The organism is Alloalcanivorax venustensis (assembly GCF_047495515.1).
Classification (GTDB): domain Bacteria; phylum Pseudomonadota; class Gammaproteobacteria; order Pseudomonadales; family Alcanivoracaceae; genus Alloalcanivorax; species Alloalcanivorax venustensis.
Window position 1 is genome coordinate 57672 of sequence record NZ_CP179934.1, and the last position, 112251, is coordinate 169922.

The window sequence follows — 112251 nt, forward strand, 5'->3', positions numbered from 1 at the left end:
ACGGGTGTCACCGATGGTGACCTGATCCACATTGCCGTTCTCCACGTTATCGATGAACGCGGAGTAGTTCAGCATTTGCTGAGTCGGCTGGGTGTTGATGCTGGAGGCCACTACATAGAGGACCCCGGCGATCACCAGCCACAGCACAATATTCTTGGTCATGTCGTTCAAGGGAGACCTCGCCTTACTGGGCGCATTCGCGCGTACTGACAGACTTTCAACTCTACACTACTTCAGGTGCGACCCCAATTGGTACACCTCGGTAGAGCGCGGTCGGCTGGCCGCCGGTTTGCGACTGACCACCCGCTGGAAATGGCCTTGCAGGGCCTTGCGGTACTGATCGAACCCTTCGCCGTGAAACACCTTGACCAGAAAGGCGCCCCGGGGTTCCAGAACATTCAGCGCCATGTCCAGGGCCAGCTCGGCCAGGTACATGGAGCGCGGCAGATCCACCGCCTTGTTACCACTCATATTGGGGGCCATGTCGGACAATACAAGGTCGACTTTCCGCCCATTGAGATGAGCCACGATTTGCTCGTAGACCGCCTGCTCCCGGAAATCGCCCTGTACGAAGGTGACGTCGGGGATCGCATCCATGGCGAGAATATCGCTGGCCACGACAGTGCCCCGTGAACCGACCAGGCGGCCGGCCACCTGGGACCAGCCGCCCGGCGCCGCGCCCAGGTCGAGCACCGTCATGCCGGGGCGGAACAGCTTGTCCTTTTCGTGGATTTCCAGCAGTTTGAAGCTGGCCCGGGAGCGATAGCCCTCGGCCCGGGCGCGGGTCACCCAGTGGTCGTCGAAGTGCTCTTTGAGCCAACGCTGGCTGCTTTTCGATTTCGCCATAATAGCCTTGGGTAGTCGCGCCTCGATTGCCGGTACCGGAGACGGCGCAAGGCGGTGATTGCGGGGGACCGCCCCGGTTACCTAGAATAGCGCTCCGTTTTTGGAGAACACCATGCCTTTGAGCCAACAGGACAAGAAACGCCTGCGCCGTATCGGCCACCATCTGAAGCCGGTACTGATTTCCGGTGACAAGGGCCTCACTGAAACCTTCCTGGAAGAGCTGGAGGGCCGCCTTGAGGACCACGAACTGATCAAAGTGAAGATCAATGCGTCCACCCGGGAGCAGCGCGCCGGCATGGTGGAAAGCCTGTGCGAAAGCACCGGCGCCGACCTGGTCCAGCGCATTGGTAATATCGCGCTGATCTACCGGGCCGCCGCCAAGCCGGATCCGAAACTCTCCAACGTACTGCGCGCCGACGTCTGAAGGCGCCGGTGCCCTACAGGTGCTCGACCTTGTCGATCTCGTATTCCTTGGTGCCGCCGGGGGTGTCGATCTGCACCGTATCTCCCTCTTCCCGGCCGATCAGGCCGCGGGCGATGGGTGAGTTGACACTCAGCTTGCCGCTTTTGATGTCCGCCTCGTCGTCGCCGACGATCTGATAGACCTTCTCTTCATCGGAGTCCACGTCGACGATGGTCACGGTGACACCGAAGATCACCTTGCCGGTGTTCTGGATGCTGGTGATGTCGATGATCTGCGCGTTGGACAGCTTGCTCTCGATGTCCTGGATGCGGCCTTCACAGAACCCCTGCTGCTCGCGCGCCGCGTGGTACTCGGCGTTTTCCTTGAGGTCGCCGTGCTCGCGGGCTTCGGCGATGGCGGCGGAAATGCGCGGACGGTCCACTTTTTTAAGCTGATCGAGTTCCTTGCGCAGGGCCTCGGCGCCCGCGGTGGTCATGGGAACACGTTGCATAGTATTAACCTCTTAATGTCTTCCTTGGGCCCGCCCCGGGGACGGCCCCGAGGCGACTTACGGTTAATGCATTTCGGCGTGCAGGTCCTGCAGCCGGCGAACTTCGGGTTCGCCGCTGATGGCCATTGCCTGACAAACCGCGTGGGCCGCCGTAATGGTGGTGGTATAGAACACCTTGTGCTGCAGGGCGGAGCGGCGAATCGCGAAGGAATCGCGGATCGCCTGCTTGCCCTCGGTGGTGTTGACGATCAGGTCCACCTCGTCGTTTTTGATCATGTCGACGATATGCGGACGCCCTTCCAGTACTTTATTAACCGGCTTCACGTCCAGCCCGGCCTCGGAGAGCATGCGCGCGGTGCCGCGCGTGGCCACCAGCCGGAAACCATGGCGGATCAGTGAACGGGCCACGTCCACGGCGGCGTTCTTGTCCGCGTCGCGCACCGAAATAAAGGCGGTGCCGCCGTCGGGCAGCCGTTCGCCGGCGCCCAGGGACGCCTTGCCGAAGGCTTCCGCGAAGGTGGCGCCAATGCCCATCACCTCGCCGGTGGACTTCATTTCCGGGCCGAGAATCGGGTCCACCTTGGGGAACTTGGCGAACGGGAACACCGCTTCCTTGACGAAGTAGTGGCGCGGCGTCACTTCCTCGGTGAAGCCCTGCGCCTTGAGCGAGGTGCCGGCCATGCAGCGCGCCGCCACCTTGGCCAGGGACACGCCGATGCACTTGGACACGTAGGGGACCGTGCGCGAGGCGCGCGGGTTCACTTCCAGGACATAGACTTCCTCGCCCTTGACCGCGAACTGCACGTTCATCAGGCCCACCACGCCCAGCTCCAGGGCCATGGCGGCGGACTGCTCGCGCATTACGTCCTGCACTTCCTTGCCCAGGGAGTACGGCGGCAGGGAGCAGGCGGAGTCACCGGAGTGCACGCCGGCCTGTTCAATGTGCTGCATGATGCCGCCGATCACCACGTCGGTGCCGTCGCAGATGGCGTCCACGTCCACTTCGATGGCGTCGTCCAGGAAGCGGTCCAGCAGTACCGGCGAGTCGTTGGACACGCTCACCGCGTTGTTCATGTAGCTGCGCAGTTCCGCCTCATTGTAGACGATCTCCATGGCCCGGCCGCCGAGCACATAGGAGGGACGCACCACCAGCGGGTAACCGATTTCCTCGGCCAGCTTGATGCCTTCGTCCATGGAACGGGCGGTGCGGTTGGGCGGCTGCTTGAGGCCCAGCTTATTGACCATGTGCTGGAAGCGCTCACGGTCTTCCGCCTCGTCGATGGCGTCCGGGCTGGTGCCGATGATCGGCACGCCGGCGGCCTGCAGGTCGCGGGCCAGCTTCAGCGGCGTCTGGCCGCCGTACTGCACGATCACGCCCTTGGGCTTCTCCATATCGACGATGGCGAGCACGTCCTCCAGGGTGACGGGCTCGAAGTACAACCGGTCGGAGGTGTCGTAATCCGTGGAGACGGTCTCCGGGTTGCAGTTGATCATGATGGTCTCGTAACCGTCGTCCTTCATGGCGAAGGCGGCGTGCACGCAGCAGTAATCGAACTCGATGCCCTGGCCGATACGGTTGGGGCCACCGCCGATCACCATGATCTTGTCACGGTCGGAGGGGTTCGATTCGCACTCCTCGTCGTAGCTGGAGTACATGTAGGCGGTGCTGGTGGCGAACTCGGCGGCGCAGGTGTCGACCCGCTTGAAGATCGGCTGCACGCCCAGCTCGCGGCGCTTGGCGCGCACATCCGCCTCCTTGACGCCGAGCAGCTGCGCCAGGCGCGCGTCGGAGAAGCCCTTGCGCTTGAGCGCGTACAGGCGCGCCTTGTCCAGTTCGCTGAAGCTGCCCGGCTCAAGCCGCTGCTCTTCGGCGATCAGGTCGGCGATCTGCACCAGGAACCAGCGGTCGATCTGGGTGATGTGGAAGACATCGTCCACGCTCAGGCCGCTGCGGAAGGCGTCGCCGACAATCCAGATACGCTCCGGACCCGGCGTCGACAGCAACTGGGCGATGCGCTCGGAGGCGTCCGGCGCGTTCAGGTCGATCTTGGGATCGAAGCCCACGGAATCGGTTTCCAGCCCGCGCATCGCCTTCTGCAGGGACTCCTGCAGGTTGCGGCCGATGGCCATCACCTCGCCCACGGATTTCATCTGCGTGGTGAGCACCGGATCGGCGGCGGCGAACTTCTCGAAGTTGAAGCGCGGAATCTTGGTGACCACGTAATCGATGGACGGCTCGAAGGAGGCCGGGGTGGCACCGCCGGTGATCTCGTTCTGCAGCTCATCAAGGGTGTAGCCCACCGCCAGCTTGGCGGCCACCTTGGCGATCGGGAAGCCGGTGGCCTTGGAGGCCAGCGCCGAGGAGCGGGACACCCGCGGGTTCATTTCGATCACCACCATGCGGCCGGTGTCCGGGCACATGCCGAACTGCACGTTGGAGCCGCCGGTTTCCACGCCGATCTCGCGCAGCACCGCCAGGGAGGCGTCGCGCATCACCTGGAATTCCTTGTCGGTGAGCGTCTGCGCCGGCGCCACGGTGATCGAGTCACCGGTGTGCACGCCCATCGGGTCGAAGTTCTCGATGGTACACACGATGATGCAGTTGTCGTTCTTATCGCGGACAACCTCCATCTCGTACTCTTTCCAGCCCAGCAGCGATTCGTCGATCAGCAGCTCGTGGGTGGGCGACAGGTCGAAGCCGCGGGTACAGATTTCCTCGAACTCTTCCTTGTTGTACGCCACCCCGCCGCCGGAGCCGCCCATCGTGAACGACGGCCGGATGATCGACGGGAAGCCCAGCTCCTGCTGGATCTCCCAGGCTTCCTCCATGGTTTTGGCGATCTTCGCCTTGGGGCACTCCAGGCCGATGTTCTTCATCGCCTTGTCGAAGCGGTCGCGGTTCTCGGCCTTGTCGATGGTGTCGGCGTTGGCGCCGATCATCTCCACACCGAATTTGTCCAGAACACCGTGGCGTTCCAGATCGAGCGCGCAGTTCAGCGCGGTCTGGCCGCCCATGGTGGGCAGCAGCGCGTCCGGACGTTCGCGCTCAATGATCTTGGCCACCGTTTCCCAGGTGATGGGTTCGATGTAGGTGGCGTCGGCCATGGCCGGATCGGTCATGATGGTGGCCGGGTTGGAATTCACCAGAATCACCCGAAAGCCTTCCTCGCGCAGGGCCTTGCACGCCTGGGCACCGGAGTAGTCGAACTCGCAGGCCTGGCCGATCACGATCGGACCGGCGCCAATGATGAGGATGCTTTGAATATCAGTCCGTTTAGGCATGTCTGAGTAACCGTCCAGATTCGAGCGTTTCGCTTGGGTCCGACGTCAGGGCCGGACGCTTCGGGCGGCCGCGCCGCCCGTGTTTCCTGTTATCAGCCGGCGTTGGCGCGGGCCTCCATCAGTTCGATGAAATGATCGAACAGCGGAGCGCAGTCGTGCGGCCCCGGGCTCGCTTCCGGGTGGCCCTGGAAGCTGAACGCCGGCACATCGGTACGGTGGATCCCCTGCAGGGAGCCGTCGAACAACGACACATGGGTGGTCTTGACGTTGTCGGGCAGCGTGCTTTCGTCCACCGCGAAACCGTGGTTCTGGCTGGTGATCATCACCGTGCCGTCTTCCAGGTTCTTCACCGGATGGTTGGCGCCGTGGTGGCCGTGCTTCATCTTCAGGGTGCGCGCGCCGCTGGCCAGGCCGAGCAGCTGGTGCCCCAGGCAGATGCCGAATACCGGCAGCCCGGTGTCCAGGATCTCGCGGATCGCGGTGATCGCGTAATCGCAGGGCTCCGGATCCCCGGGGCCGTTGGCCAGGAACACACCGTCGGGCTTCATCGCCAGCACCTCGGCGGCGGGCGTTTGCGCCGGCACCACGGTGAGCTTGCAATGACGATCCGCCAGCATGCGCAGAATATTGCGCTTGCAGCCATAATCGTAGGCCACCACGTGGTAGCGGGTATCACTCTGTTCCCGGTGTCCTTCGACCCGGTCCCAGGTGCCCTCTTTCCACTGATAGGGCGCTTTCACACTGACTTCCTTGGCCAGGTCCATGCCTTTGAGGCCGGGGAAGTCGCGGGCGGCGGCCAGCGCGCGGGCTTCGTCCACATCGTCGCCGGCCAGAATGCAGCCGTTCTGGGCGCCTTTGTCACGCAGAATGCGCGTCAGCCGGCGCGTGTCGATGTCGGCGATGGCGACGATGCCCCGGGCCTTGAGGTACTCAGGCAGGGTCTCCTGGGCGCGCCAGTTGCTCACGGTGAGAGTGAGATCACGTATCACCAGGCCGGCGGCCCAGACGCGATCGGATTCATCGTCTTCCGGGTTCACCCCGGTATTGCCGATGTGTGGATAGGTCAGGGTCACGATCTGCTTGGCATAAGACGGATCGGTGAGAATTTCCTGATAGCCGGTCATGGCGGTGTTGAACACCACTTCACCCACGGTTTCACCCGTGGCGCCAATGGCGACACCCCGAAAGAGGCTTCCATCTTCCAGAGCTAGTATGGCGGGTACCGTCAACGCAACCTCCTGGCGGATAGGGACTTGGGAGATCGGTGGCGGGGGCCGTGCATTACCGCAACCGTTTGGCAGGGTTCGCAAAAAAGCGAGATGGATTGCTCCACCTCGCTTTTCAGGAAATACACATCTTCACTCGGCCGCCCGCTCGCCCATCTTGGGCAGGGCCGTATTTTAGGACGTTCACAGCACGCTGTCACGCCGAGACTGCCCTAACGTTTGCCCCAACCGGCACTTTCGCCGGCCAGGCCCAGCACATCCTGCATATCGAACAGGCCTTTGGGCTGTTCGGACAGCCATACCGCGGCCCGCACGGCGCCGCGCGCGAACGACATGCGGCTGGACGCCTTATGGGTGATTTCCACCCGTTCGCCATCGGCGGCGAACAGCACCGTGTGCTCGCCGACAATGTCACCGGCGCGGATGGTCTCGAAACCGATGGTCTGGCGGTCGCGTTCGCCGGTGCGGCCTTCGCGGCCGTAGACCGCGCACTGGTCCAGGTCGCGGCCCAGCGTCTGCGCCACCACCTCGCCCATGCGCAGGGCGGTGCCCGAGGGCGCATCGATCTTATGACGGTGGTGGGCCTCGATCACCTCGATGTCCACCTCGTCGCCGAGCACCCGGGCGGCGGTTTCCAGCAGCTTGAAGCACAGATTCACGCCGATCGAGTAATTGGGCGCGAAACAGATCGCGACCTCCTCGGCGGCGTCGCGCAGAGCCGCTTGCTGGTCCGCGCTCAGCCCGGTGGTGCCGATCACCAGCCGGGTACCGGCGGCGCGGCAGATTTCCACGTTGCGCGCGGTGGCCTCGGGGACGGTGAAATCAATGAACACGTCGGCGTCGCCGGCGACTTGTTCCAGATTGTCCGCCAGGGTCACGCCCAAGCGCCCCTGCCCCATCAGCTCACCGGCGTCGACGCCGATCAGGCTGGAGCCGGGCACGTCCACGGCCGCCGCCAGCTCGGTGTCGGGGTTGGCCAGGGTGGCCTCCATCAGAATCCGGCCCATGCGCCCGGCGGCGCCGATAATGCCTACTTTCATCACGTTTGCCCGCTGTTCAGTTTCATCACAAGGTAGCGCCTCAGAGGCCTTCAAAGAAGCGCTTCACGCCCTCGAACCAGCTGGTGCGGCGGGGGTTGTGCCGTTCGCCGCCCTTGTCCATGGAGTCCTGGAACCGGCGCAGCAGGTCCTTCTGCTCGCTGGACAGCTTGACCGGGGTCTCCACCACCACTTTGCACAGCAGGTCGCCGGGCGGGCCGCCGCGTACCGGGGTCACGCCCTTGCCGCGCAGGCGGAACAGCTTGCCGGTCTGGGTTTCCGGCGGCACCTTCAATTTCACCTGGCCGTTGAGCGTGGGCACTTCCAGCTCGCCGCCCAGGCTCGCGTCGACGAAGCTGACCGGCACTTCCACATGCAGGTTTTCGCCCTCGCGGGTGAAGATATTGTGCGGCCGCACCGCCACCTGCACGTACAGATCCCCGGGCGGCGCGCCCTGCATGCCCGCCTCGCCTTTGCCGGCCAGACGGATACGGTCGCCGGTATCGACACCGGCGGGGATCTTCACCGACAGGGTCTTGGTGCTCTGCACCCGGCCCTGGCCGCCGCAGTGGTCGCAGGGGTTTTCGATCACGCGACCTTCGCCGTGACAGGTGGGGCAGGCTTGCTGGACCGTGAAGAAGCCCTGCTGCATGCGCACCTGACCCATGCCCGCGCAGGTCGGGCAGGTCACCGGCTGCTCGCCGGCCTTGGCGCCGGAGCCGTCACAGACCTCGCAGGGGTCCCAGCTGGGCACGCGGATCTTCTCCTCGCAACCGTGCACTGCCTGCTCCAGGCTCAGCTCCAGGGTGTAGCGCAGGTCCGCGCCGCGGGCCGGACCGCGACGGCCCCCACCGCCGCCGAAGATATCGCCGAAGATGTCTCCGAAGATATCGCCGAAGCCGCCACCGCCGAAGCCACCGGCCCCGGCGCCGCCACCGGCCTGGCCGTTGACGCCGGCGTGGCCGAACTGGTCGTAGGCGGCCCGCTTCTGCTCGTCGGAGAGCACTTCGTAGGCCTCTTTGGCCTCCTTGAACTTGGCCACCGCTTCCTGGTCATCCGGGTTGCGGTCCGGATGGTATTTCATCGCCAGGCGGCGGTAGGCTTTTTTCAGATCTTGCTGGCTGGCGTCCTTGGAGGCCCCCAGCACTTCGTAATAATCTCGTTTGGACATAATGGGTCCGCTTTATTCAACGTCGACTTTAAGCTAAGACGCCGGACCCTGGGGCCCGGCGCTGCTGGTCCGACATCGGACGCCTGGCGTCCGACGCCCTCACTTCTTCTTATCGTCGTCCACTTCCTCGAACTCAGCGTCGACCACATCATCGCCGGACTTCTGCTGCTCGCCGGCGCCGGCCTCACCGCCTTCGGCTTGCTGCGCTTCGGCGTACATCTTCTGAGCCAGGTTGCCGGACGCTTCGGTGAGCGCCTTGGTCTTGGCGTCGATGTCGTCCTTGTCACTGCCTTTGAGCGCTTCCTCGAGCTCGCCGATGGCCTTGTTGATGGCCTCTTTTTCCTCTTCGGAGGCCTTGTCGCCGGCTTCCTCGAGGGTCTTGCGGGTGGCGTGCACCAGGTGGTCGCCCTGGTTGCGCGCCTGCACCAGCTCCTCGAACTTCTTGTCCTCGTCGGCGTGGGCCTCGGCGTCCTTGACCATCTGATCCACTTCGTCGTCGGACAGGCCTGAAGACGCCTTGATCTGGATGGTCTGTTCCTTGCCGGTGGCCTTGTCCTTGGCGCCCACGTGCAGGATGCCGTTGGCGTCAATGTCGAAGGTCACTTCGATCTGCGGCACGCCGCGCGGTGCCGGCGGAATGTCTTCCAGGTTGAACTGGCCCAGGGACTTGTTCTGGTTGGCCTGCTTACGCTCGCCCTGCAGCACGTGCACGGTCACCGCGGTCTGGTTGTCGTCGGCGGTGGAGAACACCTGCGACGCGTTGGTCGGGATGGTGGTGTTCTTCTCGATCAGCGGCGTCATCACGCCACCCATGGTTTCGATACCCAGGGTCAGCGGGGTCACGTCCAGCAGCAGCACGTCTTTGACGTCGCCGGCCAGTACCGCGCCCTGGATGGCGGCGCCGATGGCCACGGCTTCATCCGGGTTGACGTCCTTGCGGGCGTCCTTACCGAAGAATTCAGCCACCTTCTTCTGCACCATGGGCATGCGGGTCTGACCGCCCACCAGGATCACGTCGGTGATGTCGGAGGTTTTCACACCGGCATCCTTGATCGCGGTCTTGCACGGCTCCAGGGAGCGGGTCACCAGCTGCTCGACCAGGGATTCCAGCTTGGCCCGGGTCAGCTTCACCACCAGGTGCTTGGGACCGCTCTGGTCAGCGGTGATGTACGGCAGGTTGACCTCGGTCTGCTCGGCGGAGGACAGCTCGATCTTGGCTTTCTCGGCCGCTTCCTTCAGACGCTGCATGGCCAGGGCGTCGCCGCCCAGGTCGATGCCGGAGTCCTTCTTGAACTGGTCGGCCAGGTAATTAATGATCGCCAGGTCGAAGTCCTCGCCACCCAGGAAGGTGTCGCCGTTGGTGGCCAGCACTTCGAACTGGTGCTCACCGTCCACTTCGGCGATTTCGATGATGGAGATATCGAAGGTACCGCCACCCAGGTCGTAGACCGCGATGGTGCGATCACCGCCTTTTTTGTCCAGGCCATAGGCCAGGGCCGCGGCGGTGGGCTCGTTGATGATGCGCTTGACCTCGAGACCGGCGATGCGGCCGGCGTCCTTGGTGGCCTGGCGCTGGGAATCGTTGAAGTAGGCCGGCACGGTGATCACCGCCTCGGTGACTTCTTCACCGAGATAGTCTTCCGCGGTCTTCTTCATTTTCTTGAGGACCTGCGCGGAGATCTGCGGCGGCGCCATCTTCTCGCCTTTCACTTCCACCCAGGCGTCGCCGTTGTCGGCCTTGGTGATCGTGTAGGGCACCATCTTGATGTCCTTCTGGACCACTTCGTCCTCGAAACGACGGCCGATCAGACGCTTCACCGCGTACAGGGTGTTGGTCGGGTTGGTGACCGCCTGACGCTTGGCCGCCTGGCCGACGAGGACTTCGTTGTCCTCGGTGTAGGCGATGATGGACGGCGTCGTGCGCGCGCCCTCGGCGTTCTCGATAACCTTGGTTTTGTCCCCTTCCATAACAGCGACACAGCTGTTGGTGGTACCCAGGTCAATACCGATAATCTTACCCATAACGATTCCTTCTCCTTCACACGGTCCGGGCCTCGAATGACCGCCCGGACGGCTGAAACTGTTTGACTTGCCAGCTATATGGCGGCTGGCGTGTTCTTTTCAAGAGCCCTTGGCAGGCGCTCTCAGGCCTTGCTGACCACCACCCGGGCCGGACGGATCAGACGGCCGTTGAGTTGGTAGCCTTTTTCCAGCACCTCGACCACGGAGTTGGGCTCCACATCGGGGGCCGGAATCATGGTCATGGCTTCGTGGTGCTCCGGATTGAACGGCTCCCCCTGCGGGTCGATCTGTTCCAGGTTGTACTTGGCGAACACATCGAGCAGCACCTTCAGGGTGAGCTCCAGCCCTTCACGGGCCGGCTTCAGCGCTTCATCCTGCGGGTCCAGGGTCGCCAGACCCCGTTCCAGGCTGTCCGCCACGGTGAGGATGTCACCGGCGAACTTTTCCAGCGCGAACTTGTGGGCGCTCTCCACGTCCCGCTCGGCGCGGCGGCGCACGTTCTGCATCTCGGCCTGGGCCCGGATATCGGCCTCGGCCAGCGCCTTCTCCACCTTGGCGAGCCGTTCCTGCGTTTGCACCAGCTCTTCCTCCACGGACGGCTGTTCCGGCTCCGAAGCCTGCTCCGCCGCGGACTCCACGTCCCCGGCCACGGGCTCCGCCTCGGGCGCGTCCTGGTGCTCCTCGCGGGCAACCTGCTCGTCCCGGGCCTCAGCCTGTTGTTCGTTCTGTTGTTGCTTGTCCTGTTCGCTCATATCCACTCCACACGTCCCGAATTCTGGGAAAGCGGGCAAAGATATGGGAACGGCAGCGCCGGATTCAAGGGAAGAAGGGGAGGCGGTGAACAGTTAACAGTGAATAGTTAATAGTGCGCGGGCGAGCGTGGTGCCTCGTAAAGGCCGTGCCCGCGCCGGCTTTTCGAGGGCACTCGGCCCTCCGACAGGCCCGCAGCCGGCGGCCCGCGGGGTTTTCGCTATTAACTGTTCACTGTTAACTGTTCACTGTTAACTCTTAACTGTTCTCAGAGTTGGGTAAGCGCGGCGGAGAGGATGCGGGCGGTGATGTCCACGGTGGGAATCACCTTCTCGTAGTCCATGCGGGTGGGGCCGACCACCGCCAGGACGCCCACCGGGCCGTTGTCGACCTTGTAGGGGGCGGAGACCAGCGAGTACTCCTCGAACGGCTGGTAGCCGGACTCGCGGCCGATGAAGATCTGCACGCCATCGGCTTTCATGCTGCGCTCCAGCAAATGCAGGATGTCGCGCTTGCGGTTGAAGGCGTCGAACAGATCGCGGACCTTCTCGATGCTGTCCATCTGGCCGCCTTCCAGCAGGTTGGATTCCCCGGACACCACGTAATCGGAGTCCTTGCGGTCCTGGCGCAGCGCCTTGCCGGCGATGTCCATGGTCGCCTGCATGAGCACGTCCATCTGCGCGCGGTCCGCGTCCATGGTGCTCAGCAGCCCCTCGCAGATATTATCCAGGTCGCAGCCGGCGTAGGTCTTGTTGATGTAATTGGCGGCCTGGCGCAGCTCCACCTCGTTGTAGTCCCGGCTGGTCTGGATAATGCGGTTCTGCACCTCGGAGCGGTTGACCACCAGCACCACCAGCACCCGCTGGCCGGAGAGGGGCAGAAACTCCACCTGCCGCAGGGTGGTCACGTCGCGGCGCGGCACCGCCACCAGGCCCGCCATGCGGGTCAGTTCCGCCAGGCTGCGCGAGGCCTGGGAGACCAGCGCCTCGGGCGACTGGTCCGGCGCCAGCATCTGGCGCAGTTCGTCGCGCAGGCGGGCGTTATCCGGGCGCTCCATGGTGCTGGACGCCAGCAGGGTGTCCACGTAAAGCCGGTAGCCGCGTTCGGTGGGCACCCGGCCGGCGGAGGTATGGGGGCTGGCCAGCAACCCCATGTCTTCCAGCTCCGCCATCAGATTACGGATGGTGGCCGGGCTGACCGCCAGGCCGCTGCCGGTGGCCAGGGTCTTGGAGCCCACCGGCTGGCCGTGGCGGATGTGCCGCTCCACCAGCGCCATCAGCAACCGTTGTTTGCGTTCGTTCAATTCCAACTTGGCCATACTTCTATTACCCGTGATGAAGCCTCAGTATAACCACGGAAGGGCCATTCTCCGCACACCGACGCACCGCCGTCCAGAAACGGGGCTTACACTGGCCGCCGGAATCGCCTAATATCGACTCACTACTGGCCAAAAGGACAGTCCATGTTCACGCACCTCAGCGTTCGCCACTTCGCCACCGTCGACCAGCTCGAGCTGGAGCCCGAGCCCGGCCTTACCGTGATCAGCGGCGAGACCGGCGCCGGCAAGTCGGTGATCATCGACGCCCTGTCGTTGACCCTGGGTGAACGGGCCGACAGCGCCGTGGTGCGCCCCGGCTGCGACCGCGCGGAAGTGCTGACCACCTTCGACGTGGCGGACAACCCGGCGGCCCGGGCCTGGCTGGGCGAGCGGGAACTGGACAACGGCAACGAGTGCCTGCTGCGCCGCACCGTGCGGGCCGACGGCCGCTCGCGGGCCTACATCAACGGCACCCCCACACCGCTCACCGAGGTCCGGGAGCTCGGCGAGATGCTGATCAGCATCCACAGCCAGCATGAGCACCAGGCCCTGCTGCGCAAGGAAACCCACCGCCAGTTGCTGGACAACTTCGCCGAGGCCGGCGCCCAGGCGGAGCAGGTGCGCGACCACTGGCGCGCCTGGCAGAAGGCCCGCCGCGCCCACGATGACGCCCTGGCCAGCGCCCGCGAGCAAACCGAGCGGCAAGAACTGCTGCGCTTTCAGCTCGAGGAGCTGGACGCCCTGGCGCTCACCGAAGGGGAGCTGCCGGAACTGGAACAGGAGCAGCAGCGCCTGGGCAACGCGGAAGCGCTGATACGGCTCTGCCAGCAGGCGGTCACCGCGCTTTACGACGGCGACGAAGGCACCTGCAACGACCAGCTCGGCCAGGTCAGCCACTGGGTGGAGGAGGCGCGCCGCAGCGACGACGCCCTGGCCACGGTTTTCGACACGGTGGAATCCGCTCGCCTGCAGGTGGAGGCCGCTGCCGACGACCTGCGCCATTATCTGGAAAAGCTGGATCTGGATCCGCAGCGTCTCAGCCAGGTGGAAGAACGGCTCGACCAGACCTACACGCTGGCGCGCAAACACCGCCTGCGCCCCGAGGAACTGATTGAGCACCACCGCAAGCTGGCCGAGGAAGCGAACACCCTGGAGCATTTCGACGAGCATCTGGAAGCGCTCGCCGCCGCCGAGCAGACGGCCCGCGAAACCTATATGGAAAGCGCCCGCGCCCTGGGCCGGCGCCGCCGGGAGGCCGGCACCCGCCTGACCCAGCAAATCCAGAAGCAGCTCAAAGCGCTGGGCATGAAGGCGGCGCGCCTGGAAACCGTGCTGGAAGAGAGCAAACCCGGGCCGGACGGCCTGGAAGAGGTGGAATTCCGCTTTTCCGCCAACCCGGGGCAGCCGCTACGGGCCCTGGCCAAGGTGGCCTCCGGCGGCGAGCTGTCGCGGGTGAGCCTGGCGATTCAGGTGATCTGCGCGCGCAACCTGACCGTGCCCAGCCTGGTCTTCGACGAGGTGGACGTGGGCGTCGGCGGTGGCGTGGCGGAGATCGTCGGCCGCCTGCTGCGCGAACTGGGCGAGCACGCCCAGGTGCTGTGTATCACCCACCAGCCGCAGGTCGCCGCCCAGGGCCACCAGCACTGGCAGGTGCACAAGATTCAGGGGAAAGACACCACCCATACCCGCATCCAGAGCCTGGATACCGGGGCCCGGGTGGAGGAAGTCGCCCGCATGCTGGGGGGCGTGGAGATTACGGAGTCCACCCTCACCCATGCCCGCGAGATGCTGGACAAGGGTCAGCGGGTGGCCTAGGGAGAGGCCCCGGCGCGTGCGTTAGCGCTTTTTGGCCTTCGGTTTGACGTAGAGAACCAGGGAGTGATCGACGATCTCGTAGCCGTGCTTCTCGGCGATCATGTGCTGGCGGTTCTCGATCTCTTCGTCCATGAACTCCACCACTTCGCCGGTCTCCATGCACACCATATGGTCGTGGTGCTCTTCATCGGCCAGCTCGAACACGGCGGAGCCGCCCTCGAAATTGTGGCGCAACACGATGCCGGCCTGCTCGAACTGGGTCAGCACCCGGTAAACCGTGGCCAGGCCCACGTCCTCGCCGGTATCCATTAAAGCCTTGTAGATGTCCTCGGCGCTGAGATGGCGTTCTTCGGAGGATTCCAGCTGCTGCAGAATTTTCATCCGCGGCAGGGTCACCTTCAGACCCGCTTTTCTAAGATCCTGATTATCCAATGTCTTTGCTCCGTATGCCGCCGTGGAGGATGTCCGGTTCTCTCGGGAACCTTGTCCCCCGTTGCCAAGTCTGTATTATCGCCCGAACATTATGCCAAGTCGAAACACCATGCCAAGGTTCATTGCACTATCGCTGTTATTGACCGTCCTGCTGGCCGGTTGCAGTTCCCTTCGCTTCCCGGGGGTATATCGTATTGATATTCCTCAGGGCAACGTGGTTACCGGGGAGATGCTCGCCGACCTGGAGCCGGGAATGACGCCGGAACAGGTGCGTTTCGTGCTCGGTCCGCCAACGCTGACCGACCCGTTCACGCCGGACACCTGGTTCTATTTGCTGCATTACCAGACCGGTAACGCGGAAACCGTGGAACAGCAGATCGTGGTGTTCTTCGAAGGGGGCCAGTACAGCCACTACGACGGCGAGCCGGTGGAAAACGTGCGTGAGCGCACCTCCGGCCGGCGCGACCGGGAGCTGGAGCAGCGCGCCCGCGACCGCAAGGAAGACAACGTGGTCGATCCGGAGCCGCTCAACGATCCGGCCCCGGACCCGGGCACCCAGACCACCCCGGACGCCACCTCGGTACCGATCCCGCGCAGCTAGTCCTTGCCGGCCCGCTGCGCGCGGGCCTTGCGCGCCGCCTTGGGGTCGATCTTCAGCGGCCGGTAGATTTCCACACGCTCACCGTCCATCAGCACCCGCTGCGCCGGCGCCGGCTCCGCCTTGCCGAACACGCCCATGGCGGCCCGCTCCAGATCCAGCCCCTCGAAATGCTCGGCGATGCCCGACTCACGGGCCGCCTCCAGCATGGTGGTCCCGGCGGGCACGTCCAGCGCGATCAGCCGCTGCTTCTCGGGCAGCGCGTAGACCACCTCCACATGCAGCCGATCCGTGGCCATCAGCGTGCCTCCTGGTCAGCGGGCGCGGTTTGTTCCACCGGCTCGCCGTCGGCGCCGGCCTCGGCGCTGCCGTCGTCCGCCGCCAGCACCGACCAGAGGGAGTAGATAAACAGGGCGATCACCGCCGTCGGCGATACCACCCGCACCAGCGCCCGCCAGATCAGATAGAGCGGGAAGCTCTTCATCGCCAGCTCCTTGCGGGCATGGGTCTCCTTCATCACCCAGCCGGCGAAGATGGCGATCAACAGCCCGCCCAGCGGCAGCATGACGCTGGTGGACAGGAACTCGATATTGTCGAAGAAGGTGCCGACCAGGAATTCATGTTCCTTCCAGACGTTGAAGGAAAGCACCGAACCGACGCCCAGCAGCCAGGCCGCCAGACCCACCGCCAGCGCCGCCGTGCCGCGCCCCAGACCGCGCTCCACCAGCCAGGCGGCCATCGGCTCGCCCAGGGAAATCGAGGAGCTCCAGGCCGCGCACACCACCAGCACGAAGAACAGGGTGCCGAACAGCAGCCCGCCGGGCATCTGCCCGAACGCCAGCGGCAGGGTCACGAACATCATGCCCGGCCCCTGGCCGACTTCCAGACCGCCGGTGAACAGCAGCGGGAACATGGCCAGGCCGGCGCCCAGCGCCACCAGGGTGTCCAGCACGGCGATGGTGACCACCGAGGAGACAATGGACACCGGCCGAGAACGGCCGCTCTTGTCCTTGATCTCGCGGGGCATGTAAGCGCCGTAGGCCATGATCGCGCCCATCCCCAGGCTCAGGGTGAAAAACGCCTGGCCCAGCGCCACGATCACCGCCTCGCCGGACAGCTTGGAGAAATCGAACGCGAACAGGAAACCCACGCCTTCGGCGAACCCCGGCGTGGTGGAGGCATAGCCGATCAGCACCACCAGCAGCGCGAACAGCACCGGCATCAGCACGCGCACGGCGCGCTCCAGGCCCTGTTTCACGCCCAGCGCCACCACGCCCATGGTGATCACCATGAACAGGGTGTGTGAGCCCAGCAGCAGCCAGGGATTGGCCAGCATGTCCTCGTAGTGCGCCTTGGACTGCACCGCCGTGATGCCCTGGAACACGCCCTGGGCCGCTTCCCAGACATAGATCAGCGCCCAGCTGGCCACCGCGGAATAGAAAGACAGGATCAAAAAGCCCGACAACGCGCCCAGGTAACCGATGCCCGCCCAGCGGCGCGTCACCTTGCTCTGCTCCGCCAGCTTCGACATGGTGTGAATCGGGCTCAGGCCGCCACGGCGGCCGAGCATCACTTCCGCCACCATGATCGGAATCCCCATCAGGGCGATGCAGAGCAGATAAAGCACCACGAAGGCGCCACCGCCGTACTCCCCGGTGATGTAGGGAAACCGCCAGATATTACCCAATCCCACGGCGGAGCCCGTGGCGGCGAGAATAAAGACCCACCGGCTGGTCCACATACCGTGGACCGGCTTGTATTCCTTCTTCATCGGCAACTTACCCCTCGACGCAATCGGGCCATTGTCTTGATTTTCGCCAGGCCGCTCAAGCGCGGGTACGTAACCGCTTACCCGCCCGGGCGCAGAAACAAGTGCCACGGCCCTCGCCAGGGCCGCGGCCACTCTCTATAATCGCCGCCCCATGGGCAAACCGAAAAAACAATCGTCTCCGAACGCCATTGCGCAAAACCGCAAAGCGCGCTTCGACTATCACCTGGAACAATTCTTCGAGGCCGGCCTGTCGTTGCAAGGCTGGGAGGTGAAGGCGCTGCGTGAGGGCAAGGGCAACCTGACCGAATCCTACGTGATGCTCAAGGAGGGCGAGGCGTTCCTGTTCGGCGCCCGGATAGAGCCCCTGCCCACCGCCAGCACCCACTCCGTGCCGGACCCCCAGCGCACCCGCAAGCTGCTGCTGCACCGCAAGGAGCTGGCGCGGCTGTTCAGTGGCGTGCAAAAGGACGGCTTCACCTGCGTGCCGGTGAACCTGCACTGGAAGCGCGGCCTGGTGAAACTGGACATCGCCCTGGCCAAGGGCAAACAGAAGTTCGACAAGCGCGCCACCGAACGCGAGCGCGACTGGAAACGGCAGAAACAGCGCATCCTCCGCCAGCGCTGAGCCGGCGGAAGCGTCCGTTCGAGGCGCCCTAGAGCGCCTTGTTGGTCTTGCCGCGGTGTCCGCCCAGCGACTTCACGTCATCACGCAGGCGCCAGTAGAACTGCAACCAGGACCGCAGCACCGCGGGCAGGAAGTACACCGCGTACAGCACCAGCGGGATGCGCGCGTCGCCGCTCACCAGAGCGACCGCGTAAGCGCCGCCGGCGTACAGGGCCAGAGTCAGCACCAGTTGCAGGGTCCGGGCCAGCAGCGGGTGCGCCGCCACCGGCGCCCAAAGATGGTTGATCGTCTTCATCGTTTCCACTCCTCAATGAATGGCTCATTGCGGTCGCATCCACTGCGACACAGCCCCGATGATGCACCCTCAATGTGACAAACCCATATCAGCCGGTTTGATTGTCGGACAATATTTGTAAAGCACTGTTATAGCGAAAAACACCACCCTCTTGTCTTCGACTTCCGCGTCCCCATCTCCTACAATGACCGCAACAGGGGGCGACATGGATTCGACGCCGGTAAAGAAACCTGTGGTGCATGTCGAGTAGCGTCGCAATGCTCGTAAATACCTTGTGGCACATTAAAGTAATCGCAAACGACGATACTTACGCACTAGCAGCTTAAACCCTGCTTATCGCCAAACGACCCAGCCTGTGGGGAAGTGAGGCGAGCATCGCTACACAGGCTCGCAGCAAAGTCCGTCCCGGATGGCGCTGTTAAAACCTTTAGGGACTCGGTGACTGCGCCCTGTCTGTCGGGCCGCAGCCACTTAAATCAATAGACACGACTAAGCATGTAGATCTACAGGCGGATTGCTGGCGGACGGGGGTTCGATCCCCCCCGCCTCCACCAACACCGAAAAACCCGGGCCCCGCCCGGGTTTTTTTGTTTCCGGACCCTGCTCGCGCTTCAAGCGGCAAAAATAATTTAGTACCATTAAATTTTCCTGCCGCGCCGACGCTCACCGCGTCCAGGCGCCCCGGCGAGCGGCCTGCGGAGCTTTTTTTAATGACGTCCTGGATCCAAGCTGTGTTGCCCTTCCTGCAATGGCCCCGTCCCACCGGGCCGGCGCTGCGCAAGGACGCGGTCGCGGGTATCACCGTGGGTCTGGTGCTGATTCCGCAGGCGATCGCCTACGCCACCCTCGCCGGGATGCCGCCGATCACCGGTCTCTATGCCGCCCTGCTGCCCGGCATCATCGGCATTCTCTGGGGGTCGTCTTCACTGCTGGCGGTGGGTCCGGTGGCGCTGACCAGCCTGCTCACCTACGCGGCCCTGGCGCCGATGGCGGAGCCGGAGAGCCCGCACTGGGTGACCCTGGCGATCTGGCTCGCCCTCTACGCCGGCGTTATCCAGTTCCTGCTCGGCGCGCTGCGGCTCGGCGTGATCGCCAACTTCGTCTCCAACGCGGTGATCACCGGCTTTCTGAACGCCGCCGCGCTGATCATTCTGGTGTCGCAGCTGCCCGCCCTGCTGGGCCTCTCCGGTGAGGGACTGCTCCCGGCGCTCAGACAACTGGCCGACCACGGCCTGCACCCCGACGCCGCCTGGTTATGGACCCTGGTGTTCGGGCCCGGCGCCTTACTGCTGTTATGGCTGCAGAAGCGTACCCTGCCGCGCTTTCCCGGCGTTCTTCTGGTGTGCGTGCTGGGCATCGCGCTCAGCGCCTGGCTGGGCTTTCAGGCGCTGGGCGGCGACGTGGTGGGGACCGTCCCCTCGGGCCTGCCGGTGCTGCAGTGGCCCGACGCCCTGACCATGGAGCAGCATCGCTCGCTGTTGCCGGCGGCGGTGATCATCGCGCTGATCAGCTTCACCGAGGCGATGTCTAGCGCACGGTCGCTGCCGTCGCCGGACGGGCGGCTGTGGAATCAGAACCAGGAACTGGTCGGCCAGGGGCTGGCCAAGGTGGCCAGCGGCCTGAGCGGCGCCTTCCCGGTAAGCGGCTCGTTTTCCCGTACCGCGCTGAATCGCTATGTGGGCGCCACCAGCGGTTGGTCGGCGCTGTTCGCGGCCCTCTGCACCCTGCTGTGTTTGCTGTTTTTCACCGGCTACCTGCAACACCTGCCCCGGGCGATCCTGGCGGCGATCATTATCGTGCCGGTATTCGGGCTGCTTGACCCGATGGCCTTCGTCCGCCTGTGGCGGGCCTCGGTGGACGACGGCCTGGTCGGCCTCGCCACCTTCCTGGTCACGCTGGCCTCGGTGCCCTACCTGCATTGGGGGGTGCTCACCGGTTTCCTGCTGTCGATCCTGTTCTTCCTGTACCGGCGCTCGCACCCGCGCCTGATCGAGCTGGGCCTGCACGCCGCCGGCACCCTGCGCGACCGGGCCCTGCACGGCCTGCCGCCGGTGGCGCCGGGGGTGCTGGCGCTGCGCATGGACGCTTCGCTGACCTACATCACCGCGCCGCTGCTGGACCGCTTTATCCGCGAGCGGCTGCGCGCCGAACCGGAGATCCGGGTGGTGCTGATCTGCGCCTCGGCGATGAACGCCATGGACGCCACCGGCGCCGACACCCTGGCCACCCTGCGCCGTGACCTGGGCCTGCGCGGCGTGCGGCTGACGCTCTCCGGCGTCAAGAAACAGGTCCGCGACGTGCTCGACCACACCGGCCTGATGGCGGAGCTGGGCGAGGACAATCTGTTCGTCAACAACCGGGAGGCGGTCGCCGCGCTGAGCGCCACCGGCGACCAGGCAACGGGGGAAAATCACCGAAGCGGGGACTGAGTACCTGACAACGCCCGCCGTTTTGGCGAAGATAAGCCTCTTGCGGAGCAGGATGCCGATTCCCGTATGAAACGATTCTTTCTCATCGCGCTGACGCTGGTGATCGCCGTCGGTGTGGCCTCTCAGTTGCGCTATCTGATCCCGGTGCTGGAACTGCGCGACCACAACCCGGACGACACCGCGTTCATGGAGCGCGCCCGGGAGCACGGCGCGGTGCGCTACGAGTGGCGGGACTACGAGCAGATCGCCGACGACCTCAAGCGCGCGGTGCTGATTTCCGAGGACGCCCGCTTCATGGAGCACATCGGCTTCGACTGGCGCGGCATCCGCCATGCCATCGAGCGCAACGAGGAAGCGGGCCGCCCGGTGGCCGGTGGCTCCACGGTGACCCAGCAGCTGGCCAAGAACCTGTTCCTGAGCAGTGAAAAGTCCTACGCCCGCAAGATTCAGGAGGCCTTGATCGCGCTGATGCTGGAAGCGACCCTGTCCAAGAAGCGCATCCTGGAGCTGTATCTGAACACCGCCCAGTGGGGCAACCGCCTGTTCGGCGCCCAGGCCGCCGCCCGGCACTATTTCGACGTCGACGCGCAAACCCTGAGCCCGGCCCAGGCGGCGCAATTGGCGGTACTGCTGCCCCGCCCCAGCTATTACGATGTGCGCGGCACCACCGTGTACGTCGAACAGCGCACACTGTGGATTCAGAAGCAGCTGCCGCTGGTCAGGATTCCACCACCCTGACCGCGGCGCGGCGAACTTATCCGCCGCCGGGGGACTCTGAACCCCATCCGCCGCCCCGCGGCCGCAACTACAATCCGACCGTCCGCTTTCCCGTAGTCCGGAGACCGCCCTATGAGACCTGTTTGGTTCGCCTTGCCGTTGTTGTTCGCCCTCGCGGCCTGTGACAACACGGACACGCCGTCACCCGTGGAGCCCGTTTCGGCCCCATCGCCCGAGGACGCTACCGAGGCCCGCGACGGCCTGGCCGGCATCTGGCGGCCCGAGGGCGAGAACCCGCTGCACGCGCTGGTGCTGGAGAACGACGGCCAGCTCTATCTGGTCGGCGACCACGGCCACCGCGGCGTGCGCTGGGAAAAACAGGACGACGACACCCTTTTGCTCAGCTACCTGAACACCCGCGACGACGACCCCCTGAACCAGGACCCGCTCACCATCACCCTGGAGAACCCGTCCCTGACGCTGGCCGGCGACGGCCCCTTCGCCGGTGACTACCGGCGCGACGCATCCGGCGTGGGCACCCTGGAAGGCCAGGTGGTGCTGCCCGACGACGCCGAGGTACCGGACACCAGCGTGCTGGTGCTGACCCTCCGGGACCAGGGCGCGGCGGACGCCACCCCGGTGGTTCAACGGCTGACACGCCTGGTGGTCGAAGACGGCAAGATGCCGTTCCGGCTCTACTACAACGGCGACATGATCGACGACACGCACCGCTATGTGGTGGACGCCCGCGTGATCCTGGACGGCGCCGTGCAGTTCACCACCACGGCGCCCCACCGGGTACTCAACGGCGCCTCGGACGGCCCGACCAGCCTGTCGCTGCACGCCGCCACCGCCGAGCCGCCGTTCGCCGACACCTACTGGAAACTGATCCAGGTGGGCGACGAGCAGACCCCGCCGCCCCGGGACCAGAACACCCAGGCGCATTTGGTGTTTCACAGCGAGGGGCAGCGGGTGAAGGGCAGCACCGGCTGCAACAGCCTTTCCGGCGGCTACCAAAACGACGACGGCCGCCTTACTCTGGAAGCCTTGGCCACCACCAAGCGCGCCTGCAGCGGCCCGGATCAGGCCCAGGCCTTCACCGACGCCCTGGAGCGCACCCGGCGTTTCGAGATCCAGGGGCAGCGCCTGATGCTGTACGGCGAGGGCGAGCAGGCGCTGGCGATTCTGCAAGCGGAGTATCTGTTCTGATGCGCGTTCACTACTTGTCCCATGTACCGTTCGAAAAGCTCGGCACCATGGAAACCTGGCTGGAACAGCGCGGCGCGCGACTGTCCGCCACCCGCTTTTACCAGGGCGAACCGCTGCCCGAACCGGAGCAGTTGGATACCCTGATCGTAATGGGCGGCCCCATGGGCGCCGACGACGAAGCCCGCTACCCGTGGATGGCGGCGGAAAAGCGTTTTATCGAACAGTGCATCGCGGCGGACAAAAAGGTGCTGGGGGTGTGTCTCGGGGCGCAACTGATCGCCCGCGTGCTGGGCGCGCCGGTGACCGCCAACCCGGAGCCGGAGATCGGCTGGTTTCCGGTGCAGAGCACCGACGCCGGCCGGCGCGATCCGATCGGCGCCCTGTTCGATGACGGCGCGCCGGTACTGCATTGGCACGGCGATACTTTCGCGATTCCCGACGGCGCCGTGCATCTGGCGCGCAGCTGGGGCTGCGAAAACCAGGCATTCCGGTTCGGCGACCGGGTGCTGGCGCTGCAGTTTCATCTGGAGCTGGGTGAGCACGAGGCGCGCGCGCTGTGTCGCGAATGCGCCGACGAACTCAAGGACGGGCCCTGGATTCAGAGCGAAGCGGAGATGCTCGCGGACCCGGCCCGCTTCAGCGCCGCGCAGCGACGCCTGGGCCGGGTTCTGGAGACGTTTCTGGAGATCTGAACCGACGGCGGCTCAGGCCTGGGCCCGGGCCGGCGCCTCCACGTCGGCGGTTTCCGCCACCCGACCGGCGGCGCACAGGATCGCCTGCAACGCCGCGGCGGTGGTGTCGGCGGCCAGCGCCACCGCACTCTGCACCCGCTCACCGACACGCACCCGCACACAGGCCATGGCGTTGGCTTCGGTGTCATCGCCCAGGGACGACTCATCGAAAGCCTCCACGCGGATCTGCCAGCCGTGGCGACGGTTGAGCGCGTCCACCAGGGCGCCCACCGCCCCTTCACCCTGACCGTTGAGATCCACGGTGTCGCCCTTTTCGCCGACACTGATGCTGGCTTTGACGCCGGCATCGGTGCGGTGCAGGTCGTAGGAGCGCAGCGTCCAACCCGCCGGCACGTTCAGGTAGTCGCCGTTAAAGCGACGGTGAATGCGCTCGCCGGTGATCTCGCCGCCGTCTTCCTCGGCGTCCTGCTGCACCACCAGCGCCAGCTCCTGCTGCAACCAGCGCGGCAGCGTCAGGCCGAAGTCCCGCTCCAGCACATGGGCGACGCCGCCCTTGCCGGACTGGGAGTTGATGCGCACCACTTCCTCGTAGCGGCGGCCCAGATCGTGGGGGTCGATGGGCAGGTACGCCACGCGCCAGGTGTCACCCGGCTTGTACTGGGCCAGACACTTGCGGATCGCATCCTGGTGACTGCCGGAGAAGGCGGTGAACACCAGATCGCCGGCGTACGGGTGACGTGGATGGGTCTGGATCTCGGTGATCTCCTCCACCAGCGCGATGATCTCCTTCATGCGCGAGAAGTCGATTTCCGGGTCGATGCCCTGGGCATAGAGGTTCATGCCCGCGGTCACCAGGTCCATGTTGCCGGTGCGCTCGCCGTTGCCCAGCAGGGTGCCTTCCACCCGGTCGGCGCCGGCCATCACCGCCAGTTCCGCCGCCGCCACGCCGCAGCCACGGTCGTCGTGGGTGTGGACGCTGATCAGCACGTGCTCGCGGTAACGGATGTTGTCGTTGACCGTTTCCACCTGGTCGGCGAACACATTGGGCGTGCTCACTTCCACGGTGGCCGGCAGGTTGATGATCACCCGCTGGCCTTGATCCGGGCGCCACACATCGTTGACCGCGTCGATCACCTCAATGGCGAAATCGGTCTCGGTGGCACTGAAGGTTTCCGGTGAATACTGGAAGCTCCAGTCGGTATCCGGCTGGGCGGCGGCGCAGTCACGCACCCACTGGGCGGCCTGGGCGGCGATCTTCTTGCAGCCCTCCTTGTCCACATTGAACACCTGCTGACGGAACGTCGGCGAGGTGGCGTTGTAAATGTGGACGATCGCCTTCTTGGCGCCCTGCAGCGATTCGAAGGTGCGCTCGATCAGTTCCTGGCGCGCCTGGGTCAGCACCTGGATGCTGACGTCGTCGGGCACCAGGTCATCCTCGATCAGGGCGCGGCAGAAATCGTAGTCAATCTGACTGGCGGACGGGAAACCCACCTCGATTTCCTTATAGCCGAGCTCCACCAGCAACTGGAAAAAGCGCTTCTTCTGAGCCACGTTCATCGGCTTGATCAACGCCTGGTTGCCGTCGCGCAGGTCCACCGCCGCCCATAGGGGGGCTTTCTCGATGCGGCGGGACGGCCAGCGGCGGTCCGGCTTATCGACGACGGGGAAAGGCGCGTATTTGCGATGATCAAAACTCATGACGGACTCCTTGAATTCGGTATGCCTGGGCCGGGTCCGGGATCGCCGGTGTGTTGGCCGCGCGGCTGATCAAGCCGTGGCGTTGGGTTCGGTACCGACCCCCGCCCGGTAAGGCGGAGGCCCGTGACCGACTGCGGTCCGGCTTATGGCCTTCCCGCAGCGACAGGAAACAGTCTAGGCGCCTGGCCCGGCAATGTGCTTGCTTTTTCCCGGAATATTCGCCACTTTTAGCAATGAAAGAGCCAGAAACCACCAAAACGCGAGGATTTATTGCGTGGCCAAGGAAAAACCGGCAAATCTCGACCGTACCGACGTGCGTATCCTGCGCGCCTTGCAGCAGGACGGCGGCCTCACCAACCAGCAACTGGCGGAACAGGTCGGCCTGTCCCCCTCACCCTGCTCGCGGCGTGTGCAGAAGCTGGAACAGGCGGGCGTGATCCTGCGCCGGGAAACCGTGCTCGACCCGCGCAAGCTGGGGCTCGACCTCACCGTGATGATCCAGATCAGCATGGACCGCCACACCCCGGAGCGCTTCGCCAATTTCGAAGCCACCGTGGGCGAGTACCCGGAAGTGCAGCAGTGCTATCTGGTCACCGGCCAGGAGGCGGACTACCTGCTCAAGGTGGTGGTGCCGGATATCGACCACTACCAGCAGTTCCTGCTTAACAAGATCACCCGCATCGAGGGCGTCAGCGGCGTTCACTCCAGCTTCGTCATGCGCCGGGTGATCGACACCTCCGCCCTGCCGCTGGATTACATTGATTAAGTCGCGACGCCCATCCTGTTACCCTGACACCATGAAACAGCTACTGATCGTCGCCCACGCGCCGTCGCCGAACACCCGCCGGCTGGTGGACGCGGCCCTTAAGGGGGCCGGCCACCCGGATATCGAGCAGGTGTCGGTGACCTGGAAGCCGCCCCTGGAGGCGGGTCCGGAGGACGTGCTCGCCTGCGACGCCATTCTGCTCGGTACCACCGAGAACCTGGGCTACATGAGCGGCGCGCTGAAGGACTTCTTCGACCGCACCTACTACGCGGTGATCGACGACAAGCAGGGCCTGCCCTGCGCGCTTTATATCCGCGCCGGCCTGGACGGCACCGGCACCCGCCGGGCGGTGGAATCGATCGTCACCGGCCTGCGCTGGAACTGGGTGCAGGACCCGCTGGTGTGCAAAGGCGAGTGGCAGGACGCCTTCGCCGACCAGGTGGAAGAGCTGGGCATGTACATGGCCGCCGGCCTGGATTCCGGTATCTTCTAGTTTTACCCCGGCGCCAGTCGCCCATGTCGCTTCGGCGACGGCCAGTTTCGATCCTCCCCGCTACACTTCGCGGCCCCGAAAACGGCTCGCAGGATTGAATCATGGCCATGTTGTCGGCGCCCTCGGTGCCGTCTCTGAAATCCGCCCGCCGCTGGCTCGGCAACGCCGGCCGGCGTCTGTTCCGCAGCGACGCCCTGGTGCAGGCCGACGCCACGGCTTTCCAGGTGATCAGCGATGACGGCCTGGTCCAGCTGCGCTACTACCCGCCGCTGCGGGACACCGAGATCGAACTGGATAACGGCGAGGTGGTGCCGGTCAGTACCCGCACCCAGCGTACGCCGCTGGTGCTGGTGCCACCCCTGGCGGTGAACATGCTGATCTACGATCTGTTCCCACGGCGCAGCCTGGTGCGCTATCTGCGCGCGCGGTGCTTCGAGCTCTATCTGGTGGACTGGGGGCGCCCCGGGCGGGCGGAGAACCATCACAGCCTGGCCACCTACTTCGCGGAAAAACTGCCGGCGCTGCTGGAACGGGTGCGCGAGCACAGCGGTGAGCGCCGCCTGAGCCTGCACGGCTGGAGCTTCGGTGGCCTGTTCAGCCTCTGCTACGCGGGGCTCGGACAGGACCCGGACCTCGCCAATCTGGTGCTGGTGGGCACGCCCACGGACTATCACCGCAACGGCGCCCTGGGCAAACAGTACCGGCGCCTGAGCCGCAACCTGAAGTGGCTGCGCCGGCGTACCGGGCTGCGCGCCCATGACCTCAACCCGGCCTGGCTGCGGTCACCGGGGTGGGCCAACAGCCTGGCGTTCAAGCTGACCAACCCGGTGGCCAGCGTGCAGGGCTACTGGAACCTGGTGAAGAACCTGCACGACCGGGATTTCGTCAGCGCCCACGCCACCAACGGCGCCTTCCTGAACGACATGGTCGCCTACCCCGGCGGCGTGATTCAGGACATCATTCACTATCTGTGGGTGGACAACGTGGTGGCCCGGGGCCAGCTGCCGATGCCCGGCGCCGTCGGCCAGTTGAGCCGCGTGCAGGCCAGCATCCTCAATATCACCGGCGCCGGCGACCCCATCGTCACTCGGGATTGCAGCCACGCCATGGACACCCTGGTGGGCAGCCGGGACAAAACCTACGTCACCATCCCCGGCGGCCACATGGGCATCCTCGGCGGCGCCACCGCCCAGCAGGAGAGCTGGGCGATGATCGCCGACTGGCTGTGCCAGCGGGACTAGCCGGACCGGCCGCTAGAGAAAGCCGAGCAGTCCGGAGAGCAGGTTGGTGACCGGCGAGAGCAGGTCCAGCAAACCGCTGAGCGGGCTCAAGCCCCCATCCAGCTGCTCGGTGATTTCCCGGGTGAGAAACGCCAGCGCGGTGGACACCAGGTTGCCGGGCAGCGTGGCCTGGTCGACGCTCTCCAGCCACAGCACGTCTTCGACCACCTGCTCCAGCACCAGCTGAATGGTGCCCACCAGTTGCTCGCCGGTGGCGCTGGTGTCGAGCAGCACCAACTGTTCCAGGGTGTTGGCCAGACCCAGCGACACGCTGGAAAGCACCTTGGTGAGACCGGACAATACCGGCACGTCCGGGGTCTGCTCGTCGACGCCGTCGACGATGTTGTCCAGGTTGCGCGCCAGCTGCACCAGCGGGCCGGCCAGGAACGCCACGTCCTGCAGGGTGCCGGAGGACTCGCCTTCGAAATCGGCGCTGTTGCCGAACCCTTCGCTGAGCGCCTGGAAAGCACCGCCAAGCTGGTCAAACGGCGCCGGCAACACACTGGTGTCGATCGCTTCCAGCTGCTGGGACGCCGCCAGCGCGCCCTGAAACGCCTGGCTCATATCGGCGTCGTCACCGCCGGAGATCGCCGCCGCGGCGCCGTCGAGGGCGCTGAACAGCGTATCCAGCCCGGCCAGAATTTGCGCCGCCACTTCCTGTTGCGGCCCCTCCGGCAGGCCCGCCATGGCCTGGTTGAACCCGGAGATCAGTTGATCGCGGAACGCCTGCAAGGGGCCGCTGAAGTCCGCGTCGAAGCCGTCCGGCAGCGGCAGCGGGAAGGCCTCGCCGCTGGTGAAGATATCGCTTGAAAAATCGTTGCTGGCCGGGATGCCGGCGGCGGGCTGCTTGTCGTAGCAGCGCTGATAGGCCGGGGTGGCCTGGCCGGCGTCCAGCACGCCCAGCCCCTCGACGCCCGGCTCCACCACATAGGCTTCCAGGCACAGCCGCGCCGGCGTGCCGGCCTGGCTGTCCGCCTCCACCGCTTCCATCCAGAAGAAACCGTACACATCGCCAATCTGGAACGACGCCTGGTTGCGCTCCGGGTCGTCCAGGCTGCGCGTCTTGCTGGCGGCGCCGCTGACCACGAACTCGGTGCGGCCGCACTCGGGGACCGCGTCGAGCACCTGCAGATCGTGGTCGTGGCCGGCGAAGAAGAAATCGGTCTTGTCGCAGACCGCTTCTTCCATGAACGCCCGCCAGCGGTCGCCCGCCAGCACCGGCAGGATTTCGCTGGGCACGCCGTCGTAGTTACCGGCGTTGCCGTGGGTACCGTTGGAAAGATACGGGTGGTGCGCCAGGCCGATCTTGAACTCCGCCTGGGAGCCGCCGATGGCGCTCACCGCCCAGTTCAGCTGGTTGATGCCGTAGGTGTGGTAGGCGTAATCCAGGTCCGCGTCGGCGAAGCCGCCGGCGATCGGGTTGGAGTCCAGGGCGAACAGCGACACCAGCGGCGCGCCGCTCTCGGTCTCGCCGGCGTCCTGCTGAAAGTAGCGGTCCGGCATGATCCAGCGGTCCGACAGACGGCCGTCGAAGTAGGTGTAGTCCACCTGGAATTCACCGCGCGCGTTGCCGGCGCCGTCGCCGCCCACGTAGGCGGTGTTGTCGTGGTTGCCCAGCACCAGATAGAACGGCAGGTCCACCGGCTCGAACGGCAGCTCGAATTTCTCTTCGAACTGCGGGTCGTCGACGCTGGTGACACCGGACTCGTAAATGTTGTCACCGAGGCCGACCACGAAATCACAGCCGGCCCGCTCGGGGTCGTTTTCCGCGCCCAGTTTCGCGGCACAGATGTCCGCCATCGCCTGGCCGACCGCGTAGGCGCCGTCCGAGCCGCTGCCGGAATCACCGATGGTCAGGAAGCGCACCCGCTCCAGCACCGTGGGCTCCGGTTCCGGCTCCGGGTCCACCGGTGTTTCCGGCTCCTCGGGCTCATTGGGCTGCGGTGTGGGGCCCCCGTCGCTGCCGCTGTCGCCGCCGCAGGCGGCCAGGGTCAGGCCCAGGGCGGCGGCCAGCGCCAGTCGTTGGATTGTCCAGTTCATGCCATCTCCTCCGTGGATGCGCTCGCCGGTGCCGGCGGGTGGAACAGTGCGGTGCGCAGGGTGCGCGGGCGCGAGGGCCGCAGGCCTTCTTCGCGCAGCCGGCTGTCACCGCTGTACACCGCCACCAATTTGGTTTTGCTTTCGTCGATCTGCCCGCGCAGGTCGAAGGACTCGATGTCGCGGGCGTAATAGAACTCCGCCTGGGCACGCTGGTGGTTCACGTCCATCAGAATGAAACCGCGCGATTTGGCTTCCACGTAGCGGATGTGCGGGTTGACCACCGGCACGGCGACGCCGGCCAGCTCCGCCGCGCCTTCCGGAAAGCCCGGGCTGGTCACCGCCGGGGTGACGAATTCCGCGGCCAGGGGCGCGTCAAACAGGTCGCCGAGCAAGGTGCCCGGATTGCGATAGATTTCGCTGGCCCAGGAGGTATGGATATCGCCGGTGAGGATCACCACGTTGTCGATGTTGTTGTCGTCCAGGTGGTTGAGAATCTTCAAGCGGTCCGCGGCGTAGCCGTCCCACTGATCCATGTTGATGGCCGACAGATTGCCGCGCAGTTGCGGCGCGTGCTCGTTGAGCGAAGGAATCTCGGCGATGTTGAGCTGGGCGAACATCACCTGCTGGCCGATGAACCGCCAGCGGGCGGTGGACGCGCTCAGGCCGTCCAGCAGCCACTGCATCTGGGTGTCGCTGATCAAACGCCGCTCCGGGTCGTTGCGGGCCGGGTCGAAGGGCAACGACAGGGGCTCGTCGCGGCCCTCCAGGCGGGTGTCCAGCATGCTCAGGTCGATCAGGTCGCCGAACTGGAAGCGCCGGTAAATGGTGGCGAAATCGCCGGGGTTCTGTTCGCGGATCGGCATCCATTCGAAATACACCCGGCGGGCGATGTTCTTGCGCGTCTCCCAGTCGCCTTCGGTGAGCGGCTGATGGTTCTCGGCGCCGTCCTGGTAGCTGTCGTTGGTGCTTTCGTGGTCGTCCCAGATCACGATCATCGGGTATTGCTGGTGCACCGCCTGCAGGTCCACGTCGCCCTTGTACTGGGCGTGGCGCTGGCGGTAGTCCTCCAGGGTCACCATTTCGTGGGGCGGCTGCGGGTCCCGGTCGGGCACGTCGCCGTACTCGCCGATGCCGTATTCATACAGGTAGTCGCCCAGGTGCAGCACGAAATCCAGGTCGCCGTGCTCGGCCAGGGTCTTGTAGACGGAAAAATAGCCGTGGGAAATATTGGCGCAGGAGACCACCGCGAACCGGGCCCGGTCCACGTAGCGGTCCGCCGCCGGCAAGGTGCGGGTGCGGCCGATGGGCGAGCGCTGGTCCGCCACGCTGAACCGGTAGTAATACCAGCGCCCCGCTTCCAGCCCGGTGGCGTCCTGTTTGACGCAGAAATCGTGCTCGGCGTCGGCCCGGGTCTCGAAGCGCGCCACCGGATCCAACAGCGCCGCGTCCCGGGCCACCGTGACGGTCACCGGTATCGGGCCCGACGTCTCCTCCCGAGGGGTAACGCGGGTCCACAGCATCACCCGGTCGGCGAGCGGATCACCGGACGCCACCCCGTGGGAAAAGTCCACCCGCGGAACCCGGGGCTCCGAGGGCGCCGGGGTCTCCGGCGTTTCCGGTTGATTGGGCGCCGCCGAGGACGGCGGCGGCGAATCGGATGAACTCCCCCCGCCACAACCGGCTACCCAGGTGGCGGCACTGCCCACGGCCATGGCCTGTACCAGACGACGACGCTTGCGATCCATACCCCGATCTCCCTAGGGCCTGTTCACACTACTTGCATCGCGCCTGCTGGATGCCCTTTTTGCTTCCAGCTAGGCGGAGGGAGCGCCGTTTGGTCATTCCAAATAAGCGACCGACAACGACGCCGGGGGCAAAAAGGGCTCCAGCCCTTCGGGTTGCGGCTAAAAAACCACCCCTCCGCGTTGCTCGTCGTTTATTTGGAGTCACCAAACTTCTCTCCTCGCGCCTTGATGGGTGGCTTTTTAGCCGCAACAGGCGCGATGCAAGTAGTGTGAACAGGCCCTGAATAAAGAATGAAGGCAAAGCGTAAGCAGGAAGTTGCACTTAAACAGTTGCACGGCCGTACTAAACTGTTGCGCTCTGTAAAACCCTGTAAACGCCCAGCGAAGATTGACAAGGCGATGACAGGCGCGCGGCCGTTGCGTGAAATCGAAGGCGCACGGGGCTTGAATTACCGGTGCCGGAGACGCAATGCTGGGGGTAGGCCGTATTGTAGAGACGGCACTTTTAAGCCAATCAGGAGGAGAGCATGCGCATTACTGTGGAAGGCGTGAACGAAGGCCAGCCGATTCCCGGCCCGTTCGCATTCGCGGTACCCGATCCCAAAGAACACATGAGCCTGAGCGACAACCGCAACCCCAAGGTGGTGTGGGACGGTGTACCGGAAGGCACCCGTGGCTTCGCCCTGCTGGTGGTGGACCCGGACGCGCCCACCGATGCCTCCGACGTGAACCAGGACGGCAAAACCGTGCCCGCGGATCTGCCCCGGGCGGATTTCTACCACTGGGTTCTGGTGGATATTCCCGCCGACGTGCGGCAGATCGATGAAGGCGAGGACGCCGACGGCGTGGTGCCGCGCGGCAAGGAGATCGGGCAAACCGCGAAAGGCATTCGCGGCGCCAACGACTACACCGACTTCCTGGCCGGCGACCCGGACATGAAAGGCGTCTATGGCGGCTATGACGGCCCCTGCCCGCCCTGGAACGACGAGCGGCTGCACCACTACACCTTCACCGTCTACGCGCTGGACGTGACGTCCCTGGGCCTGAGCGGTGAAATTCGCGGCCCCCAGGTGGTGGAAGCCATGCAGGGCCACATTCTCGACCAGGCCAGCGTGACCGGCACCTACACCCTGAACCCCAACGTCTAGCCGCAAGCCAGGGCATGGCAAGAGCCCGTGGGAGCGGGCCTTGCCCGCGAAAGGGGCGAAGCCCCGGCAGGATTCCAGAGACCTCGTTAACGATGGCGCCGACAATACGCCTCTGGTATCCCGCCGGGTGGCCAGGGCCACCCTTTCGCGGGCAAGGCCCGCTCCCACAAGGGGCACCGACCCCGCCTCTGCTGCACCCTGAATCCTGCATCGCCCCGCTAGCGGCAAGGCCTTTGCTCTAGCACGGCTTGCTTGCGGCTTGAAGCGTGCATCTATACGACCGTGAACGCCCCTGGCAAATGCTGCCGCAGGGTGATCAGGTTTTCTTCCCGCACGTCCATATCCCCGAAGCAATTGGCCACCGTGCCCGTATAGCGCAGCCCGTCCGCCTGGATCGCCTCGGCGGTGAGCAGCGCATGGCTGATGCAGCCGAGCTTCATGCCCACCACCTGGATCACCGGCAGATTCAGCTCCACCGCCAAGGCAGACAGCATTTCCCGGTCGTTGAGCGGCACCCGCCAGCCGCCGGCGCCCTCCACCAGCACCAGATCCGCCGGATGGCTGCTCAGGGCACCGCGCACATAGCCGGCCAGTTGCGACAGGCTGATCCGCCGCCCCTCCTGCCGGGCGGCGATGTGCGGCGCGATGGCCGCTTTCAGCGCCACCGGGTTGACCACGTCATAGGGCAGCGCCAGCGACGACGACGCCATCAGATTCACGGCGTCCTCGTTGCGCAGCCCGTCGGCGGTCTCCTCACAGCCGGCGGCGATCGGCTTGAGCCCATAGCAGCTCAGGCCCGCCTCCCGGGCCCGTTCCAGCAGCCGGCAGCTGACCCAGGTTTTGCCCACCTCGGTGTCGGTGCCGGTGATAAAGAACACGCCCTTGAGAGCGGGCAGCGGGGGACGTTCGGGGGAAGGGGTATCAGCCATGGGGTTCCTTGATTGCTTCTACGAACAGCACGTCCCAGGTGAGCGGCAGCCCGGCCGGCTGGCGGCGTGCTTCGTAGGCGTCGCACAGGGCCCGCCAGGCCGCTTTGCCGGTGAGGCCGGTAGCGCCGCCCTGCACATGGTCGACGCCGGTGGCCTTGAAGGCCCGGACCAGGGTTCTCACGTCCGGATAGTGCTCGGTGAACGCCATCCGCCGCCATTGCTGGGGGAACAGGCCGGCGCCCTCGAGCGCCCGGCGCCAGTCGGTCTCCGCCGGCAGACGGTTCAGGCGCGGGCGGCGGGTGCCGTCGGCGGCGGCCCAGCTGTCGCGCAGTTCGTGCAGCGAGCCGGCCAGCGGCACCGCCAGCAACAGGTGGCCGCTGGGCACCAGCACGCGGGCCGCTTCCGCCATGGCCCGCGCCGGCAGGCACCATTGCAACGCGAAGCTGGAATACACCAGCCCCAGGCCGGCGTCGGCCAGCGGCAGTCTTTCCGCGTCCGCGCACAGCGGCTGGAAGCGCTCGCCGGTGCGCCCACGCGCCCGGGCCTCCGCCAACATCGACGGCGACAGGTCCACCGCCAGCCAGCGGCTGTCCGGCCAGCGGCTCTGCTGACGCCGGGCCAGGGGCGCGGTGGCGCAGCCCAGCTCCAGGGCGCGGCTGTCGGGCAGCTCCTCCGGCGCCATGTCCAGCAGGCTGAGCGCGCAGGCCAGCTGCAGGCCGGCGTGGGCGTCGTAGCTGGGCGCGGCGCGACCGAAACGGTCGCTCACCGCCGCCTTATCCATCAATGAGCTGGTGTCGGCGATAGAAGTCATAAACGGCCCGGGTAAAGGTATCGGGGGCGGACAGGAACGGCACATGGGCGACCTGCTCGATCAGCGCGGTGTCGCCGCGCTCGTTCAGCAGCGGCTCGACCGCGGCCATGGCCGCCGCCGGCACGATGTTGTCGCGCGCGCCGAAGATCATACGCAGCGGCACTTCCAGCGCCGCCAGGTCGCCGCGCAGGTCGGTGTCGCGCAGAATCGCGAGCCCTTCGCGCAGCGCCCGGTGGGCGGGCAGCCCGCAGAAGTAGAGAATCTCCTTAAGCCGCGCCACGTCCTGGCGCATGCTCTCGGCACCCTTGCAGTTGAGCGCCAGGAAGCGCACCAGGGTGCCTTCATAATCCTCGCGGCACATCTGCTCGAAGGCGTTGAAGATGTCCGGCTTCATCGCCGCCGGCCAGTCGTCGGCGGCGGTGAAGCGCGGCGTGGTGGCCACCGTGACCACCGATTGCACCCGGTCCGGGTGATCCAGCGCCAGCCGCAGCGCCACCAGCCCGCCCAGGGACCAACCCAGCAGATGGGCGCGCGCCGGCATCACCGCGGCCACCTGGTCGGCCAGGAAGTCCAGGGTGTAGGGGTCATTGGGCAGCGGGCTCTGCCCCATCCCCGGCAGGTCCACCACCGTGACCCGGAAGCGTTCCAGCAGCGCCGGCACGATGTCGTCGAAGACGATGGCGTGCAGGCCCCAGCCGTGGATCAGCACGATGTCCCGGGCCTGGTCGTCGCTGACGCCGGTGGCCTTGTAGGTGTTGTGGAAAGGAATCAGACGCGGCATGCATTGTCCTCCAGGGCGCCCAGCAGACGGTCCACGTCCGCCTCCCGGTGCGCGGCGGAAAGGGTGACGCGCAGGCGAGCCTGGCCCTCCGGCACGGTGGGCGGGCGGATCGCGGACACCAGCACGCCGTGCGCCGCCAGGGCGCGGCTCAGCGCCAGCGCGGCGCCGTCGTCGCCGATCAGGATCGGCTGAATGGGGGTGTCGGAATCCATCAACGTATAGCCCAACTCGGCGGCGCCACAGCGGAACCGCTGGATCAGGGCGTTCAGATGCGCCCGGCGCTGCGGTTCACGGCGCGCCTTGTCCAGGCTCACCAGGGTGGCGGCGGCCACGGCGGCGGGCATGGCGGTGGTGTAGACATAGGTGCGGGCGAACTGGATCAGGGTTTCGATCAGTTCGTTGGAGCCGGCCACAAAGGCGCCGGCGGTGCCCAGCGCCTTGCCGAGGGTGCCCATGTAGACCGGCACCCGCCCATTGACCCCCTGCGCGAACGCGGTGCCCCGGCCCTGGCCGTCCAGCACGCCCAGGCCGTGGGCGTCGTCCACCATCAACCAGGCATCGCCCGCTTCGCAGGCGTCCAGATAGGCGGCCAGCGGCGCCTGGTCGCCGTCCATGCTGAACACACCGTCGGTGACCACCAGCTTGCGCCCGGCGTCGCTGCGCGCCAGTTGCCCGGCCAGGGCGGCGGCATCGTTGTGGGCGAAGCGCCGGAAGCGGGCGCCGCTGAGCAGGCCCGCGTCCAGCAGGGAGGCGTGGTTAAGGCGGTCCTGGAACAGGGCGTCGCCCTTGCCGACCAGGGCGGTAATGGCGCCGATATTGGCCATGTAGCCGGTGGAGAACAGCAGCGCCCGCTCGCGGCCGGTGTGCGCCGCCAGGGCCTCTTCCAGCTGCTGGTGCGGACGCTGGTGGCCGCACACCAGGTGGGAGGCGCCGCTGCCCACGCCCCAGCGGTCGGCGGCGTCGCGGAACGCCGCCACCACCTCCGGGTCGCCGGCCAGGCCCAGGTAGTCGTTGGCGCAGAAGTTCAGGTGTTCGCGGCCGTCCACCATCGCGGTGCGGCCACAGGGGCCGTCCATCAGCGTCGGCTGGCGGAAGCGCTGCCGGGCGCGCCGTTCGTCCAGGCGCGCCGTGAGATCGAAAGCCAAGGGGGTGACTCCGCGCGGTTCAGGCGTCCAGCTTCCGGTGGGCAGGGCGGCCGGTGTCCTTGTCCAGCACGTGCTTGGCGCCGCGCCGGCTCTGCCCGCTGTACGCCAGCGCATCGTGGTACAAGCCGCTCTGCGCCGCTTCGTTCTCCGCCACTTGCTGGCGCAGCGCTTCCTCGTGGGCCTCGTCGGAGGCTTCGTGGCGCGGGTCCAGGGAATGGATGCCCAGGCGCTGGAACAGCTGATGGTCGTGGGTGGCTTCCGGGTTGTCGGTGGTCAGCAGACGCTCGCCGTAGAACATGGAGTTGGCGCCGGCCATGAAGCACAGGGCCTGGGCCTCGTCGTTCATCTCCTGGCGCCCGGCGGCCAGCCGCACATAGGACTTGGGCATCAGAATCCGCGCCACCGCCACGGTGCGCACGAACTCGAACGGGTCCAGATCGTCCACGTCGGACAGCGGCGTGCCTTCGATCTTCACCAGCATGTTGATCGGCACCGACTCCGGATGCTCCGGCAGGTTGGCCAGCTGTTGCAGCAGGCCGACCCGGTCGTTGCGGTTCTCACCCATGCCGACGATGCCGCCGCAGCACACCTTCATGCCGGCGTCGCGCACATTGGCCAGGGTGGTCAGGCGGTCGCTGTAGGTACGGGTGGTGATCACCTGGCCGTAGTATTCCGGCGAGGTGTCCAGGTTATGGTTGTAGTAGTCCAGGCCGGCCTCGGCCAGGCTCTGTGCCTGCCCCTCGTCGAGCATGCCCAGGGTCATGCAGGTTTCCAGCCCCAGGGATTTCACCTGGCGCACCATGTCCAGCACATAGGGCATGTCCTTGGCGCGCGGGCTGCGCCAGGCCGCCCCCATGCAGAAGCGCGAAGCGCCTTTTTCCTTGGCGGCGCGCGCCTCTTCCAGCACCCGCTCCACTTCCAGCAGCTTCTCTTTTTCCAGCTCGGTGTTGTAGTGGCCGGACTGGGAGCAGTACTTGCAGTCTTCCGGGCAGGCGCCGGTCTTGATCGACAGCAGCGTGCTGACCTGCACCGCGTTGGGATCGAAGTGCTGGCGGTGCACGGAGGCGGCCCGGAACAGCAGGTCGTTGAACGGCAGGGTGAATAGCGCCTCGATTTCACCGCGGTGCCAATCGTGGCGTACGGCGTTCGGGGCGGCGTCGGACAGGGGCGTGGCGGCGGCTACAGTCATGATGAAATCTCTCTGAACAGTCCGCATCAGACTAGCAGCGCGCCGGCCCCTGTCAACTTCCAAGAAGTAACAAGGTTAACCAATGATCACTTATTAACCAGTTATGCTCCTAAAAGTTGTAGTTGAGCTTGAGACTGTATTGACGGGCGTCGCCGTAGTAGCCGCCGTTATAGAAGCCCAGGTTGTTGTAGTACTTCTCGTCGGTGAGGTTGCTGACATTGGCGGTCACCGCCAGGGCCGGGCTGAAGCGGTAGCGGGCCATCAGGTCCACCAGGGTGTAGCTGTCCTGGACGAATTTGTATTGGCCACTCTGGCCCGGGCGGTCCACGAAGGCGTAGATCCGGTTTTGCCAGGCCACGCCGGCGCCGACCGTCAGGCCGTCAAACCGGCCGCTCAACCGGTAGCGGGTGGACAGGCGCACCATCTCCTCCGGGGAGGTGGTGTTCAGCTCGTCGCCGTCCGGGTCCTCGGTGACCCGGTGGGTGTAGCCGGCCAGCATCTGCCAGCGCGGCAGAATCTCGCCGGAGGCGGTCAGCTCGAAGCCGTTGGTCTGGGCGCCGTCCACGGCCCGGTAGGCCTCGGAATTGGGCGGTCCGCCGGGGATCGGCTGGCCGGTGCCCTCGGCCAGGTTGTCCTGATCGACGCGGAACACCGCGACGCTGGTGTTCAAGCGGCCGTCGCGGAACTCGCTCTTCAGACCCGCCTCGTAACTGTTGCCCTCTTCCGGATCGAGTATCCGGTTGTTCAGGTCCCGCTGGGTTTGTGGCTGGAAGATGCTGGTGTAGCTGGCGTAGACGGAGTGCCGGTCGGTGAGGTCGTACACCACGCCGGAGAAGGGCACCACTTCCCCGTTTTCCTGGTAGCGCTCGGCGAAGTCTCCGCTCCAGTTGAAGCCGCCCCGGTCGACGCGCCAATCCACCACGCGGGCGCCGGTGATCACCGCCAGATCGTCGGTGGGTTTAAAGCGGGCGGTGGCGTACAGGCCGGTCTGTGAGGCGCGCTCGTTTTCGTCGGTGTTGATATCCCCCCACAGCGGCTTGGCCCGGTCGCCGTCCCAGGTAAAGAGATTGTCCAGAGTGCTGTCGAAGTTCACCGAGGGCTGCCCGATGTAGTCGACCTTGCTGCGCGAATAGCTGGCGCCGACGATCAGCTCATGGTGCCGGCCGAACAGTTCAAAGGGCCCGTTGGCGTAGGCATCGAAGGTATGCTGCTTCTTGTCCTCCAGATAGCGGCCGGACCAGAACGTGAGCCCGCTGCCGTCGCGGTTCAGGGTGCCGCCGCCGGCGGAGGCCAGCTGGGCGTCGTAGTTGTTTTCCTGGTAAGTGTAGGCCAGCTTGCTGTACCAGCCGCTGCTGAACTGGTGCTCCAGATTGACGAAGGCGGTGCGGGCTTCCTGGGCCCAGCTGCTCCAGTCGGTGGCCGGGTTGGTGTCCCGGTCCAGATCGGCGATGCCGCCGTCGCTGTAGAACAGCGGCACGCCGCCCCAGGTGGAGCCTTCCGGGTCGTAGTCCATGGAATCCACGCCCAGGGTGATCATGGTGTCCTCGGACAGGTCCGCCTCGATAACGCCGTAGAACACCTGCTTTTCATTCTCGTAATGATCGAGAAAAGACTCGCCCTGCTGGTAAGCGGTGACGAAGCGGCCGCGTACCCGGCCGTCTTCGGTCAGCGGGCCGCCCAGGTCCAGCTCGCCCCGGTAGCCGTCCCAGCTGTTGGCTGAAAGGCCCGCCTGGCCGGCGAATTCCCGGGTGGGTTTCTTGCGCACCAGGTTGATGGTGGCGGACGGGTTGCCGATGCCGTGCAGCAGGCCGCTGGCGCCGCGCAGCACTTCGATGCGGTCGTAGATAAAGGTGTCCGCGTGGGCGCTCTGCTTGCCCAGGGTGCTGCTGCGCATGGACGGCATGCCGTCATAGAGAAAATTGGTGATCTCGAAGCCGCGGGCGCTGAAGGTGAGCCGTTCGGTGTCCTGGGCGTTGACGGTGACCCCGGGGGTCCGCTGCATCACCTCGGCGACGCTGTTGAGGTCGAAGTCCTCCATCTGCTCACGGGTGATCACGGTCACCGACTGGGGCGTTTCCCGGGGCGAGAGCACCATGCGGGTGGCGGTGTTGCTGGCGCCGCTGGTGTAGCTGCCGGACCCTTCCGTGATCATGCCGGCGTCATAGCCGTCCACCGAAGTGCCGACCACGTCGACGGCGTCCAGCTCGTGGGTGTCATCGGTATCGTCGTCGGCGGCGTACAGGTTGGCGCTACCGGCCAGGATCAGACAGATGGAGAGGCGGGTAAAACGTAACGCAGACATAGCAGTCCCCCAGTTGGTGTTTTCGACGATGGCTGGGGTTGACCTGGCTACGTCACTGGGCGGCAATGATAACCATTCTTATCTTCATGTCAAAAATACGTGAACCCGCTGCTACTTGGCTTACCGGATTTCCAGCCATGACCTACACGGCTTTGGGCCGATGTCGGCTGGGCAGGGCCCGGCCGCCGCGCCGATGATGATGGCACCCGACACCGAGGAAGACGGAGGACACGGATGTTGTTCGACCTTGCCGAACCCTGCCTGCTGTGCGGCCGGCGCAGCCCGCAGGGCCTTTGCCGGTTGTGCGCCGGCGAGCTGCGTGACGGCGGCGCCCTGTACGACCCGCTCTGCCGCTGCGGGCTGCCCGGCACCGAGCAAGGGGGGCTGTGCGGACGCTGCCTGCGGCGGCCGCCGCCGTTCACCAGTACCTACTGCCACTGGGTCTATCAGTTTCCGCTGGACCGGCTGATCAACGCCTACAAGCACAGGGGCTGCCTGCCGGCGGAACGGGCCCTGGAACCCTTGCTGCGCGAGCAGCCGCTGCCCTGGCCGGACGCCGAGGTGCTCTGCCCCCTGCCCGCCCACTGGCGGCGCCGGCTGGCCAGGGGCTTCGACCAGGCGGAGCGGCTGGCGCTGATACTGGCCCGCCACTGGCAGCGTCCGGTGGCGCCGCTGCTGCTGCGCCACCGGCCCACCGGCCATCAGCAGGGGCTGGGCCGCGCGGAACGGGTGCGCAACCTGCGCCACGCCTTCCTGGCGCGGCCCGGCGCCCAATACCGCCGGATTCTGCTGATCGACGATGTGATGACCACCGGCACCTCCGCCCGCGCCGCCAGCCGTGCCCTGCTGGAAGGCGGCGCCAAGGAAGTGCGCGTCTGGGCCCTGGCGAGAACTCTGCAGCAAGAGCGCTAACGCCATCTACAAAGTACGGTTTGTGGGAGCGAGCCCGGCTCGCGAAAGGCCGCCAAAGGCGGCCGGCAGGATCCCAGAGACGTTATTTTCGCCTGTCTGGCATCAGACACCACGGGTCCGTCATAATGCACGCTTCGTTCCGCAAACGGTCGCGCCCATGAAAATCAGCATCGCCCAAGGGCATAACCCGCCGCACAACATCAACGGCATCACCGTGATCATCGATGTGATCCGTGCCTTCACCACCAGCCACGAAGCGTTTCTGGGCGGTGCCAGCCATATCTACCCGGTGTCCAGCGCCGACGACGCTTTCCGGCTGCGCGAAGACTACCGGGAAGGCCTGCTGGTGGGCGAGGTGCAGGCGCTGCCCATCGACGGCTTCGACCACGGCAACTCGCCCTGGGAAATACGCCACACCGACGTGCGCGGCCGCTATCTGATCATGCGCACCACCAACGGCGTGGCCGCCACCCTGCGCGCCCGCGACAGCCGCCAGGTGCTGGTCGGCGCGCTGATCAACGCCGAAGCCACCGCCAACTACATCCGCGAACAGAACCCGGACACCGTGGTGCTGGTGGCGTCCCACCCCACCGGCGACGAGGATGTGGCCTGCGCGGAATACATCCGTGGCCTGCTGGGCGGCGAGGGCATCAGCCTGGAGCAGGCCCGCGAGCGCACCCGCAATGCCTTCGCGGCGAAGAAATTCCTGGACGGCAGCCACCCGCGCCTGCGCCCCCAGGACATCGACATGGCCGCCTCCAGCGCCGGCCCGGACGCCCTGATCATGGGCGTGACCTACGAGCCGGTGCCGCGCATCGACGTGATCCGACGCGCCTCCTGACCTTTTCCATCAACTCCGCCGCTCCCCTTGATCAATGACGGCCCGGCGGGCGCCTGATAGCGTCCCAGGGCATTAACTCATTGCCTGGAAAGCCTCATGATCGAGTGGAACGAACAACAGCAGATGATCCAGAAGATGGTGCGCGACTTCGTGGCCAAGGAAGTGGTGCCCAACCTGGACGATATCGAATACAACGGCGTGCCGCCCTACGACATCCTGCGCAAGATGATCAAAACCTTCGGCATGGACGTGATGGCGACGCAGAACTACGAGAAGCAGATCGCCCGCGAGAAAGCCGCCGCCGAAAACGGCGAGGACGCCCCCACCAAGAAGAAGGACGGCCCCTCCGAGGGCGCCGGCGACCAGGCGGCGATGACCATGATCCCGATCATTGAGCTGAGCCGCCACGCCCAGGGGCTGGTGACCGCCATGGGCGTGTCCATGGGGCTCACCGGCGGCGCCATCATGAGCAAGGGCACCATCGAACAGAAAGAGCGCTGGGCGCTGCCGCTGCTGACCCTGGAGAAAGTGGGCGCCTGGGCGATCTCCGAGCCCAACTCCGGCTCCGACGCCTTCGGCCAGATGAAGACCCTGGCGAAGCGCGACGGCAACGGCGGCTACATCATCAACGGCAGCAAGACCTGGATCACCAACGGCCCCTACGCCGACACCATCGTGCTGATCTGCAAGCTGGATGAGGAAGGCGTGGAACCCAAGGACCGCAAGATCGTGTCCTTTATTCTCGACGCCGGCATGGAAGGCCTGGAGCAGTCCAAGCCGTTCAAGAAGATGGGCATCGGCTCGTCACCCACTGGCGAGCTGTTCTTCAGTGACCTGAAGGTGGGCGCCGACCGCCTGCTCGGCGGCAGCGAGACCAGCTACGGCCGCTCCGGCGCCAAGGCCACCTTCATGCAGGAACGCGCCGGCGTGGCCGCCATGGCCCTGGGGATGGTGGAGCGCGCGCTGGAACTGTCCACCGCCTACGCCCGTGACCGCGCCCAGTTCGGCCGCCCGATCGGCGACAACCAGTTGATTCAGCTGAAGCTGGCGAAGATGGAAGTGGCGCGCGCCAACCTGCAGAACATGGTGTTCCGCTATATCGAGATGACCGCCGCCGGCAAGCAGATGAGCCTGGCCGAGGCCTCGGCGATGAAACTGTACGCCGCCCAGACCGCCATGGAGGTGTCCACCGAGGCGGTCCAGGTGCACGGCGGCTACGGCTACATGCGCGAATCCCGCGTGGAGCAGCTGATGCGCGACGCCAAGATCCTGCAGATCTACGCCGGCACCGACGAGATGCAGATCATCGCCATCGCCCGGGACCTGCTGGGCAGAGGCTGAGCGGCGCAAGCGGCAGGCTTGGAGCTTGCCGCTGGAAGCTTGTAGCCTTGAAGCTGCCAGCAACAAGGAGGATTCCCCATGGCACTACAGCAACAGCATTGCGAAGCCTGCCGCGCCGACGCGCCCCGTATCAGCGATGAGGAAGCGGGCAAGCTGCGCGGCGAGATTCCGGACTGGAAACAGGTGGAGGAAGACGGCGAAGAGAAACTGCAGCGCCAGTTCAAGTTCAAGGACTTCGCCCAGGCTCTCGCGTTCACCAACCAGGTCGGCGACCTGGCCGAAGAGGAGGGGCACCACCCTGCCCTGCTCACCGAATACGGCAAGGTCACGGTGACCTGGTGGACCCATAAGATCGGCGGCCTGCACCGTAACGACTTCATCTGCGCGGCGAAGACCGACGCGCTGTTCGACAAAAGGACCTGAGGTCGAATGGACTCACCCGCTCCCTGGACGCTGAGAGGGCACGCCTACGTGTGCGCCCTGGCGATGCCCGATGCCCTGCGTCGGCCGCAAGGCGGCACCGCCGAAGCACTCGGCCCGGCGACCGGCCGCCTCGGGGTGGTCATGTTCGTGGATTACCAGCGTTCAGAAGTGGGGCCGTATCGGGAGTTGTTGTTCATGCCCGGGCCCTGTCGCTTTCCGGACGGTCACCGGCGCTGGTCGATCGGCCGCATCTATGTGTCCAGCGAAGACAGCGCCCGCAACGGCAACCGCAACTGGGGCCTGGACAAGCGCGTGGCCTCCTTCCGGGTCGAGCGAACCCGCTACGGCGAGAGCGTGACCGTGCGCTACCAGGACCGGGACATCGCCGGTCTGACCCTGAAGCGGCGCGGTCCCGCCCTACCCGTACTCGGACCCTGGCTGCCCGAGCGCTGGCGCCGGCTGGGCCAGGTGCGCGACAACCAGCAATTCGTCTTCGCGCCCTCGGTGCGGGGCCGCCTGGGCGTTGCCAGCCTGAGCGATGCCTGGGGCAACGGGAAGGATTTCCCGCAGTTGCAGTACGGACGCGGACGCGGCTCTCTGTACCTGCCGGACTTCCACCTCGACTTCCCCGAAGCGGATATCCGACCCCTGTCCTGAACCTTACGGTGACCGGAAGCATCACACGGCTGTCGCTTCGCGACAGCCGCCCCGCCCACGCCCTTTGCTAGCATGGGTCACGGCAATCAGGAGAGACCCATGGCTTTAAGCGAAGAGCAAAAAGAACAAATCAAAGCGGCGTCCGATAAAACCTTTCCGTTCGTGGAACGCTGCGGCGCCCGGACCCTGGACGTGGACCGTGGCTACTGCAAGATGATGATGCCGCTGGCGCCCAACCTGAACCACGTCGGCATCATGTACGCGGGCGCCCTGTACACCATCGCGGAGCTGCCCGGCGGCGTGATCTATATGTCGTCGTTCGACACGCGGCGCTTCTACCCGATCGTTAAGGACATGCGGATCCGTTTCCGCCGCCCGGCCGCCACCGATGTGACCGTGGAAGTGCGCATCACCGACGAGGAAATCGAACGCATCCAGTCCGAAGCGGACGCCAACGGCAAATGCGATTTTGAATGGGATACCGAGATCAAGGACGAAAAAGGGGAAGTGGTGGCGCTCACCCATAACGTCTATCAGCTGCGAAAAATCGGCAGCTGAAGCGGTACAGGTAAAGGGTCAAAGCGACATCCGCAATTCGTTGCCGCTTTCGCAAAGGCGTATTGACAGGCTTTGTTCGTCGGGGCTAGCCTGAAATCGCACTCCGATGAGGCACGGAGCCCGGGGGTGCGTTTCCGACATGAGAGTCTGGAAATCTCGCGCGGCCTTCGGGCCGCGCTTTTCATTTACGCTCGCCCAGCTCCACCACCGCTTCGATAAATACCTTGGCGTGCTCCGGGTCCACTTCCGGCGTAATGCCGTGCCCCAGATTGAAGATGTGCCCCGGGTGATCGCCGAAGTCATCGAGGATGCGCGCCACCTCGGCGCGAATCGCCGCCGGTGAAGCGTACAGCACCGCCGGATCCATATTGCCCTGCAGCGCTACCCGGTCGCCGACGCGGCGGCGCGCCTCGCCGATGTTGATGGTCCAGTCCAGGCCCAGGGCGTCACAGCCGGTATCCGCCATGGATTCCAGCCACAAGCCGCCGTTCTTGGTGAACAGGATCACCGGCACCTTGCGGCCCTCGGCGTCCGGCTCCAGCCCGTCGACGATGCGCTGCATATAGCGCAGCGAAAACGTCTGGTAGGCCTCCGCGGACAGGGCGCCGCCCCAGGTATCGAAGATCTGCACCACCTGGGCGCCGTGGCGGATCTGGGCGTTCAGATAATCGGTCACCGCCAGAGCCAGCTTGTCGAGCAGCGCGTGGGCCAGTTCCGGCCGGTTGTAGACCATCCCCTTGAGATGGCGGAAATCCTTGCTGGGCCCGCCTTCCACCACATAGGTGGCGAGCGTCCAGGGGCTGCCGGAGAAGCCGATCAACGGCACCCGTCCGTTCAACGCGCGGCGGATGGTGCTCACCGCGCGCATCACGTAATCCAGGTCCGCTTCCGCGTCCGGTACCGGCAGCGCGGCGATCTCTTGCTCGGTGCGCACCGTCTTGCGGAATTTGGGGCCCTCGCCGGGCTCGAAGTACAAACCCAGCCCCATGGCGTCGGGAATGGTGAGAATGTCGGAAAACAGAATCGCCGCGTCCAGCGGGTAACGCTCCAGCGGCTGCAGCGTCACCTCGCAGGCCAGTTCCGCGTTGCGGCACAGGTCCATGAAGGACCCGGCCTGCTCCCGGGTGGCCCGGTACTCCGGCAGATAACGACCGGCCTGGCGCATCATCCAGATCGGCGTACGGTCCACCGGCTGGCGGGCCAGGGCTTTCAACAAGCGGTCATTCTTCAGCGGCGCGTGCACCATAAAATTCAAACGTCCAGGTAATCGAGGATGCCTTTGGCGGCTTCGCGGCCTTCCCAGATGGCGGTCACCACCAGGTCGGAGCCGCGCACCATGTCGCCGCCGGCGAAGATCTTCTCGTTACTGGTCTGGAACGGGAAGGTCTGCTTCTCCACGGCGGTGACGCGGCCGGCGTCGTCGGTGACCACGTTCTTGGCGTCGAACCAGTCGGACGGACTGGGACGGAAACCGAACGCCACGATCACCGCGTCGGCGGGCAGTACTTCCTCACTGTCGGGAATCGGCTCCGGACGACGACGGCCGTTGTTATCCGGCTCGCCGAGTTTGGTTTCCACCACTTTGACGCCCACCACCTTGCCGTTTTCACCGACCACCTCGATGGGCTGGCGGTTGAACAGGAACTGCACGCCCTCTTCCTTGGCGTTGGCCACTTCGCGGCGGGAGCCGGGCATGTTTTCCTCGTCGCGGCGGTAGGCGCAGACCACGCTGTCGGCGCCCTGGCGGATCGAGGTGCGGTTGCAGTCCATGGCGGTGTCGCCGCCACCCAGCACCACCACGCGCTTGTTGCTCACGTCGATGAAGTCCGCCGGATCCTTTTCAAAGCCCAGGTTGCGGTTGGCGTTGGCGACCAGGAACGGCAGCGCTTCGTGCACGCCGTCCAGATCCTCACCGGGGAAACCGCCTTTCATGTAGGTGTAGGTGCCCATGCCCATGAACACCGCGTCGAACTCTTCCAGCAGTTCGTCGATGGTCACGTCGGTGCCGACATCGGTGTTGAGGCGGAACTCGATGCCCATGCCCTCAAACACTTCGCGGCGCTTGGTCATCACCGGCTTTTCCAGCTTGAACTCGGGGATGCCGAAGGTCAGCAGGCCGCCGATTTCCGGATAACGGTCGAACACCACCGGCTTGACGCCGTTGCGCACCAGCACATCGGCGCAGCCGATGCCGGCCGGGCCGGCGCCGATCACCGCCACCCGCTTGTCGGTCCACACCACCTTGGACATGTCCGGGCGCCAGCCCATGGCCAGCGCCGTATCGGCGATGTACTTCTCGGTGGCGCCGATGGTCACCGCGCCGAAGCCGTCGTTGAGCGTGCAGGCGCCTTCACAGAGACGGTCCTGCGGGCAAACGCGGCCGCACACTTCCGGCAGGGAGTTGGTCTGGTGCGCCAGCTCCACCGCTTCCATCAGGTTGCCTTCGCTGATCAGCTTCAACCAGTTGGGGATGTAGTTGTGCACCGGGCACTTCCACTCGCAGTACGGGTTGCCGCAATGCAGACAGCGATGCGCCTGGTGTTCCACTTCCCGGGTTTCATACGGGTAGTAGATTTCCTCGTAGCGGTCCTTGCGCTGCTCGATGTCCTTCTTCTTCGGGTCCACCCGGGGGACATCAAGAAACTGGAAATGGTTGTTTAAACGTTCAGCCATGTTGTTCCCCGTTATGCCGGATTCGCACGCGTGCTTTTGAGCAGATCTTCCAGGCTGGCCGCCTTGGGCTTAACCAGCCAGAATTTACGGCTCATGGCATCGAAATTATCAAGAATGTACTGGCCCCATTCGCTGCCGGTCTCTTCCACGAATTCATGGATCACGTGGCGCAGATGACTGCGGTGGGATTCGGTGGCCTCGGAGCTGATGCGGTGCAGCTCGATCAGTTCCGGGTTCACCCGGTCGAAGAAATCGTTGTCTTCGTCCAGCACATAGGCGAAGCCGCCGGTCATGCCGGCACCGAAGTTATGCCCGGTGCGGCCCAGAACGGTGACGCAGCCGCCGGTCATGTACTCACAGCAGTGATCGCCGGAGCCTTCCACCACGGCGTGCACGCCGGAGTTACGCACCCCGAAACGCTCGCCGGCGGTGCCGGAGGCGAACAGCTTGCCGCCGGTGGCGCCGTACAGGCAGGTGTTACCGATGATCGCGGTGTCCTGGGTCTTGAACGGGCTGCCCTTGGGCGGACGGATCACCACCTTGCCCCCGGCCATGCCCTTGCCGACGTAATCGTTGGCGTCGCCTTCCAGGTACAGGTGCAGACCGCCGGCGTTGAACACCCCGAAGCTCTGCCCGGCGGTGCCGGTGAAGCGCGCCCGGATCGGCGCGTGGTCCATGCCCAGGTTGCCGTGGTGCTTGGCAATTTCGCCGGACACGGTGGCGCCCACGGAGCGGTCGCAGTTGGTGATGGTGTAATGGAACGAGCCGCCGGACTTGTTCTCCACGGCGGTGCGCATTTCCTCCACCATCTTGCGGTTGAGCGTGCCCTTGTCGAACGGCTCGTTGCGCTCCACCTGACAGTGGGTCGGCTTGTCCGCGGCGATGTGGTCGTTGCGCAGCATGGGCGTCAGGTCCAGACGCTTCTGCTTGTCGGTGTTGCCTTCGATGCGCTCGAGCAGATCGGTGCGGCCGATCAGGTCCGGCAGGCTCTTCACACCCAGCGCCGCGAGCAGTTCACGCACTTCCCGCGCCACGAAGGTGAAGTAGTTGATCAGCAGTTCCGGGGCGCCGATAAAGTGCTCCTGACGCAGATCCTCACGCTGGGTGGCCACGCCGGTGGCGCAGTTGTTCAGGTGACAGATACGCAGGTACTTACAGCCCAGCACCACCATCGGCACGGTGCCGAAGCCGAACGACTCGGCGCCGAGAATGGCCGCCTTGATCACGTCCAGGCCGGTCTTCAGGCCGCCGTCGGTCTGCAGCCGGATCTTGTCGCGCAGGTCGTTGGCGCGCAGCGCCTGGTGCGCCTCGGACAGCCCCAGCTCCCAGGGGGAGCCGGCGTAGCGGATCGAGGTGAGCGGGCTGGCCGCGGTGCCGCCGTCGTAACCGGAGATGGTGATCAGGTCGGCGTAGGCCTTGGCCACGCCGGACGCCACCGTGCCGACACCGGGCTCGGACACCAGCTTCACCGACACCTGGGCCGCCGGGTTGACCTGCTTGAGGTCGAAGATCAGCTGCGCCAGGTCCTCGATGGAGTAGATGTCGTGGTGCGGCGGCGGAGAGATCAGCGTCACGCCGGGCACCGAGTGCCGCAGGCGGGCGATCAGCGCGTTCACCTTGCCGCCGGGCAGCTGGCCGCCCTCGCCGGGCTTGGCGCCCTGGGCCACCTTGATCTGCAGCACTTCGGCGTTGACCAGGTAATGCGGGGTCACACCGAAACGGCCGGAGGCGATCTGCTTGATCTTGGACACCCGCTCGGTACCGAAGCGGGCCGGGTCTTCGCCGCCCTCACCGGAGTTGGAGCGGCCACCGAGGCGGTTCATCGCCGTGGCGATGGCCTCATGGGCCTCCGGGCTGAGCGCGCCCAGGGACATGCCGGCGGAGTCGAAGCGCGGCAGGATGTTCTCGATCGGCTCGACCTCGTCCAGGTCGATGGCGGGCACATCCTGGCGCACGTGCAGCAGGTCACGCAGGGTGGCGATGGGGCGGTCGTTGACCAGCGCCGCGTACTCCTTGTACGCGTCGTAGTCGCCGTCCTGGGTGGCCCGGTGCAGGGCATGGATCACGTCCGGGTTGAAGGCGTGGTATTCCTTGCCGTGGATGTACTTGAGCACACCGCCCGGGTCGATCGGCTTGCGCTGCTTCCAGGCGTCCTTGGCGATGATCTTCTGGTCGTTCTCGAAGTCCTCGAAACCGGCGCCCTCGATGCGGCTCTGCACGCCGCGGAAGCACAGGTCCACCACGTCGCTGGCGACACCCACGGCTTCGAACAGCTGGGCGCCACGGTAGGAGGTGATGGTGGAGATCCCCATCTTGGAGAGGATCTTCATCAGGCCTTTGTTGATGCCCTTGCGGAAATTCTTCTGCAGCTCCACCGGGTCACCGATCAGCTCCCCGCTTTTCACCATGTCCGCGATCACGTCGTAGGTGAGGTAGGGGTAGACGGCGGTGGCGCCGAAGCCGAACAGCACCGCGAAGTGGTGCGCGTCGCGGGCGGTGGCGGTTTCCACCACGATGTTGGCGTCGCTGCGCAGGCCGCAGGCGGTCAGGTGGTGGTGCACCGCGCCGGTGGCCATCAGCGCGTGGATGGTGAGCTGGTCCTGCTGAATGCCGTGGTCGGACAGCACCAGGATGATCTTGCCGTCGCGCACCGCCTGGGCGGCCTGCTCGCACAACGCCTTGACCGCGCTTTCCAGGCCCTGGTCGGGCTGGTAGTGCAGCGACAGACGGGCATGGGCGTAGCCGGGCCGGTCGATCTTGAGCAGGTTGGTGAACTTGGAATGCGACAGCACCGGCGTGGACAGAATCGCCCGGTCGGCGTGGTCGGAGGTTTCCTCGAACACGTTCCGTTCGGAACCGACGCAGGTTTCCAGGCTCATCACGATCGCTTCGCGGAGCGGGTCGATGGGCGGGTTGGTGACCTGCGCGAACTGCTGCCGGAAATAATCGTAGAGCGGACGCTGGCGTTCGCTGAGCACCGCCATGGGGGTGTCGTCGCCCATGGAACCGGTGGCTTCCTGGCCGGCTTCCGCCAGCGGACGGATCACCTGATCGCGCTCTTCGAAGCTGATCTGGAAGAACTTCTGGTAGCTCAGCAGATCCTGCGGATCGATGTCGTCGGTACGCTCCACTTCGTGGTCGTAGTTGGCTTCAATGCGCAGCGCGCTTTCCTTGAGCCACTGACGATAGGGGTGACGCACCTTGAGACGGTTGTCGATATCGCTGGTGTGCAGCAGCTCGCCCTTCTCGATGTCCACGGCGAGAATCTGGCCGGGGCCGACACGGCCCTTGGCAACCACGTCTTCCGGCTGATAGCTGTACACGCCAATCTCGGAGGACAGGGTGATAAAGCCGTTCTTGGTGATCACCCAGCGGGCCGGACGCAGACCGTTACGGTCGAGCATGCAGACCGCGTGGCGGCCGTCGGTCATTACCAGACCGGCGGGGCCGTCCCACGGCTCCATGTGCATGGAGTTATATTCGTAGAAGGCGCGCAGATCCGCGTCCATGGTTTCCACGTTCTGCCAGGCCGGCGGCACCATCATGCGCACCGCGCGGAACAGGTCCATGCCGCCGGAAACCAGCACTTCCAGCATGTTGTCCATGCTCGAGGAGTCGGACCCTTCGCGGTTGACCAGCGGGCTCAGGTCGCTGAGGTTGGGCAGCAGTTCGTTCTCGAACTTGTTCTCCCGCGCCAGCGCCCAGTTGCGGTTGCCCTGGATGGTGTTGATCTCGCCATTGTGGGCCAGATACCGGAACGGCTGGGCCAGCGGCCACTGCGGCGAGGTGTTGGTGGAGAACCGCTGGTGGAAGACCACGATGGCGGTTTCCATGGTCTCGTCGCTGAGATCCGGATAGAACGCCGGCAGGTCCACCGGCATCATCAGGCCTTTATAGGAGACCACCGCCGAGGACAGGGAGCAGACGTAGAAGTAGCCGTCCGCTTCGATGCGCTTTTCCGCGTGCCGGCGGGCGAAGAACAGACGCCGGTTGAGCTGGTCGTCGGTGTCGCCCTCGGCGGCCACCAGCACTTGGTGGAAACCGGGCAGGGACTGCTTGGCCAGATCGCCCAGGCAGGACGGATCCGTGGGCACTTCCCGCCAGCCCAGCACATTGACGCCCTGGGCTTCCATCTGCTCCTGGAGCACCGCTTTCTGGGCGCGGGCGCGCTCGGCGTCCGGGTGGGTGAAGACCATCCCCACGGCATAGGTGTCGGGCAGGTCGATACCCTGCTCGCCGGCCACCTTGCGGAAGAAGGAGTCGGGCTTTTTCAGCAACAGACCGCAGCCGTCACCGGTTTTTCCATCGGCATTAATGCCGCCCCGGTGGGTCATGCAGGTGAGTGCTTCGATCGCGGTTTGCAGGAGCTCGTGGCTGGCCTTGCCCTCCATATGGGAGATCAGGCCGAAACCACAGTTGTCCCGGAATTCTCCGGGCTCATAGAGCCCACGCACCAGCTTGGAATTCTGCTGCATCAAAACCTTTCCTCTTGAAATTCAGAGACTTACAGAAGGCGGAACAGGCGTCGAAAAGACGGCGACGGCAAAAAAGGGATGTGCATTCTACACTTTGCGCCGATCAGCCACAAACGGGAAGACGGCACCGTCCAAACCGCACAGTGCCGGGTGGACCGCGCCGCGGGCAACTCTAGCGCAATTCGTTGCGTATCGAGCCCATATCCCGCGGGAAGGGGCCGCCGCGCCGCAGCGCCTCGGGCAGTTCGTCCCGGGCCGCCAAAGCCGCGTCACGGCTGGGATAGGGGCCCGCCAGCACCAGGTAGACCCGTTCATCACCCCGTTCCGCCCGGTAGTAGGCGCCGTTACGGTCGATCTGGTCAAGTACCCCGCGCGCTCCGTCTTCCCGGCCGGTGGCCACCAGCTGCAGAAACCACTCCCCATCGTCGCGGGTGGCCAGCCAGTCTTCCTGCTGGTAACCGAGGCGGGCGTCCAGCCCGGACAATTGCGGCTCGCCGCTGGAAACGGTGTCCGGCGTTTCCTCCTGCGCCGTTTCGGCGGGTTCGGCCTCGGCGGGCTCAGCGTCGGCCGTGGCGGCCTGCTCACCGGCGGGCTCCGGGGCTTCCGGCGCCGGCGGCGTGCGCACGTCTTCCGCTGCCGGCTCGGCGGCCACCTGCTCCGGCACGTTTTCCGCCTCTTCGAAGGTGCGGGCGGAATCGTGGTATTCGGCCAGGGCGCGGCGGGTGGTTTCCGGGTCGCCGCGTTCGCCGCTGCGTGCCGAACTCTCGCTTTGCGTGGCTTGCGGGGCCGGCTCCGCCGGATCTTGTGCCTCGGCCACCGGCTCCTTGGGCAGGTCCAGGCTCACCACCTGATCCTGCTCGGCTTCGTCGTCACCGCCGCTGGCCAGCCACAGCACCAGCACCACCAGCACCAGCGCGCCCACCGCCAGACCGTGCCGCCAGGGCACCGGCTTGTTGGCCAGCAGGCCGCCACCGCCGCCGGCTCTTGCCTCCAGCATCGGCAACAGCGCCGCGATGCGGCCGTCGCTCTCGTCGCTCAGATCGCGGGCTTCCTGGTCGTCCAGCGCCAGGGCGAAGCCCTGATCGGCGAATACGGCCACGTCGTCCGCGTCCAGCGGCGGCAGCACCAGCACGTCCTCCACGTTCAGTCCGGCGTCGCGCAGGTGCTCGGCGCTGCCCGGCTCGCCGCCGAACACATAGGTGAGGCGCTGCCCCAGCTTGGTTTTCAGGGACGCCATGGTGGCCAGGGCCTCGGACGGGGCCAGGTGGGCGTTGTCCACCACGATCACCAGGCTGGTGTCCGCCAGCGTCTGTTTGAGGGTGTCGGCCAGGTCGGCGCGCTCGATATCGAAGTGCACCAGCATGGCGTCCACCACCGCGTTGGCGCCCAGTTCCTCGGCGCCGTCCAGGCGGATCAGTTCGAAGTCCCCCACCAGGGACATGGAGAGCATGCCCAGCAGGGTGGAGACGCCGCTGCCGGCCTCGCCTTCCAGCACCGTGGTGGCGCCGTCGTGGGCGTGGCCGTTCAGGGCGTCGAGAAGGTCGCCGCGCTCGGCGCCCTCGTAGAAAAAATCCTCATCTCTCACAAAAGGCCTCGAGCGTTCGCGTCAATGCGTTCGGGTCGTATTCGCCTGTGACCAGGGCATCACCGATTTGGTTCAGCAACACCAGCCGCAGGCGGCCGTTCTGTACCTTTTTATCCAGCGCCATCAGCTCGCTGAAATCCGCCCGCGCCATCCCTTCCGGCGCGGTCACCGGCAGCTTCCAGGCCGCCAGACTGTCGCTCACCCGGTCCAGGTCGGCCTGCTTCAGCCGGCCCAGCTCCAGGGACATGCGCGCCGCCATCACCATGCCGGCGGACACCGCCTCACCATGCAGCCAGTCCCGGTAGCCGGTAAAGGTCTCCATGGCATGGCCGAAGGTGTGGCCCAGATTAAGCAGCGCGCGGTTGCCCTGCTCGGTTTCATCGGCGGCCACCACCTCGGCCTTGTTGCGGCAGCTGCGCAGGATCGCTTCCGCCACCGGCGCCGTGTCGCGGGCGGCCAGCGCCGCCTGATTGTCCAGCAGCCACTGGAAGAATTCCGGGTCGCGGATCAAGCCGTACTTGATCACCTCCGCCATGCCGGCGGCGAATTCCCGCTCCGGCAGGGTGTCGAGCACGGCGGTGTCGATCACCACCGCGCGCGGCTGATGGAAGGCGCCGATCATGTTCTTGCCGCGCGGGTGGTTGACGGCGGTCTTGCCGCCCACCGAGGAATCCACCTGCGCCAGCAGCGTGGTGGGCACCTGGATAAAGTCCACGCCGCGCTGGTAGCAGGCGGCGGCGAACCCCACCATATCGCCGATCACGCCGCCGCCCAGCGCCACCAGCGTGGTGGTGCGCGAATGCCGGTGGGCCATCAGGGCGTCGAAAATACGCTCCAGCGTGGCCAGGGTTTTATGCTGCTCACCGTCCGGCAGGATCAGGGTGTCGCACTGCAGGTCGCCCAGACCGCGGGTGACCGCGTCCAGGTAAAGCGGGGCGATGGTCTCGTTGGTGACCACCATCACCTGATTGCCGCGCACATGGCCGCGGATCAGGTCCTGCCCGAGCAGGCCGCGATCGATATAAATGGGGTAGCTGCGTTCGGCCAGCGACACATCAAGCTTCTGCATACGGCCTCGTAAAGCGGAGTGGGAGTGCGGGCATTATCGGCTGGCGTGGTCGGCCAGACAACCGAGTACCTGATCGGTCACTTTCTTGAGGTTACCGGAAGCGGTGGAGACCACGCCGTGCGCCACTTCCCGGTAGAGCGGATCGCGTTCCTGGAACAGCGCCTGAAGACGGGCCTCCGGGTCGCTGGTCTGCAGCAGCGGCCGGTTGCGGTCGTTGCGGGTGCGGGCCAGTTGCACCTCCACCGGCGTCCACAGATAGACCACGCAGCCACGCTCATGGAGGTGGCGGCGGTTCTCCTCCTGGGTGACCACGCCGCCGCCGGTGGCCAGAACAATGCCCGCCATGCCGGTCAGTTCGTCGATCACGTCGCGCTCGCGGCGTCGAAACCCCTCCTCGCCTTCCATATCGAAGATCCAGGGGATGTCGGCACCGGTTTTCTCTTCGATCACGCGGTCGGAATCGTAAAACGGGCGGCCCAGAACCTGGGCGAGGTGTCGGCCCAGGGTGCTTTTACCCGCACCCATGGGCCCGACTAAATACAGAGACGTGGAATCCTTTGGGTTCACCGACTAGCCATTGCGTCTTTCACCAGGCGAGGCGTGATAAAGATCAGCAGTTCCTGCTTGTTATCACGGTTCACCTTCTTGCGGAACAGGGCGCCCAACCAGGGGATATCACCCAGGAAGGGGGTTTTGACCGTGGATTCTATCTTTTCCTGCTGGAAAATGCCGCCCAAAACCACGGTTTCGCCGTCATTGACCAGAACCGTGGTTTCCACCCGGTTGGTGTTGACGGTGGGCGCGCTGGTGTCGGTGCCCAGGGAGTCGTTGTTGACCTTGAGCTGCATGATCACGTCGCCTTCCGGGGTCACCTGCGGGGTCACTTCCAGACGCAGCTCCGCCTCGATGAACTCCACCGCGGTGGCGCCGGACGCGGTGGCCACGTTGAAGGGCACCTGCTGACCGGAGGCGATCACCGCCGGCTGCTGATCGGCGGTCAGAACCTTGGGCGTGGCCACCAGTTCACCGTGGCCTTCCGCTTCCAGGGCGGACAGTTCCAGCTCGATCAGGCCGGAATCCAGGGAGGTGAAACCGATCGCGAAACGGGTGGCTTCCTGTGACGCCACACCCATGTCGACGATCAGGTCGTTGTTCTGCTCTTCGTCGAACTCCTCGAATTCACCCAGGGAGCCGTCGTCTTCGCGGTCGATGTTGGCGTAGTGCAGTTCACGCAGGGAGGTATGACGACCGGAGATCGCCACGCTTTTGCCCTCGTTGACCAGGCTGTCGCCGTCGTAGGCGAGGCCGCCCCAGCGCACGCCGAATTCGTCGGCCACGTCGGTGCTGGCGATCACCACCCGGGCTTCGATCAGCACCTGCTGGACCGGAATGTCGAGCTGCTGAATCAGACCGCGGATCTCCTGCAGTTTGGCCACGGTGTCCTGCACGATCAGCGTGTTGGTGCGCTGATCCACGGTCACCGAGCCGCGTCCGCTGACCAGCGCGGAGCCTTCCCCGCCCTGGGAGGTGATCAGCGCCTTGAGTTCCTCGGCGCGGGCGTAGTTGATGCTGATGTACTCGGTGCGCAGCGGCGCCAGCGAGGCCAGCTGCTTCTGGCTCTCCAGCTCCTGCTTTTCGCGGGCGGCGATTTCGTCCGCCGGCGCCACCAGCAGCACATTGCCCACCTTGCGCTTGTCCAGGCCCTTGGTCTTGAGGATCAGATCCAGCGCCTGATCCCAGGGCACGCTCTGCAATCGCAGGGTGATTTTGCCGCTGACGGTGTCGGACGCCACCAGGTTGAGGTCGGTGAAGTCGGCGATCAGCTGCAGCACCGAGCGCACTTCGATGTCCTGGAAATTCAGCGACAGTTTCTCGCCGGTGTATTTAAAGGCATCGCGGCGCTGGCGGTCCTTCTCGGCCACGGTCAGCGGCTTGACGTTGATGCTGAACTGGTTGTCCGCCTGGTAGGCGAGGTAGTCCCAGCTGCCTTCCGGCTCGATGGTGATCACGGTGCTGCCGTCCACTTCCTTGGTGTCGACGAACTGCACCGGGGTGGCGAAGTCACTGACGTCCAGCCGGCGCAGCAGTTCGTCTTCCACGTCGGCGCCCACGAAGCGGGCGACGATACGGCCGCCCTCCTCGCGCACGTCCACCGGCATGGCGTCGTCCGCCAGCTCCACCAGCACGCGGCCTTCGCCGTCGTCACCGCGACGGAAATCGATGCCACGCACGCCGGCGCTGCTGGGCGCCACCTTGCGCTGCACGGTCTCGCTGGCCGGGTCCATGGACGGGGTGGCGTTGTCCGCGCCCAGGGTAATCACCAGCTCCTGGCCTTCGATCCGCGTTTTGTAACCGGTCAACTGGTCCAGGTTGAAGATCAGGCGGGTGCGTTCCTTGGCGCCGAGCACCATCAGGCTGCGCACATTGCCGGAGCCCAGGTTGTGCTCTTTCACCTCGATCTGGTTACGGGTGTCGAGCAGATCCAGGGCGACCCGCGCCGGTTGCTCGATGCTGTAGCCCTTGACCTGCGGCGCCTCGCCCTCGAAGGACACGCGCACTTCCACGCCGTCGCCGGGCAGGGTGTTGGCGCGCAGGTCGGTTACCGTCGCCGCTCGCCCCAGGGTGGCCGCGCTCAACCCCACCAGCACCAGCAGCAAAGCCGCCCAACGCTGGGACGCAGCCCTTGTTTTTGTTGATGTGAAGATAATCATAACTGGCATCCCCAGCAGCGGTTATTCAGCAAGCGAAATGTTTCGGGAGCGTTCCACCCAGCCGTCCTGTCCATCCGGGACGATCTCGACCAGCGCGATCTGGTCGCTGGACACTTCCACCACGCGTCCGAAGTTCCTACCCATGTAGCTTCCCACCCGTACCCGGGTCACCGAGCCGGTGGGGTCTTCGATCAGAGCTTCCAGCGGATTGCCGGGCTTGGTGATGGTGCCCACCATGGCCAGCGCGTCCAGGCTGAAACCTTCCAGGTATTGCTTGGGCCGGCTCAGATCCGGTTCCACCGGGCGCCCCTCCGGCACCTCCAGCAGCTTCTCGTCCACCGGCCGCGAAAACGGCGCCCGCAGTTTATGCGCCGCATAGGTGTAGGTGGCGATCGGCTTGAACTCCGGCGGCGGCTCGATCCGACCCCTCGGACGCGCCTTGATCTCCGTCATCCGCGCGTCCAGCTCATTGATGCCGGCACCGGAACCGCAGCCCTGCAGCAGCGCGGCGGCCGCCACCAGCACCAATCCGTACGCAATGGATTTACGTCCATTCATGTTCGTTCCCCTCAGGACCGGCCGCCTTTGGCCCGGTTATTCTTCTCCGTACCCTGACCGCCACCGTCGTCGTCGCCCCCGGCGTAACGGTAGGTCTTGGCGGTGATCGACATGTCCAGCATGCCCCGCGACCCGGCTTCCTCCTTGATCGGCACGATCTTGAAATCGTGCAGGGTAACGATGCGCGGCAGCGCCGCCACCCCGGACACGAAGGCGCCGAAACCGTGGTAGTCCCCGGTGACCTTGATGTCGATGGGCAGCTCCGCGTAGAACTCCTTCTCGATTTCGTCCTTCAGGGCAATGGTCTCGAACTCCAGGCCGCTGCCGAGACCGGTATGCGTGATGTCCTCGAGCAGCCCGGGCACCTCGGTGTCCTTGGGCAGCTGGCTCTTGAGGGTTTCAAAGCTGGCTTCCAGCTCCACCAGCTGCTGGCGGTACTGGTCCAGGTTATGGGCGCGGAAGGCTTTCTGCTCGAAGCTTTCCAGCAGCGTGACTTCCTCGCGTTGCAGCTGTTCGTGGCGGCTGTTGAGATCCTTGATGCTCAGGAAATAGCCCAGACCGAGAACAAAGCCGAACACCAGCACCGCGGCGCCGATCTTCACCGGCATCGGCCAGCCGCCCACGTTCTCGAAATCCAGGCTGTTGAGCTCGTCGATCAGCTCGCGCACATCCAGGTTCTTCAGTTCGGATGCTTTCATTGCCCGGCCTCCTCGTCATCGCCGCGCGGCGAGCCCTGCTTCACCGTCAGCGCGAAGGTGTTGGCCTGGGCGCTGTCCTCGCCGTCGGCACCGCGCTGGCTCTCGTCCAGAGCATTCACGTTGAGCAGATTGGGCTCCACGAACCAGTCCGAAGCGGCCAGGTTACGCATCAGCCGCGAAATCCGGTTATTGGACTCCGCCACCCCTTCGATCCGGTAGTTGTCACCGGTCCGTTCCACCAGCGTGTAGTACACGCCTTCGGGCAGGGTGCGCACCAGCTGGTCGAACACGTAAACGATGGTCGGCCGGTTGCCCTGCAGCTCCTGAATCACCTTCATGCGCGCCACCAGCTGATCACGGCGGCGCTGCAACTCGTTGATTTCCTTGATCTGTGTATCGAGTTTGGCGATCTCGCTCTGGATATGGTTGTTGCGGGTCTGCTGGTCGGCGATCTGGCCTTCCACCATGCCCTTCCAGAGCCAGAAAATCAGACCCGCCAGTAGCGCGGCGAACGCCAACATGGCGATGAACTCATGCTGGCGCTGCTTGCGTCGCTCCTCGCGCCAGGGGAGCAGGTTAATCATGGTTGTCATTGCTCGAAGCTCCTCAGGGCCAGGCCACAGGCGATCATCATCGCGGACGCGTCGTTCTCGAGCGCCTTGGCGTTAACCTTGTTGGCCAATGCCATATCGGCGAAGGGATTGGCCAGGGAGCATCCGGTGCCCACCTTTTGCTGAATCAGGTCGGGCAGTCCGTCAATCGAGGCGGAGCCGCCGGCGAGCAGGATATAGTTCACTTCGTTGAACTGGGTGGAGCCGTAGAAGAACTGCAGGGAGCGGTTGATCTGCTGGACGATGGCGTCCTTGAACGGCTGCAGGACCTCGTTTTCGTAGTCCTCCGGCAGCTCGCCGGTCTTCTTGGCCAGCCCGGCCTCCTCCATGGAGATGCCGTAGCGGCGCTGGATTTCCTCGGTGAGCTGCTTGCCGCCGAACAACTGCTCGCGGGTGTAGACGCTGCGCCCCTGGTGGAACACATTGAGCGTGGTCATGGTGGCGCCGATATCGAACACCGCCACGGTGTCCAGCTCCTCGGCGTTGGGCAGGCCGGGCAGGATCAGCTGGAAGGCCCGCTCCATGGCGTAGGCCTCCACATCCACCACCTTCGGCTGCAGCCCGCCGATCTCCAGGGCATCGGCGCGCATTTCCACGTTCTCGGTGCGGGACGCCACCACCAGCACTTCCACCCTCTCCGGGTTGTCCTCCACCGGGCCGATCACCTGGAAGTCCATGCGGACCTCGTCCAGCGGGAAGGGAATGTACTGGTCGGCTTCCACCCGAAGCTGATTTTCCATGTCGTCCTCGCTCAGCGAGGCGTCCATTTCAATCACCTTGGTGATGGTCGCCGAGCCGGGCACGGCCACCGCGGACGTCTTGATCCCCGGACGGGCACGGCCCACCAGACGGGCGACCACATCCCCGACCCCCTCAACGTCATTGATGTTCTTTTCCACCACGGCGTTTGGCGTTAGCGGTTCGACGCCGTAACTTTCGACCTTGTAGCGGTTCCCCGTTCTGGACAATTCCAGCAACTTAACCGCGGTGGAACTGATATCGATCCCCAGCAGTGTCTGGGCCTTTTTTCTGAGAAAAGGCAGCACAGTCGTCGTCCCGTGTGATTGTTTTAGAGATGTTTTTACTTCAAAAATATATACTTACGTGATTCTTATGCCTAATCACTTTAGGAGTAAGTAATAACAGAACAGATATTAGATCACAACAACCTTTCCACCGTATAATGACCTGCTTCACGGGTCTGCTAGCCCTTTCTTCTGATCGCCACAGCAGTTGCCACTTTATGCGCTCTACCGTCGTCTGGATCCGCTCCCTCGTTCTCCTCGCCCTGGCCGGTGCCGGCGGCGCTCTTCTGGTCCTCGCCGCCTGCTACTTATACCTCGCGCCTCAGTTGCCCGCCGCCGGAGCGATCCGCGAGGTGGAGTATCAGATCCCGCTGCGTATCTACACCAGCGATCACAAACTGATCGCCGAGTACGGTGAGAAACGCCGCGAGCCGATCACCTATGAGGAGGTGCCCGAACCGTTCATCCAGGCGGTGCTGGCCGCCGAGGACGAGCGCTTCTTCGAGCACCCCGGGGTCGACCCCAAGGGCCTGCTGCGCGCCGCCGTGGAGCTGCTGCGCTACCAGGAGATCCGCTCCGGCGGCTCGACCATCACCATGCAGGTGGCGCGTAACTTCTTCCTCGACCGGGAGCAGCGCTTCCTGCGCAAGTTCAACGAGATCGTGCTGGCGATCCAGATCGAACGGATCCTCGAGAAGGAGGAGATCCTCGAGCTGTATCTGAACAAGATTTACCTGGGCCACCGCGCCTACGGCGCGGAAGCCGCCGCCCAGGTCTATTACGGCGAATCGATCAAGGACCTGTCGCTGCCCCAGTGGGCGATGATCGCCGGCCTGCCCAAGGCGCCCTCGGCCTATAACCCGATCACCAACCCGGAGCGGGCCCGCCAGCGCCGCAACTGGATCCTGTTCCGCATGGAAGAGACCGGCGCCATCGACAGCGAGCAACGCAAGCAGGCCCAGGCCGCGCCCGTCACCGCCCGCTATCACGCCGCCCGGCCCGAGGTGGAAGGCGCCTACATGGGCGAGGTCGCCCGGGTGCTGGCGGAGGATCTGGTGGAGCCGGACCTGTACACCGAGGGCCTGCGCATCATCACCACCCTCAACAGCAAACGCCAGAACGCCGCCGTCACCGCCCTCCGCCAGGGTCTGCACGCCTACGACGAACGGCACGGCTGGCGCGGCCCGCTGGCGCGCATCGACGCCGGCGACCTGCCGGAACTGGGCTGGCCCGCCGAGCGGGACACCGAGGCCGCCCCCGACACCGATCAGCCGGAGCCGGAAATGGCCCAGGAGAAAGAGCCGGACCTGCTCGACGAACTCGACGAGGACCTGGCCGCCTGGGTGGAACAGTTCAAGGACCAGGCCGATTTCGGCCCGCTGCGCACCGCCGCGGTGACCGCCGTGCGGGATCGCCAGGCGGCGGCACTGCTGCGCGACGGCAAGCAGGTGGTGCTGGACTGGGACGCCATCCGCTGGGCGCGGCCGGCCCTCAATAAAGGCTACGTGGGCGAAGCGCCGCAAACCGCCGCCGACGTGCTGGCCCCCGGCGACGTGGTCTACGTGCGCCCGGACGGCGGCGGCGAGGACGACCCCAGCTGGCGTCTGGCGCAGTTGCCGGTGGCGCAGTCCGCGCTGATCTCGCTGAACCCGGACACCGGCGCCGTGGAAGCGATGCAGGGCGGCTACAGCTTCTATGCGTCCAAGTTCAACCGCGCGCTGCAGGCCCGCCGCCAGGCCGGCTCGGTGTTCAAACCCTTCATCTACACCGCCGCCCTGGAAAGCGGCTTCACCCCGGCCACCATTATTAATGACGCGCCGCTGGTGTTCGACGACGACAAACTCAAGGACGCCTGGCGCCCGACCGGCGCCAGCGACCGCTTCTACGGCCCGACCCGGCTGCGCGAAGCGCTCTACCGCTCGCTCAACCTGGTGTCGATCCGCATCCTGCGCCAGGTCGGCATCAGCCAGGCCATGAACACCCTGGACCGGTTCGGGCTGCCCACCAAACGCTTCCAGCGCGACCTGTCGTTGGCGCTGGGCAGCGCCTCGGTGACACCGCTGGAGATCGCCCGCGCCTACTCGGTGTTCGCCAACGGCGGCTACCGGGTGGACCCCTGGTTCATCGAGCGCATCGAGGACAAGGACGGCAAGGTGCTCTGGAAGGCCCCGCGGGTGGAGCGCTGTGAAGCCCCCTGCGCGGTGGTCACCGCCGACAGCGAGGTCGCCGCGGAGCCGGAAACCGACGAAGACGGCAAACCGATCCAGCCACCGCCGACCATGGCGCCCCGGGTGATCGACGAAAACACCGCCTGGCTGATGCATTCCATCCTCCAGGACGTGGTCAAGCGCGGCACCGGCAGCGACGCCCGTCGCTTGGGCCGTTCGGACCTGGCCGGCAAGACCGGCACCACCAATGACCAGGTGGACGCCTGGTTCTCCGGCTATTCACCGGAGCTGGTGGCCACCGTGTGGGTGGGTTTCGACAACCCGGCTTCCCTGGGTAACGGCGAGTACGGCGGCCGCGCCGCCCTGCCCACCTGGATCGACTACATGGGCGTGGCCCTGGAAGGGGTCGAAGAGGTCCAGCCGCCGCAGCCGCCGGGCGTGGTGTCGGTGCGCATCGACCCGGACAGCGGCCTGCAGGCCCGCCCGGAGAACGAGGCCGCGATCTTCGAATACTTCCGCGAGGACAATGTGCCGGAGCTGGAAGCGCCGCACAGCGGCGACGGCCGCTCGCCGGAACAGATCTTCTAGGCGGCGGAGGCCGCTCCCACAGAAGCATAAAAAAGGGCCGGCAATGCCGGCCCTTTTCGATTGGCGCTTAGCGAGCGGTCCGCTTTACAGCTCGGGGAAGATATCGTCGAGCGAATTGAGCGGGTAGTGGGACGGGTAACCCTTGCGGGCCACGCCGGATTCCACCGCCGCGTTGGCCACCGCCGCCGACACCCGGCCCAGCAGGCGCGGGTCGTTGGGCTTGGGAATAATGTATTCCGGCCCGAAGTTGAGCGGCTCGCCGCCGTAGGCGTCCAGCACTTCCTTGGGCGGCGCTTCGCGCACCAGCTCGGCGATGGCGTGCACCGCCGCCAGCTTCATCTCCTCGTTGATCGAGGTGGAGCGCACGTCCAGGGCACCGCGGAACATGTACGGGAAGCACAGCACGTTGTTCACCTGGTTCGGGTAGTCCGAACGGCCGGTGGCGATGATGGCGTCGGAGCGCACTGATTTGGCCACTTCCGGGCGGATCTCCGGGTCCGGGTTGGCGAGCGCGAAGATGATCGGCTTGTCGGCCATCTTCTTGACCATCTCCGGCGTCAGCATGTCCGGGCCGGAGACACCGATGAACACATCGGCGCCTTCCACGGCATCGTCCAGGGTGCGCTTGTCGGTGTCGTTGGCGAGCGCCGCCTTGTACTGGTTGAGGTCGTCGCGGCGGCTGTGGATCACGCCCTTGCGGTCGAGCACCAGGATGTTTTCCTTGCGCGCGCCCATCTCGATCAGCAGCCGCACGGAGGCGACACCGGCGGCACCGGCGCCCACGCACACCACTTTGATGTCCTGGATGCGCTTCTTCTGGATCTCCAGCGCGTTGAGCAGGCCGGCGCCCACCACGATGGCGGTGCCGTGCTGGTCGTCGTGGAACACCGGCACGTCGCACAGTTCCTTGAGCACGCGCTCGATCTCGAAGCATTCCGGCGCGCGGATGTCTTCCAGATTGATGCCGCCGAAGGTGCGGTGGATGCGCACCACGGTATCGATGAAGGCCTGCGGGTCCTCGGCGTCCACTTCGATATCGAAGACGTCGATGCCGGCGAACAGCTTGAACAGGATGCCCTTGCCTTCCATCACCGGCTTGGACGCCAGCGCGCCCAGATTGCCCAGGCCAAGGATCGCGGTACCGTCGCTGATCACCGCCACCAAGTTGCCCTTGGAGGTGAAACGATAGGCCAGTTCCGGTTCCCGGGCGATTTCACGCACGGGCTCCGCCACGCCGGGGCTGTAAGCCAGGCTGAGGTCGCGGCTGGTCTTGGCCGGTTTGGTCACCTCAACGCTGATCTTCCCCGGACGCGGTTTGGCGTGATATTCCAGGGCCGCCTTTTTTAAATCCTCGGACATGGTGGTCTCCGCTTCCCGCTCTGGGACAAAGCCAGTCTAGGCTGATAAAAGAGTATGACGCGTGATTCCGAACGCAAAAAGCACCCTGGCGGGTGCTTTTTGCAGGCAAGAAACAGTGGAAGCAGACTCGCTTACTTTTTCTTGCCTGAGCTGATCACGCCGAAACGTTGCTTGAACTTGTCGACCTGGCCACCGCTCTCGGCCTGCTTCTGCTTGCCGGTGTAGAACGGGTGGCACTGCGAGCACACGTCCACCTCGAAAGAGCCGCCACGAGTGGAACGGGTTTCGATCACATTCCCGCAGCTGCAGGTAATGGACACGTCCTGGTAATCGGGATGAATCTCTGATTTCATAGCAAAGCTCCTTCAGGTGTCGCCACCCGAACCTGCGCTGGACTGCGCTCTGTCGGGCACCACACTTGCTTGCGCCGGGCAAAAGTGAGCGCGAATCATAACAGCTTGACACCGATGCGCAAGAGATAAACCGGAACCTTCCGTGCCTTCTGAGTCCATCATACAGGTCGCCCTGCCGGTGCCCCTGCCGGGATGCTTCGACTACCGCCTGCCGGCGGGATCGCCGACGCCGCCCCGAGGCGCCCGCGTGCAGGTGCCGTTCGGCCGCCGCACCCTGGTGGGGCTGGTCCACGGCCACCAGCCCAGCCAGTTCGCCAAACTCAAGAACGTGCAGCGCGTCCTCGACCAGGAAGCGGTCATCGACGAGGCGCTCTATACCCTTTGTGAGCGGGCCGCCCGCTACTACCACCACCCGCTCGGCGAAGTGCTGGGGTTCGTGCTGCCGGCGCTGCTGCGCCAGGGCCAGCCGGCGCTGGCCGGCGGCGAGGTGCGCTGGCGGCTCACCGACCGTGGCCACCACGTCAGCGACGACCGCCTGACCCGCGCACCCCGCCAGCTACAGGCGCTCACCGTATTAAAGGAACACCCGGACGGCCTGACCCCGGCGATGCTGGAGGCGCTGTCGGTCTCCAAATCGGCGCTGCAGGCCCTGCGCGACAAGGAGTGGGTGGAACGGGTGGAGCTGCAACCGGAGGCCGCCGGCACCCCCGCCGAAGTGCTCGCCGAGCCGGCCCTGGCCGCCAACCCGGAACAGCGCGCCGCCATCCACGCCATCGTCGAGGCCCAGGGCTTCCAGCCGTTCCTGCTCGACGGCGTCACCGGCAGCGGCAAGACCGAGGTCTACCTGCAGGCCATGGCACCGGTGCTGGCCGCCGGCAAACAGGTGCTGATGCTGGTGCCGGAGATCGGCCTGACGCCCCAGACCCTGCGCCGCTTCCGCCAGCGCTTCGCGGTGCCGGTGACGGTGCTGCACTCCGGGCTCACCGACCGCGAGCGCCTGGACGCCTGGGTGGCCGCCCGGGACGGCCGGGCGCGCATTATCATCGGCACCCGCTCGGCGGTGTTCACGCCGCTCGCCCACCCGGGGCTGATCATCGTCGACGAAACCCACGACGCCTCCCTGAAACAGCAGGACGGCTTCCGCTACCACGCCCGCGACCTGGCCACCTGGCGCGCCCAGCAACTGGCGGTGCCGGTGGTGCACGGCAGCGCCACCCCGGCGCTGGAGACCCTGCACCTGGCCCGCACCGGCCGCTACCACTGGCTGCGCCTGACGCGCCGCGCCGGCGACGCGGGCGCGCCGCCCATCGAGCTGCTCGACGCCCGCGACACCACCCCGGACCGGCCGCTGCTGCCCACCGCCCTCAAGGCGATCCGCGACACCCTGGCGCGCGGCGAGCAGGCGCTGGTGTTCCTCAACCGGCGCGGCTTCGCCCCGGTGATTCTGTGCCGGGACTGCGGCTGGCAGGACGAATGCCCGCGCTGCGACAGCCTGATGACCTGGCACCGCAGCGAACAGCAACTGCGCTGCCACCATTGCGGCCACCAGCACCGGGTGCCGCAGCGCTGCGGCGACTGCGGCTCCACCAACCTCACCGACGCCGGCGCCGGCACCGAAAAACTGGAAGCGCTGCTGGAAAAGGAGTGCGAGCAGGTCAAAGGCGGCGCGCCGGTGGTGCGCATCGACCGCGACACCACCCGCCGCAAGGGCAGCCTGGACGCCAAGCTGGCGCAGATCCAGAAAGGCGAGCCGGCGGTGCTGGTGGGCACGCAGATGCTCGCCAAGGGCCACCATTTCCCGCGCCTGAGCCTGGCGGTGATCACCAATATGGACGCCGGCTTCCTGAGCGCCGACTTCCGCGGCCCGGAGCAGGCCGCCCAGCTGCTGCTGCAGGTGGCCGGCCGCAGCGGCCGCCAGGACCGCCCCGGGCGGGTGCTGATGCAGAGCCGCCACACCGACCACAACCTGGTGCAGCTGGCTGCCGCCGGCGACTATCAGGCGCTCGCCAATACCCTGCTGGAAGAGCGGCGCGGCGCCGGCTGGCCGCCGTTCGGCCACCTCGCCCTGCTGCGCTGCGAGGCGATGACCATGGCCCAGGCGCTCACCTTCCTGGACGAGTGCGCCGCCGGGCTGCCGGCGCTGGACAACGTCCACGTGCTGGGGCCGGTGCCGGCGCCGATGGAGAAGCGCGCCGGCCGCTACCGCGCCCAGCTGCTGCTGCAAAGCAACCAGCGCCCGGCCCTGCACGGCCTGCTCGATGCGCTGATGGAACACGCCCGCGCCCTGCCTTCCGGGCGCCGCTGCCGCTGGCACCTGGACGTGGACCCGATCGACCTATTGTGAACGGGGCCTAGGGGGCGGCATTCCCTTTCCGATTGCCGTACAATCGCCCGTCCATCCAATGGCCGCGATGAAGCATGAAAGACCGCCTGATACCCCTGATCGAACACGCTCTGGACACCCTGCGCGACAACGGCACCCTGCCCGGCGATGCCCGGCCTCCAGTGCAGATTGATCGCACCAAGGACAAAAGCCACGGCGACTTCGCCACCAACATCGCCCTGATGCTGGCCAAGCCCGCCGGGCTCAAGCCCCGCGACCTGGCCCAGTCGCTGATTGAGGCGCTGCCCGACGACCCGGCGGTGGCCAAGGTGGAAATCGCCGGCCCCGGGTTCATCAATTTCTTCCAGGCGGCCCAATGGCTGAACGGCCAGTTGGAAGCGGCGCTCGACGATCCTTACCTGGCGGTGCCGCGCCCGCAGCACGCGCAGACCGTGGTGGTGGACTACTCCTCGCCCAACCTGGCCAAGGAAATGCACGTGGGCCACCTGCGCTCCACCATCATCGGTGACGCCGTGGTGCGCACGCTTTCCTTCCTGGGCCATAAGGTGGTGCCGCAGAATCACGTCGGCGACTGGGGCACCCAGTTCGGCATGCTGCTCGCCTACCTGGAAGAGCAGAAAGACCAGGAGAGCGGCGAGCAGCTCAACCGGGAACTGGGCGATCTGGAGAACTTCTACCGCGCCGCCAAGCAGCGCTTCGACGAGTCACCGGAGTTCGCCGACCGGGCCCGGGCGCTGGTGGTCAAACTGCAGTCCGGCGACGATTACTGCCTGTCCCTGTGGCGCGAGTTCAACCAGGTGTCTCTGAGCCATTGCGACGCGGTCTACCGCCGCCTGGGCGTCACCCTGGGCCCCGACGACGTGCGTGGCGAAAGCGCCTACAACGACGACCTGGCCCGGGTGGTCGCCGACCTCGACAAGGCCGGCCTGCTCACCGAGGACCAGGGCGCCCAGTGCGTGTTCCTGGACGAGTTCAAAAACAAGGACGGCGACCCGCTGCCGGTGATCGTGCGCAAGGCGGACGGCGGCTACCTGTACGCCACCACCGACCTGGCGGCGCTGCGCTACCGTGCCGGCACCCTGGGCGCCGACCGCATCCTCTATTTCGTCGACCAGCGCCAGGCGCTGCATTTCCAGCAGATTTTCACCGTCGCCCGGCGCGCCGGCTTCGTCGGCGAAGGCGTGGACCTGGCGCATATGGGCTTCGGCACCATGAACGGTCCGGACGGCCGCCCCTTCAAGACCCGCGACGGCGGCACCGTGAAACTGATCGACCTGCTCGACGAAGCGGAGCAGCGCGCCTATGACCTGGTGCGCTCGAAGAACGCGGATCTGGAAGACGGCGAGCTGCGCGACATCGCCCGCTCGGTGGGCATCGGCGCGGTCAAATACGCCGACCTGAGCAAGAACCGCAGCAGCGACTACATCTTCGATTTCAATCAGATGCTCAGCTTCGACGGCAACACCGCGCCCTATTTGCTGTACGCCTACACCCGGGTGGTGAGCGTGTTCCGCAAGGCCGGGCTGGCGCTGGACCAGGTGCAGAGCCAGGTGAGCGGCGATTTTCAGCTTGAGCACGACGCGGAGCAGGCGCTGGCCGCCCGCCTGGTGCAGTTCGGCGAAGTGATCGGCCAGGTGGCCGACAAGGGCCAGCCGCACTTTTTGTGCGCCTACCTGTACGATCTCGCCGGCCTGTTTTCCGCCTTCTATGAGCACTGCCCGATTCTCGCCGTGGACGACCCGGCGATCCGCGCCAGCCGCCTGAAACTGGCGGCGCTCACCGCGCGCACCCTGTCACGGGGCCTGGCGCTGTTGGGCCTGACACCCCTGGAGCGTATGTAATGGCGAAGAACACCTCGCGCCGTGGCGCCAGTCGCGGCGGCTCGAAAAAGCAGTCGCGCCAGGTACCCGGCTGGGTCTGGCTGTTCACCGGCGTCATCGGCGGCCTGTTCGTGGCGTTTCTGGTCCATCTCGCCCAGGTGCAGATGGAACAGGGCCGCACCGGCGGCGGTGACCGCACCGCGGTCGAGAAACCGCAACCCGAGGAAAAAGACAGCGACGGCGCCGCCAAGGACGACCAGCCCAAGTTCGACTTCTACGCGGTGCTGCCGAAGATGGAAGTGATCGTGCCCAAGGGCGAAGGCGACGAGCAGGAAGCCAGCCGGGGCGGCGGTGACGATACCGCCGAAGGCGAAAAGACCGCCGACAAGCCGGTGGCCGGACGCCACGACAAGCGCTTCCTGCTGCAGGCCGGCAGCTTCCGCAACGAGAAGGACGCCGACCGGCGCCGCGCGGAGCTGATCCTCAAGGGTTACCAGGCGCGCATTCAACCGGTGGACATGGACAACGGCGATACCTGGCACCGGGTGATGATCGGCCCCTATGACAACATCAACACGCTGCACCGCGCCCAGGACAAACTGGCGGCCAACGGCGTGGAGACTCTGCCGATTCAGTTGAAAGACTAACAGGCGTCTGAAAACCCGCGCTTGAAAACCTCCTGCCCCACCCGCACATCCTGTTCAAATCAGGATAAGGAGGTTTCCGTGGAGCAATATCACGGCACGACCATCGTCTCGGTCCGACGCGGCAATAACGTCGTGATCGGCGGCGACGGCCAGGTAACGCTGGGCAATACCATCATGAAGGGCAACGCGCGCAAAGTGCGCCGCCTCTACCACGGCAAGGTGATCGCCGGTTTCGCCGGCGGCACCGCCGACGCCTTCACGCTGTTCGAACGCTTCGAAGCCCAGCTGGAAAAACATCAGGGCCACCTGGTGCGCGCCGCCGTGGAGCTGGCCAAGGACTGGCGCACCGACCGCGCCCTGCGCCGCCTGGAAGCGCTGCTCGCCGTGGCGGACAAGGAAAACTCCCTGATCATCACCGGTAACGGCGACGTGGTGGAGCCCGAAGAGGGGCTGATCGCGATCGGCTCCGGCGGCCCGTTCGCGCAATCCGCCGCCAGCGCCCTGCTGCACAATACCGACCTGCCGGCCCGCGACGTGGTGGCGCAAAGCCTGAAAATCGCCGGCGACATCTGCATCTACACCAACCAGAATCACACCTTTGAGGAGATCGAATAGTGTCCTCCTTGTCTCCCCGTGACATCGTCAGCGAACTCAACCGGCACATCGTCGGCCAGGAAAACGCCAAGAAGGCGGTGGCCCTGGCCCTGCGCAACCGCTGGCGGCGCATGCAGCTGCCGGAAGAGATGCGCGCCGAAGTGGCGCCCAAGAACATCCTTATGATCGGCCCCACCGGCGTCGGTAAAACCGAAATCGCGCGGCGCCTGGCGAAACTGGCCGACGCGCCCTTCCTGAAGATCGAAGCCACCAAGTTCACCGAGGTGGGCTATGTGGGCCGGGACGTGGAATCCATCATCCGCGATCTGATGGAAGTGGCGATCAAATTGCTGCGCGAAAAGGAAATGGCCCGCGTGCGGCACAAGGCGGAAGACGCCGCCGAGGACCGGGTGCTCGACGCCCTGCTGCCCAACGCCCGCGGCGAGCAGGCCGACAATGATTCCAACACCCGCCAGATCTTTCGCAAAAAACTGCGCGAAGGCGAACTGGACGACAAGGAAATCGAAGTCGAAGTCAGCGCCAACCCGCAGGGCGTGGAGATCATGGCGCCGCCAGGCATGGAAGAAATGACCAGCCAGCTGCAGCAGATGTTCTCGCGCATGGGCGGCAGCGGCCGCAAGAAATCGCAGAAGCTGAAAGTGCGCGAAGCGCTGCGCCTGCTGCGTGACGAGGAAGCGGCCCGCTTCGTCAACGAAGACGAGCTCAAGGTGCAGGCCATCGACGTGGTGGAAAACCACGGCATCGTCTTTATCGATGAGCTGGACAAGGTGGCCAAGCGCTCCGAGACCGGCGGCACCGACGTGTCCCGCGAAGGCGTGCAGCGCGACTTGCTGCCGCTGATCGAAGGCTCCACGGTGAGCACCAAGTACGGCATGGTGCGCACCGACCACATTCTGTTCATCGCCTCCGGCGCCTTCCACCTGGCGAAGCCCAGCGACCTGATCCCGGAACTGCAGGGCCGCCTGCCGATCCGCGTCGAGCTGAGCGCGCTCACCCCCGAGGAGTTCGAGCGCATCCTCACCGAGCCCAAATGCTCGCTCACCGAGCAGTACCGGGCCCTGCTCGCCACCGAGGGGCTCAACCTGGAACTCACCGACGACTGCATCCGCCGGATCGCGGAAGTGGCCTGGCAGGTCAACGAGCGCACCGAGAACATCGGCGCCCGCCGCCTGCACACGGTGATGGAGAAGCTGCTCGAGGAAATCAGCTACGACGCCGACGACCTGGCCACCCAGTACCACGACAAGCCGCTGGTGCTGGACGCCGAAGCCGTCGATCGTTACCTCGGCGAACTGGCCTCCGACGAAGACCTCAGCCGCTACATCCTCTAGCGGCGAAAAAAACCTTGTGCGAGCGGGCCTGTGGGAGCGGGCCCCGCCCGCGAAAGGGAGCGAAGCTCCCGGCAGGATCCCAGAGACCTACCCAAGCACGCTACCAATAAGCCCTCTGGTATCCTGCCGGCCGGCTTTGCCGGCCTTTCGCGGGCAAGGCCCGCTCCTACAATTCTGCTATCATCGCCCGCCGGAGGATCCGTCATGAACGCCGGCGAGCAACTGCAAAATCATCTGGAACGTTTCTTCGCGCTGCGCCAGCACGGCGATGATGCGCTGTTCCTGGCCCGCCTGGGCCGGGTGCAGGCGTTCCAGCGCCAGCGCCTGATGGACACCCACCAGGCGTTGCTCGAGGACCCGGCGCTGCGCCCCGGCGTCACCTTCCTGCTCGACGACGTCTACGGCGGCCGCGACCTGCTGCCGGTGGCGCGCGAGATCCGTCGCGCCCTGCCCAAGGCCATGCGCCTGCTGCCGGAAAAAGTGATGGCCACCTCCGCCGACGCGCTGGAAGCGGCGATCATCACCCAGGAGCTGGACGAAGCCCTGGTCGGCGTGCTCGGCGAGCGCCTCGATTTGCCGCTGGACGACCACGCCTACGGCGAGGGCTACCGGGCCGCCGGCCACCCCGAACAGCGCCGCCGGCAACTGCAACTGGTGGCCGGTTTAGGGCATCATATCGACCGCTATGTGCGCTCGCGGATGGTGCAGACCACCTTCCGGCTGGTGCGCCGCCCGGCCCATGCGGCGGGCTTCGCGAACCTGTATGATTTCATGGATCGCAGTTTCCGTGTGATGAAACCGGTACCCAGCGTGGGCCGCCTTCTCGAGCGCATCGCCGCCCGTGAAGCGCGCATCATGGACCGGCTGTTCGACCGGCATCCCGCTCCCTTCAAGGACGTCCCCAATGAGTAACAACGACGACAACAAGGTCACCCACTTCGGCTATCAACAGGTGCCCTGGCAGGAAAAACAGCAGCGGGTGGCGGGCGTGTTCCGGTCGGTGGCGGCCAAGTACGACGTCATGAACGACCTGATCTCCATGGGCAGCCACCGGGTGCTCAAGCGCATGACCCTGGAGCTGGCCGGCGTGCGCCCGGGTCAGAAGGTACTGGACCTGGCCGGCGGCACCGGCGACCTGGCGATCAAGTTTTCCCGCCTGGTGGGCGACAGCGGCCAGGTGGTGCTGGCCGACATCAACGACGCCATGCTGGCGGTGGGCCGCGACCGGCTGATCGACGCCGGCTGCGGCCACAATACCCAGGTCGCCCAGGTCAACGGCGAATGCCTGCCGTTCGAGGACAACAGCTTCCACTGCATCACCATCGCCTTCGGCCTGCGCAACATCACCGACAAGGACGCCGCCCTGCGCTCCATGCTGCGGGTGCTCAAGCCCGGCGGCCGGCTGCTGGTGCTGGAGTTTTCCCACCCGGTGCACAAGCCGCTGTCCAAGCTTTACGACCTCTACTCCTTCGCGGTCTGGCCGCGGCTGGGCAAGCTGGTGGTCAACGATTCCGAAAGCTACCGCTATCTCGCCGAATCGATCCGCATGCACCCGGATCAGGACACCCTGAAGGGCATGATGACCGAAGCCGGTTTTCAGCGTAGCGAATACTTCAACATGCTGGGCGGCATCGTCGCCCTGCACCGGGGGTTCAAGGTCTGATGCGCGAGCCCGGTCTTATTTCCACCACCGCCATTGCCAGCGTGGAGCGCGCCATCAACGCGGCGCTGCGCTCCGACCCGGCCACCGCCGCGCGGCTCAGCCGCCACGCCGGCCGTCTGCTGGCGGTGCATTTGACGCTGCCGCCGCTGCGCCTCTATGCGTTGATCGTCGAGGAAGGCGTGGAGCTTTACCTGCGCAGTGACGCCGAACCGGACGTGAGCGTCACCGGCAACCCGGTGGATCTGGCCGCCCTGCTGCTCGACTGGCGCCGCCAGCCCAATGTGATCGGCGGCGCCCTGCGCGTGGAAGGTAACCGGGAACTGCTGCAGGACGTGCGCGACCTGGCCGCCGACCTGGACCTGGATTGGGGCGCCCTGCTGGAACCGGTGATCGGCGGCGAGATGGCCCAGCAGCTGGACCAGGGCGCGCGGCGCCTGTTCGGCTGGGCCCGCCAGGCGTTCGACCGCCTCGGCCACCAGATGGGTGACTACATCGGCGGCGAGTCCGGCCTGCTGGCGCTGCGCCGCGACGTCTACGAGTTCTACCAGGACGTGGACGAGCTGCGCGGCGACGTGGACCGGCTGGACGCCCGGATACAACGCCTGAAAGGGAGCCCGCGCCCCTGATGCCGCCGATCAGCCGCCTGCTGGTGGTCGCCCATGTGGCGTGCCGCTACCGCCTGTTATCCCTGCTGCCGCCCCACCCGGCCCGACCGTTTCTGGTGCTGCTGCAGTATCTGGTGCCCTCCAGCTGGCTGGGCACCGGCCAACTCACTGAGGGCGAGCGCCTGAAGCTGGCGCTGGAGCGCCTGGGCCCGATTTTCATCAAGTTCGGCCAGCTGATGGCCACCCGCCGGGACATGCTGCCGCCGGAATGGACCGAGGCCCTGGCGCACCTGCAGGACCGGGTGGCGCCGTTCGACGGCGCCCAGGCCCGGCGGCTGGTGGAGGCCAGCCTGCCGCGTCCGCTGGACGAGGTCTTCGAGCATTTCGACGACACGCCGCTGGCCTCCGCCTCGGTGGCCCAGGTGCACCCCGCCACCCTGCTCGAAGGCGGCCAGGTGGTGGTCAAGGTGCTGCGCCCGGGCGTCGAGCAGCGCGTGGAGCGCGACCTCAAGGTGATGGGCTTCGGCGCCCGGCTGCTGGAAGCGCTGTGGGCGGACTCGCGCTACTTCCACCCGCGCAAGGTGGTGCACGACTATCAGACCGTGATCCGCGCCGAGCTGGACCTGGAGCGCGAAGCAAGCAACAGCGAGGCCATGCGCCGGCACTTCCTGTTCAGCCCGCTGCTGTACATCCCCGCCGTGCACCTGGCGCTGTCATCGCGCCGGGTGATGGTGTCCGACCGCATTCACGGCATCCCGGTCAACGACATCGAAGCGATCCGCGCCGCCGGCATCGACCCGCGCGTGCTCGCCGAACGCGGCGTGGAGATCTTCTTCGCCCAGGTGTTCCGGCATAACTTCTTCCACGCCGACATGCACCCGGGCAACATCTTCGTGAATCCGGAGCACCCGGAGTCACCGCAGTACATGGCGGTGGACTGCGCCATCGCCGGGCGCCTCTCCAAGCAGGACCTGAACGTGCTGGGCCGCATGGTACTGGCGGTGATGCGCGAGGATTACCCCGGCCTGGTGGACCAGGTGATCCGCGCCGGCTGGGCGCGCGGGCCGGTGGACCGTCACCGCTTCGAGCAGGCGGTCACCGAGATCATCGCGCCGGTGCGCGGCGCCGACCTGGAGAGCATGGAGTTCGCGCCGCTGGTGCTGCGCCTGTTCGACCTGGCCCGGGACTACCACATCGAAGCGCCGGTGCAGTACATCCTGCTGATGAAGACCCTGGTGCACATCGAGGGCCTGGGGCGCAGCATCTACCCGCGGCTGGACATCTGGACCGTGGGCCGGCCGCTGCTGGAAGCCTGGATGATGGAGGAGTACGGCCCCGCCGCCACCGCCAACAAGCTGCGCAACCGGCTGCCGGAGTGGGCGGCGCAGCTCCCGGACATGCCGGAGCTGCTGCGCGACGGCCTGGAGAGCCTGCGCCACCAGCCCCAGCAACAGCGGGAAATGGCGCACTACTTTGAAACCGGCCTGCGCCGCCACCGGCACAAGATGCTGGGCGGCCTGGGCGGCCTGGGCCTGGCCGCGCTGGCGGCGGTGGACGCCCTGCACGGCGCCGGCCAGTGGGCCTGGCCGATGGCCGCCGGCGCCCTGGTACTGCTGGCCTGGGCCTGCCGGCGCTAGTCATGTCCACGTTAGGGTCTGGCGCCGGCCGGTGCTAAACTGGCGCTGTATTTGGAGACACCATGTCCGATATCCTCAACCAGCTTCACCAGGTCCTGGAACAGCGCAAAGGCGCCGCGCCGGATTCGTCCTATGTGGCCAGCCTGTACGATAAGGGCCTGAACAAGATTCTCGAGAAGGTCGGCGAGGAAGCGGTGGAAACCCTGCTCGCCGCCCGCGACACCGACGCCGGCGGAGACCCCAAGGCGCTGATCAGCGAAACCGCCGACCTGTGGTTTCATTCGCTGATCATGCTGGCCCACCTGGGGCTCGGTCCGGACCAGGTCCTGGCAGAGCTGGAGCAACGCTTCGGCCTGTCCGGCCATGACGAAAAAGCCGCTCGTAGCGAGCGAGGAGACTAACCATGTTTTCCGGTATCAGTATCTGGCAACTGCTCATTATCCTGGCCATCGTGGTGCTGCTGTTCGGCACCAAGAAACTGCGCAACATCGGTAACGATCTGGGCGGCGCGGTCAAAGGCTTCAAGGATTCAGTCAAGGACGGCGAGGACGGGCAGAACAGCAAGCGCCTGGCCGACGACGACAGCGATAAGCACACCAGCAAGCAGGAAAAACACAAGGACCAGGCCTGATACGCCACGGAGCAGCGGCCCATGTTTGATATCGGCTTTTCCGAACTGGCGTTGATTTCCATCATCGGTCTGGTGGTGCTGGGCCCCGAGCGTCTGCCCAAGGCGGCGCGCACGGTAGGCTATTGGGTCGGCCGGGCGCGCTCCACCTTCAACCATCTGCGCAACGAGCTGGAGCGCGAAGCGCTGAACCAGGACATGCGAGACCGCATGGAAAAGCAAATGCGGGAAATGGGCCTGGACGAGGACAGCATCCGCGAGGCCCGCGACAGCCTGCTGTCACCGGACGAAGTGGCCCGCGCGCGGCGCCGCCCGGAAACCCTCGACCAGCCCGACAACCAGGACAACGGCCAGACGCCGGAGGCCGAGAAGAAACCGAATGAGTGAAGAGCGCCGCGACGACCAACGCCCCGATGACACCCCGCAAACCCTGGTCAGCCATCTGCTCGAACTGCGCAATCGCCTGCTGAAAACCCTGGTGGTGGTGCTGGTGATCTTCCTCGGGTTGTTCTACTTTTCCCGCGATCTCTACACCCTGGTGGCGCGCCCGCTGATGGACGCCATGCCGGAAGGCACCAACATGATCGCCACCGGCGTGGCGTCGCCGTTCCTGGCGCCGTTCAAGCTGACGCTCTACCTGAGCATCTTCGTGGCGATGCCGTTTATTCTGCACCAGGCCTGGGCCTTCGTGGCGCCGGGCCTGTACCGCCACGAGAAAAAGCTGGCGGTGCCGCTGCTGGCCAGCAGCGTGCTGCTGTTCTACGGCGGCGCGGCCTTCGCCTACTTCGTGGTCTTCCCGCTGATGTTCCAGTTCTTCACCACCATCGCCCCGGAAGGCGTGGCGGTGACCACGGACATCAGCAGCTATCTGGATTTCGTGCTGGCGCTGTTCCTCGCCTTCGGTGTCGCCTTCGAGCTGCCCATCGCCATCGTGCTGATGGTGGCCACCGGCATCACCACGGTGGAAAAGCTGGCCGCCTCACGGGCCTATGTGGTGGTGGCGTGCTTCGTGATCGGCATGATGCTGACGCCACCGGACATCATTAGCCAGACCCTGCTGGCGGTGCCCATGTGGCTGCTGTTCGAGATCGGCCTGGTGTTCGGGCGCATGGTGCGCCGCCAGCAACTGGACCGGGAACAGGACACCCCTCAGAACCGGTAGCCCGACGCCGGCGTGGCCCGGGCCTCGACACCGGGCTCCGAGACCGGGGCCGGCGCCTGCTCCGGCTCGGCCGGGGCGGAAGCCGGCGCCGGCGCCGCGGGACGCGCCGCGCATTCGTTATTCTGCATGAACGCCACCAGCCGATCGCGGACCGCCGGATCGCGAACGCTCTGGGTATGCCCGCCCTTCAGGGGCTGAAACGTCTTGGGGGGCCGGGCCGCCGCGTAGAGGCGGCGACCCTGCTGGTAAGGCACCACCGGATCCTCCTTGCTGTGCAGGATCAACAAAGGCCGGGGCGCCAGCTCCGCCACCTGGCGCTCGGGGTCGTTGGCGCGGGCCGGCAAGGTGGGCAGTACCATCCAGCGCAGTGGCCAGAGCAGCCAGCTGCGCGCCATCACGTCCGAGGCCACGTCGCGGTAGCTGGCGAACGGCGCCTCCAGCATCACGCAATCGACAAAGCCGTCGTTACGTTCACGGGCCAGCACCCCGGTGGCCATGGCGCCGCCCAGGCTTTGCCCGAACAGCACCAGCGGGGCGCCCTCCAGGCGGCGCGATTGCGCCAGCCAGTCCAGCCCTAGCTGAATATCGGCCTGGGCGCCCTCCAGATCCGGATCCCCCTCGGACAAGCCGTAACCCCGGTAGTCGAGCAGGAAGACGTTATATCCCCGCTCCGGCAACCAGTGCACATTCATCAGATGGGTGCTGATGTTCTGGGCATTGCCGTGCAGGAAATAAACCGTCCCGCGGGCGGTGCCCCGGGCGGGCAGCCACCAGCCGTGGATACGCAGGCCGTCGGGGTGTATCAGCACCACGTCTTCATAGTCGAGGCCCTGGCGGGCCGGGTTCTGGACCCAGGGCTCCATGGGGTAGAAGAACAGGCTGCTGCAACCCTGGAGAAGCAAGGCCAGACAAACGGCCGGAATCAGTCGAAATACCATCGCCACTGTACTTTGAATTCGGTTTCGCCGTCGCCGCGCCAACCCTCGCGCTCCAGTGAGGCGCGCAGGCCGTGCTCACGGGCCAGGGCATACTGTACCGCCAAGGTGGAACGGTGGCGGTACACGTCATTACTGAAATAGTGGCCGGCACTGCTCACCTGCCACTGCCAGCGACCGGCATGATACAGCATCCCGGCTTCGGCGCCGCCGCCGGGCGTGATCAGGGGGCCGAAATCACTGTTGTTCTCCGCCCGAACGCTGGCCAGCAGATAGGGCTGCCAGGGTCCGCTGCGCCAGCTGCCGCCGGCGCCGCCCTGCACATAACGGGTCAGCCGCCGCCGTCCGGCCCAGGCCCGTTCCAGGCCGCCCTCCACATACCAGCTCAGCGGCTTGGAGAAGCGGCCGCGCGGCGACAGCGAGCGAACGCTCACCAGGTCCAGCTCTTCAAGCCGGGCGGCGCCGGATTCGGTGCTGCGCAGGGTGATGCCCAGGCCCTGGATCTGGGCGCCGTCCAGAAAGCCACGGCGGTTGTCCAAAAGGTCGTGGTAGGTAAGCCGGTAACTGACTTCACCGAAGTCGTCACTGCCCCGCTGGCCGCCGGACGCCGCCAGCATCTGCGACCCGTGGCCGGATTCCGGCGGCGCTTTATCCGGCAGCTCCGGGTCCTCCACCGAGGGCAGCCGGTTGACCAGCGTCAGCAACGCGAAGGAACGGCCGGCGATGTCCTCGGTGCGTGCCGCCTTGCGGTTAACGAAGCGCACGTAGCTGTAGGCGGTACGCGCCATCATCGCCTGCCGTCGGGGCGGCCGCGACTGAAAGGCGTCACTCTCCGCCACCGCCGGGTCCGCCGCCAGGCGCCGGGCCAGCGCCTGCTCCTGGTCGTCGAGCCGGTCACGCAAAGCGGCCAGCTCCACTTCCTTGGAGGGCCGGTAGTGGCGCTCCGTCACCAGGCCGCGCTGATCCAGCGCGCGCACCGTATTCACCGGCAGCTCGGCGAAACGCAGCTCATCCAGCAGCCCGCTTTGCGGACGCGCCACCTGAATCAGCTCGAGCAGGCGGAAAGAGCAGTTCTCGTCGAAGAAGTAGTAGTCGAAGTTAATATCCTTCAGCTCCCAGAGGTGGTCGATCATCCAATCGATCTGGCTCTGGTCCAGCTTCAGGGTGTACTCCCAGATATCCCGGCTCTCCATGTTCGAGTACTGCTGGATCTTCTGAACATAGGGCACCAGGTTGAAGCGGCCCGGATAGCCGCCCGCCAGCCCCCGGTAAATATAGAACAGCGAGTTATCCTGCTCGGTGGTCACGGCGCCGAAGTTGATCGCCCAGGACAGCCACACGGCGCCGTCGTCATCGCCCTGGTCCAGCCGCAGCAGGGTGTGACCGAACATTGAGGATGGGCTGTTCAAATAGGAGGCGGGAAAAACCAGCACCGCGCGCTTGGCGTGCACCGAGCGGCGCCACTCCTGATACTCCGCGCAATGGGCGAACGGCTCCGCTTCCCGCCAACCGAGTGCTTCGGCGACGAAACGGTAGCGGGCGGGAAAGCGGCAACGGGCCGGGGAGGCTTCCTGCTTCAGCGCCTCCACCGTGGACGCCAGCTCCGAGACCGGATTGGCGGCGCCGTCGGCGGCCAGGAAAAAGTCCGCGTCATCCACATAGCTGCGCTGGCGGTCGCGCAGGGTGGCGCCGGGGTTGATATGCAAAAGCGCCTGCCAGCGTGGCTGTTGTGCAAGCTGTTCCAGGTCCCGGGCCTGGGCGACGGTTGTGCAAAACAATACCAGGACGCACAGCAAGGCGGCACGCATGCGAATTCCATCTTCAGGTGGGGACTTAAAACCCGCCTCCGGACGGAGGCGGGCTCATGGGGCAGTTTTTATACGTACTTAGCCAGTTTTTGATCGTTCTGCATGACGGCGGTGATCTGCTGCATCACTTCACCGGCACTGACGTCCTGACGGGGAAAGATGGACGCGAAGTTTTCGTGCATCACGCTGTTAAAATAAGCGCGGTCGTCACCGGAAACGCCGATGGAAACGGACAGCGCGGTCAGGGCTTCGCCCTCGCCGGTGGCCATGTCCTGAGCCACTTCTTCCAGCACGCCGTTCATGCTGAGCAGGCTTTCGCCGCTGTAGGTCAGCGCACCGTTGGTGTCACAACCGTTGGTACCACTGGTCATACCGAAGGTGGCGTTACCGGAGGTGCCGTTAACGATGGTAGCCAGCAGGTGTACCGGCATGCCGGACTTGCCTTCAAAAATCAGGTTACCCCAACCACAGCCGGGACCACCCGGAGCGACGGCTTGAGCGGAAACGGAAGCGCCCAGCAGCGCTGCTGCCAACAATACTTTTTTCATAAATATCTCCATTTATTTACGCTTTCTGGTTGCGCCCCCATGCGGTTTCCCCCGGGAGCTTAAAATTCATCATAAAGCAGGGTCACGTCTTTGCAACATAAGGGGACAGCAACGGCGTCACAGATTGATAAGGAAGGTTACCGGCCCGTCGTTGACCAGGCTCACCTGCATATCGGCGCCGAATTCCCCCTCGGCGACCGGCAGCCCCGTATCACGCAGGCCGGCGGCCAGCGCATCGCACAGGCGCCGAGCCTCCTGAGGCTCCGCGGCCCGGGAAAAACTGGGCCGCAGGCCTTTCCCGGTGTCCGCCGCCAGGGTGAACTGCGACACCAGCAGCACCGAGCCGCCGACATCGCGCACGCTGCGGTTCATCCTGCCCTGCTCATCGGCGAACATCCGGTAGCCGGCGATCCGGCCGGCCATCCGTTCCACGCTGGCGTCGTCATCGCCACGCTCCATGCCCACGAACGCCAGAAGCCCGGAATCGATCGCGCCGACCACCCGGCCGGAAACCCGCACTTCCGCCGACGTTACCCGCTGCAATAAAACTCTCACCCGGCCTCCTTAATTTGCACGCCTTGAACCCGATCGCCGGGCCATCATTGCCCGTCCGTTATGGGCGCACCATAATCGGTTCTGGTTCCCACTGCTATTGAGGCCTATGCCGCACCGACCGCTGTTTCTCATCGCCCTGCTCGTGTCACTCTTCGGCTGCCAGTTATGGGCGCCGCCCGACGAAGGCAGCCGCCTTCCGGCGCCGCCGTTCGGCGAGTACCGGGAGATTCAGCGGGGCCTGGAAATGCGCGTCGGCGACGACATCCATGCCGCCCGGGCCCGCTTCAGCCTGACGCCGGACAGCACCCATATCGTGATCACCAATGAGCGTGACGAACTGATGGTGGAAATGCGCTACCAGCAGAAGCGCCTGCAGGTTCGCCGCACCCCGCGGCTGCCGCCGGCGATATCCGCCGACGATCTGATCGCCGATCTGCAGCTGGCGCTGTGGCCGCTGGAACGGCTGCGCGCCGGGCTTACGCCGGGCTGGACCCTGGCCGCCGACGACGAGGGGCGGATACTGCGGTTCAACGGCACCACCGAGGCCCAGGTGGACTACCAGAGCGACGAGCCGTCCAGCCGACCGCTGCCGGTGTATAACGCCCGCCACGACTACCTGCTGATTCTCAGCCCCGCCGACCCAGGCGGCTGACCGCCGCCACCAGCGCCTCGGCGATGGCCGGCTCGGCGCTGCTGTGCCCCGCCGCCGGCACCCAGTTGAGCCGGCTGTCAGGCAGCGCCTGGTGCAGCAGCCAGGCCTGCTCCGGCGGGCACACCATGTCATAGCGGCCGTGCACGATCTCCACCGGGCAGGTGAGCGCGCCGGCGCGGGGCAGAATCGGGCGTTCCAGAAAGCCGCCGTTGACGAAGTAATGGGTTTCCAGCTGCGCCATGGCGCGGGCGTTGTGGTCGACGTTGATCTCCGGCGGCGGATCCAGGCTCGACAGACGCGCTTCCCAGAGCGTCCACTCGCGGGCCAGACGTTCGCCGTCCGGCCCCGGCAAGGCGCGGTGATAACGGGTGACCAGGTCGCCCTCGCCGGGCGGCAGCGCTTCCAGCAGGCGCGCCCACAGGTCCGGGTAAAAGCGCGCCGCGCCCCGGTCGGTATAGAGCCAGTCGATGTCCTGTTGCCGGCACAGGAACACGCCGCGCAACACCAGCGACGCCACCCGCGAAGGGAAATCCAGGGCGTAAGCCAGCGCCAGGGTGACGCCCCAGGAGCCGCCCAGCACCACCCGCCAGCGGGGAATCATCAGGTGCTCGCGGATGCGCTCCAGGTCGGCGACCAGATCCGGCAGAGTGTTATGCTCGGTGCTGGCGTAGGGGCGGCTGCGCCCGGCGCCGCGCTGGTCGAACACCACGATGCGGTAGCGTTGCGGGTCGAACAGCCGCCGCAGCAACGGCGAGCTGCCGCCGCCGGGGCCGCCGTGCAGGGCCACCACCGGCTCACCGTCCGGGTTGCCGCTCTGCTCCACATACAATAAATGGTCGTCGCCCACATCCAGGTACTGGCGATGGTAGGGCTCGATTGGGGGGAATAATGACATGGGTGACATCCGCCGCTGGGCTCGGCTGACAGCATACTGTCTGCTGGTGGCCCTGCAACCGCTGCTCACCGGCTGCGAGACGCCGCCGCCGGAAGCGGCCCTGCGCGAGGCCGTGGCGGAACTGGAAAGCGGCCTGGAAGGCGGCGACATGGGCGCGGTGATGGACCGGCTGGCGGCGGATTTCCGCTACCGGGACCTGGACCGCAAAGCGGCCGGCCGCCGTCTGGTGGGGGTGTTCCTGCGCTACCCCAAGCGCCAGGTCAGTTTTCTCAACGTGGACGTGGCGCTTGATCCGGTGACGCTGCGCGAGGCGGAGGTCACGTTCAACGCTCTGGTGTGGGGCGGTCGCGCCACGCTGCCGGAGGACGCGGACAGTTTCCGGGTGCGGAGTCGTTGGCGCGAAGCGGGTGGGGATTGGGTGTTGGTGGATCTGGAGGCGCGGGGGTTGAGCGAGTAGAGGGCCCGCTCGCACAGGCCCTGCCCTCATGGGCCACTGGCATCCGAGCTGCTAGTCGTCGCCGCTGAACTCCGCTTCCATGTCCAGCTCCTTGATCTTGCGGGTAAGGGTGTTGCGGCCCCAGCCGAGCAGCGCCGCCGCGTCCCGTTTGCGGCCGCCGGTGTGCTGCAGGGCCACTTCGATCATGGTGCGCTCGAACTCCGGCACCGCCTGCTCGAGAATCCCGCGGTCGCCACGGGCCAGGGCCCGGTCGGCCCAGTGGCGCAGGGACTTGAGCCAGTCGCCACCGGTTTCCGTGGGCTTGCTGCCGCTCTGGCGCAGCTCAGGCGGCAGGTCGTCGACCAGCACTTCCCTGCCCGAGGCCATCACCGTCAGCCAGCGGCAGGTGTTTTCCAGCTGCCGCACGTTGCCCGGCCAGGGCATGGCGGCGAGATATTTTTCGGTGTCCTTGTGCAGCACCTTGGGGTCGACCCCCAGTTCCTGGGCGGCGTGCTGGAGAAAATAGCCGGCCAAGGCGGGGATGTCCTCGCGGCGCTCGGCGAGACGCGGAATATGAATGCGGATCACATTGAGGCGGTGGAACAGGTCCTCCCGGAAGTCGCCGTCGCGCACCAGTTTTTCCAGGTCCTGGTGGGTGGCGGCGATGATGCGCACGTCCACATGGATCGGCGTGGTGCCACCCACCCGGTAGAACTCATTCTCCTGCAGCACGCGCAGCAAACGGGTCTGGGCCTCCAGCGGCATATCGCCGATTTCATCGAGAAACAGGGTGCCGCCGTTGGACTGCTCGAAACGCCCGACCCGCTGGCTGTTGGCGCCGGTGAAAGCGCCCTTCTCGTGGCCGAACAGTTCCGATTCGATCAGGTCCTTGGGGATCGCCGCCATATTCAGCGCCACGAAGTTCTTCTCGCGGCGCATGGAGTGGCGGTGCAGGGCCCGGGCCACCAGCTCCTTGCCGGTGCCCGACTGGCCGTTGATCAGCACCGTGACGTTGGAGTGGCTGAGCCGGCCGATGGCGCGGAACACCTCCTGCATGGCTGGCGCCTCGCCGATGATCTCGGTGGGCGTTTCCGCCGCCGGCGCCACGAACTCCTCGTCGTTCTCCTTGCGGTGCTTGATGGCCCGCTTGACCAGTGCCACCGCCTCGTCCACGTCGAACGGCTTGGGCAGGTATTCGAACGCGCCGCCCTGGTAGGACGCCACCGCCGAGTCCAGGTCGGAATGGGCGGTCATGATGATCACCGGCAGATTGGGGTTCTTGCGCTGCAGAATCTTGAGCATGCGCAGGCCGTCGGTGCCCGGCATGCGCACATCGGAAATCAGCACGTCGGGCTCGGCGCCGCCCTCGTCGAGGCGGTTGAGGGCCTCGTCGGCGTCTTCAAAACATACCGGCTGGTAGCCTTCCTGGCCGAGCGCCTTTTCCAGCACCCAGCGAATGGAGCGGTCGTCGTCGATCACCCAAATGGTTGCGGTCATGATCCTTTGCTCTCCGTTGTATCCACCGGTTCCATGGGCAGCAGCAGGCTGAAACAGGTGCGCCCGGGCTCGCTGTCGCACTCAATCAGACCCTGGTGCTGGCTGATGATCGACTGGGCGATGGACAGCCCCAGCCCCGAGCCGTTGGCCCGGCCGCTGACCATGGGATAAAAAATCGTTTCCTGGAGCTCCTGGGAGATCCCCGGGCCGTTGTCTTCGATGTCCACCCGCAGCACCAGCCGGTGGCGCTGCACGCCGATGGTGAACTGGCGCAGCGCGCGGGTGCGCATCACCACGCGGGCGTCCTCGGTGCCGGCTTCCAGCAACGCCTGCATGGCGTTGCGCATCAGGTTCAGGAGCACCTGAATCAGCTGGTCCCGGTCGGCGATCACTTCCGGCAGGCTGACGTCGTAATCGCGGCGCAGCAGCACCCCTTCCGGGTACTCCGCCAGCAACAACTGGCGCACATGCTCCAGGCACTCGTGAATATTGACCGGCGCGAACGCCGGCGGCTTACGCGGGCCCAGCATCCGGTCCGCCACCGAGCGCAGGCGGTCCGCCTCGTCGATGATCACCCGGGTGTACTCCGCCAGTTCCGGATCCGGCAGCGCCCGCTCGAGCAGCTGGGCGGCGCCGCGGATACCGCCCAGGGGGTTCTTGATCTCATGGGCGACGCCACGCACCAGCGCGCGGGTGGCCTGGTGGGCGTGCATCAGCCCCTCCTCCCGGGTAATACGCAGCAGCCGGTCCAGGGACTGCATCTCCACCAGCAGCGCCATGTTCTGGCCACGCTCATGGATCGGGCTGACGCTGTAATCGACCATCGCCTGCTGCCCCGGCGCCACGTTGAGCCGGGCTTCGCGGCGGGTGAACGGGTGCCCCTCGTCCATGCACTGTTGCAGGGCACCCCGCGCGTCCTCGTCATCGAAAAAGTACTCCGGCAACCGCTGCCCGATTATTCGAGAGGCACTGGTGGCCAGCAGCATTTCCGCCGCCGGATTGAGGTAGCGCACGCGCAGGTCGCCGTCGAGCATCATTACCGCGGTACGGAGATGATCCAGCAGCCGTTTTTGCAGCACCGTGTCTGTCGTCATAGTTCGGGCCATAACAGGGCATAAGCAATTATCAGGCCACCCGTGAGAGCGCCTTCACAGGGCAGCAGGCGGGTGGAGGACGTGTCCTTCACGGTGCAGTCTAGGAGGTATGGCGGGAGGGTGCACACTTTTGGTGCAGACGGGTTCAGTCGTCGGAGGGGCGGATAACGCGCTGGGCACTGCCGCCCACCGCGGCACCGCCGCCACGCTCCGCGCCGGCGCCCCGGTCGGCGCCGCTGCCGGTGGTGGCGGAGCCGCCACGTTCGGCCCGGCCACCGAAGGTGGGAAAGGCGGAGCCTTTGCCCTGGCCCTGGCCGCCGCCGCTATCGGCGGTGGTACGCATCACGTAGAACAGCACCGGCTCGGACTCGATCAGCACTGTGCCGTCGCCGTCACGCACCTGCGCCACCAGGGTGTGCTCGCCGGGATTGGGAAAGTCCATGGCGGTGCCCTCAAGCGGCGTGCCGTTGTCGAGAATCACCAGCCGGTGCCCGCTTTTCAGCGACGGCGACAGCGATACCTGAACCTGGATCGGGTTGTCCTGGGGAAGGCGCAGGTTGGCGCCGGCGTCCGGCGCGGTGATCGACACCGCCTCATAGCCCGTATCCGGCGGCTCCGGCGGTTCCGGCGGCGCATCGCCCCGGGATGCGGCGCGCCGCTCCACCGGCGGACTGTCCATGGTGTTGGTGGGGCCCACCTTCACTTCCTCGGCGCGCTTCTTGTCCGGCGGGTTGTCGGTGAACACCACGTTGCCGTCGGCGTCCACGGTGCGGTAGATGCCTTTCGAGCCGCCGGCTTCATCGGGGCGGTCGACATTCTCTGTTTGCGCGCCGGCCAGCAGTGGCATGACGCACAGTAATAGGGGCCACCAGATTTTCATTGGTCTCATCCTTGTTGGGTCTGACCTTGATTCTGACTCCGGGGTACCCGCAAAAAAAGGGCCCGGCCCGCAAAATCCATCGCGACACCTCTAAGAGCCCGGCTTGTAGGAGCTTGCTTGCAAGCGAAAGGCCGGCAACGCCGGCCGGCAGGATACCAGAGAGGTTCTTTGTACTGCGGCCAGAGGGGCTCTGGTATCCCGCCGGGTGGCTGAAAGCCACCCTTTCGCGGGCATGGCCCGCTCGCACAAACAAAAAAAGCCCGGCGCGAAGGCCGGGCTTTTCGGGGACTGCGGTAGCCGTGAGGCTTAGCAGCTGTAGTACATGTCGAACTCGACCGGATGCGGGGTCATGTTCAGACGCTCCACTTCGCTGCGCTTGAGCTCGATGTAGCCTTCCAGCATGTCCTTGGTGAACACGTCGCCCTGGGTCAGGAACTCGTGATCGGCTTCCAGAGCATCCAGCGCCATGGTCAGGGTGTGCGCCACGGTGGGGATGTCCTTGGCTTCTTCCGCCGGCAGATCGTAGAGATCCTTGTCCATGGCGTCGCCCGGGTGGATCTTGTTCTTGATGCCGTCCAGGCCGGCCATCATCAGTGCCGCGAAGCACAGGTACGGGTTGGCGGACGGATCCGGGAAGCGGGTCTCGATACGACGCGCTTTCGGGTTGCTCACCCACGGAATGCGGATGGAAGCGGAACGGTTACGGGCGGAGTACGCCAGCATTACCGGGGCTTCGAAGCCGGGCACCAGACGCTTGTAGGAGTTGGTGGAACCGTTGGTGAAGGCGTTCAGGGCGCGTGCGTGCTTGATCACGCCACCGATGTAGAACAGCGCTTCTTCGGACAGGCCCGCGTACTCGTCACCGGCGAACAGGTTCTTGCCGTCTTTGGCCAGGGACATGTGCACGTGCATACCGGAACCGTTATCACCGATCAGCGGCTTGGGCATGAAAGTGGCGGTCTTGCCGTAGGCGTGGGCCACGTTGTGCACGCAGTACTTGAGGATCTGCACTTCGTCGGCTTTCTTGGTGAGGGTGTTGGCGCCCACACCGATCTCGCACTGGCCCGCGGTGCCCACTTCGTGGTGATGCACTTCGATTTCCAGGCCCATCTGCTCCATGGCGGAACACATGGCGCCACGCAGGTCGTGCAGGCTGTCCACCGGGGGTACCGGGAAGTAGCCGCCTTTGACGCCGGGACGGTGACCGATGTTGTTCTTCTCGAACTCATCGGCGGACACCCAGGCCGCTTCTTCGGAGTAGATGTTGTACATGGCGCCGGACATGTCGGACTTCCACTGTACCGAATCGAACACGAAGAATTCCGGCTCCGGGCCGAACAGGGCGGTGTCGGCGATACCGGTGGACTTCAGGTATTCCTCGGCGCGCAGCGCCACGGAGCGCGGATCACGCTCGTAACCCTGCATGGTGGTCGGCTCAACGATGTTGCAACGCAGGTTCAGCGTGGCCACGTCGGTGAACGGGTCGAGAACGGCGGTTTCGTCTTCGGGCAGCAGAATCATGTCGGATTCGTTGATGCCTTTCCAACCGGCGATGGAGGAACCATCGAACATCTTGCCGTCCTGGAAGAAGTCGTCGTCGATTTCGCCGACGGGAAGGGTCACGTGCTGCTCTTTACCATGGCTGTCGGTAAAACGCAGATCCACCCACTTCACGTCGTTATCTTTAATCAGTTTCAGCGTCTTTTCAGACATTGTTGAGCGTCCTCCTGGAACGGGTATGTGTCTGGCTACTCGCCTCCGCCGGAGCGGGCACGCGAAGAGCCGTTATTCTCGGCCACCGGGGCCTGCATGCCAATAGGTCAGCAAATACTGTGCCAGCCCTTTTTTGGCGCAGCAGCCTGTATTGAGCCCGATCAGCGCGCCTGTATCCGGATATCATGCACCGAAACGGTGCCTTCTTGGTATTTGTGCACCACTAGAGTGCAACGGAAGGTTCACCAACCCGCAGGGTGATCACCACCTCCAGGTCGCCCTCCTCCGTGGCCAGCACCTCGTGGCCATTGATTCGGCACCAGGCGGGAATGTCGTTGAGCGCCCCCGGGTCCGTGCAGGTTACCCTCAGCACCTCCCCCTGCGCCAGTTCGGCGACCTTGTTCTGGGTCTTGATCACTGGAATGGGGCACAGCTGGCGGCGCACATCCAGTTCGTGAAGGGTTTCGTCGGTCATCGCGGTCAGGCCACCAGCCAGGTTTTCGGGATGTCCTCGGGCCGTGCCGGCGCGATGCGCACCTCGCGGGCAACGCCGCCCGGGTCCTTGACCTCCACGGTGACGGTGTCGTCGCCGCGGCCCTTGGAGTAGCGCGCCACGATGGCGGCGGCCTGCTCCAGCTCCGCTTCCGATTCGAAGCGTCCGTCCACCAGCGCCAGCGGGCCGGGGCAACTGACCGTGGTGAGGCTGGTGAACTGGTAGCGGTAGCCTTCCAGGAAGCGGTTCTCGCCTTCCTCGCGGCTGATGATCAGCTTCAGGTGCGGCTGCGGGCGGATATGCCGGCCCACTTTCAGCAGCATGATGTCGTCCAGCTCGTAGCGGCGCTCGTTGCGGGCCTGCCACAGGTCGGCCAGCTTGCGGGAATAGGATTCGTCGGTCAGGAAGCAGCAGCCGCCGGAGGGCTGGGCATAGTCCTCCAGGCCGAAACGCCGCGCCAGCTCGATCTGCGGCTTGCGGTTGCGGCCGGAGAAATCGTGCAGCCGCGAGCGGTCCACCCAGCCCTCGCGCTCGGGCAGCGTCTCGGGCAGGTTGAGCGCGCTGAGCGGGCGCAGCAGGCGGTCGTCGGCGCCGGACTCGCTGCTGATGATGGGCATGGTTTCCTTACGCTGGCTCTTGGGCCGCTGGCCCACCACCTCGCCGGTGATGATGAAATCGAAGCCCTTCTCGCCGGCCAGCTCACGGGCCTTGTTCAGCATCAAGGTGGCCTGGTTGACCATGAAGATCTTGCAGTCCAGGCAGGGGTTCAGATGGGCGCCGTAGCCGTGCTTGGGGTTGAGCACCACATCCTTGTACTCCTCGGAGATATCAATGATGTGCAGCTTGATGCCCAGCTCCTCGGCCACCCAGAGGGCGTTGTTGCGCTTGTTCTTGTCCTTGTCTTTCTTGCGGATCGCGTGGGTGTGGCCCTCCACGCAGAAGCCGGTGAAGAAGTTCACCCCTTCCACGTGAATGCCCTGCTCCTGCATCACTTTTACCGCCAGCATGGAGTCCAGCCCGCCGGACACCAGCGCGATGGCGCGGCGCTGGAGCGGGTCGGCGCTGGGCCGGGTGACGGGTGCGACTGCCTCGGACATAACAATACTCGCCCTGTTTTAAAGGAGATGGTCGGAAACGGGCGGCAGAGTATAGCAAATCACGCTTTGTTGACGAAGCGCCGGGGTCAGGGCGCTTCGGGGGCTTCCGGCAGGCGGGCCACGGCGAACTCGCGCTTGGCAAGCGTCAGCCGGCGGGCCACCGGCTCCAGCTTCCAGTCCAGGCCGTCGAGATGATCCTCGACGATGCGGCAGCGGCGCAGCAGGCCGTCGTCGTTGGCGATCTGAATGTTCAGCCCGGGGCGGGCGTTGAGCTCCAGCATCAACGGGCCCTTGTGCTTGTCCATTACCAGATCCACGCCCAGATAACCCAGGCCGGTGAGCTCATAGCAGCGCGCCGCCAGCTCCAGGCAGGCTTCCCAGTCGGGAATCTGCACGCCGGCCACCGGATGGGCGGTGTCCGGGTGCCGGTCGATTTTCAGGTTGTGCCAGGTGCCGCTCAGGGTGACACCGGTGGCGATGTCCACGCCCACGCCGATGGCGCCCTGGTGCAGGTTGGCCTTGCCGTCGGACTGGCGGGTGGGCAGGCGCAGCATGGCCGCCACCGGGTAGCCCTTGAGCACGATGATGCGCACGTCCGGCACGCCGCCGATGCTGATGCGGTCGAACAGGTCGGTGGAGCGCACCCGGTACTCGATCAGGGCGCGGTCGCGGTGGCCGCCCAGGGAATAGATGCCGGAGATGATCCCGGAAATGTGAAACTCCAGCTCCTCGGGGCTGATCATGCGGCCGGAGGCGCCCCGGTAGTAGCCCTCGAAGCGGTCCGAGATCACCATGATGCCGTCGCCGCCGGCACCCTGGGCCGGCTTGATCACGAAGTCGCCGTGGGTCTCGACGATGTGCTGGAGCTTGCTGATGCCCTGCTCGGTATCAATGATGCCGTACATGTCCGGCACCTGGATGCCGGCGTCCAGGGCCAGCTTCTTGGTGCGGATCTTGTCGTCCACCAGCGGGTACAGGCGCCGGTCGTTGTAGGCCAGCACATAGTCGCCGTTGCGCTGGTTGATGCCCATCACGCCACGGCGGCGCAGGGCCCTCCAGGTGCGGATTCCGAACATCAGCGGCCACCTTCATCGGTCATCGCCCGGAAGCGCATCAGCTCCGCCAGGCGATAACCCCGGTAATGGCCCATCAGCACCATCACCGCCGCCAGCACCAGCAACACGCCGGGGAAGGTGAACACGAAGTACACCAGCGGCTGCCAGACCATCAGCAGGTGACACAGCACCGCCGCGATCAGGGTGCCGATGGCCACCTTCAGCGACTGGCCGCCGCCACGCTCCTCCCAGACGATCGAGATACGCTCGATCACCATGGTCAGAATCACCATCGGGAACAGCGCCACCGACAGGCCGGTGGAGAGCCCCAGCTTGTAGCCCACCAGGCTGATCAGCGCCATCAGGATCACCACGAAGGTGAGCACGATCGACAGCCGCGCCAGTAACTGTAATTTCAGGTGTTCCAGATAGCCGCGCACCGACAGCCCGATGGCGGTGATGAAGGTGAACAGCAGCACGCCCCAGATCACCTCGGTTTCGCGGAACGCCAGGGCGATCAGCACCGGCGTGAAGGTGCCCAGGGTCTCCATGCCGACCAGGGAGCGGATCAGCAGCACCAGCAGCACGCCCACCGGAATCATCATCAGGATGCGGAACAGCTGCTGGGACGGCACCGGCAGCTCATACAGGGAATAGTCGATAAAGCTGCTCTGATCCTGGAAACGCAGCGACTGGGCCAGCTGCAGCGCGCTCATCTCGTTGCGGTGAACGCCGAAATCCACATCCGCGTTGCGGGCGCCTTCCAGCGCCAGCAGCGGCTTGTCGCCGCTCCACCACACCAGCCGGTCCTCCGGCAGCCCCTGGCGGCCGTCCAGCGGGTTGAAATACAGCCAGCTTTTGCCGTTGTAGGTGCGCAACCACAGCTCCGGTTCCTGGTCGCGGCTCTCGTTGAGCTCCAGGGTATGCACCGGCTCGGCGGGGATGTGCGCCACCGCCAGCAGCAGATCGACCACCCGGGCGCGGTTCTCCGGGCTGCGGTCGCCGCCGAGCAGCAGGCGCACATTGTCGCTTTCCATGTTGTTGACGCGCTTGATGGTCTCGCTGACGAAGGTCTCCACGTCCGCGGAGTGCTGGCGAATCGGCGCCAGCAGGGCATCGGCGGCGAGCCGCTCCGGGCCCTCCAGCGGCGGCGCGGCGCGGAACTGGGGGCCGTCCTCGGGCACCGACGCCGGTTCGGCGAAGCGCGAGGTGAGCATCAACCGGTAATACAGGTTCTGCCGCCCCTCGGCCCGGCGCGCCGACCAGGTGACCACCCGGTTGCCGTTCTCCCGGTTGACGTTGACGCCGTAGTTGTTGGAAATAAAGCTTTCATTGAGGGCGGTGAAACCGCTCTCCAGCGGCGGCACGTACATGCGCGCCTTGATCGGGGTGTTCTCCCGCGCCTGGAAACTGACCTGGGCGTCCACCACCCATACCGGGTCACTCTCGCTCTCGGTGAGCGGCACTTTCTGGACCAATATCTGGTAGGCAATACTGCCGACCCCCAGCAACAACAAAAAAGCGGCGAGCAGCCGGGCGTGCAATTTCACAGAACGCATTTTTCAGCCTTATTCCAATACTTTCGTCACGGGCGGTCAGCCACGGAACGGAAGCCAGCCCTGGCGCCCGTCGACGGTTCCTCGGCCCGCGCGGCCGTTCGGCGCACGTTGCTGAGACCGGCTGACCCGTGTTTGGTTGCGACATTCTAGGGCAGTCAGAGGCCAACCGGAGCAACAAAAGTAAAACTTTGCACCGGGTCACATTATGCCATGACACACCTTCGTGTGGCTTCCGTGGGTACAAGGGCTGTACAATGCGCCGCCTAATCCGCCTCCCACTCCGTTTCACGGGCCCTTCCGGCCGGTCGCGGACGCATTTTCACGCTGGTCCGCCAACGGACGGAGAGCGACTTTTTTCCCTACGGAGCCATTTCTGTGATTGAACGCCTGCGCAATATCGCCATCATCGCCCACGTTGACCACGGCAAGACCACCCTGGTGGACAAGCTGCTGCAACAGTCCGGCACCCTGGGAGATCGCGCCGGCGACGTGGAACGGGTGATGGACTCCAACGACCTGGAGAAGGAACGGGGCATCACCATCCTCTCCAAGAACACCGCCCTCAAGTACGGCGACTACCAGATCAACATCGTCGACACCCCCGGCCACGCCGACTTCGGCGGCGAGGTGGAGCGGGTCATGTCCATGGTCGACTCGGTGCTGCTGCTGGTGGACGCGGTGGACGGCCCCATGCCGCAAACCCGCTTCGTGACCCAGAAGGCGTTCGCCGCCGGCCTCAAGCCGATCGTGGTGGTCAACAAGGTGGACCGCCCCGGCGCCCGTCCGGACTGGGTGATCGACCAGGTGTTCGACCTGTTCGACACCCTCGGCGCCAGCGACGAGCAGCTCGACTTCCCGGTGGTCTACGCCTCCGCCCTCAACGGCGTGGCCGGCCCGGAAGCGGACCAGCTCGGCGACGACATGACCTTCCTGTTCCAGACCATCATCGACCGCGTACCGGCGCCCGAAGTGGAACAGGACGGCCTGTTCCAGATGCAGATCTCCTCGCTGGACTACAACAGCTACCTGGGCGTGATCGGCATCGGCCGCATCAAGCGCGGCAAAATCAAAGCCAACTCCACGGTCAAGATCATCGACCGCGAAGGCAAGGTGCGTAACGGCCGCATCCTGCAGATCATGGGCTACCACGGCCTCGACCGGGTGGACGTGCCGGAAGCCGGCGCCGGCGACATCGTCTGCGTCACCGGCATGGACCCGCTGGATATCTCCGACACCCTGTGCGACCCCAACAAGGTGGAGGCCCTGCCGCCGCTGACCGTGGACGAGCCCACCGTGAGCATGGTGTTCCACGTCAACACCTCGCCGTTCGCCGGCCAGGACGGCAAGTTCGTCACCAGCCGCCAGATCCGCGAGCGCCTGGAAGCGGAGCTCAAGCACAACGTGGCCCTGCGCGTGGAAGAGACCGGCAGCGCCGACCAGTTCCGCGTCTCCGGCCGTGGCGAGCTGCACCTGTCCGTGCTGATCGAGAACATGCGCCGTGAAGGCTTCGAGCTGGCCGTGGGCCGCCCGCAGGTGATCGTGCGCGAGGTGGACGGCAAGAAGCAGGAGCCCTACGAGAACGTCATGGCCGACGTGGAAGAGCAGCACCAGGGCGCCATCATGGAGCAACTGGGCCTGCGCCGCGGCGAGATGACCAACATGGAGCCGGACGGCAAGGGCCGGGTGCGCCTCACCTTCATCGTGCCCAGCCGCGGCCTGATCGGCTTCCGCAGCCTGTTCCTGACGCTCACCTCCGGCACCGGCATCCTCAACAGCACCTTCAGCCACTACGGTGAGTTCAAGGCCGGCGACATGGCCCAGCGCAACAACGGCGTGCTGGTCTCCATGGTCAAAGGCAAGGTGCTGGCGTTCGCCCTGTTCAACCTGCAGGAGCGCGGCCGCATGCTGATCGAGCCCAACGTGGAAGTCTACGAAGGCCAGCTGATCGGCATCCACAGCCGCGGCAACGACCTGGTGGTGAACCCCACCAAGGGCAAGCAGCTCACCAACATGCGCGCCTCCGGCACCGATGAGAACGTGATTCTCACCCCGCCGGTACGCTTCAGCCTGGAGCAGGCCCTGGACTTTATCGAAGACGACGAACTGGCGGAAATCACCCCCAACCACATCCGCCTGCGCAAGAAGCTGCTCACCGAGACCGAGCGCAAACGCGCCAGCCGCTAAGCTGTGGGAGCGGGCCTCGCCCGCGAAAGGCCGGCGAAGCCGGCCGGCAGGATGCCAGAGAACCCTGAAAACGAAACACCAAACAGGTCTCTGGTATCCCGCCGGGAGCTTTGCTCCCTTTCGCGGGCAAGGCCCGCTCGCACAGACCGACCTAAAGCAGCCAGGCCATCAATGCCGCGCCGAGAAACATCCCGATCAACAGGCCTTTGCGGAAGGCGCGGGTGCTGTCCGTCTCGGCGCGCCCCGGCTCGCGGATGCGCTCGCGCAGCGTCGGCCCGGAGGGCGGCGGCTGGCTGGCCTCGTAGTCGGCGATCACCTCCAGCGAGCGGGCCTCATCGTCTTCGTTCACCCACACGCTGGCCAACCCGGAAGCGGGCAACTCGCCCACCGCGCCTTGCAGCATGTCGCCACGCACCTGAGCAACGATGCCGGACTGCTCCAGCAAGCCGGCCAGCATGTGCGCTTCCAGGCCGTCACCGGCTTCGTAGACACGCTTCATGGGTGGCTCTCCTCTGTTGCGCGCATCCCTGTCGACAACACGCTACCATTTACCCGCTTTTATAACCCGGGATCCGTGAATGCTGAATATTGCTCTGTTCGAGCCGGAAATACCGCCCAACACCGGCAACATCATGCGCCTGGCGGCCAACACCGGCGCCGCCCTGCATCTGATCGAGCCGCTCGGTTTCGAGCTGGATGAGCGGCGCCTGCGCCGCGCCGGGCTGGACTACAGTGAATACGCCAACGTCACCGTGCACCCGGACTACCCCAGCTTCTGCCGGGACTACCCCACCGCGCGCCAGTTCGCGCTGACCACCAAAGGCGGCCCGGCGCCCAGCCAGGTACGGTTTCAGGACGGGGACGTGCTGCTGTTCGGGCCGGAAACCCGGGGCCTGCCCGCCCATATCCTGGAAGGGCTGGCGCCGGAGCAGCGGCTGCGGCTGCCGATGGGCGCCAACAGCCGCAGTCTGAATCTCAGTAACGCGGTGGCGATCACGCTCTACGAAGCCTGGCGGCAACTCGGCTACCCCGGCGCGATCTGAACCAATTGATTACTGGACGGTGGACGGCTCGCCGTCGCCGCTCTGCTGCTTCTCGCGCTGCTGCTGGTAGAGCGCCTCGAAGTTGAGCGGCTGCAGGATCATCTGCGGGAAGGAGCCCTTGGCGACCAGATCGGACACCACTTCGCGGGCGTAGGGGAACAGCACATTGGGGCAGTAGGCGCCCAGCAGCTGATCGCGCTCTTCGCCTTCGATGCCGGCCAGGGTGAAAATACCCGCCTGCTTCACTTCGGCCAGATAGAAGGTCTTCTGCTCGTCCTCGGATTTGGCGGTGACGGTGACCGTCACTTCCACTTCGTATTCGGTGCCTTCGCCGATGCGGCGTGCGCTGTTGTTCAGCTGCACGTTCATCTTCGGCTTCCACTCCTGCAGGAAGATGTCCGGCGCCCCCGGGCACTCGAACGAGGCGTCCTTAAGGTAGACGCGCTGCAACTGGAAGGTTTTTTTCTGTTCTTCGGCCATGATTGTCTCCGTTGTTCGGTTCCGTCATCCGGCGAGCAGGTCGTCCAGTTCGCCCGTCCGCTCCAATGCGAAAAGTTCATCGCAACCGCCCACGTGGCGGTCCCCGATCCATATCTGCGGCACCGTGCGGCGGCCGCTGCGTGCCATCATTTCCCGGCGCGCTTCCGGCTCCCGGTCCACGTCGATCTCATGGACGCGGGCGTCCTTGCCCGCCAGCAAACGCTTGGCGCGCACGCAAAACGGGCACCAGCCGGTGCTGTAAAGGGTGACGTCCGCCATCAGCCCTTGGACACCGGCAGGTTATCATTGCGCCAGGCGGTGACGCCGCCCTGGATACGGTAGAGCTCGGAAAAGCCCTTGTTGCGCAGCTGGCGCCCCAGGTGCGCCGCCTGATTGCCCATCTTGCAGGTCAGGATCAGCGGCTTTTCCTTATATTTTTCCAATTCGCCCATCCGGTCCGTGACCTGGCTCTGGGGAATGTTCACACTGCCCGGGATATGCCCCTCGCGGAACTCGTCGGCGGCGCGCACGTCGACGATCACCGCATCCTTCTGATTGACCAGATTGGTGGCGAACTGCGGCGTGATGGCCTTGCCGCCACGGCGGGACTCAATCACGAAAAAGGCGCCCCACAGCGCTAAGAAGGCAAACACCAGGATATAGTGGTTGGTGACGAACTCGATGATACGATCCATGACTGCATTCCTGCCGGCGGAAAATCGGCGACAAGTATACACACCAGCGCTCGGTTAAGATAAGGCACCATGACGGAACCCGTGAAACCCCATTTTCGATTACTGACGCTGCTGATCGTGCCGGCGCTGGTGCTGACGAGCGCCGGCGCGCCCGCCGAAGAGCCCTCCGAGCAACAGCTGGAAGCGCTCAAGGAGCGCATTGAGGCGCTGTCCGAGGCCCAGCAGAAGGAAGCCCGCCAGCGCGACTCGGTGCAGAGCGAGCTGCGCGAGGCGGAAACCCGGGTCGGCGAGCTGACCCGCGAACGGCGTCAGCTGGAGCGCGACGCCCGCCAGGCCGAGTCGCGGCTGGCGCGGCTGGAGGCCGAGCAGGCGGAACTGGCCGAAGAAAAGAAGGTGCAGCTGCGCTGGCTGGTGAAGACGGTGCGCGCCAGCTATCAGAGCGGCCGCGAAGAGCGGCTGAAGCTGATGCTCAACCAGCAGGAGCCGGACCAGATCGCGCGCCTGCTGCGCTACCAGGAATACTTCCAGCGCGCCCGCACCGACCGCCTCGCCGACCTGGAAGACGAACTGGTGGAGCTGCGCCGGGTGGCGCAAGAAGTGGCCGACGCCCGCGCCGACCTGCTGGATCGCCGCACCGCGCTGGCGCGCAGCCAGGAGCAGTTGGAGCAGGCCGCCCGCGAACGGGAGACCACCCTGGCCAAACTGGAACGCTCCCTGGACCAGCGCGGGGGCGACATCGACCGCCTGCGCGCCGACCAGCAGCGCCTGGAAAAACTGCTCGCCGAAATGGAGCGCAGCATGCCGGAAATGGCCCCCGCCGACCGCGGCACGCCGTTCGCCAAACTGGCCGGCGAGCTGCCCTGGCCGGTGCCCGGCGAAGTGCTGTCGAGCTTCAACTCCAGCCGTGAGGGCGCGTTGCGCTGGGAAGGCGTGGTGCTGGCCGCCGAGGAAGGCACGCCGGTGCGCGCCATCCACCCGGGCCGGGTGGTGTTCGCCGACTGGATGCGCGGCTACGGCCTGCTCACCATCGTCGACCACGGCGGTGGCTACCTGACGCTGTACGGCTACAATCAAAGCCTGCTGCGCGATGTGGGCGAGTGGGTCGCGGTGGGCGACACCCTGGCCCTGGCCGGCCAGTCCGGCGGCAACAGTCGCAGCGCGCTGTACTTCGAAATACGCAACCGGGGCAAGGTGGTGAACCCGACACGCTGGTGCGACCGCCGTGTTACACTGCCGCCCATTGCCCGAAACTAGTGTCCAATGATGCCCTTGGTCTGGGGAATTACATGCTGAAAACGTCTCACCCCCTGCTCCGCCGCACCGCACTGAGCGCCGCCCTGCTCCTCACCGTATCCGTCTCCGCCCCGACCCTGGCCGCCGACCCGGAAGTCGATGAGCAGGCCCGTCAGGACGGCGTGCCGGTCACCGAGCTGCGCGCCTTCGCGGAAGTGCTGGAGCGGGTGCGCGGCGCCTATGTGCAGGACGTGGACGAGAAAGAGCTGATCCAGGCGGCGATCCGCGGCATGTTGATGGAGTTGGACCCGCACTCCTCCTACCTGACCCCGGACCAGTTCGAGGACCTGCAGTCCACCACCAGCGGCGAGTTCGGCGGCCTGGGGCTGGAAGTGACCATGGAAGACGGCTTCGTCAAAGTGGTCTCGCCGATCGACGACTCCCCCGCCAGCCGCGCCGACATCCAGGCCGGCGACCTGATCCTCAAGATCGACGACACCTTCGTCAAAGGCCTGAGCCTGGCGGAAGCGGTGGAGCTGATGCGCGGCGAAGCGGGCTCGGAAGTGACTCTCTCGGTGCTCAGCGACGGCGACGAAAAGCCGCGCCCAGTGACGCTCAAGCGCGACCGCATCAAAGTGGAAAGCGTGAAAAGCGAAGTGCTGGAGCCCGGCTACGGCTACCTGCGCGTGTCCCAGTTCCAGAACAACACCGGCCACGAAGCCAAGAAAGCCCTCAACGAACTGAAAGCCGAAGGCGAGTTGAGCGGGTTGATCCTCGACCTGCGCAACAACCCGGGCGGCGTGCTCGGCGGCGCGGTGGAAATCAGCGACCTGTTCCTCGACTCCGGGCTGATCGTCTACACCCAGGGCCGCGAGAGCGAGAGCCGCAACGACTACAAAGCCAACCCGGGCGATGAGATCGAAGGCCTGCCCCTGGTGGTGCTGGTCAACGGCGGCTCCGCCTCGGCGTCGGAGATTGTCGCCGGCGCCCTGCAGGACCAGGGCCGCGCCGTGGTGGTGGGCACCCGCACCTTCGGCAAGGGCTCGGTGCAGACGGTGCTGCCGATCAGCGGCGACAACGCCCTGAAACTGACCACCGCGCGCTACTACACGCCGGACGGCCGTTCGATTCAGGCGGAAGGCATCGAGCCGGATATCCCGGTGCAGGTGTCCAGCGTCGAGCTGCTGAAGGACCAGCGCCCCCGCGAAGCGGACCTGCCCCACCACCTGCTCAACCAGGCGCAGAAGGAAGCGCTGGAGAAAGGCGGCGAAGAGCCCCTGGCCAGCCGCGACTACCCGCTGTCCCAGGCGCTCTCGATCCTCAAGGGCATCAACCTGGCGGAACGGCGGCGCGCCGACCGCCAGGAGTAACCCGCCCGAACGCGCCGGTCAGGACGTGACCGGCGCCCGGCCGATGCCCGTAAGGCGGGCATAGCCGATCATCAGGAAGCCGAACAGGAACATCATCACCCCGTACACCGCCGCCGGCACGGACATGGCGTCCGACTGCAGCAGGGTCAGGGTCACCATCAGGCCCAGGGTGCCGTTCTTGATGCCCAGCTCGATGGCCACGGTGAACGCCTGCGGCCGGCTCAGCCCGATCAGGCGGCCACCGAACAGACCCAGCCCCAGGCCGATCAGGTTGAGCAGTATCACCGCCGCGCCGCCCTGGCGCAGCAGCACCAGCGCCTCTCCGCCCAGGTCCACCAGCAGCATCACGATCACCGCCACCAGCACCAGCAGCCCGAACACGCTGACCAGCTTTTCGCCCTTCACCGCCCAGTCCTGGCGGAAATGACGGATGGTCATGCCGATGCTCACCGGCACCAGGATAATCACCACCAGGGTCAGGATGGTGCGCAGCACCGGCAGCTCCAGCACCAGATCGCTGTCACGGAAATGGCCCAGCGCCCAGCTGGTGAACATCGGCAGCGTTACCACCGTGACTAGGCTGGCGGCCACCGTCAGCACGATGGACAGCGCCACGTCGCCACGGCCGAGAAAGGCGAACAGGTTGGAGGTGGTGCCGCCCGGGCAGGCGGCGATGATCACCAACCCCACCGCCAGCGCCGGGGAAAGGTCCAGCGTCATCGCCAGGCCCACGCCCACCAGCGGCAGCAGCACGATCTGCGCCACCAGGCCGTAAACGGTGGCCCGCGGGGCGATCAACACTTCGCGGAAGTCCTTGGGGGTGAGGGTGAGCCCCATGCCCACCATGATGAGAAACAGGGCGGCGGGTAAACCGATTTCAACCAGACTGGCCTGATCCATGCTGCGCTCCTTTTTTATTATCGCAAGGAGCTTAGCCTACGGGGCCCGTGGCGGCGACTCTTGTACAGAGCGCTTGCCGGTCAGCCGTCGGTGGGCGGCTTGCGCAGCGCCTTGGTCTGGCCGTGGCGGGTCTTTTTGTCCATGCGCTTGCGCTTGGCGGCCTTGGACGGCTTGGTGGGCTTGCGCTTTTTCTGCTCCACGGTGGCGTCCAGGATCAGCGCTTTCAGCCGCGCCAGGGCGTCGTCCAGGTTCTTTTCCTGGGTGCGGAAGCGCTGCGCCTTGATCACCACCACCCCTTCGGTGGTGATGCGCCGGTCGGACCAGGCCAGCAGCCGCTCCTTGTAGAACTCGGGCAGCGACGAGGCGCCGATGTCGAAACGCAGGTGCACGGCGGAGGCCACCTTGTTGACGTTCTGGCCGCCGGCGCCCTGGGCGCGGATCGCCTGCCATTCGATCTCGGACTCGGGGATGGTCACATTGTTGGAGATTTTCAGCATGGGTCCTTCCTGGCCGGGGGAGTTACCGGGCTCGCGCGATAAAGCGGTCGAGCGCATTGGCGAAGGTCTGGACGTCGCTTTTGCTCAACGACGACGGGCCGCCGGTCTGCACCCCGGCGGAGCGCAGTTCTTCCATGAAGTCGCGGCGGCCCAGATGTTCGCGGATGCTCTCGCTGTCGTAAAGGGTGCCACGGGGGTTGAGCGCGGTGCCACCGCTCTCCACCACCCGGGCGGCCAGCGGAATGTCGCCGGTGATCACCAGGTCGCCGGGCTCGACCTGCTCGGCGATGTAATCGTCGGCGCGGTCGAAGCCGGCTTCCACCTGCACCGCGCGGAGGTGCGGCGAGCGCGGCTTGGGGATGAAATGATTGGCCACCAGGGTGGTGTCGATGGCGCGCCGGTCGGCGGCGCGAAACAGCACGTCGCGGATCACGGCCGGACAGGCGTCCGCGTCTATCCAGATCCGCACGTCAGGCCCCCGGCAGTATCACAGGCGCATCTCAATGCCGGCGCTGTGCATGTACTGCTTGGCCTCGGCGATGCTGTACTCACCGAAGTGGAAGATCGAGGCCGCCAGCACCGCGTCCGCGCCGCCCTGGATCACCCCGTCCACCAGGTGCTGCAGGTTGCCGACGCCACCGGAGGCGATCACCGGCACCGGCACCGCGTCGGAAATGGCGCGGGTCAGGGCGATGTCGAAGCCGTTCTTAGTGCCGTCCCGGTCCATGCTGGTGAGCAGGATCTCGCCGGCGCCGTAATCGGTCATGCGGCGCGCCCACTCCACCGCGTCGATGCCGGTGGGGTTGCGGCCGCCGTGGGTGAAGATCTCCCAGCGGTTGGCTTCGCTTTCGCCGCTCACCTTCTTGGCGTCGATGGCCACCACGATGCACTGGGACCCGAAACGCTCGGCGGCCTCGCGCACGAACTCCGGGTTTTTCACCGCCGCCGAATTGATGCCCACCTTGTCGGCGCCAGCATTGAGCAGGTTGCGGATGTCCTGGATGGTGCGCACGCCGCCGCCCACGGTGAGCGGGATAAACACCTGGCTGGCCATGCGCTCGACCATTTCCAGGGTGGTGTCACGGTCCTCATGGCTGGCAGTGATGTCCAGGAAGGTGATCTCGTCGGCGCCGGCCTCGTTATAGCGGCGCGCCACCTCCACCGGGTCGCCGGCGTCGCGGATATCCACGAACTTCACGCCCTTGACCACCCGGCCGTCGTCCACGTCCAGGCAGGGGATGATTCGCTTGGCTAGTGTCACTTTCGCACTCCACTACCGGTGGTGCCGGACATGCCCGGCCCCCGGGATTGCAGCTCGTCGGCCAGGGCCTGGCCCTGGGCGAAATCCAGGGTTCCCTCGTAGATGGCGCGGCCGGTGATGGCGCCGGTGATGCCCACGGTGCGCGCCCCGCACAGCCGGCGCACGTCTTCCATGTCGGTGATGCCGCCGGAGGCGATCACCGGAATGCTGATCGCTTCGGCAAGCCGCTCGGTGGCTTCCACGTTGACGCCCTGCAGCATGCCGTCACGGCTGATGTCGGTGTAGACGATGGCCACCACGCCGTCGTGCTCGAACTGGCGCGCCAGGTCCACCACGTCGATGTCGGTGACTTCGGCCCAGCCGTCGGTGGCCACTTTACCGTCCTTGGCGTCCAGGCCGACGATCACGTGGCCGGGGAACTGCTTGCACATGTCGCGCACGAACTGCGGCTCTTTCACCGCCTTGGTGCCGATGATCACCCACTGAACGCCGGCGTCCAGGTAGGCCTGGATGGTCTCGGCGCTGCGGATGCCGCCGCCGATCTGGATCGGCAGGCCCGGGTGGGCGCGGGCGATGGCGTTGACGATCTCGCCGTTCACCGGCTCACCGGCGAAGGCGCCGTTCAGGTCCACCAGGTGCAGGCGCCGCGCGCCCTGCTTCACCCAGTGGTCGGCCACCGCCACCGGGTCCTCGGAAAACACCGTGTCATCGTCCATGCGGCCCTGCTTGAGGCGTACGCAGTGGCCGTCTTTCAAATCGATGGCGGGAATCAGTTCCATGACGATCTCGCTTGTTTAACAGGCTGAAATAAGAGGACGCGGCGCTCAGGGCCGCCAGCGCAGAAAGTTTTCCAGCAGCTTGAGGCCGGCGTCGGCGCTCTTTTCCGGGTGGAACTGCACCGCGAACACATTGCGCTTGGCGACGGCGGCGGCGAACGCCAGGCCGTACTCACAGCGGCCGGCCATCTGCTCGTCGGGCACCCCGGTGGCGCAGTAGCTGTGCACGAAGTAGAAGCGGCTGTTGTCGTCGATGCCCGCCCACAGCGGGTGGTCGTTGACCTGCTGCACCTGATTCCAGCCCATGTGCGGCACCTTCAGCGGGCGCCCGGTGTCACCCAGGGGCGCGCCGAAAAACTGCACCCGACCGGAGAACACACCCAGGCAGTCGATGCCGTCGTTCTCTTCGCTGAAGTCCATCATCGCCTGCATGCCCACGCAGATGCCGAGCACCGGCTTGTAGGCGTCGATGGCGTCGAGAATCGCCCGGTCCAGGCCGGTTTCGGTGATCACCTTGATGCAGTCGCGGATCGCGCCGACGCCGGGGAACACCACCCGGTCGGCGGCGCGCACCTGCTCCGGGTCGCCGGTGATCACGATCCGCTGACCGTCGGCGGCCATCTTTTCCAGCGCTTTGCCGGCGGAATGGAGATTGCCCATGCCGTAGTCGACTACGGCCACGGTTTCGCTCATGGGGCGCCTCGAGTGGTTTACGGGTTTTCGGTGAGCGTGCCCTTGGTGCTCGGGGTCACGCCGTCCATGCGCGGATCCGGCTCCACCGCCATGCGCAGGGTGCGCCCGAACGCCTTGAACACGGTCTCGGCCTGGTGGTGGGCGTTCTTGCCGCGCAGATTGTCGATGTGCACGGTGATCATGGCATGGTTCACCAGCCCCTGGAAAAACTCATAGAACAGGTCCACGTCGAACCCGCCGATCATGCCGCGGGTGAAGTCCACGTGCATTTCCAGGCCGGGGCGGCCGGACAGGTCGATCACCACCCGCGTCAGGGCCTCGTCCAGGGGCACATAGGCGTGGCCGTAGCGGCGCACGCCCTTCTTGTCGCCCCAGGCGCGGGCCAGGGCCTGGCCCAGGGTGATGCCGATGTCCTCCACCGTGTGGTGGGCATCGATGTGCAAGTCGCCCTTGGCCTCAATGTCCAGGTCGATCAGACCGTGGCGGGCCACCTGGTCGAGCATGTGTTCCAGGAACGGCAGGCCGGTATCCAGCTTGCTCACTCCGGTGCCATCGAGATTCACGCTGACGCGAATCTGGGTCTCCAGGGTGTTTCGCTCCACGGTGGCGCGGCGTTCGCTCATCGGTACCTCCAGAAAACGGAACCCCGTATTATACGGCCCTCGGCGCCCCCTCACCAGCGCGGCGGCCATTTACCGGTTAGCGGAGACACTATGCCGATCAGTCTTGAATTTCATTCCCCCGACGCGGAACTGGCGCAACGCTTCAGCAAAGTGTTGCGCGACGACCCGGACTACGCCGCCGAACTGGGCCAGGCCCTGGACGCCGGGCGCCCGGTGGCCGCCGCCCATTTCAACGGCGCGCCGGTGGCGGTGGCGCTGCTCGACGGCGACACCCTGGCGTGGATGGTGGTACACCCCGCCACCCGCGGACGCGGCGTGGGGCGGGACTTTCTGCGGCTGCTGGAGAAACATCACGGCGGAGCGCTCGCCCTGCCGGAGAAATGCCAGCGCTAGCTCCTCAAGCCTCTTGGGGACCTCCTTGTGGGAGCGGGCCCTGCCCGCGAAAGGCGGCAACAGCCGCCGGCAGGATGCCAGAGACCTCACAGATTGCGCTTCCAATAGCCGTTTTTGGAATCCTGCCGGGCGGTTACACCGCCCTTTCGCGGGCGGGGCCCGCTCCCACAGGGAGATTCGCTCCCACAGGTCAGGCCAGCGGCAGCCGGATCACCAGGGTGAAGCCGCGATCGAGGCCGGCGCTTTCGGCCCAGATGCGGCCGCCGGCCTGTTCGATCATCACCCGCGCCATGGCCAGTGACAGGCCGTAGCCCTCTTCGTGGTGGCGCGAGCCCATCACGAAGAACGGCTCGAACAGGCTCTCCAGCTGGTCCGGGCCGGCGCCCCGGCCGCGGTCGCGGATGCGCAGCTCCGCTTCGCCCACCATCACCTCGCTGGTAACGGTGATCTCGCCGCCCGGCGGGCTGAAGCGGATGGCGTTATCCAAGGCCATGGCCATCACTTCCTGCAGCTCGGTCTCGTTGGCGCGCACGTACAGATTCGGCGAGATACGGTTGACCACCCTCAGCGCCAGGCTTTCCAGCGCCCGGGCGCGGGTGGCGAGCAGCGCGTCCAGCATCCACAGGGGCCGGCAGCGGGCCACCAGCGGCGGCGTGCTGCGGTCGGCCAGGTCGAAGTAGCGCAGCGAGGTGCTGACCATGCCCATCAGCCGCTCCTGCCCCTTGCGTACCAGCGCCCAGACATCGCTCTGGTCGGCGCCGGTTTCGCCGTCGTCCAGGGAATTGGCGGCGCCGATCCAGTTGATCGGCGTATTCAGCTCATGGCTGACGTACTGCAAAAATGTGGACTTGTCCCGGTTCATTTGCTCGATCTCTTCCACGTGCCGCTCCAGGTTCTCGCGCGCCTCCAGGAACAGCTGGTTGCGCTCACGCTCCAGGAAGCGGATGCGGTCGCCCAGCGCCAGGGACAGCATCATCACCACCCACAGGGCACCAAGATGGGGCAGCATGCTGATCACCGAGGCATAGGGGATCCAGTCCAGATTGCCGAGCACGAAGAAGAAAATCAGCACGAGGAACACGCACCAGGCCGCCACATACAGCCGCGCCGCCCGGTAGCCGCGCGACCACACCATCCAGCCCAGCCAGCTGAACAGCAGCACCGTGATCAGCACCAGCAGCGTGGACAGGTAATAGGACCAGGGCGGCGCGATCAGCAGCTGCACCACCAGCAACACGGCGACACCCGCCAGGTAGTGGCGGATCACCCGGTCATAGCGCGGGAAGCGCTGCTTGAGGCCGAGGAAGTGGCGCGAGTACATGGCCAGCGCCGGCGTGCAGATATAGATGCCCAGCCAGTAGTACTCATTGAGCCTGGGCACCTCCGGCCAAACGAACTGTAGCCCGAAGCCGTTGACGTTCAGGTTGAACACCGTGATGCCCACCAGGAACAGCACGAAATACAGGTAGACCGGCTCCTTGAGCGACAACGCCAGCAGCGCGTTGTAGACCACCATGATCAGCAGGCAGCCGTAGAACACCCCGTACAGCAGGATGTCCCGGTAGGTGTATTCCACCAGCCCGGCGGCGCTGTAGAGCATCGGCGACAAATTGATGGCGCCCTTGCCGCTGACGCGCACATAGTAGGTGTTGGCACCGGCCAGGTCGGTGTCGAGGGGGAAGATAAAGGCGCGGTGGTCCATCAGGCGCTGATCGAACGGCAGCGTGTCGCCCAGGTCCACCCGCCGGTAGCCGCCGTCTTCAGTGGGCGCGAACAGGCTGATATGGTCGAGGATCGGATAGCGTTCCACCAGGTACCAGCTCTGCCCCCGGACACGGCTGGTATCCAGGGTGAAGCGCAGCCAGATGGTGCTGCTGGTAAAGCCGAAATTGGGCTCGGTGGCGGTGTTGCGGACGAAGCGCCCGGAAAAGCGGTCGCTCACCTGGCTGAAATCCCAGTGCCCTTCGGGGTCCACCAGCACCTCCATGGAACGGGCCACGGCCACCTGCTCCTGGTCCGGCTGCGGCGTCACCACCGGCTCGGCGCCGGCCAGCGCGCACCACAGCAACCCTATGCAAACCAGGAAATTACGGAACTTTAACAAAACCGGCTCCCCAAAGAGCGATACTTATTATCATGCTTTATCATGCGTTCTAACCGTCGATCCCCGCCACGGTCTTCACGTTCGGTTGGGTACATTCTATTGCTATAATCCCGGCCCTCGGCCCGGGGCGCAAGGAGAGCTGTTCTATGGCACGCGCGATCAAAATTTTCCTCATCGTCATCGCCGCTCTGGTGGTCCTGCTGGCGGCGACCGTGTTCGTGGTCACCCAGGTGATCGATCCGAACGATTTCAAGCCGCAGATTCGTGAACAGGCCATGGCCCAGGCCAACCTGGATCTGGAGATCCCCGGCGACCTGGCGTGGCAGTTCTGGCCGTCGCTGGGCGTCAGCCTGGGCCGCACCGAGGCGCGCATCGCCGGCGAGGAAGAGCTGTTCGCGGGCATCAACAGCGCCAGCGTCGGCGTGGCGGTGTGGCCGCTGCTGTTCGGCCAGGTGGAAATGGACGGCGTCACCCTGGACGGCCTGGAAGTGAACCTGGTGGAAACCGCCGACGGCGCCAACTGGGAGAAGATCGGCCCGCAGGACGGCGCCGAGGAGGAGACCACCCCCGCCGAGGAAGAGCAGCCCGGCGAGAGCGGCGGCATGGACATCCCGCTGACCATTCCCAGCGTCGCCATCACCGACGGCAAAATCCGCTACCAGAACACCACCGACGGCACCGACATCCGCGTTGAGCACTTCAACTTCAACGCCCAGGACGTGAGCCTGGAAGAGCCGTTCCCGATGCAGATGTCCCTGCGCTACCAGGATCAGAGCGACATGCGCGTGGACCTGAACCTGGACACCACCCTGGCCGCCGATCTCGACAACAACCACTTCGTGCTCGACCCGATGACCCTGGACGCGGACATCGCCGGCATGACCACCAACCCGGTGAGCGTGCACCTGGAGCAGAAGCTGGACGTGAACCTGGACGAGGACCGCGCCCAGATCACCGACCTGCTGCTGGAAGCGGCCGGCACCCGCACCACCGGTAACGCCACCGTCACCGGCCTGACCGGCGAAATGAAAGTGGCCGGCCAGATCGACACCGAACCGTTCGACGCCAACGCGGCTCTGGAAGCGATCGGCGAGGAACCCATCGAGACCAGCGACGACAGCGCCCTCAGCAAGGTGGCCCTGAGCGCCACCCTGGACGGCCCGGCCAACAGCGTCATGGTCAACCCGCTCAAGGTGACTCTGGACAGCAGCACCCTGAGCGGCAAGGCCGGCCTGGAAAACCTGGAGACCGGCAAGATCGTGTTCGATCTGAACCTGGACAAGATCACCCTGGACGGCTACCTGCCGCCACAAAGCGACGAGGAAGACAGTGCCGCGGCCAGCGGTGCCGGCGGCGGCACCGGCGGCAAGGAAGGCGGCACCACCCAGCTCTCCGAAGCGGAGCTGATCCCGGTGGAGAGCCTGCGCCCGCTGCTGCTCGACGGCAGCCTCAAGATCGGTGAGCTGAACTACGACACCCTCCAGGCCAGCAACATCGTCTTCAATGTCGATGCCAAGGACGGGGTGCTGCGCCTCACCAAGGCCTCCGGCGACACCCTGCAGGGCGGCTTCAACGCCAGCGGCCGCCTGGACGTGTCCGGCAACACGCCGCGCATCAGCTTCAAGCAGAACGTGTCCAGCATGCAGCTGCAGCCGGTGGTCGCCATGGCCCTGGACAAGGACCTGGCGAAGGGCATCTTCTCCATGGACCTGGACTTCAGCGCCTCCGGCAACAGCGAAAAAGCGCTGGTCAATTCCGCCAAGGGCAACGCCAGCATGAATCTGGCCGACGGCACCGTGCGCGGCCTGAACCTGTACGGCACCCTGGTGGGCGGCGTCAACGACATGCTGGGCCGCTTCCAGGGCCTCAGCGCGCTGATCCCCAACCAGGAATCCGGCAAGCTGCCGGCGGCGCTGTCCGAGGACACCAAGATCATTGATCTGACCACCAAGGCCAGCCTCAACCAGCAGGTCGCCAACCTGGACAGCCTGGAAGCCAAGCTCGACAAGGGCACCCTCTCCGGTAACGGCTGGATGAACATGCTGACCCAGGAGTTCGACCTGAAAATCGGCATGCAGTCGCCGGAACTGGGCGGCAGCAAATACCTGGAGGACGTGACCTGGCCGCTGCGCTGTCAGGGCAGCCTGGCGGGCAGCCCGGCCAAGTGGTGCGGCCCGGACAAGGAAGGCTTCGCCAAGATCGCCCAGCAGGCCGCCACCAACGCGGCCAAGGGCAAGCTCAAGGAGAAACTGGGCATCGACGCGGAAGGCGACACCACCGAAGAGGTGATGAAAAACGCCGCCAAGAAGAAGGCCCAGGAAAAAATCGAGGAAGAGATGGGCGACAAGCTCAAGGGGTTCTTCAACCGTTGAGCACCGCCCCGGACCGCACCACCTTCAGTGATGCCGTGCTGGCCTGGTACGACCAGCACGGCCGTCAGGACCTGCCCTGGCAGCATCCGCGCACGCCCTACCGGGTGTGGGTGTCGGAAATCATGCTGCAGCAAACCCAGGTCAGCACCGTGATCGGCTATTTCCAGCGCTTCATGGACAGCTTCCCCGACGTGCACGCCCTGGCCGCCGCCGACGCGGACCAGGTGCTGCATCTGTGGACCGGCCTGGGCTACTACGCCCGCGCCCGCAACCTGCACAAGGCCGCCCGCCAGCTGGTGGACGAATACGGCGGCGACTTCCCGGACACCGTGGAGGAAGTGGCCACCCTGCCCGGCATCGGCCGCTCCACCGCCGGCGCCATCCTGGCGCAGAGCCGCGGCGTGCGCGCGCCGATTCTCGACGGCAACGTCAAACGCCTGCTCAGCCGCCTGCACGCGGTGCCCGGCTGGCCCGGCAAGAAGCCGGTGGAAAACCGGCTCTGGGAACTGGCCGAGCAGTACACCCCGGACCGTCGGCTGGCGGACTACACCCAGGCGGTGATGGACCTGGGCGCCACCCTGTGCACCCGGCGGCGGCCGGACTGCCCGGCCTGCCCGGTGGCGAACTGGTGCCAGGCGCGCGCCGACGGCAACCCGCAGGATTACCCGGGCCGCAAACCGGCCAAGGAAAAACCGGTGCGCCAGACCCGCATGCTGATCCTGCAGCACCCGGACGGCCGCGTCTGGCTGGAGCCGCGCCCGCCCAGCGGCATCTGGGGCGGCCTGTGGTGCTTCCCCCAGCTCGATCCCGACGACCGGCAACACACCGCCCTGGCCGAGCGCGGCCTGGACGCCCGCGACCAGGAAGCGCTGACCCCCTTCCGCCACACCTTCAGCCACTTCCATCTGGACATCGAGCCGCTGTTGATCCGGGTGGACACCACCGGCGCCGGTGTGCAGGATGCCGGGGGCCGCTGGATCAGCCCCGTCGACCCCGGCGAGCTGGGCCTGGCGGCACCGGTCAAAAAGCTACTGGAGCAGTTGCACGGCCCGCGACAGGCCGGCCTGCTCTAACCCGCATCGGAGGTGCACCGCCATGACCCACACCGTCTTCTGCCGCAAGTACCAGCAGGACCTGGAAGGCCTGGAAAAACCGCCCTTCCCCGGCCCCAAGGGCCAGGACATCTACGACAACGTGTCCCGGCAGGCCTGGCAGGAATGGCTGCAGCACCAGACCCTGCTGATCAACGAGAAGCACCTGAACGTGATGGACCCCAAGGCCAAGGCCTTTCTGGACGAGCAACGTGATCGCTTTTTGAACAACGAAAGCGTCGAAAAAGCAGAGGGTTACGTTCCTCCCACAAAAGACGCCAACCAATAGCCAAGCGCGCTTGACGGGGCCGGGTCGAGTCGGTTTAATACGCGCCCAACGCCCGGATAGCTCAGTCGGTAGAGCAGGGGATTGAAAATCCCCGTGTCGGCAGTTCGATTCTGTCTCCGGGCACCAGACGCAAAAAAGCCCCGCCAATCGGCGGGGCTTTTTTATGTCCGCCAGCGGCATAAGCGGACCCGCCCCGCGACGTGTGCGGAGTTGTGCGAGCGGGCCTCGCCCGCGAAAGGGAGCGAAGCTCCCGGCAGGATCCCAGAGCCCTTCCCAACCCTGAAAGGGTCCACTAAATTGCCTTAAAATCCCGCTGGCACCCTCCAAAAAAATCTCCCCATCCCCTGTCAATGACCGAATTAAAGCAATTACATTTTACCCGCTGGTGGGAATGTAAAACTTCGGATAGTCTCAGGGGAATTACACAAAAAACGCCAACAAGAATAAGCCCCGGGAGAGAGGCACCATGGATATACTCCAGCTGCTGGTCAGCGGGATAGCTAACGGCTGTATCTACGGTTTGTTGGCGCTGGGTTTTGTTTTGATCTACAAGGCGTCGGAAGCGGTCAATTTCGCCCAGGGCGACATGATGATGCTGGGGGCCTTTCTCGGCATCACCTTCATCAACGCCAGCTACGCGGATCTGCCCTTCCTGATCGGCATCACCCTTGCCGCTCTGCTGCTCGGTCTGTTCGGTTATTTGCTCGACCGCTTCGTGCTGCGCGCCATCTTCGGCCAACCGCAGTTCGCCATGGTGATCCTCACCATCGCGCTCGGCTTTCTGATGCGCTTTTTCGCGGGCGTGATCTGGGGCCACGACCCCACCTCCCTGGAAACCCCTTTCGTCGGCCAGGTCTGGATGCTGGGTGAGCTGATGATTCCGGTGGTCGACGCGCTGATCATTCTCACCACCGTGGCGCTGACCACGGTCCTCTACTTCTTCTTTGCCCGCACCCGCCTGGGCGTGGCCATGCAGGCCAGCAGCCAGAACCAGATGGCGGCCTACTACATGGGTATCCCGGTGAAGCGCATCAACGCCATCGTCTGGGCCCTGTCGGGCGTGGTGGCGGCCATCGCCGGGGTGCTGTTCGCCGCCAAGGGCGCGGTGGAGCCCTCGGTGGGGCTGCTGTTCGGCATCAAGGCGTTCGCGGCGGCGGTGATCGGCGGTCTGGGCTCCCTGCCCGGCGCCCTGCTGGGCGGTCTGCTGGTGGGCATCGTGGAACCGTTCGCCGGCCGCTTCCTGCCCGAGGTCGGTCAGATCGCCCCCTACCTGCTAATGCTGGTGGTGCTGGTCTTGCGCCCCGGCGGCCTGTTCGCTCAGATCAGCCAGAAGAAGGTGTAGGCCCTCATGAGTAACCGTTTCAAAAGTCGCTACGACGACGATATCAACCTGTTTGAAGGGCGCTGGCACCTGGCCCAGTACGCCCTGCTGGTCGCGCTGCTGCTGGCCGCGCCCTGGCTGCTGGGCACCTACTACCTCGGCGAACTGACCGCGGTGCTGATCTGGTCCCTGGCCGGCCTGGGCCTGATGCTGATCAGCGGCCATACCGGTCAGGTCAGCCTCGGGCACGCCGCCTTCATGGCGATCGGCGCCTTCACCAACCTGGCGCTGATGATGCGCGGCTGGCATTTCATTCCCGCGCTGCTGGCCAGCGCCGTCACCTCCGGGGTGCTGGGCGCGATCATCTCCCGGCCGATCCTGCGCATGAGCGGGATCTACCTGGCCATCGCCACGCTGGCATTGAGCATCATCATCGAGGACGTCTCGATTATCGCCGAGCCGATCACCGGCGGCGTGGCCGGGCTGTTCGCGCCGCCCATCGATATGTTCGGGCTGAAGATCGATCGCTACACCAGCCCGGCGGCCTTCTACTATCTGTGCCTGACGGTGCTGGTGATCGTCACCCTGGGCTATCTGAATCTGCTGCGCAGCGCGTCCGGGCGCTCGTTCCTGGCGGTGCGCGACAGCGAAGTGTCCGCCCGCGCCCTGGGCGTCAACGTGGCCCGCGCCAAAACGCTGTCGTTCGCGCTGTCCTGCGCCATGACCGGCCTGGCCGGCGCGCTCTACGCCCACCTGGCCCAGGCGGTGAACTACGAAAGCTTCCTGGTGCTGATCTCCATCACCCTGCTGCTGCAGGTAGTGATCGGCGGGCTGGGCTCGGTGCACGGCGCCTTCTTCGGCGCCATCGTGGTGGTGCTGCTGCCGCAGAGCATCGCCATGCTGCGCGACTTCCTTAACAACACCGCCGGCATTTCCATCGCCGCCTACCCGGGCATGGACACCGCCCTGTTCGCCCTGCTGATTCTGCTCATGGTGATCTATGAGCCGCGCGGCCTGTACGGCGTCTGGTTCAAGGTGCGCACCTGGCTGCAGCTGTTTCCGCTCTACCGCAAGGGCATGTTCCGGCGCACACGTACCTACCTGAAAACGGAGCGGCAACGATGAGTCTGTTACAGGTTAAGGATCTGTCCATTTCCTTCGGTGGCGTGAAAGCCG

The 112251-nt window shown here is 65.7% G+C and carries 106 protein-coding genes, 1 tRNA gene and 1 other RNA gene (2 of these 108 running past the window's edge); 47 read left to right on the forward strand and 61 right to left on the reverse strand.

Annotation, left to right across the window (positions count from 1 at the left end):
• On the reverse strand, positions 1–162 hold the 5' portion of the coding sequence (ftsH, locus tag ACMG4O_RS00280) for an ATP-dependent zinc metalloprotease FtsH (protein WP_185956884.1). 1758 nt of this gene lie to the left of the window's left edge; 162 of the gene's 1920 nt are visible here — the first part of the coding sequence; the start codon lies at positions 160–162; its stop codon lies off the left edge, out of view.
• A gap of 66 nt (positions 163–228) precedes the next feature.
• Complete coding sequence (rlmE, locus tag ACMG4O_RS00285; RefSeq protein ID WP_142948304.1) at positions 229–846, reverse strand: 23S rRNA (uridine(2552)-2'-O)-methyltransferase RlmE; 618 nt, start codon at positions 844–846, stop codon at positions 229–231.
• Positions 847–958: 112 nt separating this feature from the next.
• Between rlmE and ACMG4O_RS00290 the strand changes: the two genes are divergently transcribed.
• On the forward strand, positions 959–1270 hold the full coding sequence (locus ACMG4O_RS00290; RefSeq protein ID WP_142948303.1) for a YhbY family RNA-binding protein: 312 nt from the start codon (positions 959–961) through the stop codon (positions 1268–1270).
• Positions 1271–1283: 13 nt separating this feature from the next.
• Here the strand turns inward: ACMG4O_RS00290 and greA are convergent, their stop codons facing one another.
• From greA to hrcA, 8 genes are all read right to left on the reverse strand, one after another.
• Entirely contained in the window at positions 1284–1760 is a 477-nt protein-coding gene (gene greA, locus ACMG4O_RS00295) for a transcription elongation factor GreA (RefSeq protein WP_142948302.1), read from the reverse strand.
• A 63-nt stretch (positions 1761–1823) separates the two neighbouring features.
• A complete protein-coding gene (carB, locus tag ACMG4O_RS00300; RefSeq protein ID WP_142948301.1) occupies positions 1824–5042 on the reverse strand; it encodes a carbamoyl-phosphate synthase large subunit in 3219 nt (1072 codons plus the stop codon).
• Positions 5043–5134: 92 nt separating this feature from the next.
• Positions 5135–6271, reverse strand: coding sequence for a glutamine-hydrolyzing carbamoyl-phosphate synthase small subunit (gene carA, locus ACMG4O_RS00305; RefSeq protein WP_142948300.1), 1137 nt, complete (start codon positions 6269–6271; stop codon positions 5135–5137).
• A 209-nt stretch (positions 6272–6480) separates the two neighbouring features.
• Complete coding sequence (dapB, locus tag ACMG4O_RS00310) at positions 6481–7308, reverse strand: 4-hydroxy-tetrahydrodipicolinate reductase (RefSeq protein WP_142948299.1); 828 nt, start codon at positions 7306–7308, stop codon at positions 6481–6483.
• A 40-nt stretch (positions 7309–7348) separates the two neighbouring features.
• Positions 7349–8476, reverse strand: a complete 1128-nt coding sequence (dnaJ, locus tag ACMG4O_RS00315) for a molecular chaperone DnaJ (protein WP_142948298.1) — start codon at positions 8474–8476, stop codon at positions 7349–7351.
• Between the two features lie 99 nt (positions 8477–8575).
• The gene (gene dnaK / locus ACMG4O_RS00320; protein ID WP_142948297.1) at positions 8576–10498 is read right to left on the reverse strand and encodes a molecular chaperone DnaK; all 1923 of its coding nucleotides are present in this window, start codon (positions 10496–10498) and stop codon (positions 8576–8578) included.
• 122 nt (positions 10499–10620) lie between these two features.
• Positions 10621–11250: a nucleotide exchange factor GrpE gene (grpE, locus tag ACMG4O_RS00325; protein ID WP_370184280.1), complete on the reverse strand. Its 630-nt coding sequence runs from the start codon at positions 11248–11250 to the stop codon at positions 10621–10623.
• A gap of 266 nt (positions 11251–11516) precedes the next feature.
• A complete protein-coding gene (gene hrcA, locus ACMG4O_RS00330; RefSeq protein WP_194854912.1) occupies positions 11517–12566 on the reverse strand; it encodes a heat-inducible transcriptional repressor HrcA in 1050 nt (349 codons plus the stop codon).
• 144 nt (positions 12567–12710) lie between these two features.
• Here hrcA and recN point away from each other — a divergent pair, with 144 nt between their 5' ends.
• On the forward strand, positions 12711–14381 hold the full coding sequence (gene recN / locus ACMG4O_RS00335) for a DNA repair protein RecN (protein WP_414434154.1): 1671 nt from the start codon (positions 12711–12713) through the stop codon (positions 14379–14381).
• A 21-nt stretch (positions 14382–14402) separates the two neighbouring features.
• Here recN and fur read toward each other — a convergent pair whose 3' ends face one another.
• Positions 14403–14813 (reverse strand): ferric iron uptake transcriptional regulator, encoded by a 411-nt coding sequence (gene fur / locus ACMG4O_RS00340; protein ID WP_194854914.1) that lies wholly within the window; start codon positions 14811–14813, stop codon positions 14403–14405.
• A gap of 253 nt (positions 14814–15066) precedes the next feature.
• Here fur and ACMG4O_RS00345 point away from each other — a divergent pair, with 253 nt between their 5' ends.
• On the forward strand, positions 15067–15414 hold the full coding sequence (locus ACMG4O_RS00345) for an outer membrane protein assembly factor BamE (protein WP_414434155.1): 348 nt from the start codon (positions 15067–15069) through the stop codon (positions 15412–15414).
• Here ACMG4O_RS00345 and ACMG4O_RS00350 read toward each other — a convergent pair.
• Both ACMG4O_RS00350 and ACMG4O_RS00355 read right to left on the reverse strand, forming a co-directional pair.
• Complete coding sequence (locus ACMG4O_RS00350) at positions 15411–15710, reverse strand: RnfH family protein (protein WP_142948292.1); 300 nt, start codon at positions 15708–15710, stop codon at positions 15411–15413. The two genes, ACMG4O_RS00345 and ACMG4O_RS00350, sit on opposite strands and share 4 nt — an antisense overlap.
• Complete coding sequence (locus tag ACMG4O_RS00355; protein ID WP_414434156.1) at positions 15710–17182, reverse strand: sodium-dependent transporter; 1473 nt, start codon at positions 17180–17182, stop codon at positions 15710–15712. The genes ACMG4O_RS00350 and ACMG4O_RS00355 overlap by 1 nt, the downstream gene beginning before the upstream one ends.
• 151 nt (positions 17183–17333) lie before the next feature.
• Between ACMG4O_RS00355 and smpB the strand changes: the two genes are divergently transcribed.
• Complete coding sequence (gene smpB, locus ACMG4O_RS00360; RefSeq protein ID WP_067606157.1) at positions 17334–17807, forward strand: SsrA-binding protein SmpB; 474 nt, start codon at positions 17334–17336, stop codon at positions 17805–17807.
• Positions 17808–17835: 28 nt separating this feature from the next.
• Here the strand turns inward: smpB and ACMG4O_RS00365 are convergent, their stop codons facing one another.
• Complete coding sequence (locus tag ACMG4O_RS00365) at positions 17836–18102, reverse strand: hypothetical protein (RefSeq protein WP_142948290.1); 267 nt, start codon at positions 18100–18102, stop codon at positions 17836–17838.
• Between the two features lie 196 nt (positions 18103–18298).
• Here ACMG4O_RS00365 and ssrA point away from each other — a divergent pair.
• From ssrA to ACMG4O_RS00390, 5 genes are all read left to right on the forward strand, one after another.
• Positions 18299–18656, forward strand: a transfer-messenger RNA (tmRNA) gene (gene ssrA / locus ACMG4O_RS00370).
• Between the two features lie 156 nt (positions 18657–18812).
• Entirely contained in the window at positions 18813–20531 is a 1719-nt protein-coding gene (locus ACMG4O_RS00375; protein ID WP_414434157.1) for a SulP family inorganic anion transporter, read from the forward strand.
• A gap of 66 nt (positions 20532–20597) precedes the next feature.
• Entirely contained in the window at positions 20598–21269 is a 672-nt protein-coding gene (mtgA, locus tag ACMG4O_RS00380; RefSeq protein WP_142948288.1) for a monofunctional biosynthetic peptidoglycan transglycosylase, read from the forward strand.
• 111 nt (positions 21270–21380) lie between these two features.
• Entirely contained in the window at positions 21381–22457 is a 1077-nt protein-coding gene (locus ACMG4O_RS00385) for an META domain-containing protein (RefSeq protein WP_335629193.1), read from the forward strand.
• Positions 22457–23149, forward strand: coding sequence for a type 1 glutamine amidotransferase (locus ACMG4O_RS00390; RefSeq protein WP_414434158.1), 693 nt, complete (start codon positions 22457–22459; stop codon positions 23147–23149). Before ACMG4O_RS00385 ends, ACMG4O_RS00390 begins: the two co-directional genes overlap by 1 nt.
• A 12-nt stretch (positions 23150–23161) precedes the next feature.
• On the opposite strand, the gene ACMG4O_RS00395 is transcribed toward ACMG4O_RS00390, so the two are convergent.
• Complete coding sequence (locus ACMG4O_RS00395; protein ID WP_142948285.1) at positions 23162–24847, reverse strand: 2-isopropylmalate synthase; 1686 nt, start codon at positions 24845–24847, stop codon at positions 23162–23164.
• 274 nt (positions 24848–25121) lie between these two features.
• Here ACMG4O_RS00395 and ACMG4O_RS00400 point away from each other — a divergent pair, with 274 nt between their 5' ends.
• The 3 genes from ACMG4O_RS00400 to ACMG4O_RS00410 all read left to right on the forward strand — a co-directional run bounded on the left by ACMG4O_RS00400 (position 25122) and on the right by ACMG4O_RS00410 (position 27347).
• Positions 25122–25613, forward strand: a complete 492-nt coding sequence (locus ACMG4O_RS00400; RefSeq protein ID WP_142948284.1) for an Lrp/AsnC family transcriptional regulator — start codon at positions 25122–25124, stop codon at positions 25611–25613.
• A gap of 31 nt (positions 25614–25644) precedes the next feature.
• Positions 25645–26106: a flavodoxin family protein gene (locus ACMG4O_RS00405; protein WP_142948283.1), complete on the forward strand. Its 462-nt coding sequence runs from the start codon at positions 25645–25647 to the stop codon at positions 26104–26106.
• Between the two features lie 101 nt (positions 26107–26207).
• A complete protein-coding gene (locus ACMG4O_RS00410; RefSeq protein WP_414434159.1) occupies positions 26208–27347 on the forward strand; it encodes an alpha/beta fold hydrolase in 1140 nt (379 codons plus the stop codon).
• Between the two features lie 12 nt (positions 27348–27359).
• Here the strand turns inward: ACMG4O_RS00410 and ACMG4O_RS00415 are convergent, their stop codons facing one another.
• On the reverse strand, positions 27360–29426 hold the full coding sequence (locus ACMG4O_RS00415) for a metallophosphoesterase (protein ID WP_414434160.1): 2067 nt from the start codon (positions 29424–29426) through the stop codon (positions 27360–27362).
• Positions 29423–31171: an alkaline phosphatase D family protein gene (locus ACMG4O_RS00420; protein WP_414434161.1), complete on the reverse strand. Its 1749-nt coding sequence runs from the start codon at positions 31169–31171 to the stop codon at positions 29423–29425. Before ACMG4O_RS00420 ends, ACMG4O_RS00415 begins: the two co-directional genes overlap by 4 nt.
• 527 nt (positions 31172–31698) lie before the next feature.
• Between ACMG4O_RS00420 and ACMG4O_RS00425 the strand changes: the two genes are divergently transcribed.
• Positions 31699–32319 carry a YbhB/YbcL family Raf kinase inhibitor-like protein gene (locus ACMG4O_RS00425; RefSeq protein ID WP_214012374.1) on the forward strand — a complete coding sequence of 207 codons (621 nt, stop codon included), beginning with the start codon at positions 31699–31701 and terminating at the stop codon, positions 32317–32319.
• Positions 32320–32591: 272 nt separating this feature from the next.
• On the opposite strand, the gene bioD is transcribed toward ACMG4O_RS00425, so the two are convergent.
• The 6 genes from bioD to ACMG4O_RS00455 all read right to left on the reverse strand — a co-directional run bounded on the left by bioD (position 32592) and on the right by ACMG4O_RS00455 (position 39476).
• A complete protein-coding gene (gene bioD, locus ACMG4O_RS00430; protein WP_414434162.1) occupies positions 32592–33248 on the reverse strand; it encodes a dethiobiotin synthase in 657 nt (218 codons plus the stop codon).
• Positions 33241–34059 carry a malonyl-ACP O-methyltransferase gene (locus tag ACMG4O_RS00435; RefSeq protein ID WP_414434163.1) on the reverse strand — a complete coding sequence of 273 codons (819 nt, stop codon included), beginning with the start codon at positions 34057–34059 and terminating at the stop codon, positions 33241–33243. Before ACMG4O_RS00435 ends, bioD begins: the two co-directional genes overlap by 8 nt.
• The gene (gene bioH, locus ACMG4O_RS00440) at positions 34022–34840 is read right to left on the reverse strand and encodes a pimeloyl-ACP methyl ester esterase BioH (protein ID WP_194854927.1); all 819 of its coding nucleotides are present in this window, start codon (positions 34838–34840) and stop codon (positions 34022–34024) included. Before bioH ends, ACMG4O_RS00435 begins: the two co-directional genes overlap by 38 nt.
• Positions 34828–35985, reverse strand: coding sequence for an 8-amino-7-oxononanoate synthase (bioF, locus tag ACMG4O_RS00445; protein ID WP_414434164.1), 1158 nt, complete (start codon positions 35983–35985; stop codon positions 34828–34830). The genes bioH and bioF overlap by 13 nt, the downstream gene beginning before the upstream one ends.
• Before the next feature lie 19 nt (positions 35986–36004).
• Complete coding sequence (bioB, locus tag ACMG4O_RS00450) at positions 36005–37174, reverse strand: biotin synthase BioB (protein WP_194854929.1); 1170 nt, start codon at positions 37172–37174, stop codon at positions 36005–36007.
• A gap of 109 nt (positions 37175–37283) precedes the next feature.
• Positions 37284–39476, reverse strand: coding sequence for a TonB-dependent siderophore receptor (locus tag ACMG4O_RS00455; RefSeq protein WP_414434165.1), 2193 nt, complete (start codon positions 39474–39476; stop codon positions 37284–37286).
• Positions 39477–39710: 234 nt separating this feature from the next.
• Between ACMG4O_RS00455 and ACMG4O_RS00460 the strand changes: the two genes are divergently transcribed.
• The 6 genes from ACMG4O_RS00460 (at position 39711) to ACMG4O_RS00485 (ending at position 44208) form a co-directional block, all read left to right on the forward strand.
• The gene (locus ACMG4O_RS00460; RefSeq protein WP_194854931.1) at positions 39711–40388 is read left to right on the forward strand and encodes a ComF family protein; all 678 of its coding nucleotides are present in this window, start codon (positions 39711–39713) and stop codon (positions 40386–40388) included.
• Positions 40389–40545: 157 nt separating this feature from the next.
• Positions 40546–41229, forward strand: a complete 684-nt coding sequence (locus ACMG4O_RS00465; RefSeq protein ID WP_194854932.1) for a 2-phosphosulfolactate phosphatase — start codon at positions 40546–40548, stop codon at positions 41227–41229.
• 96 nt (positions 41230–41325) lie between these two features.
• A complete protein-coding gene (locus ACMG4O_RS00470) occupies positions 41326–42570 on the forward strand; it encodes an acyl-CoA dehydrogenase family protein (protein ID WP_214012383.1) in 1245 nt (414 codons plus the stop codon).
• 78 nt (positions 42571–42648) lie between these two features.
• On the forward strand, positions 42649–42993 hold the full coding sequence (locus ACMG4O_RS00475; protein ID WP_142948270.1) for a 4a-hydroxytetrahydrobiopterin dehydratase: 345 nt from the start codon (positions 42649–42651) through the stop codon (positions 42991–42993).
• Between the two features lie 6 nt (positions 42994–42999).
• Positions 43000–43650: a hypothetical protein gene (locus ACMG4O_RS00480; protein ID WP_414434166.1), complete on the forward strand. Its 651-nt coding sequence runs from the start codon at positions 43000–43002 to the stop codon at positions 43648–43650.
• Positions 43651–43749: 99 nt separating this feature from the next.
• Positions 43750–44208 (forward strand): YiiD C-terminal domain-containing protein, encoded by a 459-nt coding sequence (locus ACMG4O_RS00485; RefSeq protein ID WP_142948268.1) that lies wholly within the window; start codon positions 43750–43752, stop codon positions 44206–44208.
• A gap of 181 nt (positions 44209–44389) precedes the next feature.
• On the opposite strand, the gene hemE is transcribed toward ACMG4O_RS00485, so the two are convergent.
• The 11 genes from hemE to ACMG4O_RS00540 all read right to left on the reverse strand — a co-directional run bounded on the left by hemE (position 44390) and on the right by ACMG4O_RS00540 (position 59634).
• Complete coding sequence (gene hemE, locus ACMG4O_RS00490; RefSeq protein ID WP_414434167.1) at positions 44390–45454, reverse strand: uroporphyrinogen decarboxylase; 1065 nt, start codon at positions 45452–45454, stop codon at positions 44390–44392.
• 5 nt (positions 45455–45459) lie between these two features.
• Positions 45460–46881, reverse strand: coding sequence for an FAD-dependent oxidoreductase (locus ACMG4O_RS00495; RefSeq protein ID WP_194854937.1), 1422 nt, complete (start codon positions 46879–46881; stop codon positions 45460–45462).
• 11 nt (positions 46882–46892) lie between these two features.
• Positions 46893–51356 (reverse strand): glutamate synthase large subunit, encoded by a 4464-nt coding sequence (gene gltB, locus ACMG4O_RS00500; protein WP_142948265.1) that lies wholly within the window; start codon positions 51354–51356, stop codon positions 46893–46895.
• A gap of 172 nt (positions 51357–51528) precedes the next feature.
• Positions 51529–52941: an SPOR domain-containing protein gene (locus ACMG4O_RS00505; RefSeq protein ID WP_414434168.1), complete on the reverse strand. Its 1413-nt coding sequence runs from the start codon at positions 52939–52941 to the stop codon at positions 51529–51531.
• Complete coding sequence (gene aroB / locus ACMG4O_RS00510) at positions 52931–54010, reverse strand: 3-dehydroquinate synthase (RefSeq protein ID WP_414434169.1); 1080 nt, start codon at positions 54008–54010, stop codon at positions 52931–52933. Before aroB ends, ACMG4O_RS00505 begins: the two co-directional genes overlap by 11 nt.
• 33 nt (positions 54011–54043) lie before the next feature.
• On the reverse strand, positions 54044–54577 hold the full coding sequence (gene aroK / locus ACMG4O_RS00515; protein ID WP_255442310.1) for a shikimate kinase AroK: 534 nt from the start codon (positions 54575–54577) through the stop codon (positions 54044–54046).
• Positions 54574–56721: a type IV pilus secretin PilQ gene (locus ACMG4O_RS00520; RefSeq protein ID WP_414434170.1), complete on the reverse strand. Its 2148-nt coding sequence runs from the start codon at positions 56719–56721 to the stop codon at positions 54574–54576. The genes aroK and ACMG4O_RS00520 overlap by 4 nt, the downstream gene beginning before the upstream one ends.
• 21 nt (positions 56722–56742) lie before the next feature.
• The gene (locus ACMG4O_RS00525) at positions 56743–57279 is read right to left on the reverse strand and encodes a pilus assembly protein PilP (RefSeq protein ID WP_370203060.1); all 537 of its coding nucleotides are present in this window, start codon (positions 57277–57279) and stop codon (positions 56743–56745) included.
• An 11-nt stretch (positions 57280–57290) separates the two neighbouring features.
• Positions 57291–57977 (reverse strand): type 4a pilus biogenesis protein PilO, encoded by a 687-nt coding sequence (locus tag ACMG4O_RS00530; RefSeq protein WP_370203059.1) that lies wholly within the window; start codon positions 57975–57977, stop codon positions 57291–57293.
• Entirely contained in the window at positions 57974–58570 is a 597-nt protein-coding gene (locus ACMG4O_RS00535; protein WP_370203058.1) for a PilN domain-containing protein, read from the reverse strand. Before ACMG4O_RS00535 ends, ACMG4O_RS00530 begins: the two co-directional genes overlap by 4 nt.
• Positions 58567–59634 (reverse strand): pilus assembly protein PilM, encoded by a 1068-nt coding sequence (locus tag ACMG4O_RS00540; protein WP_370203057.1) that lies wholly within the window; start codon positions 59632–59634, stop codon positions 58567–58569. The genes ACMG4O_RS00535 and ACMG4O_RS00540 overlap by 4 nt, the downstream gene beginning before the upstream one ends.
• A gap of 197 nt (positions 59635–59831) precedes the next feature.
• Between ACMG4O_RS00540 and ACMG4O_RS00545 the strand changes: the two genes are divergently transcribed.
• Entirely contained in the window at positions 59832–62369 is a 2538-nt protein-coding gene (locus ACMG4O_RS00545; RefSeq protein WP_370203056.1) for a penicillin-binding protein 1A, read from the forward strand.
• A gap of 84 nt (positions 62370–62453) precedes the next feature.
• Here ACMG4O_RS00545 and ACMG4O_RS00550 read toward each other — a convergent pair whose 3' ends face one another.
• Both ACMG4O_RS00550 and rpmE read right to left on the reverse strand, forming a co-directional pair.
• A complete protein-coding gene (locus tag ACMG4O_RS00550; protein WP_414434171.1) occupies positions 62454–63728 on the reverse strand; it encodes a malic enzyme-like NAD(P)-binding protein in 1275 nt (424 codons plus the stop codon).
• A gap of 131 nt (positions 63729–63859) precedes the next feature.
• The gene (rpmE, locus tag ACMG4O_RS00555; protein ID WP_067612876.1) at positions 63860–64081 is read right to left on the reverse strand and encodes a 50S ribosomal protein L31; all 222 of its coding nucleotides are present in this window, start codon (positions 64079–64081) and stop codon (positions 63860–63862) included.
• A 142-nt stretch (positions 64082–64223) separates the two neighbouring features.
• On the opposite strand from rpmE, the gene ACMG4O_RS00560 reads away from it, so the two are divergent.
• From ACMG4O_RS00560 to tatC, 13 genes are all read left to right on the forward strand, one after another.
• Complete coding sequence (locus ACMG4O_RS00560) at positions 64224–66425, forward strand: primosomal protein N' (protein WP_286875256.1); 2202 nt, start codon at positions 64224–64226, stop codon at positions 66423–66425.
• 74 nt (positions 66426–66499) lie between these two features.
• Positions 66500–68266 carry an arginine--tRNA ligase gene (argS, locus tag ACMG4O_RS00565; RefSeq protein WP_142948253.1) on the forward strand — a complete coding sequence of 589 codons (1767 nt, stop codon included), beginning with the start codon at positions 66500–66502 and terminating at the stop codon, positions 68264–68266.
• The gene (locus ACMG4O_RS00570) at positions 68266–68892 is read left to right on the forward strand and encodes an SPOR domain-containing protein (RefSeq protein WP_142948252.1); all 627 of its coding nucleotides are present in this window, start codon (positions 68266–68268) and stop codon (positions 68890–68892) included. Before argS ends, ACMG4O_RS00570 begins: the two co-directional genes overlap by 1 nt.
• 78 nt (positions 68893–68970) lie before the next feature.
• Positions 68971–69507, forward strand: a complete 537-nt coding sequence (hslV, locus tag ACMG4O_RS00575) for an ATP-dependent protease subunit HslV (RefSeq protein WP_194854943.1) — start codon at positions 68971–68973, stop codon at positions 69505–69507.
• Positions 69507–70838 (forward strand): ATP-dependent protease ATPase subunit HslU, encoded by a 1332-nt coding sequence (hslU, locus tag ACMG4O_RS00580; RefSeq protein ID WP_370203050.1) that lies wholly within the window; start codon positions 69507–69509, stop codon positions 70836–70838. Before hslV ends, hslU begins: the two co-directional genes overlap by 1 nt.
• A 204-nt stretch (positions 70839–71042) precedes the next feature.
• Positions 71043–71750, forward strand: a complete 708-nt coding sequence (locus ACMG4O_RS00585; protein ID WP_414434172.1) for an FFLEELY motif protein — start codon at positions 71043–71045, stop codon at positions 71748–71750.
• Entirely contained in the window at positions 71743–72501 is a 759-nt protein-coding gene (gene ubiE / locus ACMG4O_RS00590) for a bifunctional demethylmenaquinone methyltransferase/2-methoxy-6-polyprenyl-1,4-benzoquinol methylase UbiE (RefSeq protein ID WP_142948248.1), read from the forward strand. The genes ACMG4O_RS00585 and ubiE overlap by 8 nt, the downstream gene beginning before the upstream one ends.
• A complete protein-coding gene (locus ACMG4O_RS00595; RefSeq protein WP_142948247.1) occupies positions 72501–73127 on the forward strand; it encodes a ubiquinone biosynthesis accessory factor UbiJ in 627 nt (208 codons plus the stop codon). The genes ubiE and ACMG4O_RS00595 overlap by 1 nt, the downstream gene beginning before the upstream one ends.
• Entirely contained in the window at positions 73127–74743 is a 1617-nt protein-coding gene (locus ACMG4O_RS00600; RefSeq protein ID WP_142948246.1) for an AarF/UbiB family protein, read from the forward strand. Before ACMG4O_RS00595 ends, ACMG4O_RS00600 begins: the two co-directional genes overlap by 1 nt.
• A gap of 62 nt (positions 74744–74805) precedes the next feature.
• On the forward strand, positions 74806–75144 hold the full coding sequence (locus ACMG4O_RS00605) for a phosphoribosyl-ATP diphosphatase (protein ID WP_414434173.1): 339 nt from the start codon (positions 74806–74808) through the stop codon (positions 75142–75144).
• Positions 75145–75146: 2 nt separating this feature from the next.
• A complete protein-coding gene (tatA, locus tag ACMG4O_RS00610; protein ID WP_414434174.1) occupies positions 75147–75374 on the forward strand; it encodes a Sec-independent protein translocase subunit TatA in 228 nt (75 codons plus the stop codon).
• 21 nt (positions 75375–75395) lie between these two features.
• The gene (gene tatB, locus ACMG4O_RS00615; protein WP_414434175.1) at positions 75396–75758 is read left to right on the forward strand and encodes a Sec-independent protein translocase protein TatB; all 363 of its coding nucleotides are present in this window, start codon (positions 75396–75398) and stop codon (positions 75756–75758) included.
• The gene (gene tatC, locus ACMG4O_RS00620) at positions 75751–76533 is read left to right on the forward strand and encodes a twin-arginine translocase subunit TatC (RefSeq protein WP_370202329.1); all 783 of its coding nucleotides are present in this window, start codon (positions 75751–75753) and stop codon (positions 76531–76533) included. The genes tatB and tatC overlap by 8 nt, the downstream gene beginning before the upstream one ends.
• Here the strand turns inward: tatC and ACMG4O_RS00625 are convergent.
• The 4 genes from ACMG4O_RS00625 to dtd form a co-directional block, all read right to left on the reverse strand.
• Positions 76521–77471, reverse strand: coding sequence for an alpha/beta hydrolase (locus ACMG4O_RS00625; protein ID WP_414434176.1), 951 nt, complete (start codon positions 77469–77471; stop codon positions 76521–76523). The genes tatC and ACMG4O_RS00625 overlap by 13 nt on opposite strands.
• Positions 77456–79276 (reverse strand): DUF4105 domain-containing protein, encoded by a 1821-nt coding sequence (locus tag ACMG4O_RS00630; RefSeq protein WP_370202325.1) that lies wholly within the window; start codon positions 79274–79276, stop codon positions 77456–77458. Before ACMG4O_RS00630 ends, ACMG4O_RS00625 begins: the two co-directional genes overlap by 16 nt.
• 68 nt (positions 79277–79344) lie before the next feature.
• Complete coding sequence (locus ACMG4O_RS00635) at positions 79345–79824, reverse strand: DUF3015 domain-containing protein (RefSeq protein WP_194854951.1); 480 nt, start codon at positions 79822–79824, stop codon at positions 79345–79347.
• Between the two features lie 117 nt (positions 79825–79941).
• Positions 79942–80379 (reverse strand): D-aminoacyl-tRNA deacylase, encoded by a 438-nt coding sequence (gene dtd, locus ACMG4O_RS00640; protein ID WP_370202324.1) that lies wholly within the window; start codon positions 80377–80379, stop codon positions 79942–79944.
• Positions 80380–80485: 106 nt separating this feature from the next.
• Between dtd and ACMG4O_RS00645 the strand changes: the two genes are divergently transcribed.
• A complete protein-coding gene (locus ACMG4O_RS00645) occupies positions 80486–81031 on the forward strand; it encodes a DUF3261 domain-containing protein (protein WP_414434177.1) in 546 nt (181 codons plus the stop codon).
• On the opposite strand, the gene pip is transcribed toward ACMG4O_RS00645, so the two are convergent.
• Complete coding sequence (gene pip, locus ACMG4O_RS00650) at positions 81006–81926, reverse strand: prolyl aminopeptidase (RefSeq protein WP_414434178.1); 921 nt, start codon at positions 81924–81926, stop codon at positions 81006–81008. The two genes, ACMG4O_RS00645 and pip, sit on opposite strands and share 26 nt — an antisense overlap.
• Here pip and ACMG4O_RS00655 point away from each other — a divergent pair.
• Positions 81925–82383, forward strand: a complete 459-nt coding sequence (locus ACMG4O_RS00655) for a nuclear transport factor 2 family protein (protein ID WP_414434179.1) — start codon at positions 81925–81927, stop codon at positions 82381–82383. The two genes, pip and ACMG4O_RS00655, sit on opposite strands and share 2 nt — an antisense overlap.
• Positions 82384–82434: 51 nt before the next feature.
• Here the strand turns inward: ACMG4O_RS00655 and ntrC are convergent, their stop codons facing one another.
• The 8 genes from ntrC to ACMG4O_RS00695 form a co-directional block, all read right to left on the reverse strand.
• Positions 82435–83859: a nitrogen regulation protein NR(I) gene (ntrC, locus tag ACMG4O_RS00660; RefSeq protein ID WP_142948236.1), complete on the reverse strand. Its 1425-nt coding sequence runs from the start codon at positions 83857–83859 to the stop codon at positions 82435–82437.
• Positions 83856–84953: a nitrogen regulation protein NR(II) gene (glnL, locus tag ACMG4O_RS00665; RefSeq protein WP_194854957.1), complete on the reverse strand. Its 1098-nt coding sequence runs from the start codon at positions 84951–84953 to the stop codon at positions 83856–83858. Before glnL ends, ntrC begins: the two co-directional genes overlap by 4 nt.
• 145 nt (positions 84954–85098) lie before the next feature.
• A complete protein-coding gene (locus tag ACMG4O_RS00670) occupies positions 85099–85833 on the reverse strand; it encodes a DUF4124 domain-containing protein (protein WP_370202318.1) in 735 nt (244 codons plus the stop codon).
• Between the two features lie 306 nt (positions 85834–86139).
• Positions 86140–87546, reverse strand: coding sequence for a glutamate--ammonia ligase (gene glnA / locus ACMG4O_RS00675; protein WP_370183690.1), 1407 nt, complete (start codon positions 87544–87546; stop codon positions 86140–86142).
• 223 nt (positions 87547–87769) lie between these two features.
• Complete coding sequence (locus tag ACMG4O_RS00680; RefSeq protein WP_142948232.1) at positions 87770–88021, reverse strand: sulfurtransferase TusA family protein; 252 nt, start codon at positions 88019–88021, stop codon at positions 87770–87772.
• Positions 88022–88026: 5 nt separating this feature from the next.
• A complete protein-coding gene (locus ACMG4O_RS00685; RefSeq protein WP_370183687.1) occupies positions 88027–89136 on the reverse strand; it encodes a tRNA (5-methylaminomethyl-2-thiouridylate)-methyltransferase in 1110 nt (369 codons plus the stop codon).
• Between the two features lie 86 nt (positions 89137–89222).
• Complete coding sequence (locus ACMG4O_RS00690; protein ID WP_142948230.1) at positions 89223–90212, reverse strand: alpha-L-glutamate ligase-like protein; 990 nt, start codon at positions 90210–90212, stop codon at positions 89223–89225.
• Positions 90212–91750 (reverse strand): inactive transglutaminase family protein, encoded by a 1539-nt coding sequence (locus tag ACMG4O_RS00695; RefSeq protein WP_142948229.1) that lies wholly within the window; start codon positions 91748–91750, stop codon positions 90212–90214. Before ACMG4O_RS00695 ends, ACMG4O_RS00690 begins: the two co-directional genes overlap by 1 nt.
• Before the next feature lie 375 nt (positions 91751–92125).
• On the opposite strand from ACMG4O_RS00695, the gene typA reads away from it, so the two are divergent.
• Entirely contained in the window at positions 92126–93934 is a 1809-nt protein-coding gene (gene typA, locus ACMG4O_RS00700; protein ID WP_142948228.1) for a translational GTPase TypA, read from the forward strand.
• A gap of 151 nt (positions 93935–94085) precedes the next feature.
• On the opposite strand, the gene ACMG4O_RS00705 is transcribed toward typA, so the two are convergent.
• A complete protein-coding gene (locus tag ACMG4O_RS00705) occupies positions 94086–94433 on the reverse strand; it encodes a DUF2007 domain-containing protein (RefSeq protein WP_142948227.1) in 348 nt (115 codons plus the stop codon).
• A gap of 79 nt (positions 94434–94512) precedes the next feature.
• On the opposite strand from ACMG4O_RS00705, the gene trmL reads away from it, so the two are divergent.
• A complete protein-coding gene (gene trmL, locus ACMG4O_RS00710) occupies positions 94513–94977 on the forward strand; it encodes a tRNA (uridine(34)/cytosine(34)/5-carboxymethylaminomethyluridine(34)-2'-O)-methyltransferase TrmL (RefSeq protein ID WP_142948226.1) in 465 nt (154 codons plus the stop codon).
• Positions 94978–94986: 9 nt separating this feature from the next.
• Here the strand turns inward: trmL and secB are convergent, their stop codons facing one another.
• Genes secB through ACMG4O_RS00725 form a run of 3 tightly spaced genes read right to left on the reverse strand, consistent with a single transcriptional unit; the run spans position 94987 to position 96152 of the window.
• Positions 94987–95457 (reverse strand): protein-export chaperone SecB, encoded by a 471-nt coding sequence (secB, locus tag ACMG4O_RS00715; RefSeq protein WP_142948225.1) that lies wholly within the window; start codon positions 95455–95457, stop codon positions 94987–94989.
• A 24-nt stretch (positions 95458–95481) separates the two neighbouring features.
• Positions 95482–95736, reverse strand: coding sequence for a glutaredoxin 3 (grxC, locus tag ACMG4O_RS00720; RefSeq protein WP_142948224.1), 255 nt, complete (start codon positions 95734–95736; stop codon positions 95482–95484).
• The gene (locus ACMG4O_RS00725; RefSeq protein ID WP_067610044.1) at positions 95736–96152 is read right to left on the reverse strand and encodes a rhodanese-like domain-containing protein; all 417 of its coding nucleotides are present in this window, start codon (positions 96150–96152) and stop codon (positions 95736–95738) included. Before ACMG4O_RS00725 ends, grxC begins: the two co-directional genes overlap by 1 nt.
• A gap of 69 nt (positions 96153–96221) precedes the next feature.
• On the opposite strand from ACMG4O_RS00725, the gene ACMG4O_RS00730 reads away from it, so the two are divergent.
• Positions 96222–97406 (forward strand): murein hydrolase activator EnvC family protein, encoded by a 1185-nt coding sequence (locus ACMG4O_RS00730; RefSeq protein WP_194854963.1) that lies wholly within the window; start codon positions 96222–96224, stop codon positions 97404–97406.
• A 32-nt stretch (positions 97407–97438) separates the two neighbouring features.
• Positions 97439–98755: a S41 family peptidase gene (locus ACMG4O_RS00735; RefSeq protein WP_142948222.1), complete on the forward strand. Its 1317-nt coding sequence runs from the start codon at positions 97439–97441 to the stop codon at positions 98753–98755.
• Between the two features lie 18 nt (positions 98756–98773).
• Here the strand turns inward: ACMG4O_RS00735 and ACMG4O_RS00740 are convergent, their stop codons facing one another.
• From ACMG4O_RS00740 to hisB, 7 genes are all read right to left on the reverse strand, one after another.
• On the reverse strand, positions 98774–99655 hold the full coding sequence (locus tag ACMG4O_RS00740; protein ID WP_142948221.1) for a bile acid:sodium symporter family protein: 882 nt from the start codon (positions 99653–99655) through the stop codon (positions 98774–98776).
• A gap of 80 nt (positions 99656–99735) precedes the next feature.
• Positions 99736–100152, reverse strand: a complete 417-nt coding sequence (gene arfB, locus ACMG4O_RS00745) for an alternative ribosome rescue aminoacyl-tRNA hydrolase ArfB (RefSeq protein ID WP_142948220.1) — start codon at positions 100150–100152, stop codon at positions 99736–99738.
• A gap of 22 nt (positions 100153–100174) precedes the next feature.
• Entirely contained in the window at positions 100175–100621 is a 447-nt protein-coding gene (locus ACMG4O_RS00750) for a YaiI/YqxD family protein (protein ID WP_142948219.1), read from the reverse strand.
• Positions 100622–100639: 18 nt separating this feature from the next.
• Positions 100640–101413 (reverse strand): imidazole glycerol phosphate synthase subunit HisF, encoded by a 774-nt coding sequence (gene hisF / locus ACMG4O_RS00755; protein ID WP_142948218.1) that lies wholly within the window; start codon positions 101411–101413, stop codon positions 100640–100642.
• Positions 101410–102192 (reverse strand): 1-(5-phosphoribosyl)-5-[(5-phosphoribosylamino)methylideneamino]imidazole-4-carboxamide isomerase, encoded by a 783-nt coding sequence (hisA, locus tag ACMG4O_RS00760; RefSeq protein WP_142948217.1) that lies wholly within the window; start codon positions 102190–102192, stop codon positions 101410–101412. The genes hisF and hisA overlap by 4 nt, the downstream gene beginning before the upstream one ends.
• Before the next feature lie 45 nt (positions 102193–102237).
• Complete coding sequence (gene hisH / locus ACMG4O_RS00765) at positions 102238–102882, reverse strand: imidazole glycerol phosphate synthase subunit HisH (protein WP_067608969.1); 645 nt, start codon at positions 102880–102882, stop codon at positions 102238–102240.
• Between the two features lie 17 nt (positions 102883–102899).
• Positions 102900–103505, reverse strand: coding sequence for an imidazoleglycerol-phosphate dehydratase HisB (gene hisB, locus ACMG4O_RS00770; protein WP_142948215.1), 606 nt, complete (start codon positions 103503–103505; stop codon positions 102900–102902).
• 90 nt (positions 103506–103595) lie between these two features.
• Between hisB and ACMG4O_RS00775 the strand changes: the two genes are divergently transcribed.
• Positions 103596–103898: a PanM family protein gene (locus ACMG4O_RS00775; RefSeq protein ID WP_142948214.1), complete on the forward strand. Its 303-nt coding sequence runs from the start codon at positions 103596–103598 to the stop codon at positions 103896–103898.
• 190 nt (positions 103899–104088) lie between these two features.
• Here ACMG4O_RS00775 and ACMG4O_RS00780 read toward each other — a convergent pair whose 3' ends face one another.
• Positions 104089–106002 carry a sensor histidine kinase gene (locus ACMG4O_RS00780; RefSeq protein ID WP_142948213.1) on the reverse strand — a complete coding sequence of 638 codons (1914 nt, stop codon included), beginning with the start codon at positions 106000–106002 and terminating at the stop codon, positions 104089–104091.
• Positions 106003–106148: 146 nt separating this feature from the next.
• Here ACMG4O_RS00780 and ACMG4O_RS00785 point away from each other — a divergent pair, with 146 nt between their 5' ends.
• From ACMG4O_RS00785 to ACMG4O_RS00815, 7 genes are all read left to right on the forward strand, one after another.
• Positions 106149–108374 (forward strand): AsmA family protein, encoded by a 2226-nt coding sequence (locus ACMG4O_RS00785; protein ID WP_414434180.1) that lies wholly within the window; start codon positions 106149–106151, stop codon positions 108372–108374.
• On the forward strand, positions 108371–109447 hold the full coding sequence (gene mutY, locus ACMG4O_RS00790) for an A/G-specific adenine glycosylase (protein ID WP_370212303.1): 1077 nt from the start codon (positions 108371–108373) through the stop codon (positions 109445–109447). Before ACMG4O_RS00785 ends, mutY begins: the two co-directional genes overlap by 4 nt.
• A gap of 22 nt (positions 109448–109469) precedes the next feature.
• The gene (locus ACMG4O_RS00795) at positions 109470–109754 is read left to right on the forward strand and encodes an oxidative damage protection protein (protein ID WP_067612674.1); all 285 of its coding nucleotides are present in this window, start codon (positions 109470–109472) and stop codon (positions 109752–109754) included.
• 50 nt (positions 109755–109804) lie between these two features.
• Positions 109805–109880, forward strand: a tRNA-Phe gene (locus tag ACMG4O_RS00800).
• A gap of 340 nt (positions 109881–110220) precedes the next feature.
• Complete coding sequence (locus ACMG4O_RS00805) at positions 110221–111096, forward strand: branched-chain amino acid ABC transporter permease (protein ID WP_414434181.1); 876 nt, start codon at positions 110221–110223, stop codon at positions 111094–111096.
• Between the two features lie 6 nt (positions 111097–111102).
• Positions 111103–112200 (forward strand): branched-chain amino acid ABC transporter permease, encoded by a 1098-nt coding sequence (locus tag ACMG4O_RS00810; protein ID WP_370203187.1) that lies wholly within the window; start codon positions 111103–111105, stop codon positions 112198–112200.
• Positions 112197–112251, forward strand: partial view of an ABC transporter ATP-binding protein gene (locus tag ACMG4O_RS00815; protein WP_370209788.1) — the 5' portion only. It continues 716 nt past the right edge of the window; the window shows 55 of its 771 coding nt (coding positions 1–55); it begins with the start codon at positions 112197–112199; its stop codon lies off the right edge, out of view. The genes ACMG4O_RS00810 and ACMG4O_RS00815 overlap by 4 nt, the downstream gene beginning before the upstream one ends.

What these genes read in the sequence shown, in the direction of transcription:
- glnL (WP_194854957.1), bottom strand. Translation starts at nt 84,953, where the DNA reads ATGACGACAGACACGGTGCTGCAAAAACGGCTGCTGGATCATCTCCGT.
- ACMG4O_RS00630 (WP_370202325.1), bottom strand. Translation starts at nt 79,276, where the DNA reads ATGCGTGCCGCCTTGCTGTGCGTCCTGGTATTGTTTTGCACAACCGTC.
- ACMG4O_RS00410 (WP_414434159.1), top strand. Translation starts at nt 26,208, where the DNA reads ATGGCCATGTTGTCGGCGCCCTCGGTGCCGTCTCTGAAATCCGCCCGC.
- secB (WP_142948225.1), bottom strand. Translation starts at nt 95,457, where the DNA reads ATGGCCGAAGAACAGAAAAAAACCTTCCAGTTGCAGCGCGTCTACCTT.
- ACMG4O_RS00585 (WP_414434172.1), top strand. Translation starts at nt 71,043, where the DNA reads ATGAACGCCGGCGAGCAACTGCAAAATCATCTGGAACGTTTCTTCGCG.
- greA (WP_142948302.1), bottom strand. Translation starts at nt 1,760, where the DNA reads ATGCAACGTGTTCCCATGACCACCGCGGGCGCCGAGGCCCTGCGCAAG.
- ACMG4O_RS00740 (WP_142948221.1), bottom strand. Translation starts at nt 99,655, where the DNA reads ATGGATCAGGCCAGTCTGGTTGAAATCGGTTTACCCGCCGCCCTGTTT.
- ubiE (WP_142948248.1), top strand. Translation starts at nt 71,743, where the DNA reads ATGAGTAACAACGACGACAACAAGGTCACCCACTTCGGCTATCAACAG.
- ACMG4O_RS00415 (WP_414434160.1), bottom strand. Translation starts at nt 29,426, where the DNA reads ATGAACTGGACAATCCAACGACTGGCGCTGGCCGCCGCCCTGGGCCTG.
- ACMG4O_RS00520 (WP_414434170.1), bottom strand. Translation starts at nt 56,721, where the DNA reads ATGATTATCTTCACATCAACAAAAACAAGGGCTGCGTCCCAGCGTTGG.
- grpE (WP_370184280.1), bottom strand. Translation starts at nt 11,250, where the DNA reads ATGAGCGAACAGGACAAGCAACAACAGAACGAACAACAGGCTGAGGCC.
- ACMG4O_RS00550 (WP_414434171.1), bottom strand. Translation starts at nt 63,728, where the DNA reads ATGTCCGAGGATTTAAAAAAGGCGGCCCTGGAATATCACGCCAAACCG.
- ACMG4O_RS00355 (WP_414434156.1), bottom strand. Translation starts at nt 17,182, where the DNA reads ATGAAGAAGGAATACAAGCCGGTCCACGGTATGTGGACCAGCCGGTGG.
- ACMG4O_RS00545 (WP_370203056.1), top strand. Translation starts at nt 59,832, where the DNA reads ATGCGCTCTACCGTCGTCTGGATCCGCTCCCTCGTTCTCCTCGCCCTG.
- ACMG4O_RS00730 (WP_194854963.1), top strand. Translation starts at nt 96,222, where the DNA reads ATGACGGAACCCGTGAAACCCCATTTTCGATTACTGACGCTGCTGATC.
- carB (WP_142948301.1), bottom strand. Translation starts at nt 5,042, where the DNA reads ATGCCTAAACGGACTGATATTCAAAGCATCCTCATCATTGGCGCCGGT.
- ACMG4O_RS00570 (WP_142948252.1), top strand. Translation starts at nt 68,266, where the DNA reads ATGGCGAAGAACACCTCGCGCCGTGGCGCCAGTCGCGGCGGCTCGAAA.
- ACMG4O_RS00475 (WP_142948270.1), top strand. Translation starts at nt 42,649, where the DNA reads ATGGCACTACAGCAACAGCATTGCGAAGCCTGCCGCGCCGACGCGCCC.
- tatC (WP_370202329.1), top strand. Translation starts at nt 75,751, where the DNA reads ATGAGTGAAGAGCGCCGCGACGACCAACGCCCCGATGACACCCCGCAA.
- ACMG4O_RS00655 (WP_414434179.1), top strand. Translation starts at nt 81,925, where the DNA reads ATGGGTGACATCCGCCGCTGGGCTCGGCTGACAGCATACTGTCTGCTG.
- hrcA (WP_194854912.1), bottom strand. Translation starts at nt 12,566, where the DNA reads ATGGCCAAGTTGGAATTGAACGAACGCAAACAACGGTTGCTGATGGCG.
- ACMG4O_RS00705 (WP_142948227.1), bottom strand. Translation starts at nt 94,433, where the DNA reads ATGAAGCGTGTCTACGAAGCCGGTGACGGCCTGGAAGCGCACATGCTG.
- ACMG4O_RS00480 (WP_414434166.1), top strand. Translation starts at nt 43,000, where the DNA reads ATGGACTCACCCGCTCCCTGGACGCTGAGAGGGCACGCCTACGTGTGC.
- ACMG4O_RS00455 (WP_414434165.1), bottom strand. Translation starts at nt 39,476, where the DNA reads ATGTCTGCGTTACGTTTTACCCGCCTCTCCATCTGTCTGATCCTGGCC.
- ACMG4O_RS00425 (WP_214012374.1), top strand. Translation starts at nt 31,699, where the DNA reads ATGCGCATTACTGTGGAAGGCGTGAACGAAGGCCAGCCGATTCCCGGC.
- ACMG4O_RS00600 (WP_142948246.1), top strand. Translation starts at nt 73,127, where the DNA reads ATGCCGCCGATCAGCCGCCTGCTGGTGGTCGCCCATGTGGCGTGCCGC.
- grxC (WP_142948224.1), bottom strand. Translation starts at nt 95,736, where the DNA reads ATGGCGGACGTCACCCTTTACAGCACCGGCTGGTGCCCGTTTTGCGTG.
- trmL (WP_142948226.1), top strand. Translation starts at nt 94,513, where the DNA reads ATGCTGAATATTGCTCTGTTCGAGCCGGAAATACCGCCCAACACCGGC.
- ACMG4O_RS00390 (WP_414434158.1), top strand. Translation starts at nt 22,457, where the DNA reads ATGCGCGTTCACTACTTGTCCCATGTACCGTTCGAAAAGCTCGGCACC.
- ACMG4O_RS00350 (WP_142948292.1), bottom strand. Translation starts at nt 15,710, where the DNA reads ATGGCCACGGATCGGCTGCATGTGGAGGTGGTCTACGCGCTGCCCGAG.
- ACMG4O_RS00685 (WP_370183687.1), bottom strand. Translation starts at nt 89,136, where the DNA reads ATGTCCGAGGCAGTCGCACCCGTCACCCGGCCCAGCGCCGACCCGCTC.
- ACMG4O_RS00690 (WP_142948230.1), bottom strand. Translation starts at nt 90,212, where the DNA reads ATGTTCGGAATCCGCACCTGGAGGGCCCTGCGCCGCCGTGGCGTGATG.
- ACMG4O_RS00420 (WP_414434161.1), bottom strand. Translation starts at nt 31,171, where the DNA reads ATGGATCGCAAGCGTCGTCGTCTGGTACAGGCCATGGCCGTGGGCAGT.
- ACMG4O_RS00625 (WP_414434176.1), bottom strand. Translation starts at nt 77,471, where the DNA reads ATGGTATTTCGACTGATTCCGGCCGTTTGTCTGGCCTTGCTTCTCCAG.
- gltB (WP_142948265.1), bottom strand. Translation starts at nt 51,356, where the DNA reads ATGCAGCAGAATTCCAAGCTGGTGCGTGGGCTCTATGAGCCCGGAGAA.
- dnaK (WP_142948297.1), bottom strand. Translation starts at nt 10,498, where the DNA reads ATGGGTAAGATTATCGGTATTGACCTGGGTACCACCAACAGCTGTGTC.
- bioD (WP_414434162.1), bottom strand. Translation starts at nt 33,248, where the DNA reads ATGGCTGATACCCCTTCCCCCGAACGTCCCCCGCTGCCCGCTCTCAAG.
- ACMG4O_RS00395 (WP_142948285.1), bottom strand. Translation starts at nt 24,847, where the DNA reads ATGAGTTTTGATCATCGCAAATACGCGCCTTTCCCCGTCGTCGATAAG.
- ACMG4O_RS00605 (WP_414434173.1), top strand. Translation starts at nt 74,806, where the DNA reads ATGTCCGATATCCTCAACCAGCTTCACCAGGTCCTGGAACAGCGCAAA.
- ACMG4O_RS00375 (WP_414434157.1), top strand. Translation starts at nt 18,813, where the DNA reads ATGACGTCCTGGATCCAAGCTGTGTTGCCCTTCCTGCAATGGCCCCGT.
- hemE (WP_414434167.1), bottom strand. Translation starts at nt 45,454, where the DNA reads ATGGTGCACGCGCCGCTGAAGAATGACCGCTTGTTGAAAGCCCTGGCC.
- ACMG4O_RS00595 (WP_142948247.1), top strand. Translation starts at nt 72,501, where the DNA reads ATGCGCGAGCCCGGTCTTATTTCCACCACCGCCATTGCCAGCGTGGAG.
- ACMG4O_RS00785 (WP_414434180.1), top strand. Translation starts at nt 106,149, where the DNA reads ATGGCACGCGCGATCAAAATTTTCCTCATCGTCATCGCCGCTCTGGTG.
- ACMG4O_RS00735 (WP_142948222.1), top strand. Translation starts at nt 97,439, where the DNA reads ATGCTGAAAACGTCTCACCCCCTGCTCCGCCGCACCGCACTGAGCGCC.
- ACMG4O_RS00435 (WP_414434163.1), bottom strand. Translation starts at nt 34,059, where the DNA reads ATGACTTCTATCGCCGACACCAGCTCATTGATGGATAAGGCGGCGGTG.
- bioB (WP_194854929.1), bottom strand. Translation starts at nt 37,174, where the DNA reads ATGACTGTAGCCGCCGCCACGCCCCTGTCCGACGCCGCCCCGAACGCC.
- ACMG4O_RS00645 (WP_414434177.1), top strand. Translation starts at nt 80,486, where the DNA reads ATGCCGCACCGACCGCTGTTTCTCATCGCCCTGCTCGTGTCACTCTTC.
- ACMG4O_RS00470 (WP_214012383.1), top strand. Translation starts at nt 41,326, where the DNA reads ATGATCGAGTGGAACGAACAACAGCAGATGATCCAGAAGATGGTGCGC.
- ACMG4O_RS00365 (WP_142948290.1), bottom strand. Translation starts at nt 18,102, where the DNA reads ATGAAGACGATCAACCATCTTTGGGCGCCGGTGGCGGCGCACCCGCTG.
- ACMG4O_RS00635 (WP_194854951.1), bottom strand. Translation starts at nt 79,824, where the DNA reads ATGAAAAAAGTATTGTTGGCAGCAGCGCTGCTGGGCGCTTCCGTTTCC.
- tatB (WP_414434175.1), top strand. Translation starts at nt 75,396, where the DNA reads ATGTTTGATATCGGCTTTTCCGAACTGGCGTTGATTTCCATCATCGGT.
- tatA (WP_414434174.1), top strand. Translation starts at nt 75,147, where the DNA reads ATGTTTTCCGGTATCAGTATCTGGCAACTGCTCATTATCCTGGCCATC.
- ACMG4O_RS00405 (WP_142948283.1), top strand. Translation starts at nt 25,645, where the DNA reads ATGAAACAGCTACTGATCGTCGCCCACGCGCCGTCGCCGAACACCCGC.
- hisB (WP_142948215.1), bottom strand. Translation starts at nt 103,505, where the DNA reads ATGAGCGAACGCCGCGCCACCGTGGAGCGAAACACCCTGGAGACCCAG.
- ACMG4O_RS00460 (WP_194854931.1), top strand. Translation starts at nt 39,711, where the DNA reads ATGTTGTTCGACCTTGCCGAACCCTGCCTGCTGTGCGGCCGGCGCAGC.
- mtgA (WP_142948288.1), top strand. Translation starts at nt 20,598, where the DNA reads ATGAAACGATTCTTTCTCATCGCGCTGACGCTGGTGATCGCCGTCGGT.
- pip (WP_414434178.1), bottom strand. Translation starts at nt 81,926, where the DNA reads ATGTCATTATTCCCCCCAATCGAGCCCTACCATCGCCAGTACCTGGAT.
- ACMG4O_RS00535 (WP_370203058.1), bottom strand. Translation starts at nt 58,570, where the DNA reads ATGACAACCATGATTAACCTGCTCCCCTGGCGCGAGGAGCGACGCAAG.
- hisA (WP_142948217.1), bottom strand. Translation starts at nt 102,192, where the DNA reads ATGGAACTGATTCCCGCCATCGATTTGAAAGACGGCCACTGCGTACGC.
- ACMG4O_RS00810 (WP_370203187.1), top strand. Translation starts at nt 111,103, where the DNA reads ATGAGTAACCGTTTCAAAAGTCGCTACGACGACGATATCAACCTGTTT.
- dapB (WP_142948299.1), bottom strand. Translation starts at nt 7,308, where the DNA reads ATGAAAGTAGGCATTATCGGCGCCGCCGGGCGCATGGGCCGGATTCTG.
- ACMG4O_RS00680 (WP_142948232.1), bottom strand. Translation starts at nt 88,021, where the DNA reads ATGACCGACGAAACCCTTCACGAACTGGATGTGCGCCGCCAGCTGTGC.
- bioH (WP_194854927.1), bottom strand. Translation starts at nt 34,840, where the DNA reads ATGCCGCGTCTGATTCCTTTCCACAACACCTACAAGGCCACCGGCGTC.
- ACMG4O_RS00795 (WP_067612674.1), top strand. Translation starts at nt 109,470, where the DNA reads ATGACCCACACCGTCTTCTGCCGCAAGTACCAGCAGGACCTGGAAGGC.
- aroB (WP_414434169.1), bottom strand. Translation starts at nt 54,010, where the DNA reads ATGCAGAAGCTTGATGTGTCGCTGGCCGAACGCAGCTACCCCATTTAT.
- ACMG4O_RS00385 (WP_335629193.1), top strand. Translation starts at nt 21,381, where the DNA reads ATGAGACCTGTTTGGTTCGCCTTGCCGTTGTTGTTCGCCCTCGCGGCC.
- ACMG4O_RS00805 (WP_414434181.1), top strand. Translation starts at nt 110,221, where the DNA reads ATGGATATACTCCAGCTGCTGGTCAGCGGGATAGCTAACGGCTGTATC.
- ACMG4O_RS00695 (WP_142948229.1), bottom strand. Translation starts at nt 91,750, where the DNA reads ATGCGTTCTGTGAAATTGCACGCCCGGCTGCTCGCCGCTTTTTTGTTG.
- ACMG4O_RS00290 (WP_142948303.1), top strand. Translation starts at nt 959, where the DNA reads ATGCCTTTGAGCCAACAGGACAAGAAACGCCTGCGCCGTATCGGCCAC.
- ACMG4O_RS00670 (WP_370202318.1), bottom strand. Translation starts at nt 85,833, where the DNA reads ATGAAAATCTGGTGGCCCCTATTACTGTGCGTCATGCCACTGCTGGCC.
- recN (WP_414434154.1), top strand. Translation starts at nt 12,711, where the DNA reads ATGTTCACGCACCTCAGCGTTCGCCACTTCGCCACCGTCGACCAGCTC.
- hisH (WP_067608969.1), bottom strand. Translation starts at nt 102,882, where the DNA reads ATGAGCGAAACCGTGGCCGTAGTCGACTACGGCATGGGCAATCTCCAT.
- ACMG4O_RS00465 (WP_194854932.1), top strand. Translation starts at nt 40,546, where the DNA reads ATGAAAATCAGCATCGCCCAAGGGCATAACCCGCCGCACAACATCAAC.
- rlmE (WP_142948304.1), bottom strand. Translation starts at nt 846, where the DNA reads ATGGCGAAATCGAAAAGCAGCCAGCGTTGGCTCAAAGAGCACTTCGAC.
- ntrC (WP_142948236.1), bottom strand. Translation starts at nt 83,859, where the DNA reads ATGACCGCAACCATTTGGGTGATCGACGACGACCGCTCCATTCGCTGG.
- rpmE (WP_067612876.1), bottom strand. Translation starts at nt 64,081, where the DNA reads ATGAAATCAGAGATTCATCCCGATTACCAGGACGTGTCCATTACCTGC.
- ACMG4O_RS00530 (WP_370203059.1), bottom strand. Translation starts at nt 57,977, where the DNA reads ATGAAAGCATCCGAACTGAAGAACCTGGATGTGCGCGAGCTGATCGAC.
- arfB (WP_142948220.1), bottom strand. Translation starts at nt 100,152, where the DNA reads ATGCTGAAAATCTCCAACAATGTGACCATCCCCGAGTCCGAGATCGAA.
- dnaJ (WP_142948298.1), bottom strand. Translation starts at nt 8,476, where the DNA reads ATGTCCAAACGAGATTATTACGAAGTGCTGGGGGCCTCCAAGGACGCC.
- ACMG4O_RS00495 (WP_194854937.1), bottom strand. Translation starts at nt 46,881, where the DNA reads ATGGCTGAACGTTTAAACAACCATTTCCAGTTTCTTGATGTCCCCCGG.
- ACMG4O_RS00345 (WP_414434155.1), top strand. Translation starts at nt 15,067, where the DNA reads ATGACGCCGGAACAGGTGCGTTTCGTGCTCGGTCCGCCAACGCTGACC.
- ACMG4O_RS00525 (WP_370203060.1), bottom strand. Translation starts at nt 57,279, where the DNA reads ATGAATGGACGTAAATCCATTGCGTACGGATTGGTGCTGGTGGCGGCC.
- ACMG4O_RS00725 (WP_067610044.1), bottom strand. Translation starts at nt 96,152, where the DNA reads ATGGATCGTATCATCGAGTTCGTCACCAACCACTATATCCTGGTGTTT.
- argS (WP_142948253.1), top strand. Translation starts at nt 66,500, where the DNA reads ATGAAAGACCGCCTGATACCCCTGATCGAACACGCTCTGGACACCCTG.
- ACMG4O_RS00485 (WP_142948268.1), top strand. Translation starts at nt 43,750, where the DNA reads ATGGCTTTAAGCGAAGAGCAAAAAGAACAAATCAAAGCGGCGTCCGAT.
- smpB (WP_067606157.1), top strand. Translation starts at nt 17,334, where the DNA reads ATGGGCAAACCGAAAAAACAATCGTCTCCGAACGCCATTGCGCAAAAC.
- ACMG4O_RS00775 (WP_142948214.1), top strand. Translation starts at nt 103,596, where the DNA reads ATGCCGATCAGTCTTGAATTTCATTCCCCCGACGCGGAACTGGCGCAA.
- glnA (WP_370183690.1), bottom strand. Translation starts at nt 87,546, where the DNA reads ATGTCTGAAAAGACGCTGAAACTGATTAAAGATAACGACGTGAAGTGG.